The 114,805-nt window shown below is 56.1% G+C and carries 113 protein-coding genes and 4 pseudogenes (2 of these 117 only partly in view); 69 read left to right on the forward strand and 48 right to left on the reverse strand.

Annotation, left to right across the window (positions count from 1 at the left end; all coding sequences use genetic code 11):
• The 10 genes from CLV44_RS01580 to CLV44_RS01625 all read right to left on the reverse strand — a co-directional run.
• Positions 1–820, reverse strand: partial view of an alkaline phosphatase family protein gene (locus tag CLV44_RS01580; RefSeq protein ID WP_106590359.1) — the 5' portion only. Its footprint begins 755 nt before the window's first position; 820 of the gene's 1,575 nt are visible here — the first part of the coding sequence; the start codon lies at positions 818–820; the stop codon falls past the left edge of the window.
• Positions 821–961: 141 nt separating this feature from the next.
• Positions 962–1,747 (reverse strand): IclR family transcriptional regulator domain-containing protein, encoded by a 786-nt coding sequence (locus CLV44_RS01585; RefSeq protein WP_106590360.1) that lies wholly within the window; start codon positions 1,745–1,747, stop codon positions 962–964.
• Between the two features lie 90 nt (positions 1,748–1,837).
• Positions 1,838–2,332 (reverse strand): universal stress protein, encoded by a 495-nt coding sequence (locus CLV44_RS01590; RefSeq protein ID WP_106590361.1) that lies wholly within the window; start codon positions 2,330–2,332, stop codon positions 1,838–1,840.
• A 43-nt stretch (positions 2,333–2,375) separates the two neighbouring features.
• Positions 2,376–3,704 carry a TRAP transporter large permease gene (locus CLV44_RS01595; protein ID WP_106590362.1) on the reverse strand — a complete coding sequence of 443 codons (1,329 nt, stop codon included), beginning with the start codon at positions 3,702–3,704 and terminating at the stop codon, positions 2,376–2,378.
• A gap of 24 nt (positions 3,705–3,728) precedes the next feature.
• Positions 3,729–4,244, reverse strand: coding sequence for a TRAP transporter small permease (locus tag CLV44_RS01600; RefSeq protein WP_106590363.1), 516 nt, complete (start codon positions 4,242–4,244; stop codon positions 3,729–3,731).
• A 2-nt stretch (positions 4,245–4,246) separates the two neighbouring features.
• Positions 4,247–5,287, reverse strand: coding sequence for a TRAP transporter substrate-binding protein (locus CLV44_RS01605; protein ID WP_106590364.1), 1,041 nt, complete (start codon positions 5,285–5,287; stop codon positions 4,247–4,249).
• Between the two features lie 202 nt (positions 5,288–5,489).
• Complete coding sequence (locus CLV44_RS01610) at positions 5,490–6,818, reverse strand: TRAP transporter large permease (protein WP_106590365.1); 1,329 nt, start codon at positions 6,816–6,818, stop codon at positions 5,490–5,492.
• A gap of 26 nt (positions 6,819–6,844) precedes the next feature.
• Entirely contained in the window at positions 6,845–7,360 is a 516-nt protein-coding gene (locus CLV44_RS01615; RefSeq protein ID WP_106590366.1) for a TRAP transporter small permease, read from the reverse strand.
• 3 nt (positions 7,361–7,363) lie between these two features.
• Positions 7,364–8,422 (reverse strand): TRAP transporter substrate-binding protein, encoded by a 1,059-nt coding sequence (locus tag CLV44_RS01620; protein WP_106590367.1) that lies wholly within the window; start codon positions 8,420–8,422, stop codon positions 7,364–7,366.
• A 145-nt stretch (positions 8,423–8,567) separates the two neighbouring features.
• Positions 8,568–8,954, reverse strand: a complete 387-nt coding sequence (locus CLV44_RS01625; RefSeq protein WP_106590368.1) for a 5-carboxymethyl-2-hydroxymuconate Delta-isomerase — start codon at positions 8,952–8,954, stop codon at positions 8,568–8,570.
• Between the two features lie 335 nt (positions 8,955–9,289).
• Between CLV44_RS01625 and hpaH the strand changes: the two genes are divergently transcribed.
• The 14 genes from hpaH to CLV44_RS01695 all read left to right on the forward strand — a co-directional run bounded on the left by hpaH (position 9,290) and on the right by CLV44_RS01695 (position 24,429).
• Positions 9,290–10,093, forward strand: coding sequence for a 2-oxo-hept-4-ene-1,7-dioate hydratase (gene hpaH / locus CLV44_RS01630; protein ID WP_106590369.1), 804 nt, complete (start codon positions 9,290–9,292; stop codon positions 10,091–10,093).
• A 24-nt stretch (positions 10,094–10,117) separates the two neighbouring features.
• Positions 10,118–10,924: a 4-hydroxy-2-oxoheptanedioate aldolase gene (gene hpaI, locus CLV44_RS01635; protein ID WP_106590370.1), complete on the forward strand. Its 807-nt coding sequence runs from the start codon at positions 10,118–10,120 to the stop codon at positions 10,922–10,924.
• Between the two features lie 30 nt (positions 10,925–10,954).
• On the forward strand, positions 10,955–11,623 hold the full coding sequence (locus CLV44_RS01640; RefSeq protein WP_106590371.1) for a fumarylacetoacetate hydrolase family protein: 669 nt from the start codon (positions 10,955–10,957) through the stop codon (positions 11,621–11,623).
• Between the two features lie 3 nt (positions 11,624–11,626).
• A complete protein-coding gene (locus CLV44_RS01645) occupies positions 11,627–12,409 on the forward strand; it encodes a fumarylacetoacetate hydrolase family protein (RefSeq protein WP_106590372.1) in 783 nt (260 codons plus the stop codon).
• An 18-nt stretch (positions 12,410–12,427) separates the two neighbouring features.
• Positions 12,428–13,963, forward strand: a complete 1,536-nt coding sequence (hpaE, locus tag CLV44_RS01650; protein WP_106590373.1) for a 5-carboxymethyl-2-hydroxymuconate semialdehyde dehydrogenase — start codon at positions 12,428–12,430, stop codon at positions 13,961–13,963.
• Positions 13,964–14,047: 84 nt separating this feature from the next.
• Positions 14,048–14,974, forward strand: coding sequence for a 4-hydroxyphenylacetate catabolism regulatory protein HpaA (gene hpaA, locus CLV44_RS01655; protein WP_106590374.1), 927 nt, complete (start codon positions 14,048–14,050; stop codon positions 14,972–14,974).
• Between the two features lie 20 nt (positions 14,975–14,994).
• Complete coding sequence (locus tag CLV44_RS01660) at positions 14,995–16,320, forward strand: hypothetical protein (RefSeq protein WP_106590375.1); 1,326 nt, start codon at positions 14,995–14,997, stop codon at positions 16,318–16,320.
• Complete coding sequence (hpaR, locus tag CLV44_RS01665) at positions 16,320–16,784, forward strand: homoprotocatechuate degradation operon regulator HpaR (protein WP_245912563.1); 465 nt, start codon at positions 16,320–16,322, stop codon at positions 16,782–16,784. Before CLV44_RS01660 ends, hpaR begins: the two co-directional genes overlap by 1 nt.
• A 218-nt stretch (positions 16,785–17,002) precedes the next feature.
• Positions 17,003–18,433 (forward strand): aldehyde dehydrogenase family protein, encoded by a 1,431-nt coding sequence (locus CLV44_RS01670; protein WP_106590376.1) that lies wholly within the window; start codon positions 17,003–17,005, stop codon positions 18,431–18,433.
• 53 nt (positions 18,434–18,486) lie between these two features.
• Complete coding sequence (locus CLV44_RS01675) at positions 18,487–19,677, forward strand: multidrug effflux MFS transporter (protein ID WP_106590377.1); 1,191 nt, start codon at positions 18,487–18,489, stop codon at positions 19,675–19,677.
• A gap of 74 nt (positions 19,678–19,751) precedes the next feature.
• Positions 19,752–20,678: a 3,4-dihydroxyphenylacetate 2,3-dioxygenase gene (gene hpaD, locus CLV44_RS01680; RefSeq protein ID WP_106590378.1), complete on the forward strand. Its 927-nt coding sequence runs from the start codon at positions 19,752–19,754 to the stop codon at positions 20,676–20,678.
• Positions 20,679–20,731: 53 nt separating this feature from the next.
• Entirely contained in the window at positions 20,732–21,937 is a 1,206-nt protein-coding gene (locus CLV44_RS01685) for a Bcr/CflA family multidrug efflux MFS transporter (protein ID WP_245912564.1), read from the forward strand.
• 215 nt (positions 21,938–22,152) lie between these two features.
• Positions 22,153–23,322, forward strand: a complete 1,170-nt coding sequence (locus CLV44_RS01690) for a p-hydroxyphenylacetate 3-hydroxylase oxygenase component (RefSeq protein ID WP_106590380.1) — start codon at positions 22,153–22,155, stop codon at positions 23,320–23,322.
• Between the two features lie 168 nt (positions 23,323–23,490).
• The gene (locus tag CLV44_RS01695; RefSeq protein ID WP_106590381.1) at positions 23,491–24,429 is read left to right on the forward strand and encodes a p-hydroxyphenylacetate 3-hydroxylase reductase component; all 939 of its coding nucleotides are present in this window, start codon (positions 23,491–23,493) and stop codon (positions 24,427–24,429) included.
• A 104-nt stretch (positions 24,430–24,533) separates the two neighbouring features.
• Here CLV44_RS01695 and CLV44_RS01700 read toward each other — a convergent pair whose 3' ends face one another.
• Positions 24,534–25,820, reverse strand: a complete 1,287-nt coding sequence (locus CLV44_RS01700; protein ID WP_106590382.1) for a PilT/PilU family type 4a pilus ATPase — start codon at positions 25,818–25,820, stop codon at positions 24,534–24,536.
• Between the two features lie 177 nt (positions 25,821–25,997).
• On the opposite strand from CLV44_RS01700, the gene CLV44_RS01705 reads away from it, so the two are divergent.
• The 5 genes from CLV44_RS01705 (at position 25,998) to CLV44_RS17685 (ending at position 28,244) form a co-directional block, all read left to right on the forward strand.
• Entirely contained in the window at positions 25,998–26,459 is a 462-nt protein-coding gene (locus tag CLV44_RS01705) for a DUF805 domain-containing protein (protein ID WP_106590383.1), read from the forward strand.
• 102 nt (positions 26,460–26,561) lie between these two features.
• Positions 26,562–27,317 carry a LuxR C-terminal-related transcriptional regulator gene (locus tag CLV44_RS01710; RefSeq protein ID WP_106590384.1) on the forward strand — a complete coding sequence of 252 codons (756 nt, stop codon included), beginning with the start codon at positions 26,562–26,564 and terminating at the stop codon, positions 27,315–27,317.
• Positions 27,318–27,432: 115 nt separating this feature from the next.
• Positions 27,433–27,582: a hypothetical protein gene (locus CLV44_RS17290; RefSeq protein ID WP_170069234.1), complete on the forward strand. Its 150-nt coding sequence runs from the start codon at positions 27,433–27,435 to the stop codon at positions 27,580–27,582.
• A 99-nt stretch (positions 27,583–27,681) separates the two neighbouring features.
• Positions 27,682–27,972 (forward strand): hypothetical protein, encoded by a 291-nt coding sequence (locus CLV44_RS01715; protein WP_146139971.1) that lies wholly within the window; start codon positions 27,682–27,684, stop codon positions 27,970–27,972.
• Positions 27,973–28,142: 170 nt separating this feature from the next.
• Positions 28,143–28,244, forward strand: coding sequence for a diguanylate cyclase domain-containing protein (locus CLV44_RS17685; protein ID WP_106590540.1), 102 nt, complete (start codon positions 28,143–28,145; stop codon positions 28,242–28,244).
• A 139-nt stretch (positions 28,245–28,383) separates the two neighbouring features.
• On the opposite strand, the gene fauA is transcribed toward CLV44_RS17685, so the two are convergent.
• From fauA to CLV44_RS01765, 9 genes are all read right to left on the reverse strand, one after another.
• Positions 28,384–30,546: a TonB-dependent alcaligin siderophore receptor FauA gene (fauA, locus tag CLV44_RS01725; protein ID WP_106590541.1), complete on the reverse strand. Its 2,163-nt coding sequence runs from the start codon at positions 30,544–30,546 to the stop codon at positions 28,384–28,386.
• 163 nt (positions 30,547–30,709) lie between these two features.
• A complete protein-coding gene (locus CLV44_RS01730; protein WP_106590386.1) occupies positions 30,710–31,639 on the reverse strand; it encodes a helix-turn-helix transcriptional regulator in 930 nt (309 codons plus the stop codon).
• Positions 31,640–31,759: 120 nt separating this feature from the next.
• Positions 31,760–32,602 carry an ABC transporter ATP-binding protein gene (locus tag CLV44_RS01735; protein WP_106590387.1) on the reverse strand — a complete coding sequence of 281 codons (843 nt, stop codon included), beginning with the start codon at positions 32,600–32,602 and terminating at the stop codon, positions 31,760–31,762.
• Between the two features lie 37 nt (positions 32,603–32,639).
• Positions 32,640–33,575 carry a FecCD family ABC transporter permease gene (locus tag CLV44_RS01740; protein WP_245912573.1) on the reverse strand — a complete coding sequence of 312 codons (936 nt, stop codon included), beginning with the start codon at positions 33,573–33,575 and terminating at the stop codon, positions 32,640–32,642.
• A 110-nt stretch (positions 33,576–33,685) separates the two neighbouring features.
• Positions 33,686–34,723: a FecCD family ABC transporter permease gene (locus CLV44_RS01745; RefSeq protein ID WP_106590389.1), complete on the reverse strand. Its 1,038-nt coding sequence runs from the start codon at positions 34,721–34,723 to the stop codon at positions 33,686–33,688.
• Positions 34,713–35,801 (reverse strand): iron-siderophore ABC transporter substrate-binding protein, encoded by a 1,089-nt coding sequence (locus CLV44_RS01750; protein WP_211298052.1) that lies wholly within the window; start codon positions 35,799–35,801, stop codon positions 34,713–34,715. Before CLV44_RS01750 ends, CLV44_RS01745 begins: the two co-directional genes overlap by 11 nt.
• Complete coding sequence (locus CLV44_RS17295) at positions 35,791–35,940, reverse strand: hypothetical protein (protein WP_170069235.1); 150 nt, start codon at positions 35,938–35,940, stop codon at positions 35,791–35,793. Before CLV44_RS17295 ends, CLV44_RS01750 begins: the two co-directional genes overlap by 11 nt.
• A 101-nt stretch (positions 35,941–36,041) precedes the next feature.
• On the reverse strand, positions 36,042–37,526 hold the full coding sequence (locus CLV44_RS01760) for a PepSY-associated TM helix domain-containing protein (RefSeq protein WP_245912574.1): 1,485 nt from the start codon (positions 37,524–37,526) through the stop codon (positions 36,042–36,044).
• Positions 37,527–37,558: 32 nt separating this feature from the next.
• Positions 37,559–37,834, reverse strand: a complete 276-nt coding sequence (locus CLV44_RS01765; RefSeq protein ID WP_106590392.1) for a DUF3649 domain-containing protein — start codon at positions 37,832–37,834, stop codon at positions 37,559–37,561.
• A 321-nt stretch (positions 37,835–38,155) separates the two neighbouring features.
• Here CLV44_RS01765 and CLV44_RS01770 point away from each other — a divergent pair, with 321 nt between their 5' ends.
• The gene (locus CLV44_RS01770; protein ID WP_211298053.1) at positions 38,156–39,028 is read left to right on the forward strand and encodes a DMT family transporter; all 873 of its coding nucleotides are present in this window, start codon (positions 38,156–38,158) and stop codon (positions 39,026–39,028) included.
• 55 nt (positions 39,029–39,083) lie between these two features.
• Positions 39,084–39,848 carry a DUF4197 domain-containing protein gene (locus tag CLV44_RS01775; protein WP_106590394.1) on the forward strand — a complete coding sequence of 255 codons (765 nt, stop codon included), beginning with the start codon at positions 39,084–39,086 and terminating at the stop codon, positions 39,846–39,848.
• A 15-nt stretch (positions 39,849–39,863) separates the two neighbouring features.
• Here the strand turns inward: CLV44_RS01775 and CLV44_RS17590 are convergent, their stop codons facing one another.
• Positions 39,864–40,166 carry a Crp/Fnr family transcriptional regulator gene (locus tag CLV44_RS17590; RefSeq protein ID WP_281257805.1) on the reverse strand — a complete coding sequence of 101 codons (303 nt, stop codon included), beginning with the start codon at positions 40,164–40,166 and terminating at the stop codon, positions 39,864–39,866.
• Positions 40,167–40,205: 39 nt separating this feature from the next.
• Positions 40,206–40,427: pseudogene (locus CLV44_RS17595) on the reverse strand (cyclic nucleotide-binding domain-containing protein); the annotation flags it as partial.
• A gap of 353 nt (positions 40,428–40,780) precedes the next feature.
• Between CLV44_RS17595 and CLV44_RS17600 the strand changes: the two are divergent.
• On the forward strand, positions 40,781–41,887 hold the full coding sequence (locus CLV44_RS17600) for a TonB-dependent receptor plug domain-containing protein (protein WP_106590396.1): 1,107 nt from the start codon (positions 40,781–40,783) through the stop codon (positions 41,885–41,887).
• On the opposite strand, the gene CLV44_RS01790 is transcribed toward CLV44_RS17600, so the two are convergent.
• Genes CLV44_RS01790 through CLV44_RS01805 form a run of 4 tightly spaced genes read right to left on the reverse strand, consistent with a single transcriptional unit; the run spans position 41,830 to position 43,560 of the window.
• Complete coding sequence (locus CLV44_RS01790) at positions 41,830–42,063, reverse strand: GGDEF domain-containing protein (RefSeq protein ID WP_170069236.1); 234 nt, start codon at positions 42,061–42,063, stop codon at positions 41,830–41,832. The two genes, CLV44_RS17600 and CLV44_RS01790, sit on opposite strands and share 58 nt — an antisense overlap.
• The gene (locus CLV44_RS01795; RefSeq protein WP_106590398.1) at positions 42,038–42,427 is read right to left on the reverse strand and encodes a PAS domain-containing protein; all 390 of its coding nucleotides are present in this window, start codon (positions 42,425–42,427) and stop codon (positions 42,038–42,040) included. The genes CLV44_RS01790 and CLV44_RS01795 overlap by 26 nt, the downstream gene beginning before the upstream one ends.
• Before the next feature lie 50 nt (positions 42,428–42,477).
• Entirely contained in the window at positions 42,478–43,281 is an 804-nt protein-coding gene (cysQ, locus tag CLV44_RS01800; protein ID WP_106590399.1) for a 3'(2'),5'-bisphosphate nucleotidase CysQ, read from the reverse strand.
• Between the two features lie 48 nt (positions 43,282–43,329).
• A complete protein-coding gene (locus tag CLV44_RS01805) occupies positions 43,330–43,560 on the reverse strand; it encodes a hypothetical protein (protein ID WP_106590400.1) in 231 nt (76 codons plus the stop codon).
• Between the two features lie 326 nt (positions 43,561–43,886).
• On the opposite strand from CLV44_RS01805, the pseudogene CLV44_RS01810 reads away from it, so the two are divergent.
• Positions 43,887–45,086: pseudogene (locus CLV44_RS01810) on the forward strand (acetyl-CoA C-acyltransferase family protein).
• Between the two features lie 839 nt (positions 45,087–45,925).
• On the opposite strand, the gene CLV44_RS01815 reads toward CLV44_RS01810, so the two are convergent.
• A complete protein-coding gene (locus tag CLV44_RS01815) occupies positions 45,926–46,984 on the reverse strand; it encodes a hypothetical protein (protein ID WP_106590401.1) in 1,059 nt (352 codons plus the stop codon).
• A 280-nt stretch (positions 46,985–47,264) separates the two neighbouring features.
• Here CLV44_RS01815 and CLV44_RS01820 point away from each other — a divergent pair.
• Both CLV44_RS01820 and CLV44_RS01825 read left to right on the forward strand, forming a co-directional pair.
• Positions 47,265–48,822: pseudogene (locus CLV44_RS01820) on the forward strand (IS3 family transposase).
• 159 nt (positions 48,823–48,981) lie between these two features.
• Complete coding sequence (locus tag CLV44_RS01825; RefSeq protein ID WP_146139972.1) at positions 48,982–49,173, forward strand: hypothetical protein; 192 nt, start codon at positions 48,982–48,984, stop codon at positions 49,171–49,173.
• Between the two features lie 164 nt (positions 49,174–49,337).
• On the opposite strand, the gene CLV44_RS01830 is transcribed toward CLV44_RS01825, so the two are convergent.
• Both CLV44_RS01830 and CLV44_RS01835 read right to left on the reverse strand, forming a co-directional pair.
• Positions 49,338–49,610 (reverse strand): hypothetical protein, encoded by a 273-nt coding sequence (locus tag CLV44_RS01830; protein ID WP_106590403.1) that lies wholly within the window; start codon positions 49,608–49,610, stop codon positions 49,338–49,340.
• On the reverse strand, positions 49,597–49,932 hold the full coding sequence (locus tag CLV44_RS01835) for a hypothetical protein (RefSeq protein ID WP_106590404.1): 336 nt from the start codon (positions 49,930–49,932) through the stop codon (positions 49,597–49,599). The genes CLV44_RS01830 and CLV44_RS01835 overlap by 14 nt, the downstream gene beginning before the upstream one ends.
• Before the next feature lie 506 nt (positions 49,933–50,438).
• Between CLV44_RS01835 and CLV44_RS01840 the strand changes: the two are divergent.
• Together CLV44_RS01840 and CLV44_RS01850 are read left to right on the forward strand one after the other, a co-directional pair.
• Positions 50,439–51,997 (forward strand): annotated as a pseudogene (locus tag CLV44_RS01840) (IS3 family transposase).
• Between the two features lie 439 nt (positions 51,998–52,436).
• Complete coding sequence (locus CLV44_RS01850; RefSeq protein ID WP_106590406.1) at positions 52,437–52,934, forward strand: hypothetical protein; 498 nt, start codon at positions 52,437–52,439, stop codon at positions 52,932–52,934.
• A gap of 48 nt (positions 52,935–52,982) precedes the next feature.
• On the opposite strand, the gene CLV44_RS01855 is transcribed toward CLV44_RS01850, so the two are convergent.
• The 6 genes from CLV44_RS01855 to CLV44_RS01880 form a co-directional block, all read right to left on the reverse strand.
• Positions 52,983–54,608, reverse strand: a complete 1,626-nt coding sequence (locus CLV44_RS01855; protein WP_106590407.1) for an AMP-binding protein — start codon at positions 54,606–54,608, stop codon at positions 52,983–52,985.
• A gap of 40 nt (positions 54,609–54,648) precedes the next feature.
• Positions 54,649–56,055: a hypothetical protein gene (locus tag CLV44_RS01860; RefSeq protein WP_211298054.1), complete on the reverse strand. Its 1,407-nt coding sequence runs from the start codon at positions 56,053–56,055 to the stop codon at positions 54,649–54,651.
• 209 nt (positions 56,056–56,264) lie between these two features.
• Complete coding sequence (locus tag CLV44_RS01865; RefSeq protein ID WP_106590408.1) at positions 56,265–57,689, reverse strand: NAD-dependent succinate-semialdehyde dehydrogenase; 1,425 nt, start codon at positions 57,687–57,689, stop codon at positions 56,265–56,267.
• Positions 57,690–57,725: 36 nt separating this feature from the next.
• Positions 57,726–59,510, reverse strand: coding sequence for an acyl-CoA dehydrogenase family protein (locus tag CLV44_RS01870; protein WP_106590409.1), 1,785 nt, complete (start codon positions 59,508–59,510; stop codon positions 57,726–57,728).
• A gap of 14 nt (positions 59,511–59,524) precedes the next feature.
• The gene (gene phbB, locus CLV44_RS01875; RefSeq protein WP_106590410.1) at positions 59,525–60,274 is read right to left on the reverse strand and encodes an acetoacetyl-CoA reductase; all 750 of its coding nucleotides are present in this window, start codon (positions 60,272–60,274) and stop codon (positions 59,525–59,527) included.
• A gap of 28 nt (positions 60,275–60,302) precedes the next feature.
• Positions 60,303–61,673 (reverse strand): malonyl-CoA decarboxylase, encoded by a 1,371-nt coding sequence (locus CLV44_RS01880; protein ID WP_106590411.1) that lies wholly within the window; start codon positions 61,671–61,673, stop codon positions 60,303–60,305.
• A gap of 172 nt (positions 61,674–61,845) precedes the next feature.
• Between CLV44_RS01880 and CLV44_RS01885 the strand changes: the two genes are divergently transcribed.
• From CLV44_RS01885 to CLV44_RS01900, 4 genes are all read left to right on the forward strand, one after another.
• Positions 61,846–62,277: a MaoC family dehydratase gene (locus CLV44_RS01885; RefSeq protein ID WP_106590543.1), complete on the forward strand. Its 432-nt coding sequence runs from the start codon at positions 61,846–61,848 to the stop codon at positions 62,275–62,277.
• Positions 62,278–62,307: 30 nt separating this feature from the next.
• Complete coding sequence (locus tag CLV44_RS01890) at positions 62,308–62,853, forward strand: hydrolase (RefSeq protein WP_106590412.1); 546 nt, start codon at positions 62,308–62,310, stop codon at positions 62,851–62,853.
• Positions 62,854–62,960: 107 nt separating this feature from the next.
• Positions 62,961–64,478, forward strand: a complete 1,518-nt coding sequence (locus CLV44_RS01895) for a PAS domain-containing sensor histidine kinase (RefSeq protein WP_245912565.1) — start codon at positions 62,961–62,963, stop codon at positions 64,476–64,478.
• Positions 64,479–64,484: 6 nt separating this feature from the next.
• The gene (locus CLV44_RS01900) at positions 64,485–65,120 is read left to right on the forward strand and encodes a response regulator transcription factor (RefSeq protein WP_106590414.1); all 636 of its coding nucleotides are present in this window, start codon (positions 64,485–64,487) and stop codon (positions 65,118–65,120) included.
• 90 nt (positions 65,121–65,210) lie between these two features.
• On the opposite strand, the gene CLV44_RS01905 is transcribed toward CLV44_RS01900, so the two are convergent.
• Together CLV44_RS01905 and CLV44_RS01910 are read right to left on the reverse strand one after the other, a co-directional pair.
• Positions 65,211–65,618, reverse strand: a complete 408-nt coding sequence (locus CLV44_RS01905) for a GFA family protein (protein WP_245912576.1) — start codon at positions 65,616–65,618, stop codon at positions 65,211–65,213.
• Between the two features lie 47 nt (positions 65,619–65,665).
• Positions 65,666–66,292, reverse strand: coding sequence for a helix-turn-helix domain-containing protein (locus CLV44_RS01910; RefSeq protein WP_106590415.1), 627 nt, complete (start codon positions 66,290–66,292; stop codon positions 65,666–65,668).
• A gap of 192 nt (positions 66,293–66,484) precedes the next feature.
• Here CLV44_RS01910 and CLV44_RS01915 point away from each other — a divergent pair, with 192 nt between their 5' ends.
• The 5 genes from CLV44_RS01915 to CLV44_RS01935 all read left to right on the forward strand — a co-directional run bounded on the left by CLV44_RS01915 (position 66,485) and on the right by CLV44_RS01935 (position 71,487).
• Positions 66,485–66,862 (forward strand): RidA family protein, encoded by a 378-nt coding sequence (locus tag CLV44_RS01915; protein ID WP_106590416.1) that lies wholly within the window; start codon positions 66,485–66,487, stop codon positions 66,860–66,862.
• 49 nt (positions 66,863–66,911) lie between these two features.
• Positions 66,912–68,003, forward strand: a complete 1,092-nt coding sequence (locus CLV44_RS01920; RefSeq protein WP_106590417.1) for a YkvI family membrane protein — start codon at positions 66,912–66,914, stop codon at positions 68,001–68,003.
• 3 nt (positions 68,004–68,006) lie between these two features.
• Positions 68,007–69,248, forward strand: coding sequence for an NAD(P)/FAD-dependent oxidoreductase (locus CLV44_RS01925; protein ID WP_106590418.1), 1,242 nt, complete (start codon positions 68,007–68,009; stop codon positions 69,246–69,248).
• 119 nt (positions 69,249–69,367) lie between these two features.
• Positions 69,368–69,985: a DUF6436 domain-containing protein gene (locus CLV44_RS01930; RefSeq protein ID WP_106590419.1), complete on the forward strand. Its 618-nt coding sequence runs from the start codon at positions 69,368–69,370 to the stop codon at positions 69,983–69,985.
• Complete coding sequence (locus tag CLV44_RS01935) at positions 69,982–71,487, forward strand: methyl-accepting chemotaxis protein (RefSeq protein ID WP_106590420.1); 1,506 nt, start codon at positions 69,982–69,984, stop codon at positions 71,485–71,487. Before CLV44_RS01930 ends, CLV44_RS01935 begins: the two co-directional genes overlap by 4 nt.
• A 22-nt stretch (positions 71,488–71,509) precedes the next feature.
• Here the strand turns inward: CLV44_RS01935 and CLV44_RS01940 are convergent, their stop codons facing one another.
• A complete protein-coding gene (locus CLV44_RS01940) occupies positions 71,510–72,034 on the reverse strand; it encodes a DUF411 domain-containing protein (RefSeq protein WP_106590421.1) in 525 nt (174 codons plus the stop codon).
• A 51-nt stretch (positions 72,035–72,085) separates the two neighbouring features.
• Positions 72,086–72,472: a hypothetical protein gene (locus CLV44_RS01945; protein ID WP_106590422.1), complete on the reverse strand. Its 387-nt coding sequence runs from the start codon at positions 72,470–72,472 to the stop codon at positions 72,086–72,088.
• A 96-nt stretch (positions 72,473–72,568) separates the two neighbouring features.
• On the opposite strand from CLV44_RS01945, the gene CLV44_RS01950 reads away from it, so the two are divergent.
• Complete coding sequence (locus CLV44_RS01950; RefSeq protein ID WP_106590423.1) at positions 72,569–73,267, forward strand: cupin domain-containing protein; 699 nt, start codon at positions 72,569–72,571, stop codon at positions 73,265–73,267.
• Between the two features lie 3 nt (positions 73,268–73,270).
• On the opposite strand, the gene CLV44_RS01955 is transcribed toward CLV44_RS01950, so the two are convergent.
• Entirely contained in the window at positions 73,271–73,960 is a 690-nt protein-coding gene (locus CLV44_RS01955; protein ID WP_106590424.1) for a type 1 glutamine amidotransferase domain-containing protein, read from the reverse strand.
• 311 nt (positions 73,961–74,271) lie between these two features.
• Between CLV44_RS01955 and CLV44_RS01960 the strand changes: the two genes are divergently transcribed.
• From CLV44_RS01960 to CLV44_RS01980, 5 genes are all read left to right on the forward strand, one after another.
• Positions 74,272–75,213: a bile acid:sodium symporter family protein gene (locus tag CLV44_RS01960; protein WP_106590425.1), complete on the forward strand. Its 942-nt coding sequence runs from the start codon at positions 74,272–74,274 to the stop codon at positions 75,211–75,213.
• A 376-nt stretch (positions 75,214–75,589) separates the two neighbouring features.
• Positions 75,590–75,850: a TIGR02450 family Trp-rich protein gene (locus tag CLV44_RS01965; RefSeq protein WP_106590426.1), complete on the forward strand. Its 261-nt coding sequence runs from the start codon at positions 75,590–75,592 to the stop codon at positions 75,848–75,850.
• 313 nt (positions 75,851–76,163) lie between these two features.
• A complete protein-coding gene (locus CLV44_RS01970; RefSeq protein WP_106590427.1) occupies positions 76,164–76,922 on the forward strand; it encodes a transporter substrate-binding domain-containing protein in 759 nt (252 codons plus the stop codon).
• A gap of 66 nt (positions 76,923–76,988) precedes the next feature.
• On the forward strand, positions 76,989–77,660 hold the full coding sequence (locus tag CLV44_RS01975) for an amino acid ABC transporter permease (RefSeq protein WP_106590428.1): 672 nt from the start codon (positions 76,989–76,991) through the stop codon (positions 77,658–77,660).
• A gap of 13 nt (positions 77,661–77,673) precedes the next feature.
• Positions 77,674–78,420 carry an amino acid ABC transporter ATP-binding protein gene (locus CLV44_RS01980; protein ID WP_106590429.1) on the forward strand — a complete coding sequence of 249 codons (747 nt, stop codon included), beginning with the start codon at positions 77,674–77,676 and terminating at the stop codon, positions 78,418–78,420.
• Between the two features lie 66 nt (positions 78,421–78,486).
• Here CLV44_RS01980 and CLV44_RS01985 read toward each other — a convergent pair whose 3' ends face one another.
• Both CLV44_RS01985 and CLV44_RS01990 read right to left on the reverse strand, forming a co-directional pair.
• Positions 78,487–78,819 (reverse strand): DMT family transporter, encoded by a 333-nt coding sequence (locus tag CLV44_RS01985; protein WP_106590430.1) that lies wholly within the window; start codon positions 78,817–78,819, stop codon positions 78,487–78,489.
• 130 nt (positions 78,820–78,949) lie between these two features.
• The gene (locus tag CLV44_RS01990; RefSeq protein ID WP_170069237.1) at positions 78,950–79,864 is read right to left on the reverse strand and encodes a porin; all 915 of its coding nucleotides are present in this window, start codon (positions 79,862–79,864) and stop codon (positions 78,950–78,952) included.
• A gap of 557 nt (positions 79,865–80,421) precedes the next feature.
• On the opposite strand from CLV44_RS01990, the gene CLV44_RS01995 reads away from it, so the two are divergent.
• The 6 genes from CLV44_RS01995 (at position 80,422) to CLV44_RS02020 (ending at position 88,010) form a co-directional block, all read left to right on the forward strand.
• Positions 80,422–81,678: an alkaline phosphatase family protein gene (locus tag CLV44_RS01995; RefSeq protein ID WP_106590432.1), complete on the forward strand. Its 1,257-nt coding sequence runs from the start codon at positions 80,422–80,424 to the stop codon at positions 81,676–81,678.
• 74 nt (positions 81,679–81,752) lie between these two features.
• Positions 81,753–83,228, forward strand: a complete 1,476-nt coding sequence (locus tag CLV44_RS02000; RefSeq protein WP_106590433.1) for an ABC transporter substrate-binding protein — start codon at positions 81,753–81,755, stop codon at positions 83,226–83,228.
• 131 nt (positions 83,229–83,359) lie between these two features.
• A complete protein-coding gene (locus CLV44_RS02005) occupies positions 83,360–84,307 on the forward strand; it encodes an ABC transporter permease (protein ID WP_106590434.1) in 948 nt (315 codons plus the stop codon).
• Positions 84,308–84,317: 10 nt separating this feature from the next.
• On the forward strand, positions 84,318–85,211 hold the full coding sequence (locus CLV44_RS02010) for an ABC transporter permease (protein WP_106590435.1): 894 nt from the start codon (positions 84,318–84,320) through the stop codon (positions 85,209–85,211).
• A complete protein-coding gene (locus CLV44_RS02015) occupies positions 85,208–87,268 on the forward strand; it encodes a dipeptide ABC transporter ATP-binding protein (RefSeq protein ID WP_106590436.1) in 2,061 nt (686 codons plus the stop codon). The genes CLV44_RS02010 and CLV44_RS02015 overlap by 4 nt, the downstream gene beginning before the upstream one ends.
• Positions 87,261–88,010: an HAD family hydrolase gene (locus tag CLV44_RS02020; RefSeq protein ID WP_106590437.1), complete on the forward strand. Its 750-nt coding sequence runs from the start codon at positions 87,261–87,263 to the stop codon at positions 88,008–88,010. The genes CLV44_RS02015 and CLV44_RS02020 overlap by 8 nt, the downstream gene beginning before the upstream one ends.
• Positions 88,011–88,716: 706 nt before the next feature.
• On the opposite strand, the gene CLV44_RS02025 is transcribed toward CLV44_RS02020, so the two are convergent.
• The 3 genes from CLV44_RS02025 to CLV44_RS02040 all read right to left on the reverse strand — a co-directional run bounded on the left by CLV44_RS02025 (position 88,717) and on the right by CLV44_RS02040 (position 92,228).
• Positions 88,717–89,754: a hypothetical protein gene (locus CLV44_RS02025; protein ID WP_106590438.1), complete on the reverse strand. Its 1,038-nt coding sequence runs from the start codon at positions 89,752–89,754 to the stop codon at positions 88,717–88,719.
• Positions 89,755–89,930: 176 nt separating this feature from the next.
• Positions 89,931–90,947: a hypothetical protein gene (locus CLV44_RS02030; protein WP_106590439.1), complete on the reverse strand. Its 1,017-nt coding sequence runs from the start codon at positions 90,945–90,947 to the stop codon at positions 89,931–89,933.
• Between the two features lie 366 nt (positions 90,948–91,313).
• A complete protein-coding gene (locus tag CLV44_RS02040; protein ID WP_106590441.1) occupies positions 91,314–92,228 on the reverse strand; it encodes a LysR substrate-binding domain-containing protein in 915 nt (304 codons plus the stop codon).
• 290 nt (positions 92,229–92,518) lie between these two features.
• On the opposite strand from CLV44_RS02040, the gene phnG reads away from it, so the two are divergent.
• The 11 genes from phnG (at position 92,519) to CLV44_RS02095 (ending at position 101,762) form a co-directional block, all read left to right on the forward strand.
• A complete protein-coding gene (gene phnG / locus CLV44_RS02045) occupies positions 92,519–92,989 on the forward strand; it encodes a phosphonate C-P lyase system protein PhnG (RefSeq protein WP_106590442.1) in 471 nt (156 codons plus the stop codon).
• Positions 92,989–93,594, forward strand: a complete 606-nt coding sequence (gene phnH / locus CLV44_RS02050) for a phosphonate C-P lyase system protein PhnH (RefSeq protein ID WP_106590443.1) — start codon at positions 92,989–92,991, stop codon at positions 93,592–93,594. Before phnG ends, phnH begins: the two co-directional genes overlap by 1 nt.
• Positions 93,594–94,724, forward strand: a complete 1,131-nt coding sequence (locus tag CLV44_RS02055) for a carbon-phosphorus lyase complex subunit (protein WP_106590444.1) — start codon at positions 93,594–93,596, stop codon at positions 94,722–94,724. Before phnH ends, CLV44_RS02055 begins: the two co-directional genes overlap by 1 nt.
• On the forward strand, positions 94,721–95,605 hold the full coding sequence (locus CLV44_RS02060) for an alpha-D-ribose 1-methylphosphonate 5-phosphate C-P-lyase PhnJ (RefSeq protein WP_106590445.1): 885 nt from the start codon (positions 94,721–94,723) through the stop codon (positions 95,603–95,605). Before CLV44_RS02055 ends, CLV44_RS02060 begins: the two co-directional genes overlap by 4 nt.
• Complete coding sequence (gene phnK / locus CLV44_RS02065; RefSeq protein ID WP_106590446.1) at positions 95,602–96,420, forward strand: phosphonate C-P lyase system protein PhnK; 819 nt, start codon at positions 95,602–95,604, stop codon at positions 96,418–96,420. Before CLV44_RS02060 ends, phnK begins: the two co-directional genes overlap by 4 nt.
• Before the next feature lie 9 nt (positions 96,421–96,429).
• Positions 96,430–97,125 carry a phosphonate C-P lyase system protein PhnL gene (gene phnL, locus CLV44_RS02070; RefSeq protein ID WP_211298055.1) on the forward strand — a complete coding sequence of 232 codons (696 nt, stop codon included), beginning with the start codon at positions 96,430–96,432 and terminating at the stop codon, positions 97,123–97,125.
• A gap of 16 nt (positions 97,126–97,141) precedes the next feature.
• Entirely contained in the window at positions 97,142–98,293 is a 1,152-nt protein-coding gene (gene phnM / locus CLV44_RS02075; protein ID WP_106590447.1) for an alpha-D-ribose 1-methylphosphonate 5-triphosphate diphosphatase, read from the forward strand.
• Positions 98,293–98,865 (forward strand): phosphonate metabolism protein/1,5-bisphosphokinase (PRPP-forming) PhnN, encoded by a 573-nt coding sequence (phnN, locus tag CLV44_RS02080; RefSeq protein ID WP_106590448.1) that lies wholly within the window; start codon positions 98,293–98,295, stop codon positions 98,863–98,865. The genes phnM and phnN overlap by 1 nt, the downstream gene beginning before the upstream one ends.
• Positions 98,866–98,886: 21 nt before the next feature.
• On the forward strand, positions 98,887–99,639 hold the full coding sequence (phnP, locus tag CLV44_RS02085; protein ID WP_106590449.1) for a phosphonate metabolism protein PhnP: 753 nt from the start codon (positions 98,887–98,889) through the stop codon (positions 99,637–99,639).
• 126 nt (positions 99,640–99,765) lie between these two features.
• Positions 99,766–100,929, forward strand: a complete 1,164-nt coding sequence (locus tag CLV44_RS02090; RefSeq protein ID WP_106590450.1) for an iron-containing alcohol dehydrogenase — start codon at positions 99,766–99,768, stop codon at positions 100,927–100,929.
• An 89-nt stretch (positions 100,930–101,018) separates the two neighbouring features.
• Positions 101,019–101,762, forward strand: coding sequence for a M48 family metallopeptidase (locus CLV44_RS02095; RefSeq protein WP_106590451.1), 744 nt, complete (start codon positions 101,019–101,021; stop codon positions 101,760–101,762).
• Between the two features lie 60 nt (positions 101,763–101,822).
• Here CLV44_RS02095 and CLV44_RS02100 read toward each other — a convergent pair whose 3' ends face one another.
• From CLV44_RS02100 to CLV44_RS17385, 3 genes are all read right to left on the reverse strand, one after another.
• Positions 101,823–105,011, reverse strand: coding sequence for a DEAD/DEAH box helicase (locus CLV44_RS02100; protein ID WP_106590452.1), 3,189 nt, complete (start codon positions 105,009–105,011; stop codon positions 101,823–101,825).
• Positions 105,012–105,222: 211 nt separating this feature from the next.
• Entirely contained in the window at positions 105,223–105,570 is a 348-nt protein-coding gene (locus CLV44_RS02105; protein ID WP_106590453.1) for a hypothetical protein, read from the reverse strand.
• Between the two features lie 183 nt (positions 105,571–105,753).
• Complete coding sequence (locus CLV44_RS17385) at positions 105,754–106,362, reverse strand: DUF1294 domain-containing protein (protein WP_106590454.1); 609 nt, start codon at positions 106,360–106,362, stop codon at positions 105,754–105,756.
• 256 nt (positions 106,363–106,618) lie between these two features.
• Here CLV44_RS17385 and atpD point away from each other — a divergent pair, with 256 nt between their 5' ends.
• The 10 genes from atpD to CLV44_RS02160 all read left to right on the forward strand — a co-directional run.
• The gene (gene atpD, locus CLV44_RS02115; protein WP_106590455.1) at positions 106,619–108,064 is read left to right on the forward strand and encodes a F0F1 ATP synthase subunit beta; all 1,446 of its coding nucleotides are present in this window, start codon (positions 106,619–106,621) and stop codon (positions 108,062–108,064) included.
• Entirely contained in the window at positions 108,045–108,452 is a 408-nt protein-coding gene (locus CLV44_RS02120) for a F0F1 ATP synthase subunit epsilon (RefSeq protein WP_245912566.1), read from the forward strand. The genes atpD and CLV44_RS02120 overlap by 20 nt, the downstream gene beginning before the upstream one ends.
• Positions 108,436–108,771, forward strand: a complete 336-nt coding sequence (locus CLV44_RS02125) for an AtpZ/AtpI family protein (RefSeq protein WP_106590456.1) — start codon at positions 108,436–108,438, stop codon at positions 108,769–108,771. Before CLV44_RS02120 ends, CLV44_RS02125 begins: the two co-directional genes overlap by 17 nt.
• The gene (locus tag CLV44_RS02130; RefSeq protein ID WP_106590457.1) at positions 108,764–109,075 is read left to right on the forward strand and encodes an ATP synthase subunit I; all 312 of its coding nucleotides are present in this window, start codon (positions 108,764–108,766) and stop codon (positions 109,073–109,075) included. Before CLV44_RS02125 ends, CLV44_RS02130 begins: the two co-directional genes overlap by 8 nt.
• A complete protein-coding gene (locus CLV44_RS02135; RefSeq protein WP_106590458.1) occupies positions 109,065–109,766 on the forward strand; it encodes a F0F1 ATP synthase subunit A in 702 nt (233 codons plus the stop codon). The genes CLV44_RS02130 and CLV44_RS02135 overlap by 11 nt, the downstream gene beginning before the upstream one ends.
• 30 nt (positions 109,767–109,796) lie before the next feature.
• Positions 109,797–110,078, forward strand: coding sequence for a F0F1 ATP synthase subunit C (locus tag CLV44_RS02140; RefSeq protein WP_106590459.1), 282 nt, complete (start codon positions 109,797–109,799; stop codon positions 110,076–110,078).
• Between the two features lie 3 nt (positions 110,079–110,081).
• On the forward strand, positions 110,082–110,861 hold the full coding sequence (locus tag CLV44_RS02145; RefSeq protein WP_106590460.1) for a F0F1 ATP synthase subunit B family protein: 780 nt from the start codon (positions 110,082–110,084) through the stop codon (positions 110,859–110,861).
• Complete coding sequence (locus CLV44_RS02150; protein ID WP_106590461.1) at positions 110,858–112,396, forward strand: alternate F1F0 ATPase, F1 subunit alpha; 1,539 nt, start codon at positions 110,858–110,860, stop codon at positions 112,394–112,396. Before CLV44_RS02145 ends, CLV44_RS02150 begins: the two co-directional genes overlap by 4 nt.
• Positions 112,393–113,280 carry a F0F1 ATP synthase subunit gamma gene (locus tag CLV44_RS02155; protein WP_106590462.1) on the forward strand — a complete coding sequence of 296 codons (888 nt, stop codon included), beginning with the start codon at positions 112,393–112,395 and terminating at the stop codon, positions 113,278–113,280. The genes CLV44_RS02150 and CLV44_RS02155 overlap by 4 nt, the downstream gene beginning before the upstream one ends.
• A gap of 93 nt (positions 113,281–113,373) precedes the next feature.
• Positions 113,374–114,805 carry the 5' portion of an SLC13 family permease gene (locus tag CLV44_RS02160; RefSeq protein WP_245912567.1) on the forward strand. 395 nt of this gene lie beyond the right edge of the window, so 1,432 of the gene's 1,827 nt are visible here — the first part of the coding sequence; it begins with the start codon at positions 113,374–113,376; its stop codon lies beyond the right edge, outside the window.

Here is a 114,805-nt window from a genome sequence, read left to right on the forward strand (position 1 = left end):
CGTGACCCATGAAGGCTTCGATCACCGGGTGCAGGTTGGCTTTTTCCTGCTCGCTGGCGTTGACCGGCAGCACATCCTCGGGACCGTACATGTCGTGGTAAGGCGCCGGAGCAATGTAAGGCCAGTGCGGCTTGATGTAACTAAGATGCAGACACCAGGGCGCATCGGCGGATTCACGAATGAATTCCATGGCACGGTTGGTGGTGTAGGCCGTTTCGGAATGGGCTTCCGGAATGCGCGCCGGCAGATGGCAGTTGCGCATGTACCAGCCGGACAGCACCTCGCCGTTTTCGCCCTCGCCGGAGTTGGCCCACTCGTGCCAAGGGTTATGGCCGTCATAGCCAAGCCCGCGCAAATAGTTGTTGTAGGCCAGATCCGGTGACACCGCTTGATCCGGGTGCAGACCGTCATCACGTTCATAAGGCTCGAAACCGCATTCGCTCAATAGCACTCCACGGGAGGATTCAGGATCAACACCGAGGCGCTGCATCCCTTCCACATCCTTTTTCATGTGTGTCTTGCCCACCAAACCCACGCGATATCCCAGAGGGCGCAAGTAATCCCCGATGGTTTTTTCCGACAGCTTCAGCGGTACGTTGTTATAGGTGGCACCGTGGGAAAATGCATAGCGGCCGGTGTAAAACGACATACGCGAAGGGCCACATACAGGCGCCTGAGTATAAGCCTTCGTGAAGTTGACACCCTTGGCGGCCAGCGCATCAATGGTCGGTGTCTTGATCGTCGGGTGGCCGTTGCGGCCTAAGTAATCAGCACGCAACTGATCGGCCATGATGAAAAGAATGTTGGGTTGTGTTGCCATGTGACTGCCTTTGATCAGGTTTCTGTCGCCCGGCGCAAACGCCGGTGATGTCGACGGCTCTTATTAGTCTGCGGTCAGACTAATCGAGAAATACCCGATAGACACAAGACATTTCACCTGATGAAACACACAAGATACCTTTCAGCCCTGCTGGTGGAGTTGCTCAGCCAAGCGATCGGCAGCAGCACGCAACAAGGGGTAATAGTGCTGATGCAGTTCAGGCTGACTGATTGCCCCCTGGGGCCAGGACAGCGCTAGGGTCGCCCGCACCGATCCCCCCTGAAAGACAGGGACGGCTATGGCTTCTACCTGCTCGCCTTCGGTGGTGCCGACACCAAAATAGGACGACTCACGTACCCCGTAGCCTTGATGCCTGGTAACGTCCAGCAGCTGCTGCAGCCAGACTGAATCGCAGGCCAAGCGCCCTTCCTTACCCTTGCCGGCCTTGAGCCCCGCAATAATGCTCCGGCGCTCCTCCTCTGGGCAAAACGCCAGATAGGCACGACCATTACCCGAGAACAGAAACGGCGGCCGATAGCCCATCACCTGACGGTTGAGAATGAACACCGAGTGCAATCGTGTGGTTTCCACAATTTTCATCGCCAGCTCATCGCGCATAGCGATATCCACCGGCCAGCGCAGCCGGCTTTGCAGCTCCTGAATAATCGGTGCCGCCAGTTCGGCCAGCTGCTCGCCCGGATCGTTTTCCGGCATCTTACGGCTCGCAGTAAACGACAGCCGGTAACGGGAATCACCCAGAGCACGGTACACCCAGCCGGCTTCTTGCAGAGTTTTCAGGATGCGTAGCAAGGTCGCTTTGCTGAAGCCGGTATGCTGATGTAATAAGGCAAGGGATGCTGGGGCATGCAGACGGATGGCTTCCACGACGTGCAGGCCACGGGCAAGGGATTCGATTGATTTGACCATGGACAGACTCGGTTAACACTCGGGTACAGCACGTCCATTGCCGAGAAAGATGACCCGACGGCAACTGCCGTCGGGTACTGGGGGACTAGATCAGGACGCGCCCAGCGGTACGATCAATACCGGACGCTTGGAGTGGGTCAGCGTCTTGGTGGCGGTCGAACCCATCAGTGCCTGCTCGAAGGCACTGTGCTTGCGCGTACCCATGACGATGACGTCAGCATTGATCTCATCGGCCACTTCAAGAATCTTGCGCCAAGGCGTTCCTTCTTCGACACGGGCGTCAATGTTCTTCACGCTCAGCACTTCGTGCTCTTCCAGCTCCTCTGCGCAGAAGCGTTCAATTCGCTCACGGATTTTGATGCTCAGGGCTTCAACCCCTTTATGCAGCATCTCGTCGATTTCTTCCTTTTCCATCATGTTGCTCAGCACACTGCGGGTCGTGCCGGACAAAGACTCAATGATATGCAAGTAGGTGATCTGAGACTCGGCGTAGTGACCACACAAGCTGACCGCTGCACGGAATGCCGGGCGTGACCCTTTTTCGAGATCAGAGACGTACAGAATCTTTTTAACATCATGAAACATATTTTTATCCTCTATCCTCTCGGGACAGGTAAAGCCGTACCGCTTAGCGGTACAGCAACTCCGGCAAAAACAGCGCTATCTGTGCGAAGAACACAATCAACGCCAGACGCACAATATCGGCACACCAAAACGGGGTTACACCTTTAAAGATAGTGCCCGTTTTAACATCCCTCAATACTGCACTGAGCACGAAGACATTCATACCCACCGGCGGCGTAATCAAACTGATCTCGGTCACGACAACCACAACTATCCCGAACCACACCAGGTCGAAGCCCATGCTTGCCACCAGCGGGTAAAATACCGGTACGGTCAACAGCATCATCGACAGGCTTTCAAATACCATGCCGAGGACGATATAGATGCCCAGAATCGCCAGGATCACCACGATCGGTGCAACATCCAGCGCGGTCACGAATTCCAGCAGCATGTCCGGCAGGCCGGCACGGTTGATGAAGTCGGAGAAGATCAGCGCCCCGATCACCACGGTGAACAGCATCGCCGACGTACGCGCCGTATCGGTCAGCGTCTCGAACAGGTTCTGCAGGTTCATGCGGCCACGGAACAGAGTAATCAGGAACGCACCACCGGCACCGATACCCGCCGCTTCCGTCGGCGTGAAGATACCCATGTAGATACCGCCCATGACGATAGTGAACAGCACCAGTACACCCCAGACACCCTTCAGTGCCTGCAAACGCTCCGGCCATTCAGTCTTTTCACCGGCAGGTCCGGCACTGGGGTCACGCCAAACCACGTAACGCACCGCGCCCAGATACATCAGGATACCCAGGATGCCCGGAATGAAACCGGCCGCAAACAGTTCACGGATCGATGATTCGGTCAGCAGGCCATAGATCACCAGAATCACGCTGGGCGGAATCAGGATACCCAGGGTGCCACCGGCCGCGATGGATGCGGTTGCCAGTGAATCGGCATAGCCGTATTTGCGCATCGGCGGCATTGCCACCTTGGACATGGTCGCTGAAGTCGCCAGGCTGGAACCACAGATGGCAGAGAAGCCGCCACAGGCAACAACCGTCGCCATCGACAGGCCGCCCTTGCGGTGTCCCAAAAATGCATTGGAGACAGAATAGAGTTCGTGCGACAACCCGGAACGGGTCACCAGGTTGCCCATCAAAATAAACAACGGGATCACCGACAGGCTGTATTCCTGCACGGTATCGATCACACGGTTGGACGCCATCGACAGCGGGCCAGTCCAACGGAAGTCGGCAATATTGCCCAGTTCAAGACCCTGCAGGAAGGCAAAGCCGAAGAAACCCACGATCCCCATGGCAAATGCGATCGGCATTCGCACCACGATGATCAAAATAAGAAGAACGGCAAAACCGATCAGTACAACTGACATAGCGAGCTACCTGTATCCGGCGAGTTAGTGTTTATCCTGGAACAGGATGCGATAAATGCCGTAGGTGATCATGCCCAGGGCCGTAGCCCAACTCATGATTGCGATGTACTGCACCACATAGCCGCTGGGCATACCCAGAAACTCGGTCACCACACCGCGACGGATGGAGCGCTCACCCAGTTCGAAGATACGCCATGCCAGGAAGTACAACGATGAAGACATCACCAGGGCAGCAAACAACGACAGTGCCTTGACGATTTTGGACCCCAGAAAACGGTCCAACAGGTCAACCACAATGTGGCCACCACGCCAGGTGATCACCGGCATCGCCGCAAACACCATCACCGCCAGGCCGATCTCGGTCAGCTCGGTACCGCCATGCAGCGGGCTATTGAACAGATAGCGACCCGTGACATCGACACAGGTCAGTGCCATCAGGAAAAAGAGAACACTTGCGGACACCAGTTCGAGAAAAAAGGCCAGCCATTTGGCTGGCCCCTTCTCGTCATAGTGCGCTTTGAACCAGGCACTGAATGACATGTTTACTCCTGAGCTTGCGCTTCGTACTCGCGCGCGATGGTGCGCAGCTCTTCCAGAGCGGCACGGGCATCGACATCACGGTCGGAAACACTTTCGATCCAGGCTTCATCCATGCCTTCTGCCAGTTTCAGGAAATCCTGATTGAACTTGGAATCAACACCCTGCTCGATGATGTTAACGCCACTTTCACGGGCAAATGCCAGACCATCTTCATCCGCTTTCTGCCAAGCCTTACCCGCCAGAGCAGACAGCTTTTCACCGGATACGCTCATGATCGCTTCACGATCTTTCGCGTCCAGATCTTCCAGGAAGTCAGGGTTAATGAACATGGAGAAACTGCCCAGATACATGCCACCCGGAATCAGGTTCAGGGTATCGGTTACTTCAGCCAGACGCTGTGCTTTCTGCTCGCCCAGCGGCAGCAATGCACCATCGATAACGCCCTGCTGCATCATTTCGTAAACCTTGGTCGCCGGAGCGGCAACCGGTGCAATGTTGGTGCGAGCACCGATCTCGGCCTGTACGCCACCACCGATACGGATCTTCTTGCCTTCCATTTCAGCAATGGTGCTGATCGGCTTAGTGGTCATCAACTGACCCGGGCCATGAGTAAACATGCCCAGCAGTTCCAGACCAACAAACTCATTCGCCTTGGCGAAATGTTTCTGCTGTACACGCCACAGGGCAACGGATGCCGCTTCTGCGCCTACACCCAGACCCGGCTGTTCAACTGCCAGTGGCAGCTTGAAGCGGCCCGGTACGTAACCGTGATAGCTGAAACCGGCATCGATAACGCCATCTTCAACCAACTGGAAATAAGTTTTCGGGTGACCAACATCGTACTCGATCTTGACTTTAACGCGACCTTCCGTGGCCTCTTCTACCCACTTGGCCCATGTCGGCCAAACCACTGCGTTCTGAGCGGCTGTCGGCGGCAACCAGGTACCCACAATAAGCGTCTCGGCAGACAGTGCGGAGGTGGAAGCAGAAAGACCCGCAGCCAGAACAGCGGCTTTGGTGGCAAACTTTATTGTTTTAATCATCGTGTTGCTCCTGCGTTCATATAATTATTGGTATAGCGATACTCAAAGACGAACTTGTCTGTGAATAATGTATCACTTTTTTGCGTCAAGCAAGTCGCGGATTGGCCATAACCCTACTAATGTATACCAATCCGAATATTTGGTCTCTGTTCCTTTTTCTGATCCAGTCTTCTAAAAGCTGTTACACAAAGAGCTGTACCGCTTAGCGGTACAGCAACTCCGGCAGGAACAGCGCAATCTGAGCGAAGAACACAATCATTGCGAGGCGCACAATATCGGCACACCAGAACGGGGTCACACCCTTGAAGATAGTGCCTGTTTTCACATCCCTCAATACTGCACTGAGTACAAAGACATTCATACCCACCGGCGGCGTGATCAAACTGATCTCGGTCACCACAACCACCACAATGCCGAACCACACCAGATCGAAGCCCATGCTCGCCACCAGCGGGTAGAACACCGGTACGGTCAGCAGCATCATCGACAGGCTTTCAAATACCATGCCGAGGACGATATAGATGCCCAGGATCGCCAGAATCACCACGATCGGTGCAACATCCAGCCCGGTGACGAACTCCAGCAGCATGTCCGGCAGGCCGGCACGGTTGATGAAGTCGGAGAAAATCAGCGCCCCGATCACCACGGTGAACAGCATCGCCGAAGTACGCGCCGTATCGGTCAGCGTCTCGAACAGATTCTGCAGGTTCATGCGACCACGGAACAAGGTAATCAGGAATGCACCACCGGCACCGATACCCGCCGCTTCCGTCGGCGTGAAGATACCCATGTAGATACCGCCCATGACAATGGTGAACAGCAGCAAGACGCCCCAGACACCTTTCATCGCGATCATGCGCTCTTTCCACGGCGTACGCTCACCGGCAGGCCCGGCACTCGGGTCACGCCAAACCACGTAACGCACCGCGCCCAGATACATCAGGATACCCAGGATGCCCGGAATGAAACCGGCTGCGAACAGCTCACGGATGGATGATTCGGTCAGCAGACCATAGATCACCAGAATCACGCTGGGCGGAATCAGGATACCCAGGGTGCCACCGGCCGCGATGGATGCGGTTGCCAGTGAATCGGCATAGCCGTATTTGCGCATCGGCGGCATTGCCACTTTGGACATGGTCGCTGAAGTCGCCAGGCTGGAACCACAGATGGCAGAGAAACCGCCACAGGCAACAACCGTCGCCATCGACAGGCCACCTTTGCGATGCCCCAGAAACGCGTGGGACACACGGTAGAGTTCATGCGACAGACCCGAGCGGGTCACCAGGTTGCCCATCAAAATGAACAACGGAATCACCGACAGGCTGTATTCCTGCACGGTATCGATGACACGGTTGGACGCCATCGACAGGGGACCGGTCCAGCGGAACCCGTCCATATTGGTCAGCTCAAGACCGCTAAGGAAGGCAAAGCCGAAAAAACCGACCAGACCCATGGCGAATGCGATCGGCATCCGCACCACAATGATCAGGAACAGGAGAACGGCAAAGCCGATCAGTACAACTGACATAACAATTTACCTGAATCCGATTGAAGTTACGCTTTATCCTGGAACAGGATGCGGTAGACGCCATAGGTGATCATGCCCAGTGCCGTCGCCCAGCTCATGATTGCGATGTACTGCACCACATAGCCGCTGGGCATGCCCAGAAACTCGGTCACTACGCCACGACGAATCGAACGTTCACCCAACTCGAAAATGCGCCACGCCAGAAAATACAGTGACGACGACATCACCAGCGCCGCCAGCAACGACAACGCCTTAACGATTTTGGAGCCAAGGAAGCGGTCCAGCAGGTCAACCACAATGTGACCACCACGCCAGGTGATTACCGGCATCGCCGCAAACACCATCACCGCCAGGCCGATCTCGGTCAGCTCGGTGCCGCCGTGCAGCGGGCTATTGAACAGGTAACGCCCCAGAACATCGACACAGGTCAACGCCATCAGGATAAACAGAACGCTTGCCGACACCACTTCGAGCAAGAAGGCCAGCCAACGGGCCGGCCCCTTCTCGTCATAGTGCGCTTTAAACCAGGCACTGAATGACATGGATTACTCCTGAATCTGCGCTTCGTACTCGCGTGCGATGGTGCGCAGCTCTTCCAGAGCGGCACGGGCATCGACATCACGGTCGGAAACACTTTCAACCCAGGCGTCATCCATACCCTTGATCAGCTCACGGAACTCCAGCGTCATCGGATCGTTCGGACCCAATTCCTTGATGGTTACACCCGCAGCCTTGGCCGCTTCCAGACCCTCGACATCCGCCTGGTCCCAGGCACGGCCCGCCAGCGCAGACAATTTTTCACCCGACACGCTCATGATCGCTTCGCGGTCTTTCGGGTCCAGATCTTCCATGAAGTACGGATCGATGAACATGGAGAAGCTGCCCAGATACATTCCGCCCGGGAACAGGGTCAGGTTCGGTGCCACTTCATGCAGACGCAGCGACTTCTGCTCGGTCACCGGCATGAACACGCCATCGATCACGCCCTGCTGCATCATTTCATAAACCTTCGAACCCGGTGCAGCCACCGGCGTGATGCCCATGCGTTCGCCCAGTTCAGTCTGCACGCCGCCACCGATGCGGATCTTCTTGCCCTGCAGATCAGACAGATCGTTGATCGGCTCGATGCTGTGCAGCTGGCCCGGACCGTGAGTCAGGGTCGCCAGCAGGGTCAGGCCTTCATACTCGCCAGCTTCGGCAAAGTATTTTTCCTGCGTTTTCCACAATGCTACGGACGCAGCTTCGGCACTGACGTTCAAGCCTGGCAGCTCAACCGCCACCGGCAGTTTGAAACGACCCGGACCGTAGCCGTGGTAGCTCCAGCCAGCGTTGATCACGCCATCTTCTACCAGCTGGAAGTAGGTTTTCGGGTGACCGACATCCTGTTCGATTTTCACTTTAACGCGACCTTCAGTCGCTTCTTCAACCCATTCAGCCCAGGTCGGCCATACCACCGAGTTCATCGGGTTGCCCGGCGGCTGCCAGGTACCCACGATCAACGTGGTTTCAGCGGATACGGCTGCCGATGCCGTCAGGCCAACGGTCAGTGCAGCGGCACTGGCCACGGATTTGAAAAATGTCTTCACGGTGTGTCTCCCGATCATCTACGTCTGTTGCTACGGTAGTTATGTTATGCCGTTATGCTCGGCTTAATTATGGACATCGCCCGTTTGGGGTCAGAATAACGATGCCTCTTCTTCTTCCGGCATGCCGGAGTGACTACTCGCCTGCGAGCGACTTGTCTGCGGCCTATTTGCCCGCGAACAAGGGGTGGATGTTGTTCTTGTTGAACTTCAGCACCGGGTCCAGCTCCGTCATTTCGAAGGAAATCTGCACATAACTTTCATCCGTGATCGGCTGCATCCAGTCACACAGAATTTTGAATACCTGCTCAGCCACGGCCTGTTTCAGCGCCATATCACGACCATGTCCGATCTTCAGCGTCAGGTTCAGCAACGCGAAATCTTCACGTCCATCCGCTACCCGGAAGTCATCACAACGGATCGCACGGCTGCGCACACCACCGAGCGGAAAAGCACCCGTTGATACCACGTACTCGTGCAAGTCCTTGAATAGCGCCTGAAAATCCAGACGGTCATGCAGGTTGCCCGAGTATTCGACAATAAAATGAGGCATCTCAGTACTCCCCTCAGTGGTTGATTTGAGTCTCTGTCCAGAATCAATCCTGCGATGATGGCCAAAGAGTAAACACACGGAATCTAATTAACATGTTAACTGTTGTCAATACGATAGCCGTCGCAACACTTTTCTGATCCACACATCAAAACGGATCAATTCACTCAAACAGGCTATAACTGTAGTTGGGATATCGAGGTATTGACTTAGTTAAGATGTTAACTAAAATGAATTTCAGATGATCTGTGCCCTCGCCGGTCGGCATTCGACACGGGCGAGCATAACGTTCCGCACAGTCAGTGAATCGCAACGGACAATTAAAGGTGCTGTCGAGCATGTTGAACAAAGAGCAGATCAAGGCCGCCGCCGATCGCCTGTACGAAGCAGAAGTGAACCGTAAGCAGATCCCTGCGCTGACCCTTGAGCATCCTGAAATGGACATGGCCGATGCCTACGCCGTGCAGAAAGCCTGGGTTGACCGCAAGATCGAAGATGGCCGCAAGGTGATCGGCTACAAGATCGGTCTGACTTCTCGTGCCATGCAGATGTCGTCCAACATCGACCAGCCCGACTACGGCGTGCTGCTCGACGACATGCTGTTCGAAGACGGTGCGACCCTCAAAGCATCTGACTTCCTGGATCCGCGTATTGAAGTGGAACTGGCCTTCGTACTGAAAAAGCCGCTGTTCGGTGAAAACGTCACCATCTTCGACGTGATCGACGCCACCGACTACGTGATTCCGTCACTGGAACTGATCGCCGCACGCTGCCTGCGTACCGATCCGGAAACCGGTTACACCCGCAAGGTGTACGACACCATCTCCGATAATGCCGCCAACGCTGGCATCGTCATGGGCGGTCGTCCGATCAAACCGATGGATATCGACCTGCGCTGGGCTGGTTGCATGCTGTACCTGAACGGCCAGATCGAAGAAACCGGCCTGGCGGGCGGCGTATTGGGCAACCCGCTGAAAGGCATCACTTGGGTGTGCAAGCGTTTCGCCCCGCACGGCATCGGCCTTGAGCCGGGCCAGGTGATTCTGTCCGGTTCTTTCACTCGCCCGGTTCCGGTCAAGGCCGGTGATACCGTCCATGCCGATTTCGGCTCTCTGGGCGGCGTAACCCTGAACTTCGAATAAGCCCCGATCGAACAGGAGACGAGCATGGAACTGCCCAAGAATCGCTTCAAACAGGGACTGGCCACGGGTGATACCCAGTACGGTCTCTGGCTCGGCCTGCCGGACAACAGTGCTGCGGAAATCGCCGCTGTTGCCGGTTTCGACTGGCTGCTGATCGACGGTGAACACGCCCCGTTTGACCTGCGCACCATCATGGCACACCTGCAGGCGATCGCCCCTTACGACACCGCGCCTATCGTGCGGTGTGTTGAAGGCAACACCGCCCTGCTCAAGCAGCTGCTGGATATCGGCGTACAGACTCTGCTGGTACCCATGGTCGAAACGGCCGAACAGGCCGCTCAACTGGTACAGGCCGTACGTTATCCGCCGCAGGGCATTCGTGGTCTGGGCACTTCTCTGGCGCGTGCCGCGCGCTGGAATCAAGTACCGGGTTATCTGACCAAAGCCAACGACGAAATCTGCCTGATTGTGCAGGTCGAAACCGCCAGCGCGATGCAAAATCTGGACGCCATTCTGGAAGTGGACGGCGTCGACGGCGTTTTCATCGGCCCGTCCGACCTGTCCGCCTCCATGGGCTATATCGGCGATGCCGGCAATCCGGCAGTGGTCGAAACCATCAACACCGGACTGAACAAGATTCGCGATGCCGGCAAGTATGCCGGTCTGCTCTGCCTGGACCCGTCACTGGCGGAAACCTATGTCCAGCAGGGTGCCAATTTCGTTGGTGTCGGTGTCGACACCATGATTCTGGCCAACGAAACCCGCAAGCTGGCGCAGCGCTTCAAACAGGGCGCTCCGGTTGAAGACGAAAAACCTCAGGCCGGCTACTGATCGCCTGCCATCAACACGAGAAGGTTAACAATGACTGCAAAGACTCTGGTTAACAGCAAGCTGGTCTGCGTCGCGCTGAACGACAAGGCACAGCTGGCTGCCCTGGAGGGGACGTTCAACGAAGCCCCTTACAAGAAGCCGCCGACCCAGCCGGTGCTGTACTACAAGCCGCGCAACACCTGGAGCACCGAGGGTGCCGTTGTTGAGTGGGCAAAAGATTTTGACGGCAACGACGTTGCTGAAATGGCCGTGGGCGCAAGCCTGGGCGTAGTGATCGGCAAGGAAACCTGCCGCGTCTCTGCCGAAGAGGCACTGGACTACGTCGGCGGTTACACCATCGTGGCCGACTACTCCCTGCCGGAGCAGAGCTACTACCGCCCGGACATCAAGGGCAAGTGCCTGGACACGTCTGCACCGGTCGGCCCGGAAATCGTGGCAGCTGACAAGGTTGCGACGCCCGAAGCCCTGACCGTGACCATCAGCGTCAACGGCGAACAGAAAAGCGTGTTTGAGCTGGCCAACATGGAACGTAGCGTTGCCGAGTTGATCAGCATCATCTCGCGCATCATGACCCTGCAGCCGGGCGAAATCATCGCTGTCGGTTTCGCCGGTGACCGCGTTGCGGTTAACAAGGGCGACAAGGTTGAAGCAAGCATCGAGGGTGTCGGCACCCTGAACAACACGCTGGGAGGTGCCTGAGCCATGAGACACGCACGCATTATCTTGGATGGCCGCGAACTGGACATCACCATCGACGCCAACGACCGCATCACCACCTCTGCCGGTGAAGCACTGGACGTGGCGCTGGACTCTGACCAGATCACCTGGCTGCCGCCGGTGAAAGCGCCGGGTACGATTTTCGCGCTGGGCATCAACTATGCCGATCACGCCACCGAGCTGGCGTTTGAGCCGCCGAAAGAGCCGCTGGTGTTCATCAAGCACGCCAACACCCTGACCGGCCACAAGCAGGTCAGCTACCGTCCGGATAACATCGACTACCAGCACTATGAGTGCGAACTGGTCGCCGTGATCGGCAAGACCGGCAAGAACATCAAGCGTGAAGATGCGCTGGATTACGTGGCCGGCTATACCGTCTGTAACGACTTCGCCATCCGCGACTATCTGGAAAACTACTACCGCCCCAACCTGCGGGTAAAAAGCCGCGACTCGTTGCTACCGATGGGCCCCTGGATCGTGGATACCGCTGATATCCCGAATGCCAACGCGCTGAAACTGACCACTACCGTTAACGGCAAGGTGACTCAGGACGGCAGCACCAAGGACATGATCTTTGACGTACCGTTCGTGATCGAATACCTCAGCAAGATCATGACCCTGAACCCGGGCGACATGATCTGCACCGGCACGCCACACGGCATCGTTGACTGCCAGCCAGGCGACACCATCGTTTGCTCTATCGAAGATGTCTGCTCGCTCGAGACCCGCATGGTCAGCGAGCAGGAATACTACGGCGACAAATACTAAGAGCTTCAGGAGATAATCATGAGCGATACACTGGCAACCAACCTGGAACGCGCACAGCAGTACCTGGAGCGCTTCAAGAACAACACCACCGGTCATTACATCAACGGTGAATTCACTCTGGGTAACGGCGGTCGTGAATACGACAACCTGACCCCGACTGACAACAGCTCCATCGGTAAAGTGATGGCCGGCTCCGTGGCCGACATGGACGCTGCCTGTGAAGCCGCTGAAAACGCATTCGAAGCCTGGGCCAACACCCCGGGTGCCGAGCGCAAGAAGATGCTGCACAAGTTCGCTGACCGTCTGGTCGAGCGCGCTGACGAAATCGCCCTGGTCGAGTCCATGGACTGCGGTCAGGCGATCCGCTTCATGAAGCAGGCGGCCCTGCGTGGCGCGGCCAACTTCCGCTTCTTCGCCGACAAGGCGCCGGAAGCGCAGAACGGTCTGGCCCTGCATCAGGACGAGCACGTCAACTACACCATCCGCAAGGCGATCGGCCCGGTCGGCATCATCACGCCGTGGAACACGCCGTTCATGCTGTCTACCTGGAAAATCGCTCCGGCGCTGGCGGCAGGCTGCACCGTGGTCCACAAGCCGGCGGAACTGACGCCGCTGAGCGCCTACATCCTGGCTGAAATCGCTGATGAAGTTCTGCCCAAGGGCGTGTGGAACATGGTTAACGGTTTCGGCGAAGACGCCGGCAAACGCCTGACCGAACACCCGGCGATCAAGGCCGTGGCCCTGGTGGGCGAAACCGCCACCGGTTCCCACATCATGCGTCAGGGTGCCGACACCCTGAAGCGCATGCACTTCGAACTGGGCGGCAAGAACCCGGTTATCGTGTTTGACGATGCCGACTTCGAGCGTTCACTCGATGCCGTTGTGTTCATGATCTACAGCCTGAACGGTCAGCGTTGCACCTCGTCCAGCCGTCTGCTGATCCAGAGCGGCATTCGTGACAAGTTCATCGCCGCACTGGAACAGCGTGTGCGAAATCTGAAAGTCGGTCACTCTCTGGACCCGAACAGCGAAGTCGGTCCGCTGGTACATGTTGAGCACTTCAACAAGGTACTGAGCTACTTCGACATCGCCAAGGAAGACGGTGCCACCACCGCCGTTGGCGGCCAGCGCATCACTGAGGGTGGCGACCACCTGAACCCGGCCGGCAACTATCTGACGCCGACCCTGTTCACCGGTGCCAACAACAAGATGCGCATCGCGCAGGAAGAGATCTTTGGCCCGGTACTGACCGCTATCACCTTCGACACCGAAGAAGAAGCGATCGCCATCGCCAACGATACCCAGTACGGTCTGTCCGGCTACATCTGGACCGAGAACACCGGCCGCGCCATGCGCATGGCCAAGCACGTCGAAGCCGGCATGCTGTGGGTGAACTCCGAAAACAACCGTAACCTGCCGTCGCCGTTCGGTGGCATCAAGATGTCCGGTATCGGCCGTGACGGTGGTGACTGGAGCTTCGACTTCTACATGGAAACCAAGAACGTCTGCATCGCTCACGGTACCCACAAAGTACCGCAGCTCGGCAAAGGCTGAGTTGACGGCTGAAGAGCCGTAGCAGAGACCGCCGAACGATGTGCCCCGCGCATCGTTCGGCCCTGCATCTGCTATAGTCCCGCCATGAGCGATACTCGGCACAACGAATGGATTCCCAACATCATCCTGGGACAGGATTACGATCGGCGCTATCTCGACGCCCCGATCCACTATGACGTACTGGAAAATCTGGCCGCTTTCTATGGCCGCGACATGCCGGTACACCGCCACGCGCAGTATCTGCAGATCCATTACATCGACCGGGGCAACATCAGCTTCCACATCGATGACAAGGTCTACCGCGCCCAAGGCCCCAGCCTCATTCTTACACCACCTTCGGTACCGCACTCATTCCTGACCGAGCCTGAAGCCTGTGGCCATGTATTGACGATTCACCAGTCGATCGCCTGGCAACTGCTCAAGGACGGCCTGCAGCAAGAGATGGATACCGATTTGAACCGGGGCATCTGTATCGTCCGTGACGAACTGGATGAAGAACAGCGCCTGCAATGGCCGCTGATTACCCAGACCTTTCGTAACCTGAAACTGGAGTGGTACCGCGAACGTCCGGCCAAGCGCCTGACCCTGCACACCCTGGTACGCCTGCTGCTGATCCAGATTAGCCGGTTGTCACCGAAGCAGGCTGAAAGCACCACCGTCAACAATGATGACCTGCGCCTGTTCCGCCACTTCTCTGATCTGATCGAAGAGCATTTCCGCGAACACCTGCACCTGCCCGTGTACACCCAATCATTGGGAATTTCCGAAAGCCGACTGCATCAAACCTGCCAACGCGTTTCCAACCGTTCGCCGAAAAAACTGATCCACGACCGCATCATTCAGGAAACCAAACGCCTGTTGGTGTTTACCGACCTGTCCAGCAGCGATATCTGCTATCAGCTCGGTTTCAGTGACCCCGCCTACTTCTCCCGCTTTTTCAAACGCCACACCGGCATGACGGCACAGCATTTCCGTCAACAGCACAAGCGCGATAACTGGACTACTACTTAACATATTAATAAAATGGCGGCATGACCTCTGTAACCGCTGCCACACTCACCCAGACCACCTATCGCGATGCCCTTTCGGGCGGGCTTATTTTCCTCACCCTGTTACTCGCTCTGCTGGACACCTTTGCTCTGGCCGATCTCGCCGATGCGGCCACGATTAGTGCCTGGGCTTTCGTCGTGCTGGAGTTTTCCCGCTTGAATGCCAAGCAGCGGCGGCCGATCTATCTGCTGATGGGTGCCGGTATTGGTTTCATTGCCTGGGCCTGGCACAGCGGTGCCGACATCCGGCCCCTGGCCATTCTCGGTGAACACCTGAAGCTCGCCATGTTGCTGGCGGCCGTCAACTTTATCCGTTTGAGCACACGACTGGATCCGGTCGACAGCCAGCCAGGGGCTCGCAGCTTCGTCACCACCCTTGGCGGCATGCATCTGCTGTCATCGGTCGCCAACTTTTCATCCATGCTGCTGGTCGGCGATCAACTCAAGCGCAAGGACAGCCTGACCTCACTGTCACAGATCATTCTGGCCCGTGGTTTCAGTCTGGCCGTACTCTGGTCGCCTTTTCTCAGCATTCTGCCACTGGTACTGGAGCAGGTGCCGGGCACCGAACTCCATGCCATCTACCCCTTCACTCTGGGGCTCGCCCTGCTCGGCCTGAGCTACACCCTGCTGGAAGCGCGCTACCGCCACAACCGTGACCTCGGCCACTATCAAGGGTATCCGATGACGGCGAGCACACTGATCATGCCACTGTGCCTGATCGCCGCCATTCTGCTGGTCAGCGGTCTGTGGCCACGCCTGCCTACCGTCGGTGTAGTTGCCTTGTTGGCATTGCTGACCCCGCTGTTACTGTTGACGGCGCAGCGTGGCCCGATCCATGCCGGCAGCGCATTTGCCGCTCATATTCTGCAACGGCTGGCGGACACCCGCGCCGAAATCACCCTGTTTCTCAGTGCCGGTTTTCTCGCCGCCGGGGTCAAGGCCTGCATCACCGCAGGCCTGTTCAGCCTGCCCTTCACCCATACTGACGCGACTGTCGCCATCTTCGTCATGTGGAGCATCGTCGTGCTCGCCAGTATCGGTATTCACCAGTTTGCGCTGGTCGCCATCTATGCGGGCCTGCTGGCCGATGTCACCACCGCCCCGACGCTGATGGCCATTGCCTATATCACTGCGACATCGGTGTCGATGTCCGGAAGCCTGTTCAGTGGTGTAAACTTCATCCTGCAGGCACGGTTCAACTGTTCCGGCCGTACAATTCTAAGAAACAACCTGGCCTATTCGCTGCTGATGCTGGTCGCAGCCTCGGTACTGATCTACATGATGCAGCTAATGGGGATGCACTGATGCCTCCAATTCCGGCCGGACTGACTGGTAACTTGTCACTCATGCGTAAATACGAAGACTCCATTCCGCTCAAACTGCTTAAGGCCCGCGAAGTCACCATGGGCTTCTTTCGCCCGATATTGCAGGAAATCCCTCTGACCGAGCAGCAGTGGCGCGTGATTCGCGCACTGGATGAATACGGCGAGCTGGAGTCCAAGCAATTGGCCGATATATGCTGCATCCTCAGCCCCAGCCTGACCGGCATCATCAGCCGTCTGGAACAGCAGGACTACATTCAGCGCCGCCGCTCACCGGAAGATCAGCGTCGTGTACTGATCAGTCTGACCGAGAAGGCCAAGACCATGTTCGACGCCATCAGTCCGACACTGGAAGCCCGTTACCAGGAAATCACCGAGCAGTTCTCACGCGAAAACATGGAGCAGCTGGATAACCTGCTCAGCCAGCTCTGCAAAATCAAACCCTGACACCTGTCAAGAATCCTTCCTATTGTTGAACGGCACCTCTTTGGGGAGCCGTTGACATTAGTTACTATGTTAACTAGCATTAGTTAACATGTTAACAAAGTCCTGACTCGGCTGTTGGCCTGGGCGAATGACATATTTTCACATGCGTTCTACGCTATTCTGAACGCAGACAATACGCGAATTGATAATCCAACATTAAGCAGGCGGAGACCCATCTCATGCTGCAAGCATCCTACCCTTACTATTTGGCAAGCGAAGCGCATGCACCGAACCAGGATCTGGCGGTGTATGACAAGTTCACTGGTGAAGTTGCGACGCGTGTCGCCATGGCGGATGCCGCTGCGATTGATCAGGCGATCGCTGCTGCCGATGCCGCTGCCGAGCCGATGCGCAAGCTGCCGGCCTACAAGCGTCAGGACATCCTCAACTACTGCGTCAAGCGTTTTGAAGAGCGTTTTGAAGAGTTGGCCGTTGCCCTCTGCATCGAAGCCGGCAAGCCGATCAAGGATGCCCGTGGCGAAGTGACCCGCCTGATCGACACCTTCCGCATCGCCGCTGAAGAAGCGGTCCGTATCGGTGGTGAAGTGATTCCGATGGATATTACTCCGCGCGCCGAAGGCTACACCGGCATGTGGAAGCGTGTGCCGATCGGCCCCTGCTCGTTCATCTCGCCGTTCAATTTCCCGCTGAATCTGGCGGCACACAAAGTGGCTCCGGCCATCGCTGCAGGCTGCCCGTTCATCCTCAAGCCCGCCAGTCTGACCCCGATCGGTGCGATCATCATCGGTGAAATCCTGGCTGAAACCGACCTGCCCAAGGGCGCGTTCTCGGTTCTGCCGTGCCACCGTGACGGTGCCGACCTGTTCACTACCGACGACCGCCTGAAACTGTTGAGCTTCACCGGTTCCCCTGATGTGGGTTGGCAGCTCAAGGCCAAGGCCGGCAAGAAGCCGGTCGTACTGGAACTGGGCGGCAACGCGGCCTGCATCGTTGACGAAGGCACCGACCTCGACGATGCAGTTGCCCGCATCGTGTTTGGCGCGTACTACCAGTCCGGCCAGAGCTGCATCAGCGTGCAACGCATCATGGTTCACGAAACTCATTACGACGAAGTCCGCGACAAGCTGGCAGCAGCGGTCAATGCACTGGTTTCCGGTGATCCGAAAGACGAAAACACCTTCATCGGCCCGATGATTTCCGAGAAGGAAGCCACTCGCCTGCACGACTGGGTACTGGAAGCCAAAGCATCCGGTGCAACCGTATTGGCCGGTGGCGAACGCGACGGTGCCATGCTGCAGGCCACCCTGCTGGAAAACGTGGCTGCCGACCAGAACGTGAACACCCAGGAAGCCTTCGGTCCGGTCGCGATTCTGTCCAAGTTCAGCGATTTCGACGCCGCACTGGAAGAGGTGAATAACTCCGATTTCGGCCTGCAGGCCGGTATCTTCACCCGTGACATCTACAAGATCCAGAAAGCCTGGAACGAGCTGGAAGTGGGTGGTGTTGTCATCGGTGACGTACCGTCCTGGCGTGTCGACCACATGCCGTACGGCGGCGTGAAGGACAGCGGTCTGGGGCGTGAAGGTGTACGTTACGCCATCGAAGACATGACCGAACTGCGCCTGCTGGTCATCCGCGAACCCAAATAAGTGATTGCTGCGGGGGCCTTGGCCCCTGCAGCCCTGGCTGAACAGGTCGACCGTTGAGACATCAACCCTCCCTCACCCTGCTGATCTTCATCGCCATGGCCAGTCCATTGGCGCTGAATGCGTTCGTACCGGCGATGCCGGATGCTGCGAAGGCACTGCACGTCGACATCGCCACCATTCAGATCACGTTCACCGCCTACCTGCTGACGCTGGCCTTCGGCCAATTGATTTCGGGGCCGCTGGCTGATTTTTTCGGTCGCCGTCCCGTGCTGCTCAGCGGTCTTGGCCTGCACGTTGCCGGCAGCCTGCTGGCCGCACAGGCCAGTGGCGTTGAATGGCTGATCGCCGGGCGCGTCCTGCAGGCATTGGGAGGCAGCACCGCCATGGTACTGGCCCGCACCATCATTCTGGATGTACATGGCCGTGCCGGTGCTGCAGGCAAGATGGGTTATGTGGTGATGGCGATTGCGATCGCACAATCGATCGCACCGACGCTGGGGGGATATCTCAACCTGTGGAGCAGCTGGAACGCGGTGTTCTACCTGTCGGTATTGATGGGTGCTGCGGTCTGGCTGTTCGCACTCAAGCTGCTGCCGGAAACCTGCACGGACAGAAGCGAAAATCTGCATCTGACCGGCATTTTCCGCCGCTATGGCGAAGTACTTCGCTCTGGACAATATCTGGGCTATGCCGTGTCCACGACAGCCGTCGCAAGTGCGTTCTACCTGTTTGTGGGCAGCACCCCCTATATTGTGGTTAACCAGCTGCAGGGCAACTCGGCGGACTTCGGCCTCTGGTTTCTGGCTGTTTCTCTGGCGTTCATGCTGGGCAGCTTCAGTTCGACCCGATTGGCTCGCCACTTCAGCATCGACCAGATGGTCCTGCTGGGCAACGGCCTGTCACTCGGCGGTGCAGCCATATTATTACTGACCGCACTGTACGCGGAGCTGAGTTTTGCCAGTCTGTTTCTGCCGATGGCATTAGTCACCTTTGGCCGCGGGCTGAGCCAACCCAACGCCCAGTCGGCGGCGATCAGCTGTGCCACCGGCTCTGCCGGCACAGCCTCCGGACTGATGGGATTTATCCAGTTGCTAAGCGGTGCCGCCATCGCCCAGCTGGTGCCCTGGCTGATGGAGCTGGGGTTGACCACATTGTTCAGCTGTATCCTGCTGGCACCGGTCATCGCCCTGCTGGCCCATTGGCACGCCTGGCGAGCACGGCGCAGCCACATTGATCCGGCGTAGGTGCTTCGGCATCCACGCCTCATGCTTGACCGGAAACGCATGAGTTTCCGGAATAAATAGAAGAGGAAAGCCTTATGGGTAAACTCGCGTTAGCTGCAAAAATCACACACGTCCCTTCGATGTATCTGTCGGAGCTGGACGGCCCGAAAAAAGGATTCCGTCAGTCCGCCATCGACGGTCACATCGAAATCGGTCGTCGCTGCCGTGAGCTGGGCGTGGATACCATTGTGGTATTCGATACCCACTGGCTGGTGAACGCCAGCTACCACATCAACTGTGGTGCTCACTTCAAAGGCAACTACACCAGTGGTGAACTGCCGCACTTCATCTCCAACATGGAGTTCGAGTACGACGGCAACCCGGAACTGGGCCAACTGCTGGCCGCCGAGTGTAATGCGCAGGGCGTGGAAACGCTGGCACACGACAAGACCTCCCTTGACCCGGAGTACGGTACTCTGGTACCGATGCGCTACATGAACGAAGACCGTCACTTCAAGGTGATCTCGGTGTCCGCCATGTGTACTGTTCATTACCTGAACGACAGCGCACGCCTGGGTTGGGCCATGCGCAAGGCGATCGAAGAGAACTACGACGGCACTGTCGCCATTCTGGCCAGTGGTTCCCTGTCGCACCGTTTCGCCCAGAACGGTCAGGCACCGGATTTCGCGACACGCACCTGGTCACCGTTCCTGGAACGCCTGGACCACCAGGTCGTGGAGATGTGGGAAAACGCCGAGTGGGAAGACTTCTGCGAAATGCTGCCTGAATACGCGGTAAAAGGTCACGGCGAAGGTTTCATGCACGACACCGCGATGCTGTTGGGTGCACTGGGCTGGTCCGAGTACGACCAGAAAGCGGAAGTACTGACCCCGTACTTCGGCAGCTCCGGCACCGGCCAGATCAACGCCGTATTCCCGGTATCACCGGTCAGCGGCGACAAGGTACCGGGTCCGCAGGCCTCGATCACCACAACGTTTGCACCGGGCTCAAGCCGCGTTTAACGATACCGTGACTCGCCCGACTCCAACGGCCTGCTGATGCAGGCCGTTTTGCCATGAAACCGGAGGTTCCGATGTCATCGGTCACCAACCCTCACCGCTTGATAATACTGCTGGCCGCTCTGGTCGCCTTCGGCCCGCTCTCGATCGACATGTATCTGCCCAGCTTGCCGCTGATCGCCGCCGACCTGAACGCTCCCGAATCTAGTATCCAGCTCACCATCAGTACTTTTCTGGTCGGCTTGTTCATCGGCATGCTGTTCTACGGCCCGCTGTCAGACAAGTTCGGCCGCCGCAAACTGCTGCTGGGCGGTATTACCCTGTATATGGCCGCCAGCATCGGCTGCATTTTTGCTGCCAGTGCCGATCACCTCATTGCCTGGCGCTTTGTGCAGGCACTCGGCGCAGCGGCCGCCTCGGTGCTGGCTCGTGCGATTGTCCGCGACCTGTTCCCGCTCAACGAAGCCGCACGCGTGCTGTCATTGATGCACCTGGTCACCATGATCGCCACGCTGGTCGCCCCCCTGCTGGGCGGCTATCTGATTCTGATCTCCGAGTGGCGCGCGCTGTTTGTAGTGCTGTTCGCATTTGCCGCCATCATGCTGCTGGCCAGCCTCTGGAAAATCCCCGAAACCCATCATGGCGACTCTCGCAACGCCAGTATTCTGGCGGTGTTCAAGGCCTATGTGCAGATCATTCGCCAGCCGGTCGCCGTCGGCTATATCCTGTGCATGGCACTGTCCTTTGCCGGCATGTTCGCCTATATCACCGCCTCATCTTTCGTCTATATCGAATATTTCGGTCTCTCGGCCCAGCAGTTCGCCTGGCTGTTCAGCCTTAATATCGGCGGCATTATTGTACTGGTCAGCCTCAATGCCCGGTACGTCGGCACGCTGGGCACACAGAAACTGCTGATTGCCGGTGCCCTGCTTGCCGCTCTGTCGGGACTGGTGCTGCTCCTGGCCGGGATGACCGGACTCGGCGGACTGCCATTGATCGTGGCGGGCCTGCTTGGGTATGTCAGCGTCACCGGGGTGATGGGAGCCAACTGCATGGCCAGCCTGCTGTCACATTATCCGCAACAGGCCGGTGCCGCTGCCGGTCTCGCAGTGGCATGTCAGTTCGGCCTGGGGGCCGTCGCCAGCTCGCTGACCGGCGCGCTGCATGACGGCTCTCCGTTACCGATGACCCTGATCATTGGTGTGACCGGCATCGGCTCACTGCTGGCACTGGCCCTGACCCGCAGCCGCCAATCGAGCTGAATCGACTTGGCTATACTGTATATATCCCCCGCAGCAATGTGGGGGGAGAAATACAGAAAAGTGCAATAATTAACAAGATTTTTACATTTCCTGTATCGGTATTACTCCGCATAATCGATGACATCCTAGCGGGTCAATATTTCGTTACGCAGTTCATTTACAGCTTCACTTCGCTGCGGCAACAGATTCTGAATATTAGAAGAGAGAAGATCCTGATGACTATGCACACCCCGATGCTCGATAAACTTAAAGAGATTCTGCCCGCCATTCGCGCCAACGCCAACAAGGCGGAAGAGCTGCGAAAAGTGCCGCAGGAAAACATTGAAATGCTGCATGGCATCGGTCTGAACCGTGCCTTCCTGCCGAAAGCCTACGGTGGCCTGGAAATGAGCCTGCCGGAATTCACCGAGTGCATCGCGACACTGGCGGGAGCCTGCTGCTCTACTGCCTGGGCTTACAGCCTGCTGTGTACGCACAATCACCAGATGGCCATGTTCGGTAAAGAAGCACAGGAAGAGTTCTGGGGCGAAAACCCGGATGTTGTAGCCTCCAGCTCGATCGCACCGTTTGGCAAGCACGAAGAAACCGAAGGCGGCATCATCTTCACCGGCGACATGCGCTGGAGCTCCGGCATCGACCACGCGCAGTGGATCATTGTCGGCTTCAACCGTTTCAATGATGAAGGCGAGAAGATCTACAGCTTCGCCGTAATCCCGAAAAGCGATTTCACCATCATTGATGACTGGTACTCTGCCGGCATGTGCGGCAGCGGCACCAAAACCGCCCACATCGACGGCGTATTCGTACCGGAACACCGTATCCAGGCCGCCAAGGACATGATGGAAGGTCGCCATGTTGGCCGCGCCCTGTACCCGGACAGCAAGATTTACCACACGCCGTACCGCCCCTACTTCGCCTGCGGCTTCGCAGCGATGAGCCTGGGCGTTGCCGAGCGCATGATCGACGTATACAAGGAAATGACCAAAAACCGTGTTCGTGCCTACACCGGTGCGCAGGTTAAAGAGTCTATCCCGCCGATCCTGCGTGTTGCCGAAGCATACCAGCAGGTCTGCGCCGCTCGTGCCTACCTGGAAAAAACCTGGAACGAGCACAAGGAATACGGCGAGCGTCACGAATACCCGGACCGTTACACGCTGGCGCACTGGCGTACCAACCAGGCTTACGCCATCAAAATGTGTGTTGAAGCCGTTAACCGTCTGTGGGCCGTTATGGGCGCCTCCAACTGGATGCAGGACCGTGAAGGCCAGCGTCTGTGGCGCGAATCCAACATGACCGCTGCCCACGCGTACACCGATTATGATGTCTGCGCCCAGATCATCGGTCGCGAACTGCTGGGTCTGGAGCCGGATCCTTCCCTGCTCTAATCCCATCTGGACAAGGCATGTCCCCGGGTGCGCATCTGCGGATGTGCGCCCCGTCCCGTTTTTACAGGGACCGTCTGCAAAACCCGCCGGTATGCACTGCTACCTGCTTGTCTGCCCGCGCGCGCGGTTTTGCTGTCACATCATAGAACCCAATATCCAGGTGCTGTTATGAGCAATCAAGTCACTGAATTCGACCCCAAAGCCTTCCGTCGTGCGCTGGGCAACTTTGCGACCGGCATCACCGTCATCACCGCGACCACACCATCCGGTGAAAAAACCGGCGTTACCGCCAACAGCTTCAACTCGGTTTCTCTGGAACCGGCCCTGATCCTGTGGAGCATCGACAAGCGTTCAGGCAGCTGCAAAATTTTTGAAGAAGCGACCCACTTCGCCGTTAACATCCTGGCTGCTGACCAGATCGACGTCTCCAACCACTTCGCCCGTCCGAGCGACGACAAGTTTGCCGACGTTGACTACCAGGAAGGCCTTGGCGGCGCAGCGCTGCTGAACGACACTGCGGCCTGCTTCCAGTGCGAGTCCTACGAGACTCTCGACGGCGGCGATCACTGGATTCTGATCGGCAAGGTTGTAGCCTTTGAAGATGCCGGCCGCGCCCCGCTGGTTTACCATCAGGGCAGCTACTCTGTGGTCATGCCGCACTCCCGCTTCCCGGCCAAGACCGATGATCAGCCGGCCGCCGTCGAACAACTGGAAGGCCGCCTGAGCAACAACCTGTACTACCTGATGACCCAGGCCGTACGCAGCTACCAGGCCGACTATGCACCGCTGCAGCTGTCGACTGGCCTGCGCACCAGCGAAGCACGCATGCTGATGGTACTGCAGCAGACCCCGAGCCTGTGCCGCAAGGAACTGCTCAAAGAGGTCAACATGCCAGACCTCGAAGTAACCGAAGCAGCCGAGATTCTGCAGCGCAAGGGTCTGATCACCTTTGCCGACGACTGCTACCGCATCACCGAAAAAGGTATCGAGCAGGCTGAAACCCTGTGGCGTCTGTCTGACGAAGAGCAGGAAAAGAAATTCAGCAGCTTCAGCGAAGACGAGCTGGCGACCTTCAAAAAGGTCCTGAGCACACTGGCGGCACAGTAAGCCCACCGGTTTTCCAACTGGATCGGCCTTCGGGCCGGTCACCCGGGATACCGCCGGCACCGAAAGAGACGGCGGTGCAGGACCTACGGTATCCCGTCCCCTCGTTACCCGGAATCCTTTGAACTTTTGTTTTCCGGCAATATATCAAAGCGCTGGTCCACGTATTGCTTCCTGTCCTGGATTAAAGGCGCCGAGCTAACCGGCATATCTGGCAAAAATGTAAAACCTGTTGCCGTGCCGGACCCTTTGCCCATAGGCTTTTTCTGCTGTATCGCACCATGATCCGCCTTGACTGCATTCAAGGTATGTCCATCATCGATACTTGCCGATGAATCTGCCAGTTTGATCATTAAGCGCAGATCATTCTCGGAATCTGCATGTGTAAGTGCCGTTTCATAACTGATCAGCCCTTGTTGATGCAGTTTAAAGAGTGCCTGGTCAAAGGTCTGCATTCCAACGTCAGCCGCTACTTTCATCACGTCTTTGATCTTGTATATTTCACCATTGCGGATCAATTCCCTGACCAAGGGAGTATTCAGCATCACCTCGACGGCTAAACGACGCGTCTTGCCATCAAGTGAAGGCAGTAGCATTTGCGCCACTACACCCTTGAGATTGAAAGACAAGTCCATCCAGATTTTTGCGTGTTGTTCTGGAGGAAAAAACGACAGTATTCGATCCAACGCCTGATTCGCATTGTTTGCATGCAGCGTAGCCAAGCAGAGATGCCCCGTCTCGGCAAACGACAATGCATGTTTCATCACATCGGCACTGCGAATCTCTCCCATCAATATAACATCCGGTGTCTGACGCAAAGCATTTTGCAAGGCCCGTTCGAACGAAACCGTATCAATACCAATCTCTCGTTGAGCGATTATGCTTTTTTTATGGGTATGTATGAATTCGATAGGGTCTTCGATCGTAATAATATGCCCTGACTGTGTCCGATTGCGGTAATCGATCAAGGATGCAAGTGACGTCGACTTGCCCGTGGATGTACTCCCGACCAACAATACCAACCCCCGCTTCGCACTCACCAACTGCTTGAGTACCGGAGGCAAGTCGAGATCTTCCGGGCTAGGAATCACTCTTTGTATACACCTCACAACCATCGCCGGCAGTGTCCTTTGCTTGTACACACTGACACGGAAACGACCGAGAGCCGGAAAATGCACAGCAAAACTGCACTCCCACTCACGTTCATATTCCTGACGTTGCTCATCATTCATCGAACTAAGCACTATCGCAACAGCTGTTTTTTCATTCAACGGTTTCTGACTAAACGGTTTGATCTCGCCATTTATTTTCAAGGACGGCGGTGCATCAGCAGTAATGAAAAGATCTGAGGCTTTACGTTTCACCATTACACCGAGCAGTTCAAGAAATGTCATCGAGGCGGGATCCTTTTACAACGACTATGAGGAATATTTACCCCCGATAATATCAACCTGACGAAGGCCCTGCACCAATGCTCACGCACAACTTGAGCCTCGGTCATCGGAGTACTGGCGAAACAAAAACCTGTACGCTAAGCTCGCCACGATACCCTAGCCTGAAAGGATATTCACATGAAAAAGGATTTTATCTACGGGTTCGAACGGCTTGGTCGTCTGCGCTTTCTCTCCTGTTTGAATAGAAGGTTCCTGATGATATTTGTTCCGGTAGAACTTGCCATGCTACTCGTCGAAATGACAGGAACTCAAACCATCATCATCACTCTTGCAGCCTTGGTTGTACTCAATATCGTCAGCTTAGAATTTATCGCTCAACGCTACCGTGACGCCGGAGTCAGTGGCCTGTGGTCACTGATTTCCCTGAACCCGCTAGCCAGCCCTCTGATCTACATACTGCTTGCACTGGTCCCGGGCGATAACGACATCAACCGGTACGGCCCGCCCTCCCAACCACCATCATTATCAATGTGGTTGTTCATCCCTGCATTGATGCCGATTATTCTGTTTTTCATATATTGGATTTGGTTCTATTTCACCTGGGCCGTCGTTACAGTACCTTTCCTGATGGTACTGTAACGCCTGCTACCGACAGTGCTCCCTCAAGTTATAATATGAGAAAGCATTTACCATAGCAGCGTTTTTGCTCGAATACGCTGCACGACCAGAGACTTCTAAAGTATGCTGGATATCGACAAGACGCCGCGTATAACGCTCGGTTGGGTACCGTCCGGCCTAGTACTTAACGTGTTGGAAAAACTGGGCACCACCGGTTTCTACGCACACTTTCTCGACTGGCTGCAGCAGGAATTCGGCACCGAACAGTGCATGGTTTTTTACTGTTCGGACGGGCAGCAGGTGTCCACACTGATCTACAAGGATTACGCCCGCGAAGCCTCCGGCAAGCGCCTGGCCGAAGCTTATGTCAGTGAACGGCACTACCTTCATGACCCCAATTTCAACACCCTCAAGACCCTCGCCCCCGGTAATGTTGAAGTGGTGCGTTTCAACTCGGTCAGCGGCAATATGGGGTTGCACTACCGCAAGGAATTTTTCGAGACTCCAGGCTTCACCGACAAGATTTCGATCCTGCGTGGCACCGAGCAGGGCAATTACTACATCAACCTCTACCGGCGCGACCCCGGTTTTGACCCACGCTTCGATGATGTAACCTTCAGCCGCAGCGTCTGCGCCCTGATCAGCATTCTGGTCAGCAAACATTTTGAGCTGAACCAGCGCCTGCGTCTCGAAGGCCCGTTGGCGTTCTTGTCAGAGCGCGAACAGCAAGTCTGCCGTGCGGTTCTACGTGGCAAGAAGAATGAAGTGATCGCTGCCGAGCTGGATGTCGCCGTCAGCAGCATCATCACATACCGCAAACGAGCCTATGAAAAACTGGGAATCTCCAGCCGTGCCCAGCTGTTTGCGCTGTGTAACTGATACCATTGACGGCGGACAATTGGCTTTAGCATACGCTTGTGTTCATATTACCCAACGTTATCCGCGCAATGGATTTTTGCACAGCAGCGTTATAAGGATCTAACCGAGGGCTTTCATGGCCGTTTTGAAGCGTAATCTGTGGACACTGTTTTGGATTATTCTGGTGGGCGGTGCCGTCTTGCTTAGCATCATCCTCAGTCACCGCTGGCAATCCATCTTTGCCAGCCATGAGACTTACCATAAAAACCCGAATACAGCTGACTGAAGGCGACATCGTTGCGGTTATGACCGCAGGGATCAAAGGCCGATAAATTCCATGACGGCCCCCTACGACAGCGCTATGCTTTTCAAAGCTGATGGTTATATGCAGTTCAACTCCACTGATGGTGACCCAGCCGAATCCTATGCCCAAAACCCGATCAGTATGGAGCAGCGCCAAATCAACCACTTGGTCCCTGAAGCCGAACTGGGCTTGGCGGTTGACCGGGTCAAGGCTCTGAGCAAGTCTGTTGCCATCGTGCACGAATACGATGGGACTCCCTATCGGACGGCAACCTTCTTCAATGAGCGCAACCAACTATGCGGCATATCTGAAACCAGTCTGGCGCCGATACAGCGTGCACTCCTTAACTCGACAGGCTGTACCAGCTGCTAATCTTCCTGATTATTGCTGACGCACTTTTTTCCTGCTCCCGTGTCATCGATCGCACCAAGCAGGCTCGCCAATCGGAGCGGTCCAACCACGCGCCCCATGACGGCCTGACCGGTTTCCTCAACCGCTCGAGACTAATATTGCCTGAGTAACGCCATCATGCAACAGAAAAGATTCACATCAACATCGACCATTTCCGAGGCATCAACGACCGTTACGGCCAGGAAGCCGGCGACCAGACCCTGTTCGTGATATGGGATACAATCAGTAGCTAGTTCGGTGGCCGTCACCCCCTGTACGAACTGAACTACGCCAGCACCGCAAACGCCAACGCCACCAACGGCTGGACGCTCTAAACGCGGAGGACCGGTCTTTAACCGGTCTTCCGCTCAGCAGTTCTGATCCGAACATCCGTTAGAAGTCATAGCTCAGAGACAGGCGCAGGCTGCGCGGCGCGCCCCACCAGCCTTGACTGTAGAAACCTACCTGATCATAGTATTCCTTATCGAACAGGTTATTCAGGTTCAGCTGGGCACTGAGGTCCGGCGAGAACTCGTAGCGCGCCATCAGATCAACCACCGCATAACTTCCCTGGCTCACTCGCGTTGTACCTGCCGGTCCACGGGTATCACGGTAGATTTCACTCTGCCAGCGCACACCACCCCCCATTCGCAGCGCGCGCCAGTCATCGGCAAATTGATAGCTGGTAAACAGCTTCGCCTGTTGACGCGGATGCGAAGCGTTCATGCGATCGCCCTCGGCACTTTTGGGACTCGCCAGGGTATAACTTGCATTGAGATTCCAGCCCGGCGCCAGGCGTCCGACCAGCTCGGCCTCAAAGCCTTCCACTGTCGCACCCTCCGTTGCACGATAGGCCTGAGTGTCTGGGCGACCATTCACGATCTGCCCCGGAATAGCCTCACCCAGACCATCCTGCTCGCTGCGGAATACTGCCAGGTTAAGGTCAAGTTCCTCTGCCAGAGATGCTTTCAAACCGATTTCGTAATTGCGCCCGGTAATCGGATCCAGCAGAGAGCCGTCGGTTGAACGTACATTCTGCGTCTGAAAAAGCTCGGTATAGCTTACATAACCACTGAAACGGTCATCAAAATCGTATACCAGGCCAGCATAAGGCGTGAGTTCATTGCTATAGGAATATTGGCGATGGTCACCGAAATATACCTGATCAAGTTCCCAGTCACTGAGCCGTACACCGGCAATCAGATGCAAGCGGTCGGCCAATGACAAGCGCGTCACTGCATAGGCACCGCTCTGAACTAGCGAGCTGTCGTCGACGCTGGCATGCGCCCCCCACTCGGGCTCAGCAACGGGGTCGCCCTTGCCATCGAAATAGCCACCAATGCCCGGAGCCGCTCCGGCCGGAGCGGCCAAACGCATATCCAGATCATCCTGAGTACGCACCCAGCCAAAGGCGGCTTCATGCTCACGACCAAAGAGTTCATAAGGTCCTTCCGCCGTGAAGTGCAGATCCTGGCGGCTACGCTCTCCCTGGTAATTAGCGAAGTACGCGGACATGCCTTCACTTGTATTCCGATCGGGAAAACCACCGCGGAACAGATAGGTCAAACCATATTGACCATCGTCATGACTATAGGCCCCCCTCAGGCGCCAGCCGTTATCCAGAAAATGATTCACGTCGATGAACGCCCGAGTGGTTTCATTGTAAAAGCGAGACCAATCGGTGTTGTTGGCCGCGGAACGATCGAAGTCGGTCAGGCTGCCATCAGCATAGAACATGGGAAAACCGCCACCAGCGCCATCGGTCTGGTTATGCTGGTACTCAACCCCCAGACTGACATCCGTAGCGGGTGTCAGCTGCGAGTTGATAACACCGTAGTAGGTTTCCTTGTCATGCTCCATCTTGTCGACATGGGTGTCCTGACTATCACGCACAGCCACGAAACGTGCGGCTGTCTGGCCAGAATCCCCCAAAGGAGTGGAGACATCGGCCATCAGGCGCCGCTTGTCCCAACGGCCGATATCACCACTGAGACGTGCGGCAAAATCCGGCAGCGGCTTTTTGCGAATGAAGTTGACACTGGCAGAGGGATCCCCGGCGCCGGTCAGAAGTCCGGTCGCTCCACGTACCACCTCGATACGGTCATAAATGGCACTGTCCCAGTCCGTATCACCAAAGTTCCAATAGCCCTGAATCGGCGTCATCAGACCATCGAATTGATAGGTGCTGATAGCATAACCGCGGGCCGAATAGTTAAAACGGTTGCTGTCACTGCGTGTCATCGAGACACCGGGCGCACGGTGCAAAATATCGCCACTGCTTACCAACCCCTGATCCTTGATCTGCTGGTGTGTAATAACGCTAACAGCCTGGGGCGTATCCTTGATGGACAGGGGCAAGCTGGTGGCCGTGGTACTGGCACCAGGTGCATAACTGTCGCGTTGTTCAGAATCAGCCGACAACTGACGCCCGGTAACCACCAGGGTGTCCTGCTCCAGCTGTACTCCTTCGGCAGAAACAGAAGCACTAAGCAGTAGCGGCACAGTCAACAAGCTGAATCGGCCAGCTCGACGTAATGTAAAAGAGTCAAGGAACATGTTGATACTTCTCCAAACCACAAAGAATAAGGTCATGTTTTGCACTCCGCATCGCTTAAGATGCCAAGCCAAAAGCAGCCGTAAATGGGAATGGTTATTCTTTAGCATTCTTTGGCACTTGAGCTATGCCAGATGACAGAATGCCTATTCAACAGCGACGCAATCAGCGAATCAGGGAACTCGGCGCGACCCCAAAATGCTTGCGGAAAGCCGTCGTGAAATTGGTGGCATAACTGTAGCCAGCGAAATGAGCCGCTTGCTGTACGCTATACCCTCTCAGCAGATAGTCACGGGCCATTTGCAAACGCTTGTGCTTGAGGAAGTCGAACAGGGTTTGCCCATAGCAAGCTTTGAACTTGCTGCGCAAGCTGCTCGGGCTCATGGCTGCAGCCTGTGCCAGTTCGCTCAGGCTATATTCGCCTTGCGGGTGGGTGACTATCAGTTCCCGAACGCGTTCCAAACGTAGACGCTCTTGAGGGGGTATACGGACATTAGTTGAGGCCGTGGATGTATCATCGAGCACTAGCCCTTGCGACAGTATCTGTAAACTCAGGCCCTCCAGATAGAGCTGCGACTGGCTCATGTCGTTACGAAACAACATCAATCCCTGATAGATATGTGGCGGCAATCGCCAGGCAGACCAGCCATTTCCTCGACGGGTGGGTGCCTGAAGTTGTTCCAGTGCTTGATGATCAAGGCTCAGGGTTAACACCCTGAGACTCTGCCCAGCCTGCTGCAAGGCAGCAAACGCCACCTCTTTCTCCAGGCAAAGGGTCAGTGCCATCCGCTCTGAGAGTTCGATGACCTCGCTACCCAGTGTCAGACTGACATGTCCTTGCAGGATGATAATAATGTTCAGTGGTGCAGGGTCAAGCGAGCTGGACTCATAGGATTCCATCACCTGAACATTGGAGTAAACCAGCTGCATGCCTGGGCGCAAGCCAAATTCCTCCACCCAGCCCCGCATGATATTGCCGGAACGGTAGCGGTCAGGGAAACGGTAATCCAGAGCATAGCGCTTGCCAAACGCCAGCAAGTCCTGATCGGTAAAGATTCGAGCATCCAGCGGCTCTTGGAAATAACTATCATGCATGGGCGAGTACAACACTGAAGATGGGGGGGGACAATTCAACAGTCCATACTAGCCAGCCCACAACCCAAATACAAATCTAAATGATTATCATCTTCTTTATTTCATAGGTATGTATCCATACTATTTGTATCCAGGCTGCTGCGTGACGCCCCAAGCATGATCATACTGATCAACCCTGGGGATTAGCATGGGGCAGCCTGCTTCGGGGTCCTGAATAATACACGCATCAAGATCGAACACGTCTTTCAACACCTGTTCGCAAATCAACGCTTCGGGGGCTCCCTGGGCCAATATTCGCCCCTCTCGCATCAGCAACAGGTGGTCGGCATAACGCAGGGCCTGGTTGATATCATGCAGCACCAACACCAGCGTTCTGCCCTGCAGCCTCAGCGCCCGGCAGAAATCCATGACCGATAATTGGGCACGAATATCCAGGAAAGATGTGGGCTCATCCAGCAACAGCACTTCGGTTTGCTGGGCCAGCACCAATGCCAACCAAACCCGCTGCTGCTGACCTCCCGACAGGCTGGAGACCTCTCGTCTTGCCATGTCAGTTAGTCCGGTGGCCACCAGCGCTTGGGCAACGGCATATTCATCGTCCTCTGACCACTGCCGCCATAGGCTTTGATGCGGATAACGCCCCCGACTGACCAGCTCCTGCACATCAATCCCATCCGGCAGTTCAGGCTTTTGCACCAACAGCGCCAACTGCCGCGCTCTTTCCTTGCTGCCCATGTCCGCCAACACTTTGCCATCCAGCATCACTTGCCCTTTGCTGGGCGGCAACACCTGGCTGAGTATTTTCAGCAGGCTGGATTTACCGCAACCGTTAGTCCCCAGCACAACCGTCAGCTGTCCACGGGGTATGTAAATATCCAACCCGGCTATCACGGCTCTACCGGCATAGTGCAGATGTAGCCCCCGCCCCTGCAAAATACAGTCACTATATATGTCGGATGTCATTGAGTTTTTCCTATGCTTGACCTGTTTTGATCATCGTTCAACCAGGCATCTGCTGTTTGGTCTTACGTCGCAAGAGCTCGGCAAACAGAATCCAGGCCAGATAGGCACCGCCCAGCATGGCGGTTAGCACTCCAACCGGCAGCCGCTGAGTCCCGGGTAACGTCAGGGTTAGCGTATCTGCACTCAGCAGCAACAGGGCACCAATCAAACCTGAGCGCAACAGCGCCAACTGCTGCCCCCGCCTGCGTGCCAGATGCGGTGCTACCAGAGCCACAAAAGCCACAGGGCCGGCACAGAGTACTGCACCCAAGGCCAAAACAGTGGCCAGTATCAGTGCCGTCAGCTGCGTTGAGCGCAGAGGATTCCCCAGGCTCGATGCCATATCTCGCCCCAACGCCAGCAGCCCCAGGCGACGGCTTAATAACAACAGCCCCGGCAATGCCACTGCCAGTATCAATCCAATCAAGGCGACCTGCTGCCAGTCCCGATGGACCAGACCCCCGGCCAGGTAGCCCAACATCTGCTGCGCCTGCTCACGCTGCACCAGCGTCAGGGCAAACTGCACCACTGCAATGGCAAAAGCATTGATCGCCACGCCCATGAGCACCAGACTGCGCGACAGTTGCCCCTGAGGCCCCAGCCCCGGCAGCAGCAACAGGAGCACGCACACCGCACCCGCCAAAGCGCCCCAGGCAACCGACAGCCCAGGCAGGAACAGCAGCCAAAGCACCGCACCCGCACTGGCCCCGGCATTGATGCCAATGATATCCGGACTGCCCAGAGGGTTACGGCTCAGGCTCTGGAAAACCGCTCCGGCTACCCCAAGCGCAGTACCCACTCCCAGTGCACAGAGCGCCCTGGGCAAACGGGATTGCCACAGCAACCACTGTTCATAGGGTTCAGCCTCTCCACGCAAAGCTTGAATCAGGCGAGCAGGAGAAAGTCCTGACTCGCCCAGCGTCAGGCTCAGCATCAAGGCCAAGAGAACCCCGAATGTGCCAACCACGGCGGTTTGTAAGGCAGCTGGAGCCGGGGCTCTCAACGTGAAGCTTCCCCATCGCCACACGGAAAAGCGCGGTCCTATCATGAAGTCCTTCCCCTGCCCGAGATTCTGCGGGTAACAAAATAGAGGAACGGCGCCCCCAGTACGGCGATCATAATGCCTGTAAGCAGCTCCCGTGGTGGCATCAGTGTTCTGGCCAGAATATCAGCCAGCAGCACCAGGATCGCACCGATCAACGCAGCACCCGGCAACAGAACGCGAAACGACAGGGGTAACCAGGCACGGGCCAGATGCCCCGATACCAACCCGACAAATGCCAGCGGCCCAACCACAGCGGTCGCCGCGGCACACAAAAGGGTTGCACAGAGCCAAGCCAGTGCTGAATGCCGTTGCAGACTGACACCCAGCGACAGGGCCGTACTGCAGTCCAGTAGCAACAAATTCAGCCCTGGAACCAATAGCCAGAGCAGCACTGCAGCCGGAATCAGGTAGGGCCAGAGCGAATGCACATCCGTCCAGCCCAAGCCGGACAGTGAACCGGCCATCCAGTAGCGGAAACCATCGAACAGTTGCGGGTTCAGCAACACACTGGCCTGCACATAAGCTCCCAACACCGCACTGATAGCCGCCCCCGCCAGAATCAGGCGCACCGGCGCCTGTGACTGGCCACTAAAGTGCTGCACCCATGACAGCACATAGACAAAGGCACTGGCCAACAGGGCTCCGGGCAAAGCCTGCCAGAACAGGCCCCATTCGGCTGCGAACGGCAACAGACTCAGGGTAACCAGCGAAGCACTGGCGCCAGCATTGACGCCCAGTAGTCCGGGGTCGGCCAGCGGATTGCGGCACAGCGCCTGAATCACCGTACCAGCCACCGCAAGTGCAGCCCCTGCCAGCATACCCACCAACGCACGTGGTAACCGTGCCTGAAACACCAACAGTTCATGGCTGTTGTCGGATACCTCAAATATCTGCATCAACCAGGCTGGGGAAAGCCAGCGCGCCCCCACCAGCAGACTGGTCAGCGCCAAGAGCGCCAGTAATATAGCCAGCAGGCTCAATTTTGATGCAATTGGACGTGAGGTATTCCCGTAATGAACACGCACTTCAGCCGTCATCACGCCCTGCTCCCTTTTCTGATTTTGAGGGTACAACCTGGTTAAGCCGGGTTATCAGCTCAGGCAGGCTCCAGCGCAAACTCAGCAGGCTGCCATAGGAACTGGCCATGACCAGCGCAGGATCGGTGATGGCCAGATAACGCTGCTCACGCATGGCCGGCAGGCGGCGCATCAATGGCAGGGATTCAACCTGACGCCGACTCTGCTCCGAACTGTACCAACTGACGATAAGGCCAGCCTGGTCTAGCCGGTCAGCCTGCTCCAGTCCCAGCAGGGCAGCAAAGTGACCAAAGCTTGCCTGCAGGTCAGACAGTTCGGGTAGCTCAATAAAGCCCAGTGCCAACAGCACATCAACACGAGGGTCGCCTCGAACGTACACCGAAAGATTTCCGACTCGGCTGGCAGCATTGATATAGGCCAGAGACACGCCCGCAAAATGCGGATTGGCCCTGGCATGCTCAGCTAGATAGGCCTGTCGCTCGGCCAGCAGAGCTTCACCCTGTTCGGATCGGCCCAACGCTCTGGCGATCAGCCGCACTTGATCCTCAACAGGGGTCAGCCAAGGCTGATCGGGATACCCCACCACCGGTGCCAGCTGACTGAGCTGTTGATAGCTTTCACGCGTCAGACCAGACTGAGGTGCCAGGATCAGATCCGGCTGCAGCGCCAGCAGACGCTCCACATCCAGCTCCGGGTAACTGCTGATGACCTCCGGCAGCTTGGCCCCCCGAGCCTGTACAGCTTCACGAAACCAGGGCAGATAACCGGCGCGATCACCACCCCAGTAGTGCGGCTCGATCGCCACTGGCACCACCCCCAGCTGCAGACTCCAGTCTTCCGCTGCGGCTCCCAGTGTCACCACCCTCTTGGGTGGTCGTTCGATATGGGCTTCGCCATGCGCCGTGCGTATCAGGACGGGAAAATCGGATATCGTCGTTTGCAACGAAACGACTGAGCCAGACATTTCTTCGCGGGGCGTTACGGCAGTACGGTCACAGCCCACCAGCATCGGCAGGAGCACACTCAGCAGCACGGCCTTCAGCACAGAGTAACGAAACCAGAGTACTTTACCGGGCATCTGGTAATCCTAGGGCACGCACCAGAAACACCACGCCAGCTCCGGTACTCAGATACCCCAGCCAGAGTGTTAGCCCCAACCCAAGCGACCAGAAACCGAGAGCCACTGCCAAGGCCACCAGCAGCAGGAACCAACCCAACCAGAAGAGCTCCCGCCGATACCGGAAAGCGCCTTGCGATGTCGTTATCGCCAGCAACCGAAATCCCAGAATGGATAAGCTCAAAACTGCCAAGTGCGCCATCATGACTCTCGCTTCTGTCGAGCAAACCTGAACATCAGTGCTGCCAACGCCACCAAGACCACGTCAAAACCGACAAACAACCAGTCGCCACTCAGTAGACTGTCGGGGAAGCCCCTGTCCGTTGTCAGCAGATTCAACACAGGGAGCCCCAACAACAATATCCCTGCCAGCATCCACTGCTCATACCATCCCCTTTTCAGTGGCCGCAGCAATGCATGTAGAAACATCGCCAGCCACACCAGAAAAAGCCCATGAATTTCCCAGTTCGCCCGCCCCGGCAATTCGAGTGGCAACAACCGGTTCAACCAGAACATCGCCACAACGGCCAGGGGAAAACCGGCCAGCGTGGTCAGGTTCAACCTGTCGACAATCCAAAGACCTGCTCGCGAGTGTCCCGGTTTTTTGCGTCGTTTACTGGTCCAAAGCAACAACCCTGTCGCCAGCATGCAGCACCCTGCCGTACCCAAGAGAACATAGAGCCAACGTCCAGGCCAGTCGGCAAAGCGGCCCAGATGCAGTCCCAGTAGAATGCCATAGCTGTCGTAGGCAGGTGCCAAGACTTTCTCTCGCAGCAATTCACCGCTAACAGCGTCAAACACCATGAAAGGAGGATGGCCGCTGATACCCAGAATGTCTGACTGATCGCTGTTTGCTTCAAGCACAGCCTTGGCATTGCGGTCACCAGGGTTGGCTACCTGAATTCGACCGACTTGCGCGCCCTGCCAATACACTTCGGATTTCGCCAGCAACTGCTCCCAAGGCAGCATCGCAGCCTGTTCGCCTGAACGGGGCTCAGCAGGCAAGAATGCGAACACATCCGTGACCAGGTGTTGGCGCTGTTCCTGTTCGGGAAAAGCCTTCTCCATGCCCCAGGGGATATACAGCATCATCAGAGTCACCAGGCCGGTGTAGGTAATCATCAGATGAAACGGCAAAGCCAGCACGGAAAAGCCATTGTGTGCATCCAGCCAGGACCGTTGCCCCTTCCCCCCACGGAAGGTGAAGAAGTCCTTAAGAATTTTCTTGTGTGTTATCACACCGGTTATAAGTGCAATCAGCATCATCATGGCTGCTATACCCACCAGATAACGGGCCAAAAGCACCGGTATGTAGTGCAGCTGAAAATGGAACCGGTAAAAGAAATCACCGCCACGGGTGTCTCGAGCCTCGACCCTCCGGCCATCCAGGGGATTAAGCAGAACTTGTCCCCTTCCTTCAGGCCCTCGCCAGCTCAAGGCAAGCAGCGGATCACGCGCATCAGGCAGCGTAACCGACCAATGACTGGCCTCGGGGGCCTGTTGCCTCAAGTACTGGTACGCATGTTCAAATGCCGCTTTGGAAGGAACCGGATCAGCGATAAAGGGCCGCTCAGGCTGCATCCACAAGCTTAATTCCTGACGAAAAAAACTCAGTGTCCCTGTCAAAAAAATAACAAACAGTAACCATCCCAGCAGCAAACCTGTCCAACGATGCAGTTGCGCCATACGTTGACGTATGCGTGCTCCCAAAGGTGCAATCACAGCCCCGCCCCATGGCTGAAATAGATCAGCAACAATGTAGGGGGCAAAAGCCCCAGGCAGGCGTTACGCAAACTGGAGGCAACAAATACCCAGATTACCGTTGCGGCAAAAACGACAAAACCCAACTGCATACCAGTCACAACCGATTGTTCTGGCGACCAGGGCAACGCCAGCACAGCGATACTGCTCCAGCGAGTCAGCAGGAACGCACTCAGGGTGGCAAGCAGGATTCTGAGGCAGGGTTCAAAATGAAAACGCACCTTGGCCGGCATGGTTCTGTCCCTTGTACAACGATTGAACGAAGCGGCTGCCATTCGGACGGGCAATGTCCAGATGAGCAAAGCGACCGCAGTCTAGCGGCGGGGGTGAACAAGTACATCCGTCAGACTGACGCTTTGGCAGACTGAATAGGCATTCAGGCAGATGACATAGCTTCGTCAAGCAACAGCCGGGTATCCGCTGGCGAGGAAGCGCCGATCAGCACACCATCGTAGCCGACAACATCAGATGAACTTTTCCATTGTCAGGCTCGGGTACGGCAGGATGCTCTGCTAGGATAGCCTCCTGCCCACTGACAAACAGGGATGCGTATCTTGTCCACACACCACAAAGCCGACCTCCTGCTGCTGCTGACCACTCTGCTGGCCGCCGCCGGCTGGATCTTCTCCCGTGAAGCCGTTCAGGGCCTGTCCCCGTTGCTGTTCATGGCGCTACGTTTTATCAGTGCCGGGCTGGTACTGGCATTGATCGGCTGGTCGGCAATGCGGATATTTACCCGTAAACAATGGCAAAGCGCCTGCCTGGTCGGGGTGTTCTTCGGTATCGCCATGACGTTCTGGATACTGGGTTTGAAGATGGCAACCCATGTTGGCGTGGGCGCGTTTTTGACCAGTCTCGGCGTGGTGATGGTGCCCTTGATCAGCCTGCTGTTTGGCGAACGGCCGGGACCTTACGTGTTCCTGTCGATCCCGTTCGTGATCGCAGGACTTGCCTGCCTGTCACTGGACGCTGAATTCCACCTTGGTCTGGCCGAAGTGTTCTTCCTGCTGTCAGCACTGTTTATCGCGTTCATGTTCATCCTCAACAGCCGCGCCGCCACCAAATTGCCGGCACTGCCGCTTACGGCCGTGCAACTGCTGGTCACTGGTCTGATTACGGGAGCTGGATCGGTCGTATTGGAAGAATGGGATTTCAATCAGCCGGTGGATATCTGGGGCTGGCTGATTGCCAGTGCGCTGATCGCCACCAGCCTGCGCTTTCTGCTGCAAACCCGTGGCCAAAGCCTGGCTCCACCAAGCCACACCGCCATTATCATGACATTGGAGCCGGTCTGGACCGCACTGTTCGCCGCGCTGTGGCTCAGTGAAACCATGACACCGCTGCAGTTCAGCGGCTGTGCGCTGATCTTTCTGGCCATGCTGGTCAACCGCTGGCCCGCCGTGCGTGCCTGGTTGCGTCCACACTGAGTCCCATCCACACTGGCGCTATACTGACGTTATTCACATTGCTGCGAGGCTCACCATGACTACCCCCATTCGTTTTGCCGCCACGGGAATCGTTTTGTCCCTGGCGCTGTTGCAACCTGCTCAGGCCGGTTGGGACGATCTGCTCAAACAGGGTGAGAAAATCCTGCAACAACAGACGGCACCCGCCAGCGGTGGCACACCGGTTCCGGTCGGTGTGGATAATGCCACACTGGCCAAAGGCCTCAAGGAAGCTCTACGCGTCGGCGGTGAACGCGCCATCGAACAGCTGGCGGCCAATGGCGGCTTTGCCAACCATCCTGATGTCCGCATCCCCATGCCCGGCATGCTGGAATCAGTCGGCGGCCTGATGCGCAACTACGGCCTGGGCTCACAGGTCGACGCCTTCGAAAGCAGCATGAACCGCGCCGCCGAGCAGGCAATCAGCGAAGCCACGCCGGTGTTTGTCGATACGCTGGAAACCATGACGCTGGACGATGCCAAACGCATCTACTCCGGAGGTGATACTGCCGCTACCGACTACTTCAATGAAAAAACCCGTGAACGCCTCAGTACGCGGATCAAGCCCTTGGTGGAACAGGCAATGGCCGGCACCGGGGTGATGCAGGCCTATCAGGTCTTGGTCGGTCAGGCCGAACAGCAGGTACCGATGTTGCAAGGTCTGAGTCCCGATGTCGGCGCACATGTCACCAATGCTGCACTGGATGGGTTGTTCCTGCGTCTGGCCCAGGAAGAGAAGAAAATTCGCGAAAACCCGGTAGCACGTACTACCGACCTGCTAAAGGAAGTCTTCGGCTCCTGAGCCCGCCCCAAGGACTCAATCCGCCGTCGGGAGCTGCATGCCGCGCAACCGCTCCCGATCGATGATGGTCCAGCTCAGCCGCTGCCCCTGCAGCACGCCCTGGCGGCGCAGGTTACCCAACAACCGCCTCAGGGTCTCCGGTCGCAGCCCCAGCTTTGCCGCCAGCTCGCGGTGGCTCAACGGCAACGTTATCGTTTTGCCCTGCACCAAAGACAGCTCATACAGATGAGCCGCCAGCCGTTGTGGTCCATTACGGCTCGACAGGTTTTCGACATCATCGATCCGCTTGCACAGCGCCTGGCCGGCAATCTCAAGCACCCGCAATGCGAGCTCCGGCTCGAAGCGACAGAGTGCATGCAACTGCTGTCGCCTGAACCGGCACAACGACGTACTCCCCGAGGCGCGCGCGGACACCGGATATTCCAGGCTGGGCATGAACATGACTATCGGTGCCAGTAACTGGACAGGCTCAACCAGCTGCACCACCCAGCACTCGCCGTCATAGCCTTCTCGCAGAGTATCGCCCCGCCCCGTTATGACCAGATACCAGTAATCGGCCGCCTCTCCCTGGCTGAAAACGCGCTCGCCATCAGCTCTTCAAGAGCAGTGGCGGTAACGCCCCGCATCAGCGGTGAGGCAGACAGCGCTTCCCGAGCCTGTCGATATGTCGGTGAGTACGACTTGATAATTGTCATTTGGGTTTCGAAGGGCTTGGTTAATAATTTCTTCGAATGATAATACATATCACTTAGGTTATGTATACCGATCCCACAGGACACTCCCACGCCTCTTAAACCGCACTCCCTTGGCTACAGCTGGCAGCCCTAAGCGTTCTGGTTGTACCTAACGCTCAGGCCGAGCCTCACCGCGAAAGTCATGCTCAGTCGCTCGATACGCTGACCATATCCGCAACCCGCTCCAATCTGGCCGTCATGGATTCACCGCGCGCCATAAGCGTGATCACCGCCGACGAGATCGCGGAACGCATCGGCTCCGGCGGCCTTCAATCCCTGCTGGAAGAACTGCCCGGCATCGAATTCTCACGCTCCGGCGGCCTGGGCGGACAGCTGGTGACACGCGGCTTCAACAGCAATACCGGACGCACCATCCTGGCCATCGACGGCGAGCGTTATCGTGGCCGCAGCACCCTGCAGTTCAACATGATCGATCCCGAATCCATCGAGCGCATCGAGGTGATTCGTGGACCGGCCTCGGCCCTGTACGGCTCGGATGCGATGAACGGCGTGATCAACATCGTCACCCGACGCGCCAAAGTAGACCCAAATCAGGACTTTGCCCTGTCACCCAAGCTGCGTGCGCTGCAATTCGAGAGCGGCAGCGATATGGTCGGTGGCCGCGTTGAGCTGGTCGGGGGCGGTAACGGCTTCGACATTCTGGTCGGTGCGCACAGCCGCGAAGCCGGTGATTACGACAGCCCGTTGGGCACCGCCGAGAACAGCGAATACAGCATGCCGGGGCTGGACTTCAATATCGGCTACAGCCCAAGCGGAACCTCCCGCTGGGAACTGTCCGGTCGCTACCAGGATGTCTCCACGGGCCGGGCCTGTGGCCTCGGTGGTGCGCCCGGGGCGCCTCACGTAAAAGTGAACGAAGACCCGATCATCGAACGCTATCTGCGCCTGAGCTATCAGGGCGAAAACTGGGGCGCTTTGGCGGACAGTCTGGATGCCGGTCTCTATGTGCGTGACTTCGAGACCGATATCTACAACCGCAATGCCAAAAAACCGAACGTGACGGCACTGGCTCATATAAAGGTCTACAGCCCCACCATCTTCGGCGGCCACCTCACCGCACAGAAACAGCTGGGTGATCACGCGCTCAGCTACGGCGGTGACTTGTTCCATGAAGCCTTTGACGGCCGTACCCGCCAGATCAACAAATACAGCAGCAACGGCAACCTGATAGGCAACGTCGACTGGCACCCCATGGAGCGTGACTCCGAGATGCTGAACATCGGTGCCTACATCAGCGATGACTGGTTTCTCAATGACCAGTGGTCACTCAGCGGCTTGAAGTGATCAAGATCAAACATGATCAGTGCCATCGGGTGGTGGTAACGGCGGAAGGCCGCAAAATGAGACTGCAGCACCTCTATCAAGCGACGCCAGTTGGCCGCATGGGTCAAGGGATCGGTCTGGCTCGCTTCCAGCAGCTCGTTTTCAAGATGCTTACGTTCGGTAACGTTCCGTGCCACCCAAATCACGGCACGTTCGCCCGCCACCAACTGGGGGGGGCTGCACATGGCCTTCAAACCAGATCTTGCCATCCGGCCCGGCTTGCTCTTCCAGCCCTTTCACCTGCGAAGCCGACAGCGGATACTCCACCTTGATCAGGCCGTTGCGCCTCAGCGCCTGCTGAATATGCGCCATGATCCAGTCTGCCACCCGGCCCGGCAGCATCTCTTGAACAGAACGGCCGACCAGGTCATGGCCATCATGGTAGTAATTGGGATCGGCATGACCGAACAAACCGGCATAGAGGCCGCTTTCCGTCAGTACAAACACCGGGTCCGGCAGTGCGTTGAGCACCACCAACATCTGATTGCGGTCGAGATACACGTTCAGACGCTCCGCAGAGACAATTCCATCTATCTGATAATAGCAGGCACTTACTCCGGCTTTGAACCACCGTACACAATAAAGTGAGGGTTGAGCGTTGCGGCGGGATTCGCATAACTGAGTTCCTTCCCTTCCGGCGTCAGCAGCTGACCGCCTGCGGCATTAATCACCGCGTGGGCAGCTGCGGTATCCCACAGACAGGTCGGCCCCAGGCGCGGGTAGAGGTGGCCGGCGCCTTCGGCCACCAGGCAGAGCTTGATCGAACTGCCCATGCGGATCAGCTCGTACGCCCCCAAGGCTTCCATCCAGGCCAAAGTATGCGGGCCCAGATGGGAGCGGCTGCCATAGACTTTCCAGGGCTTGCCCGGCTGGTGAGTGCTTACATGGATCGACTGACGTTCACCGCCATTGTCCACGCGAAAAGCGCCCTGGTCTTCGGCTGCCAACCAGGTCTGGTCCAGTACCGGCGCATGGACCACACCCAGCACCGGTCGCCCCTGTTCGATCAGGGCAATATTGACGGTGAATTCGCCATTGCGCTTGATGAACTCCTTGGTACCGTCCAGCGGATCGACCAGCCAGTAGCGACCTTCCGTATCGGGGCCAGTGAAATCCTCCACCGCCTCCTCGGTCAGAATCGGCAGCCTCGGCTGCAACCCTTTCAGTCCGGCCACGATCACCGCATTGGCGGCCAGATCAGCGCGGGTCAGCGGCGACTCATCGGCCTTGTGTTCAACACCGAAGTCATCCTCGCCGTATACCTGGAGGATGGCCGAACCGGCCTCATGGGCTATACGCTCGACCAGCGGCAGCAGGGGTTCCAGAGCTAGAGGGTGTTCCGCATGAGAAGGCATCGGCGCTCCTGTAGGTCAATTATTCACATGTGCAGTCAATGGTACCATTCACACATCCTGATCCTGTTCGAAAAAGGCAAACACGCCTTCAACCATCAGTGCAACCAAAGGAATCAGGATAAGCGCCATCGGCAACAGGAAGGGCCAGCCATAGGCCAGAAAGCCCAACACCACCTCCGAATCCTTCAGTGCCGCCCTGCCGCTGCCGTTCACAATCACCCCGGTGATGATGCACAGATAGATCAGCATGGCGATACCGCTGTTTTTGATGGAAAACATATTCACGATGAGCTTGAGCCCTTTCCTGTTGAAAATGTGGCATCTGGCCACGGATGATGCGGGCCAGTATACAGTAGATATCTGACGCCAAGGTTTGCCGGGAACCGAACCCCGCCTGCTTCCAATCTCCCGCTGGCGTAAAAACCCTCGAAACAAGGTCAGCTCAACCGGTTATATCAGACCCGTTTTTGCCGTATAAAAGTGATTGAGCTATTCAGGGAAACACCTCCAATCCAGCTGTCCCGAGGGGCTTTGATCCAGCCCCTTCAGACCCTGTAATGCCCGATCGGAGGATCGAATAGCTATTACGAATAAGCCGCTCAATGATGGAGACCAACTTGCACAAGAATAACGAAGTTGTTGTACTCAGCGCCGCCCGCTCCGCAATCGGCGCATTTGGTGGCGGCCTGAGCCAGCTGGAACCGACCGAACTGGCGGGCCAGGTGATGAAGGCATCCATCGAACGCTCCGGTGTTGATCCTCAGACGATCAACTATGTCGCTTCCGGTCACTGTATCCCCACCGATTCCCGCTTTGCCTATGTCGCCCGCGTTGCCTCCATCCAGGCCGGTTTGCCGATGGACTCTGTCGCCATGGCGGTGAACCGTTTGTGCAGCTCCGGCCTGCAGGCGGTGGTGTCTACAGCCCAGACCATCATGCTGGGCGACTATGAATACGGTATTGGCGGCGGTGTCGAGGTGATGTCTCGCTCCGGCTACCTGTCCACCGCCATGCGCAGCGGCGCCCGCATGGGCGATACCAGCATGATCGATATGATGGTTGCGACCCTGAGCGATCCTTTCGGTGCCGGCCACATGGGGATTACCGCCGAAAACCTGGCCGAGAAATGGGGCATTAGCCGTGAAGAGTAGGACGCCTTTGCCGCCGAATCCCATCGTCGTGCCGCAGCGGCCATTGAAGCCGGTCGCTTCGAGGACCAGATCGCTCCTGTCAGCATCAAGACACGCAAGGGCGAAACCATCATCGACACCGATGAGCATGTAAAACCGGGCACTACCACCGAATCCCTGGCCGGCATGCGCCCTGCCTTCAAGAAGGATGGCACCGTCACCGCCGGTAACGCCTCCGGCATCAACGATGGTGCTGCCTACCTGGTACTGGCATCGGCCGATGCTGCCAAACGTAATGGCCACAAGCCAATCGCGCGCATGGTGTCTTATGCACTGGCCGGTGTTTCCAACGAAATCATGGGTGAAGGCCCGATTCCGGCCTCCCGCCTGACACTGCAGAAAGCCGGCCTGAGCCTGGCGCAGATGGACGTGATCGAGTCCAACGAAGCCTTCGCCGCTCAGGCACTGGCAGTAGCCAAGGGTCTGGAGCTGGATCTGGACAAGACCAACCCCAACGGCGGTGCCATCGCACTGGGCCACCCGGTGGGCTGCTCGGGTGCCTACATCGCAACCAAAGCGCTGTACGAGCTGCAGCGCATTGAAGGCCGCTATGCACTGGTCACCATGTGTATTGGTGGTGGTCAGGGTATCGCGGTTGTGTTTGGGCGGATGTAATTGCCCTACAGCAGAGTACCCTACCCAGGTACTCTGCTTCAGACACTCTTAGAACCCTGGCCGAAAAGATCCTTTGATAAGAAAAACCCTTTCAAAAATAAAGCATATCGCTAACAATCGCGACAGCAAATAATAACACCCCATCCAACATCAACAATCTGGCAAGTGTTACATCGATTGGCCGCTTGTACTCATGGATTAGTTTAGACGTAGTAAAGGTGCCAAGTACTGATGGTCTTGAGTACAGTTTTTCAGGTTGAACCAAGTCAATAACATAAAAATATGTTCTAAGACCCATCACATCCCAGCCAAAGGGTCGATCATATTCTTTTATTTTTAGATTATATTCTATTCTACGAACTGTAAAGAAAAACAAAATAATGACATCAAAAAACAAATGGTTAGTAAAAGGAACGACAATACAATAATAAGAAAGGGTATAGTATTCATAGTGTACTCAGCCATACCAAATATTCGTTATCATCATAAATAGAAAAAATCGTTTGCAAACAGGACAACAATAAATAAAAACCCATCTAAAATTAATAATCGAGCAAGTATTACATCTATTGGCCGCTTATATTCATGGATTAGTTTAGAACTAGTAAATGAGTCAAATGGTGATGGCTTTGAGTAAAGTGTCTTGGGCTGAATCAACTCAAAAACATACACATAGGTTCTAAGGCCTATCACATCCCAGCTAAAGGGTCGGTCATATCCACTTATTTTCAAATTATATTCTATTCTACGAACTGTAAAGAAAAACAAAAAGAATGAAATAAAAAAATACATGATTATAAAAATAAATGAACATACCAAAAGAACCAAGGAAATAGTATTCATAATGTTTTCAGATATTCCAAATAATCATTATCATCATACGAAAGAAGGTCATATCCAACTGCTGCAGCGTTTTCGAACTTGGATCCTACGACATTCCCGCTATAAAAACTAAAAGCTATACTTCCAATAACTACGATTCCCATTAATGCCCATCCTATGGGTCCAGAAAGTGCTGCTGCAGTAATCACGAATTTTCCTGCGTAAGCTGCAGCATATCCAGCGAGGGTTGCTCCTGTAACTGCTCCTGTTAAGCCAGCAAGTTGGATAACGCTTTCCCTATGCCAGTCACCGCCAGCTTCACGTACTGTGACCACATTCCCATATCTCAAAGTACCATCTACAACTAAAGTTAAGGGCCCAGAAACTTTTGCAATGACGCCTGCATATTTAGCGACTTTATTTGCAGTAAAAGCATCGTGCACCATCAATCGAGGATCAACTTTTCGACCTTGGCTCCTTGTTGCAAGTAATATCCCCCTCTCCGCGTTACTCAGAGCATTTCCTTTATTACGATTTAACGCGCTTGCTGAAACGATAGATTGCATGGTGGTTTTATGCTGTTCAACTAGCTCCTTATATGCTCTGCGCACCATTGTCTCAGCTAAATGCCTTCCCGAATAAGGCATTGGGATTTTATTATATTTACCTTGCTGCAAATCTAACAAAGCATTTTGGTAGTTCAATAAAGCTTTTTGGAAGTCATCTAAACGGGCTTTTTTCGCGTCTCCTGTCACACCAATTAGACTGTTAACATCACTTAATGCAGCGTGAGTAAGATAACGGTTATAGAAGCTCATTTCGCCATACAGATTTTCGCCATTAGTGGCAACCATGCTTTGTAGTGTTACTCTGTCTTTAAGACACATTTGATTGAACCTGGATGTAATCATCCTAGATTCTTGTGATTCAAAATCTAAAGTATATGCTTGTCCCGCATAAAGAACATCACCAGAAACAATACCATTAGATCTTTTAAATTTTTCTACTAAAGTAGCATCATCCCCTACAACTTCGGAGATAGGTTTACGGTTGGCCGAAAAGAAAACGGAAGGCATGTGTCACTCCTTGACAACATATATATGGAAAAATTCTAATTTCATTAAATGTAACAACTTACATAATAGTTTTCAAATTCAATTTAGTATTAAAAAAGAAACAGTAATTTATATTATAAAAGTATTATGGATGATTAAAGCAAAAATTTAAATTAAATTTCAAAACCTATCAAATCTATTTGATAGGTTTTAATAACACAAAGGAATCCCCCTCTGTCAGGATAGTTGTCGCGTCCTTTGTTAAACTCTCTTATTTACTCAGGGGTGTTTGGATATTTGTATGCCTCGTTACTCCGATGAGCGACGTCAGGCCGTTGTGGCCAAGCTGTTACCGCCCTACAACCAGAGCGTCGAAGACGTTGCTCGCGAGGAAGGCATTTCCTCAGCTACTGTTTATAAATGGCGTAAAGAAGCACGCGCTGAAGGACGCTGCCTGCCCGATGCCAGTGATCAAGGCGTAGAAGGTTGGTCCTCGCGTGACAAGTTTGCATCGGTGATTGAGACCCCAGCGATGAACACCGAAGAGATCGCTGCCTATTGCCGTCAGCGGGGTCTCTACCCTGAGCAACTGCAACGCTGGCGACATGATTGCGAACAAGCGGTCAGCCTGTCCTACGATGACCGTCGTCGAGAAGCCGATGAGGCAAAACAGCAGCACAAGCGTATTAAAGAGCTGGAGCGAGAGCTGCAACGCAAAAACGCCGCACTGGCGGAGACGGCTGCACTGCTGACGCTGTCAAAAAAAGCACGGGCGATCTGGGGGGACGAGGAGTCATGATCAGCATCAAGGATCGCCAACACGCCGTACAGCTGATCGCTAATGCCTGCAAAGACGGCTCAACCTTGACCGCTGCGTGTGACGTTATAGGGATCTCGATCCGAACGCATCAACGCTGGATACAGACAGGTGAAATTACGGCCGACAAACGCCCTTTTGTCGTACGCCCGGTGCCTGCTAATGCGCTGACTGTAGAAGAAGAGGCCGAGATCCTGAAGCAGTGTCACCGGGATGAGTTTGCTGATCTGCCACCGGATCAGATCGTTGTGCGTTTGATGGACGAAGAGCAGCGTTATATCGCATCAGTTTCCAGTTTTTATCGTGTGCTGCGCAAGCACGGTCAACTGGCTCACCGCGGTCGTGCCAAGGCCCGTAAATCACAGCCAGCACCGACCACGCATACGGCAATAGCACCTAACCAGGTCTGTTCGTGGGACTGCACGTGGCTCCCCGGCCCAGCCAAGGGAACCTACTACTATCTGGTGATGATCCTCGATATCTTCAGCCGCAAGGTGGTGGGTTGGGAGGCTTTCCTGGGAGAGTCCGCCGCCAACTCCCGTACCGTCATTGAGCGGGCGGTACTGGCCGAGAATATCGTGGGCCAACCGCTGGTGTTACACGCCGATAACGGTAGCCCCTTCAAAGGCGCAACCTTGCTGGAGAAGCTTCGGGATCTACAGATCCAGCCATCGTTCAGTCGCCACGTGTGAGCAATGATAACGCTTTCTTCGAGGCCCTGTTCCGCACTTGCAAGTATGTACCGAACTATCCTGCAAATGGCTTTGCTGATCTAACAGAAGCGCAGCAATGGGTGCACGGCTTCGTGCAGTGGTACAACCATGAGCATCGTCACAGTGCTATCCGCTTCGTGACGCCGATGCAGCGCCATACCGGAGAGGACAAGGCCATACTGGCGAAGCGACATGCGCTCAATCTCACAGCCAGAGCGGCACACCCTGAGCGCTGGAGCGGTGATACCCGTAACTGGGAGCCAGGGACATTAGTGTCGTTGAATCCAGAGCGCACAGTGGTCACCGACGCAGTGCGAATGGCTGCATAAATATCAGACAGGGCGACAGATACCTTGACAGTTACCGACAACGGCCTGACGTCGCTCATCGGAGTAACGAGGCATACAGATCTCCAAACGCCCCTGAATGTTTAAGAGAGTGTAACAAAGGGCGCGACATCAATCCTGACAGAGGGGGGGGTGCTAGATGTGGCATTTTCCGAAGACCAATCGCGTTCGAGACAAGGCTATGCCACTGAAAGCCTAGCAACCGCGCGTCAGATCGTCCTGAACTTGCTCAAGCAGGACACAACGTTGAAGCTGGGCATCAAGAACAAGCGCAAACATAGTGGCTGGAGTGACGAGTATCTATCTCAGATCCTGGGGATGATTAAAAATTGATCATGCGTTTGCCCTGCTACACCAGTAGTAACCTATTAATTTAAAAATTATTTAAAAAGCAAACTCTTGAAAAAACAACTGCGCAGAGGTTGCTTTTTTACTTAAAAAAAAGACTAGATACAGGTGTCAATAAGGTTTTTATCAACTTAACTATTTTTAAAAATTCAGGTATCGTTTCTTCTAATTTTACGAAATCCTTCAACTATACTGTAAATCGATAGCAACATAAAGCCTGACGCTATCAAACCAAGGTCATATTTTCCGATTTCAAGATCAATTTGCCCTTTTAAAAAAAATAAAAATGCCAACACCCCAAGAAGCAGCGAAGAAAAAAATATATACTTAACAGACATATACCGTCTATATATAAATAAAAGAAAATACCCCAAAAATGTAAAAGAAATCACAAAATATAAATAATGCTCAGAAGGGATCATATATATTCCTATTAATAATATCTGCGTTAATAGATCGCTGCTGCCCTATCCCTCCCAATACTATACCTTCAACTAATACTATCACATCGCCTTCGTGTGCATTTGGCAATATATCAAGCATTTCCCTGTATACTCCGGCAGATGCAGCCACACCTAGAGGCATTCCAATATATGGAATTCGTTTCAGAGGAGCAGCAACAGCACCGCTAGCTGCCATACGAACCTTCTGCCTTTCGCTACTTAAGTGATTAGCTTGCTCAAGGGTTATAGGATCTGAGACAGCAATATTAATTATAATAAGTCGATCATCCTTTGGCGCCATCCCTGATTTCATTTTTCTAAGCGTTTTTATAGCAAGATCTGTGGAAAAATTATTTATCTTTGAGTTCGGACTAAAAATGCATTTGAAAATTTCACTTTCTTTAAAAGAAGAACTATTTTTTTTAAAGACACTATTCGAGCAGAAATATTCGAATTTATCGTTAAATATTTTATATCTTTATTCATCACAAAATCCTTTTTAGTGATTAAAACAAAAATCATACTTTGAACTAAAGATCATATCAACTTAATAGTGACGACGAAAAGAGACACTAAAATATTTTATGTGGCTTTTTATTAGTTTTCGCATTCCGGATGATCATATAAGCCAAAAGCGTTATCCTTGGTTCGTTGCTCGTGACGTCATACAGCGCGCCATTGAGCAGTTCATCCAGCAAGTACCAAGCCTGTCCGCGAACTGGCCCGGCAGTATGCCCCCTCTGTCAGGATAGTTGTCGCGTCCTTTGTTAAACTCTCTTATTCATTCAGGGGCGTTTGGAGATCTGTATGCCTCGTTACTCCGATGAGCGACGTCAGGCCGTTGTGGCCAAGCTGTTACCGCCTTACAACCAGAGCGTTGAAGAAGTCGCTCGCCAGGAAGGCATTTCTTCAGCCACCATTTATAAGTGGCGTAAAGAAGCGCGCGCTGAAGGGCGCTGCCTGCCAGATGCCAGTGATCAAGGCATAGAAGGCTAGTCCTCCCGTGACAAGTTTGCGGCGGTGATTGAGACCGCAGCGATGAACACTGAAGAGGCCGCCGTCTATTGCCGTCAGCGGGGTCTCTACCCTGAGCAACTACAACGCTGGCGTCATGATTGCGAACAAGCGGCCAGCCTGTCCTACGATGACCGTCGTCGAGAAGCCGATGAGGCAAAACAGCAGCGCAAGCGTATTAAAGAGCTGGAGCGAGAGCTGCAACGCAAAAACGCCGCACTGGCGGAGACGGCTGCACTGCTGACGCTGTCAAAAAAAGCACGGGTGATCTGGGGGGACGAGGAGTCATGATCAGCATCAAGGATCGCCAACACGCCGTACAGCTGATCGCTAATGCCTGCAAAGACGGCTCAACCTTGACCGCTGCGTGTGACGTTATAGGGATCTCGATCCGAACGCATCAACGCTGGATACAGACAGGTGAAATTACGGCCGACAAACGCCCTTTTGCCGTACGCCCGGTGCCTGCTAATGCGCTGACTGTAGAAGAAGAGGCCGAGATCCTGAAGCAGTGTCACCGGGATGAGTTTGCTGATCTGCCACCGGATCAGATCGTTGTGCGTTTGATGGACGAAGAGCAGCGTTATATCGCATCAGTTTCCAGTTTTTATCGTGTGCTGCGCAAGCACGGTCAACTGGCTCACCGCGGTCGTGCCAAGGCCCGTAAATCACAGCCAGCACCGACCACGCATACGGCAATAGCACCTAACCAGGTCTGTTCGTGGGACTGCACGTGGCTCCCCGGCCCAGCCAAGGGAACCTACTACTATCTGGTGATGATCCTCGATATCTTCAGCCGCAAGGTGGTGGGTTGGGAGGCTTTCCTGGGAGAGTCCGCCGCCAACTCCCGTACCGTCATTGAGCGGGCGGTACTGGCCGAGAATATCGTGGGCCAACCGCTGATGTTACACGCCGATAACGGTAGCCCCTTCAAAGGCGCAACCTTGCTGGAGAAGCTTCGGGATCTACAGATCCAGCCATCGTTCAGTCGGCCACGTGTGAGCAATGATAACGCTTTCTTCGAGGCCCTGTTCCGCACTTGCAAGTATGTACCGAACTATCCTGCAAATGGCTTTGCTGATCTAACAGAAGCGCAGCAATGGGTGCACGGCTTCGTGCAGTGGTACAACCATGAGCATCGTCACAGTGCTATCCGCTTCGTGACGCCGATGCAGCGCCATACCGGAGAGGACAAGGCCATATTGGCTAATCGACATGCGCTCAATCTCGCTGCCAGAGCGGCACACCCTGAGCGCTGGAGAGGTGACACTCGTAACTGGGCACCGGGGACATTAGTGTCGTTGAATCCAGAGCGCACAGTGGTCACCGACGCAGTGCGAATGGCTGCATAAATATCAGACAGGGTGACAGATACCTTGACAGTTACCGGAATGATAAAATTAAAACTTCGCAAAAATCAAAAAAACAAAACTACCAAATTTCATTTCTCTTATTTACATTTACTCTTTAAAAAAACAATCATAGATTTCGTGATGTACAATACTTAACGATACACGGCCAGCCAGATCGTGGCCAAGGGCTTTCACTCTAAATATGCAAGCCACCTTTACCGTAAAAGATCGTATGATTTTTCTGGTATAAAAGCCCTTGCCTCTATTACCATCCGCGCGGGGATGAAGCAAAGGTGTGCAGAAGAGATACATTACGACCTGCAATTCCTTAAAGCCCATCTTGGGCTCAATCAGGGTTCGCCCATCTATTATTGGGTGCTCCAAGTCAACCAACATTAGTAATCAACCCTTTTATTAACCGTTCTTCAGGGAAAGAAACATGTCCATGTTCAAGTATCAAAATCGCTGCAAAACAACATTTAATACTCTGCTTGCGGGATTGCTTGCTTCTGTCTGCTCGGTATCAGTACAGGCGGCCGCAATCGATGAAGCCAAGCTTTATGGCAACTGGGCATGCAGCCATGAAGAGAGCGATGAAGGTACGCATATCTCCGCTATTTTTGATGTGTCGTATAACGCAAACGGCACTAGTCGTAGCCTTGGCAATCTGAAAGTCACTGTAGGCGGTATGCTCGTTATGACCAATCAGTATGACTTCCAGGGGAACTGGGAGATTAAGGACGGTTATCTACTCGAAACCACAACTCATGTTCAGGGAACCAATCTGACCAACAACTCCAAGCTGGGAGCTGCAGAGTTGGCAGAGATGTTTCCTACCGGTGATACAGACCGCTCCTTTATTGTTGAACTGAGCGATCAGAAACTAATCACTCAAGACGAAGAAAGCGTCAATTTTGAGTGTTCGCGCAAGCGCTGAGAAGCCGGACGGCACCACCCACGCGGTGCCGTCTCCCATAGTATAAACTTAACCCGCCAGCTGAGCCCTCAACACGTGCTTTTGCAGCTTGCCTGTTGATGTTTTAGGCAACTCGGGAGAAAAGATTACCTTCTTGGGAATCTTGAATCCGGCCAGGTTGGCTCTGCAGTGCGCAATTATCTCATCCTCCGACAAGTCATCATTACCAGCCTTTAGCGTAATAAACGCACAGGGAATTTCGCCCCAATGCTCATCCGGTGCGGCAACTACCGCGACCTCAAGCACAGCCGGGTGGTTATACAAGGCGCTTTCCACCTCCAGGGTGGAGATATTTTCACCGCCCGAGATAATAATGTCCTTGGAGCGGTCCTTGATCTCGACATAACCATCGGGATGCCAAACACCCAGATCACCGGTATGGAACCAGCCTCCAGAGAATGCCTTTTGGGTTTCATCCGGATTGTTCAGATAGCCTTTCATCACCGAATTGCCGCGCAAGAAAACTTCGCCGATGGTCTGACCATCCTGCTTGACCGGCTGCAACGTGGCCGGATCGGCAACCATCATGTCGGACATGGTCAGAGATGGGATCCCCTGACGGGACATCTTTTGCGCCTTCTGCTTCAGATCCAGCTGGTGCCATTCATCCTGGAAGTCGCAGACCACGCTGGGGCCATAGGTTTCAGTCAGACCATAGAGGTGAACCACCCTGATGCCCATCTCTTCCATTGCCTCGATGGTCGCTGCCGGGGGCGCTGCACCACCGGTGGCGGCGGTGACTTGCTGCTCAAACGGCAGCTTCTGCTCTTCCGGTACGTTGACCAGCATATTCAGCACGATGGGTGCGGCGCAGAAGTGGGTCACGCTGTGACGAGACAGAGCTTCGAAGATCGGTTTGGGGTGTGGCTGACGCAAGCAGACATGGGTTCCAGCCACGGCCGTTACCGCCCAGGGGTAGGACCAGCCATTGCAATGGAACATCGGCAGCGTCCACAGGTAGACCGCACCATCCGGCAGGCCAAAGCCAATCACGTTACTCAGCGCACTGAGGAAGGCGCCACGGTGATGATACACCACACCCTTGGGATTGCCGGTAGTGCCGGAGGTGTAGTTCAACGCAATCGATTGCCACTCCTCTCCCGGCAGCTCCCATTCGAAGTTATCATCCCCTGTCGCCAGCAGCGCCTCGAAGGTCATATCACCGATCAGTTCACCGCCGTCGAATAAGGGGTCGTCCACATCAATCACCTTAGGCTTGGCATCACAGCCAGCCAGCGCTTCACGAACACGGTCGCTGTATTCGCGGTCAGTGAAGAACACTCTGGCCTTGCCGTGGTTGAGCATGAAGGTCATCGTTCTGACATCAAGGCGGGTATTCTGTGTATTGAGCACCGCCCCCAGCATGGGCACGGCGAAGTGAAGCTCCAGCATCTCGGGGATGTTAGGCAATAACACCGCCACAGTGTCGCCCTTCTTCACCCCAAGTTTGCGCAGGGCCGACGCCAGCTTCAGGCAACGCTGGTAGGTTTCCAGCCAAGTACGCTTGATATCACCATGGATAACGGCAGTCCGGTTAGGGTGCGCCAGCGCGGCCCGCTTGACGAATGTGGTCGGGGTCAGCGCCGAGAAATTCGCCTCAACAGGGTCCAGATCGAGCTCAAACATGTTTTCCATTTTTTTATCCTTATTATCCAGATAAACAACAGGGCAAGGCTCAGCTGTTTTCGATGGCTGTATCATCAGAACAGTCAGAGTCCTGACGGCCACCCTTTGCAGTACTTTCCCTCTCTGCAAACCAGTTTTTCTCCAGTACAGCCCATAACACCAGGCCAACTCCCAGCCCCCAGGCTGCACCTTTGGTCGCCAGAATGGCCCCCACGATGATGGCTACACCACGCTCGAGGTTGCTCTGTTTATCCAGCAGCTCGATCGCCAGATAACCGCACAGATAGCCCTGAATCAGCAGCGTCAGCGCCATACCGATATTCAGCCCCGGCTTGAAAAAAGTGATGACCGGTACCAGAATCAGCGCAATCGTCATCCCCCAGTACAAGCTGGCCGCCCCGCCCCAGTAGCTGTCCATGGCCCTACGCGGGTTGTTCATGTAACGGTTGATTACCAGCGCCTGACCACCGGTCCAGGAAGGACCAGACAGGCTGATGAAGGGTGCCAGAAGGCCATGAATAAGGTTGCGAATACCTACGATGATACTGTTACGATGCGGACTGAAAACCAGCTTCTCATCCTTGCGTACATCGTCTGCATTTTTGAACAAGGAATCGACCACGAGGATATCGCCAAAGGCGATGATGTAGGCCGCCAGCGCCAGTGGTACTGCATCCAGGAAATATTCAAACGGCGGCATGCCAAGTCCGAACACGCTGTAATTGTTGATGATCTCGGTGATCGGAATCGACGTGAAGCCCCACTCCACCACGGGCTTGTCCACTTCACCGATCAGAATACCAAAGCCGTATGCCAAGATGAACGGAATCGCTATCCCATACTGGGCCACAAAACGGAAGAAGCCATAACGTGCGCGCAAAGGTGCTGCAGTCTCAGAGAACAGCATGAAAAAGCCCAGTACTGCACCGGACAGAATAGTGATCGGCATGGTCCAGACACGACCATCCGCCGAAAACTCGCCCATCACCGCAGAAATGGCCGCACCGATCAGGATACCGGCCTTGAGTGACATAGGCATCTTGCGCACCAGTGCATTAGCTCCCTTGAAAATGCCTAATCCAAGGAACAGCACCGCCACCGTGATTTGCAGCGCAATGAGCGCCAGAATTCTCGCGTCACCCTCCGGATAGGAGGAAAGAAAGGCCACATAGAGCGGGATCCCCGCCGTAATCCAACCCGATACGACCGGGTCGCCAAAGTGCGTATGCAATAGATAGAGGAAATTATTGATCAGGACAAAGGCAACGGCGATCTCGAAAGGTATGCCCAGCACATTGGTCATCAGTGCCGTAATCCCTAACGGTACCACGCAGAGAATGGCCCCCTGCAGAACATCAGGAATTTCGATCTTGTAGTGTACAAATGGCAGACGTAGCTTGAGCGCGCCCAGCATGGACGGCTGTTCAGCGCCTGTTGGCCGTTTTTTCAAGGACATTATTTTTGTTCTCCGTCCAGTAATGTGTTCGGCAGACGAGACAGTACTGCCCGCCTCGGAAAAGCACAGAATGCGAATACAGCAACAAGCCGTTAGTTTTAAGTGAGCACCTCCTGTTGTTGGCCCTAGACCGGGCACCTGATCCTGTTCCAAATTGCCCGGTCAACACGGCCATACAAGGCGATATTGACCAGGCCGGGCTAATAAAATCAGCCCAGGGCAAAGCCCCCCAGCTTGGTCTCCAGATATTCCTCGATCCCCTCCTGAGCCCCTTCACGCCCAAGCCCGCTGCTCTTCATCCCGCCGAAGGGTGCCGCTGCACTGGTGGGATTGATATCGTTGATGCCGATGATGCCGAACTCTAATGCCTCAAATGCTTTGACGGCGGTGGACAGGTTATTGCTGTACACATAAGCGGCCAGCCCGTATTCGGTGTCATTGGCCATGGCGAGCACATCGTCTTCATCGCCGTAGATCACTACTGGCGCTACCGGGCCGAAGGTCTCCTCGTAGTAAATCCTCATCTCCGGCGTTACGCCCGCCAGCACCGTGGGGGCATAGAAAAGACCACCCCTCAGCTCACCGTCTGTCAGACGATGACCACCGGTATACAGGGTGGCACCCTTGGCCAAAGCATCCTGCACCTGGCTATCAACCTTCTGCAGCGCCGCTTCGTTAATCAGCGGCCCGATGCTGTTTCCCGCCTCAAAACCACTGCCAGCTTTCAGGCGACAAACTCGCGCTGTCAGCTCGGCCAGGAAGGCCTCGGCATGCACCCTGTGGACAAAGATGCGGTTCGGGCTGATACAGGCCTGTCCGGTATTGAGGAACTTGACCAGCGACAGACCCTTAGCTGCGTGAGCTGGGTCCGCATCCGGGAAAACAATCGCCGGTGCATGGCCGCCCAGCTCCATCGATACCCGCTTCATATGAGCGGCTGCCTGGGCGTTGAGCTTTTTACCCACAGCAGTAGAACCGGTGAAGGCCAGCTTCCTGATGCGCGGGTCGGAGCAGAAAGCCTCGCCAACTGGCGCAGGGTCACGGCTGGTGATCACATTGATCACCCCTGCCGGGAAACCCGCTTCCTCAAACACTTCGGCCATAGCCTTCGCGCACAAGGGGGTTTGCTCCGCTGGCTTGAGCACCAGGGTACAACCGACGGCCAGCGCCGGTGCCAGCTTGCGAGTGATCATCGAGATCGGGTAGTTCCAGGGCGTGATCGCTCCCACCACTCCAACCGGCACCTTTTGGGTGATAAAACGCTGGTTATCACGGGACGACGGAATGGTCTGGCCGTTGATGCGTTTGGCTTCTTCGGCAAACCAAAGCAGGAAATCGGCACCGTACTGCACCTCGTTCAAGGACGCCTTGAGCGGCTTGCCCTGTTCCCGCGTCATCAATTCAGCCAGTTCCTGTTTGCGGCTGAGCATGATCTCCCAAGCGCGATACAGCAGGCCAGAGCGCTCGTAGGCGGTGGTTTGTTTCCAGCTTTTCAGCGCTTCACTAGCGGCCGTGATGGCCGCATCGATATCCTCGGACGTGCAATCGGGTACTTCGCCGATCACATCGCCACTGGCGGGATTGGTGACCAGAAAATGGCTCCGCTCGGTTACCCATTGTCCATCGATGTACATAGTTTCTCCGTCTATTTCAAACCCGCAGTGGCGGGTTCACAGCACCGTTTCCGACAGCGCCATGATGGAATCCTCGCCGGCCTGAACAGAGGCCAGATGGTTGGCGCAGCGGGGCAAAATATGATCAACAAAGAAATGGGCCATGACCCGCTTATTGAGCAATAACTCATCTTCGTCCGCACTGCCGCTTTCAGCCTTGGTGAGGACAGCAGCCCTCAGCATTAGCCAACCGGCCGTGACGATAGAAGTGAGCATCAGGAAGCTGAAAGCCACCGAGCCGACAAAATGCTCGTTGGCGCTACTGTCCAGCACCAGCTGAAGCGCCTCCTCCAACTGCTGTAGCGACTGCTCGAAAGCTTCGATACGGCGTCCATCCAGTGCCGCAGTAGTGCGAGCTTCTTCAGCCGTGGCGCGCATCTCGGCCATCAGCTCCTTCAACGCCAGACCGCGATCACGGATCGTCTTGCGACCGATCAGGTCCAGCGCCTGGATGCCATTGGTCCCCTCATAGATCGGCAGAATACGGGCATCACGGTACAGCTGGGCCACGCCGGTCTCTTCCATAAAGCCCATGCCGCCGTGGCACTGCACCGCCAGCGAGGTAACCTCCTGAGCGATCTCGGTGCACCAGCCTTTCACCAGCGGTGTCAGTAGATCGGCACGGCGCTGGTAATAGGCGCGCTGTTCAGCGTCAAGCTGCCCATGCTTGGCATAATCCACCGCCACGCAGCCGGAGTAGGCCAGGCCACGGCCCGCTTCGGTCAACGCTCTCATGGTCATCATCATGCGGCGCACATCGGGATGACGCACAATCGGGGACGGCTCACAATCACCCGGTGCGGTGCCCTGAATACGCTCGGCCACATAGATGCGGGACAGCTGCAACGCACGTTCGGAAACCGCCACACCCTGCAAACCAACCGTCAGCCGGGCGTTGTTCATCATGGTGAACATGCAGGCCAGCCCCTGATTTTCCTGGCCCACCATATAGCCGAGGGCACCGCCGTTTTCGCCGTAGCTCATGACGCAGGTCGGGCTGGCATGAATGCCCATCTTGTGTTCCAGCGACAAGGCGTAGCAGTCATTGCGTTCGCCGAGGTTGCCGCTGGCATCGGGGATGAACTTGGGCACGGCAAACAGGGAGATCCCCTTCACGCCCGCCGGGGCATCCGGCAAGCGGGCCAGCACGAGGTGGACGATATTCTCGGCCATGTCATGCTCACCCCAGGTAATGAAGATCTTCTGGCCGCTGATGCGATAGTGTTCGCCGTCAGGGCGCGCCTGAGTACGAATGGTCGCCAGGTCCGAGCCCGACTGGGGCTCGGTCAGATTCATGGTGCCGGTCCATTCACCACTGATCATTTTCGGCAGCAACAACTGCTTCAGCGGTTCAGCGGCGTTTTCACTGAGCGCTTCGGTGGCGCCCTGAGACAGCAGTGGACAGAGTCCCCAGGCCATATTGGCGGCGTGGATCATCTCCTGCACCGGAATAGCCAACGAAAACGGCAACGCCTGACCACCCTGCTCTGCATCAAACTGCAACCCGGCCCAGCCCCCTTCAATATACTGCCGATAGGCTTCTTTAAAGCCGTCCGGAGTCTGAACACAACGGTCCTCGCCTAAACGCACACCAGTTTCATCACCACTGCGGTTCAGCGGCGCAATTTCGTTGCCGGCAAACTTGGCCGCTTCTTCAAGGATCGCCGCGATCACATCGGGCGAGGCATCTTCGTAGTTGCAGGCTTTGGCCATCTCGTCAAACCCGGCCAGGCTGCGCAGGGTGAATTCCATCTCGCGGGTAGGTGCTCTGTACTCGCTCATGCTGTATGTCCCCCTTAGTCCATGTACTGGCCGCCGTTCACCGACAGGTTGGTACCGGTGATGAAGCCCGCGTCCTCCGCCGTCAGGAAAGCCACTGCACGTGAAATCTCGTCCGGCTGACCCAGTCGGCCAACGGGAATACCGGCCACAATGCTTTCCAGCACTTTTTCCGGTACCTGACGCACCATTTTGGTATCGATATAGCCCGGTGAAACCGCGTTGACGGTTACACCCTTGCGCGCGCCTTCCAGCGCGATCGACTTGGTAAAACCGTAGATACCAGCCTTGGTGGCGGCATAGTTGCACTGACCGAACTGGCCCTTTTCACCGTTCAGCGAGGAGATGTTTACGATGCGGCCAAAGCCCCGCTCACACATGCCTTCAAACACCTGACGGCTCATGTTGAACATGGAGTTCAGATTCACATCGATGACACGGTTCCACTGCTCGACACCCATCTTCTTCAGCGGGGCGTCGCTGGTCATACCGGCGTTATTCACCAGAATATCGACAGAGCCATGCTCGGCTTCGACCTTCTGCACGAACGCCTGACAGCCCTCGAAGTCAGACACATCCAGCGGATAGAGCGTGACCGGGACACCCAGGCTTTGCATGGTCTGCTGCCAGTCTTTTGCCTCTGCGGTAGCCTTTTCATTGGGCAAATGCGTCCCGATCACCTTGCGACCCTGCTCTACCAGAGCCTGACTCATGGCAGTTCCCAGACCACCGGGTGCACCCGTTACTACTGCGATACGATTGGTCATGATGTTCTCCTTCTTATTTTTGAATGGCTTACTTCAATAGTTTTTTGATCGCGGAGGACTGAGAAACCACACCCTCCGAAGTGTACTGCTCACTGCGTTGCTCGATTTTCGGCAGCTCGTAGAGGTAATTCACCATCAGGCCCGCTGCCTGACGCAGTCCTTTCTGTGATACATCCCCCATCCAGTTCAACCGTGCCACCTGGGCGCCATTACTGAGATGGAAATGGGCCACCGGGTCCAGCGTTCGCTTGCCTTTTTTGCTCTGGCAGAGATAGGCCGCAGCCAGTTTGGTCAGCGCCTCCTGACGGATCTCCATGCTGTCATTCGCTTCAATGACCGACACCACGCGCGGCGCCGGCAGGCTCAGCCACTGCTCACCGCCGGGCAATTCACACAGGGTGGCCGGGGGACAGCTTTCCAGCCACAAGGCAAAGCCCGGAATCGGCGACAGGGTGGCGAACTGTTTCAGCTGCGGGAACTCGCCGCTCAGCTTCTTCACCACTTCCTTGATCAGGAAATTGCCGAAACTGATGCCAGCCAAACCGGGCTGGGCGTTGGAGATGGAATAAAAAATTGCGGTATCGGCGCTACCGATATCCTGCGTCGGCGCCTCTTCATCCAGCAGTTTCTGTACACTGCCGGCCAAGCCGTTGACCAGCGCCACTTCAACGAAGATCAGCGGCTCCTCCGGCATGTTCGGGTGGATAAATGCAAAGCAGCGACGGTCGGAATCCAGTCGGTTCTTCAGATCGCTCCAGCTCTGGATCTCATGCACCGCTTCATAGGCGATCAGTTTTTCCAGCAGCGCGGCGCTGGAATTCCAACTGAGTTCCTCCAGTTGCAACAGGCCAATATCAAACCAGGTTGCCAGCAGCTCTTTCAGATCTACTTCCAAAGACTCCAGCGTGCTGTACTCCTTCTTCAGGTTCAGCAACTCCTCACGCATATCGACCAGGAACTTTACTCCGGACGGCACACCGGTGAACTGCTTCAGCAGCCGGTTATGGGCCGGTTCAAGCGCCTTGCGCAGCTGGTGTGCTTTGCGCGCCCGGTCGCCGCCCTGGGCGTTTTGCCAGCTGCTGATCGCCAGCTCCACACTTGCATCATCAATGCCATATTCCTCGGCCAGCATGCCGAGAAAGCGGACCTTGCCGGTGTGCGACAGCTTGAGGTACATCCGTCCCAGCATTGCGGCACGGTTACGTGCCTCTACCTGCCCGGCATGAGCATCCAGGCAGTTTTCGACCCACTCCCGCACACGGGCCAAATCTCTTTCCGGCAGCTCGGCATCCAGATTCATGATGTCAGGTATTGCCCGACGGCCGGCGACCGCGTCAAACCCGTAGGGAACGAGCTTTTTAAACGCTCTTTCGAACAAATTGGCTGGCTGAGTCTGCATAACTGGGTCCTCTACTGGAGAGTGCTTGTTGTCATTATTTGAACCGAGGCTAGCAGAGCTATTTTTAAAAACCAAGTAAAAACCCTTGGCTATTTAAATAAATACCACTAACCTGAAAATCCAAAGTCTCGAATCACGGAATAAAAATATGAGTACAAACATGCAAGACTCTATGCAGGCACTACACGGCTACTACCTTGAAGATCTGGAAGTCGGCATGCAGGCAAGCTATGCCAAGACCATCACCGATGCCGACGTAGTCCTCTTTGCCGGTATCAGTGGTGATGACAACCCGGTGCATATCAACGCCGAGTATGCCAAGACCACCATGTTCGAACAGCGCATCGTGCATGGCATGTTCAGTGCAGCGCTGATCTCTGCCGTACTGGGCACACGCCTGCCGGGGCCTGGCGCGATCTATGTTGATCAGCAGCTCAAATTCAAAGCGCCAGTACATATTGGTGATACGGTTGTTGCGACCGCAACCGTGGTGGAGATCAATGAAGAGCGCCGTCGCGTTAAACTCGAAACCATCTGCCGTGTGGGCGACAAAGTGGTCGCCGAAGGCGTGGCCACCAATATGGTTGACCGCCGCCCGGCCTGAGCCATTTACAAGCGCGAGGAGTGAATGAACATGCTGTTGGACAAAAATAAATCCGTACTGGTCGTGATCGACGTACAGGCCAAGCTTCTGCCGGGCGTCCACGAACAGCAGCAGCTCGTGGACAACTGCAAATGGCTGGCCCGATTGGCCCAGCTGATGGATGTGCCTGTGATCGGCTCTGAACAATATCCACAGGGGCTGGGCCACACCGAAGAGAGCCTGCGTGAACTGGTGGGTGCTGACAAACTGTTCGGCAAAGCCCACTTCGCCTGTATCGATGATACTGAATTCGGCAGCGCCTTCCGTCAACTGGACCGCAAGCAGGCAATCCTCTGTGGCATGGAGTCTCAGGCTTGCGTGATGCAGTCCGCCCTGCGTCTGCTCGAAGAGGGTTACGAGGTGTTCGTGGTCGCTGATTCTATCTCCGCGCGCAACCCGTTCGATACCGAGATCGCACTGCGCCGCATGGAAAAGGAAGGCGTCAAACTGATCACCCGCGAGATGGCCGGTTTCGAGTGGATGCGCCGCTCCGACGTCGCCCAGTTCAAGGCCTTCAGCATGGAGTTTTTGCGCTGATCGACGATGCCCAACGCCCCGGCAACCTGCCGCCGGGGCCAGTTTCCCTCACCATGCCGCTGGCCTGTGTTGTATCCTGTCTAACACATCCTGAGTCCGGAATGCAGATGAAACCCCTGACGCCCGAACAAGGACGCTCAGCCTTGAGCGACGATGCCGAGCGCAACCGTCTGCTCGCCGAGATGGCCGAACAGTCCACCGACATGATCTCGCGCCATACTCCCGGCGATTGGCGCTTCATCTATGCTTCCCCCGCCGTGACCCACCTGCTGGGCTTCACCGTAGAGGAAATCGTCGGCATGTCGGCCTATGATCTCTACCATCCGGACGATGTTCAGGATTTTCAGGACCGTGCCCCCAGCGTCACTTACGATCGCGGTCTGTACACCCATACCTACCGTTTCCGCTGCAAGGACGGACATTACACCTGGCTGGAAAGCACCAGCCGCACCCTGCGTGATCCCGAGACCAACGAGATCAAAGAGATCCTCGTGGTGTCGCGCGATGCATCGCATCGCATCAAGGCGGACAAGGCCAACCGACGGCTGGCACGGGTGCTGGAGAGCACTCAGGACCTGGTGATCTTCTCCGATCTGGATCTGCAGATCACCCACCTCAACGAAGCCGCCCGACGCTGCCTGGCGCTGGAGCATACCGACTACACCCGGCTGTCGTTGCAAGCGGTGATGGTGCAGAAGGGCTTTCAGATCCTGCTGGCCGATGGTCTACCCACCGCCAAAGAAAAGGGCAGCTGGCGTGGCGAGATGAACCTGCAGCCCAGCAAAGGCAGTCCCATCCCGGTGATGCTGGAACTACTGATGCACCGATCACTGCACGGCGATATCGAATACCTGTCACTGGTCGCCCGCAATTTGAGCGAGAAGAAAGCCGCTGAAGCGCAAATGAAGCAGTACCAGGCCGAGATCGACCATGCCAGCCGCCTGATCACCATGGGCGAACTGGCCTCTAGCCTCGCCCACGAACTTAATCAGCCGTTGCTGGCAATGGTCAGCTTCCTGCGTGGCATCGAGCGCCGCTTCGCCAGCGCCGAATCACTGAACTGGCAGGATATCGAAACGCCCATCACCCGCAGCATCAGCACCGCACTGCGTGCCGGTGAGATTGTCCACCGGATGATGGACTTCACCCGCAAGCAGGAACCTCGCGTCACCGAACTGGATATCGCTAGCCTGGTCAACGGCATCTGCGAATTCTACGAGTCCACCGCCGAGCGCCACAACGTTCGTGTCATCTGTCAGCTGGACGATAACCTGCCCACCGTATGTGGCGACCAGATCCAGCTGGAACAGGTACTGCTCAACCTGCTGGTCAATGCGCTGGAAGCCTGTGATACCGGGGCGGGACATGAACTGAAGACCGTCCGCGTCGTCGTCCGGCCCGAAGGCGACCAACTGCTGATCATCGTGGAGGACGAAGGTCCTGGCATCCGTGAGAAGGACCTGCCGCATATCTTTGAGCGCTTCTACTCCACAAAGGGTACCGGCTTGGGCATGGGCCTGGCTATCAGCCGCTCTTTAGTGGAGAATCTTGGCGGCGAGTTATGGGCGGAAAACCTCCCGCAATCAGGCACGCGCTTCTCATTCACCGTCAACACCGTTAAGTAAAGATGCATGACCTCTGATCACAATGCACAAAAGGTATTCATCATCGACGATGACGCCGATGTCCGCGATGCCCTGAAATGGCTACTGGAATCGGTCGGCTTGATCGCAGACACCTACGAAAACGCACTGGACTTCATTGACCGTTATCCGCATGACGTAAGCGGCTGCATCGTCATGGATGTACGCATGCCGGGCCTGAGTGGCATCAACGCGCAAAAGAAACTTGCCGATCTCGATATCGACCTGCCCGTCATCATGATCTCCGCTCACGGTAACGTCGACATGGCCGTCACCGCCCTGACTCAAGGCGCACTGACGTTCATCGAAAAACCGTTCGACGACCAGATCCTTATCGATCATGTACAAAACGCGCTGGAAAAAGACCGCGTCCGTATGGCGCGTAAACACACACACACCCGTATGCAAACTCGATACGATAGCCTGACCCGACGGGAAAAACAGGTGATGGGATTAGTCGTCAAGGGCCTGTCCAACCAGGAAGCCGCCGACGAACTTGGCATCAACCGCAAAACCGTGGAAGGCCACCGCGGCCATATGATGACCAAGATGCAGGTCGACTCTCTAGCCGAGCTGGTGCAGATCGCAATCGCGTTGGGGCAAGTCGAAGCAGGGAAACAATAAGCCTACTTTGCCGACCGTGATCCGGGGAAAACAAAAGGCTGATGAGGATATTACCGGTTCTGCCATTCCCCAGCCCGCGATACCTCGAAACTACGGCTGCTTGGAAAACACCTTTACGCCCGCCGGGATCTCGAACCAGTCCTGCTTTTCGCTCACCCAAACATGAGCCACCGGCTGAATCACGCGAGTATCAGCCAAGTTACTGGGCTTGAGTTTGATTTTGTCCGGTTCGGTAGGGTTGTAGTGATAGATGCGGTTACCGCAGGTGGGACAGAATTTGGCGGCACTGGTGTTGCCGCTGTCTGCCGAACGCTGCCAGTGTTTCATCTCACCCCTGAATACAACACTCTTGGCATCGACCATGGCGGTAATGCTGAAGGCGCTGGTCGACAATTTTTGGCATTCTTTGCAGTGGCAAGCCACCACCATTTGCGCAGGCTCCAGCAGTTCATAGGTGACCTGGCCACACTGGCATGAGCCTTTAATCGGGTATTTGATCGCGTCCAACGTGTTCACCTTTTATACAGAGTTGATAACGGCTGGCCTTATCCGGGCGGCTGGTTTTCCTTCGGTTCCGACATCACTGCAATAACTTCAGCATCCTTTTCGCCTTCTGCCAGATAAATATGTCCGATTTCACTGTTGAAATAAGCCGTTTCACGCTCACCCAGACTGATCTCTTCACCGGTTTCAAAATGGATGCGGATGCGACCCGACAGCACCATAGTAAATTCCTGCCCCGGATGACGTACAAACTCATCAAATTCGCTCATGCTGCGTGCCTTGATACGGGCATAAAGCGGCATCATGGTGCGACCGGGGAACTCTCCGGCGATAGGGTGGTATTCGTAACTGCCCGTTGCGTAACCGGCAACTTCGGAGATTGTATTGCTGATGACCGTAGGCTGAGCAGGCTGTTCGAGTGAGGCATCCGAGTTGAACAGCTGAGACAGGCTGATGTTGAGTACACGGGCCGCCGCTGCAAGCTTGTCGTAACTGACCGTCGCCTGTCCCAACTCCATCTTCGACAGGGTCGAGAGGGCAACACCACACTGCTCCGACAGCTGTTTCAGTGTGAGGTTTTGCTGCTTGCGATGGACGCGAAGACGTGTGCCGACAAGTACACGGTCAATCAGCGGGTGAGGCTTGGGGGATTGAGACTCTGTCGTCATAGAAGCATCGTGGCAAGGCCTGGCTATTACATGTGCGGCTAGTTTAGCCCGAAAGTTGCTTGACTTTGAAATTCTCATATCTGATATTCTCACATCAGAGAATACTCATCTAGCTGTCGCAGGCAAGCCCTGTGTTAACAGCCCACCACGTTGCTGGCTTACCGGCACCGAACTCCTAAGAGATTGAACCCCATGAACGATTCCATTAAGCGTTACCCCAGCACACTGCCTTTCCCCTTCTCCCGTGCCGTTAAAGCCGGTGGTTTTTTGATGCTGTCCGGTCAGGTACCGATGACAGCCCAAGGTGAAGTGGTCAAGGGCACCATTCAGGAACAGACCGATGCAGTCATGACCCGTATCGGCGAAACACTGGCTCATTGCGGAGCTGATTTTTCGCAGGTGGTGAAAGTCACTGTTTGGTTGTCGGGCATGGAGCACTTTGCCGGTTTCAACGAGGTATACACACATTATTTCGACGCAGGCCTGCCGGTACGTTCAACGGTAACCGCCGGACTGGCACTGGGTGTGGATGTTGAAGTCGAAGTACAAGCCTGGGTCGGGCACGACTGAGCACTGGAGAACCGATAGAACAATAATAAGAGACCAAGGAGTAAGCACCATGAAAGATGTGCTCAAGATTGCCGGTACTTTTGTCGGCTTTCTGGCCGGCGCAGGCTTTGCCTCCGGCCAGGAAATACTGCAGTTCTTCGTCAACTTTGGCGTTTGGGGACTGGCTGGCATGCTGATCAGCACCATGGTTTTTGTGTTTTTGGGCATGGCTCTGGCCAGTATGGGCAGCCGCCTGCAGGCCACCTCTCATAAGGAGGTAGTGTATGCCATTTGTGGTTCATGGTTCGGGCCGCTGGTGGATGGCTTGATCACATTTTTCACGTTTGCAATCGCCGTGGTTATGCTGGCCGGTGCCGGCGCACTGCTAGAACAACAGTTCGGACTGAACGCGACCCTCGGCAGTGCTCTGGCCACACTGCTGGTTGTACTCGCAACCTGCTTGAAGCTTCGCCGCGTCATTGCGCTGATTAGCGGAGTGACACCTCTGCTAGTACTGGTTTCTCTGGGAATTGCGGGGTATGCCGTCATGACGCGTGACGTCGATCTAGCCACGCTGGACCGCTTGGCCGAAGCGCAAGTCGCCGCAGCCAGCCATTGGTGGCTGGGCGCTTTGTTGTACGTGTCTTACAACATTTTCGGTGGTATTGCGATTTTAGCCATTGCAGGAGGGTCCGCCACAAACGCACGCACAGCGGCGTGGGGGGGTGTGCTAGGGGGGCTCATGCTGGGAGGGCTGATGTTTGTGATCGGTCTGGCGCTGCTCTCGCGACTGGATAGCCTGACCGATGCGCCAATGCCGATGCTACTGTTGGCCAATGAAATTTCGTCGGCCCTGTCACTGGTTGTCGCCCTCGTTATTCTGGGGATGGTCCTCAATACGGCGGTCGGTGCGCTGTATTCATTCTCGGCCCGCTTCCTGACAGCCGATACCCCCTCATTCAGCCTTGGTGCAGCGGTATTTGGGCTGATAGCCTATGGTTGCAGCTTGGTCGGCTTCATCAATTTGGTCGGCATGGTGTACCCCATTTTCGGTTATATTGGGTTTTTCCTGATGGCAACCATTCTGTTTGCCTGGGTTCGCCAGCGGCAGGAACAGTCCCCCGCCGCCATGGCCGTTACAATTCAACAAGAAGGACAGTAATCGATGTCTCGCGAAATTCTGGTTTTAGGTGCCGGTATGGTGGGCGTATCGGTCGCCTGGCATCTGCAGCAACGCGGCCATCAGGTCACTCTGGTAGACCGCCGCGAACCGGGCCATGAAACCTCTTTCGGCAACGCAGGCCTGATTCAGAGTGAGGCCGTACGCCCCTACGCTTTCCCTCGTGATCTGGCGACACTGCTGAGAGTGCTGCCCAACCGGGATATCGACATCCGTTATCAGATAAGCGGTCTGCTGCAGGCAGCTTCGCCTCTGTTACGCTACTGGCTCAACTCGGCCCCCAAACAGTACGCACCAATCGTGGCGGAGTATGCCGCGCTGATCAACCAGGCACAGGACACACATGCCGAAATGATCAAGGCCGCTGGTGCTGAATCGTTGATTCGTCGCGATGGTTATCTTCAGGTCTTCCGCAGTGCTAAAGCCATGGCGGCAGAGTGTCGCCTGGCAGAAGCAGATAAAGCCCGTTTCGGCGTGGAACATCAACAGCTCGATGCAGGCACACTGGCCAAAATGGAGCCGGGCCTGGCAGCCGGGTTGGTTGGCGGGATTCACTGGACCCAACCCTGGGGTGCCATTTCTCCCGGCGGACTGGTCGCTGCCTATGCAGAGGCCTTTCAGTCCCAGGGAGGACGTTTTGTTCATGCCGAACTGCAATCACTCGCCCGACAGGGCTCCAGCTGGCAAGCACGGTTGGGTAATGAAACGTTCAGTGCCGAACAGGTCGTGATGGCCATGGGCCCCTGGTCGTCACAGTGGCTGGCAACTCAGGGGCTTTCCCTGCCCCTGTTCGTTAAACGCGGCTATCACATGCATTACGGCAGCCAAGGCCAAACGAAGCTTAACCACTGGCTGCTGGATTCAGATGTGGGCTATGTGCTGGCACCGATGCAAGCAGGTGTGCGCCTGACCTCCGGTGCCGAGCTGGCGCGGCTGGATTCAGCACCCCGTTACCAACAGCTGGCAGACGCAGAGGCCGTCGCGCGCACGCTATTCCCGTTGGGCGACCGGCTAGACCCTGAACCCTGGATGGGTGGCCGTCCCTGCACGCCCGACATGAAACCGGTCATAGGCCCGGCCACTCATTTGCCCGGACTCTGGCTCGCCTGTGGTCACGGCCACCAAGGCTTTACCCTCGGCCCTGCCACCGGTAAATTACTGGGGCAGATGATGGATGGCGAAACGCCCGATATCGACATGCAACCCTACCGAGTCGAACGGTTCTAGCCACTTCATTGTTGAGCGACATCCCTTCTGATAACAGATCTTTTTAAAACAAAAGATCTGTTCAAGCTGCGCATATGTATAATTTTCGTGTATTGGCCTTCAGCCGAACAGGACGTCTCATGCGCTCTACCCTATCCTACTCGCCACGTTTTTGGCTCAGCCTGGCATTGGTCATCATCTGGATGATCGCCATGGGCTTTGCTTTCTGGTGGTTTCAGCTACGCTGGTATCAACCACTGGAAGATTTGACTGGCGATGCCTTGTTCGACAGTACACGGCTGCAGGCAAGTCAGACCCGACCCGACGCTGCGCTTGAAATCGTGCATTTTTATGATGGCAACTGCCCATGCACCCGTTTCAATACGCCGCATGTGCAGGCGCTGTCACAGCAATACCGGTCTGATGATGTACGCTTGCGTGTGCTGGTACCGAGTGCTGATCAGCTGGATAAGGTAAGGCAATTGTTTCCACACGCCGAGCACGCGGTGGCAACACCGCAAAATGCACCACCAGCCAGCCCCAGCGCACTGGTAATATCACGTGAGCTGGGCGCACAATACTTGGGCCCCTGGAGCCCCGGAGCCGTATGCAATGCACGCAGCGGCGATTATGTTGCCCAGGTACTGGACCAACTGTTGACAGGGAAGCGACACGAACAAACCTTTCAGTTGGCCCGCGGATGTCTTTGCCCGTGGCCAAATCGTTTATCTCTTGCACAGGCTGGAGTATTCCAATGACTGCACAGTCACACCTTTTTTCGATGTCGAAACTGTACCTGCAGGGCGACCGCCTGATGACCGGCGTTCAGTGGTTCTTGCTGCTGCTGAGCCTGGGTATGGCCAACTGGTACGGCACCTGGACAGAAGCACTGATGATCGGCCTGCCAACCACATTGATATGTACTGCATTGCTGCAACTGCAACCCGGTAGTCGCCTGGCTCGTGTCACCCAGGGCCTGGGACTCATGGTCTATTCCGCTCTTCTGATCCATCAAAGCCGCGGCATGATCGAGTTCCACTTTGCCATTTTCGTACTGTTGGCGTTTCTGCTGTATTACCGTGACTGGCTGCCGATTCTGGTAGCCGCGGGCACTATCGCCGTACACCACCTGCTATTCAACTATTTGCAACAACAGGGGTCATCGGTTTATATATTCGAGCTGCGCACCGGTTGGGGCATCGTCTTCCTGCACGCAGCCTTTGTCGTGTTTGAAACCGCCCTGCTGATCTATATGGCACGGCTGCTCAGACGTGAGGGTGAACAGGCTGAAGAGTTGTCGAACATCGTCTCTCACCTGTCAGTTGAGAACGGCCATATCGACCTGCGTTACAACATCAAGGACGCCCACTCGCCTCTGGCACAGGGCCTGCAGAGCTATATCAGCATGGTCCGCGATACCATCAGTCAAACCCAAAGCAGCAGCCAGTCGCTAAATGACGAGCTGGCCAACACCTCCGAGCGTAACCGTGACGCCAGCCGCAAAACGCGCCAGCAGAGTGAACAGACCGAATACCTGGCTTCCGCCGTGACCGAGCTGGCCAGCTCGTTCAAGGAGGTCAGTGGCAATGCCCAGCAGACCGCGTATACCACCCAGGAAGCGGGTGACAAGGCGCGCGCCAGCCTGCAAACCATTGATACCGCCAGTGAGGCGATCAACATTCTGGCAGCCGAGGTTGGCAATGCCAGCGAATTGATGCGGGCACTGGCGGAAGACAGTCGCGAGATCGGCCAGGTAACCGAGCTGATCAGCAGCATCGCCGATCAGACCAACCTGCTGGCACTCAACGCCGCGATTGAAGCGGCCCGTGCCGGTGATGCCGGACGCGGATTTTCGGTAGTGGCTGACGAAGTCCGCCAGCTGGCACAAAACACATCCGCCTCGACCCGGCGTATTCAGCAGACGGCTCAACAACTGCAAAAACGCACCAGCCAGGCCAACAGCGCCATGCAACAGTGCAGCGAAAAAGCCGCCGGCAGTGTACATAACATGAGTGAAGCCGCGCAGATGCTGCGTGCCATTGCCGATGCGGTCGTTACCATCAACGACATGAATACGCAGATTGCGTCAGCCGTAGAGCAGCAATCAGCCGTGGCGGAAGAGGTCAATCAGAATGTCAGTCGCATCAGCGATCTGTCACGGGACGTGGACCAGGTGGTCAGCGAGACCAGCGTCAACACTGACCGCCTGGCAGATCTGAGTGCCCAGCTGTCGTCTCAGGTGGAACGCTTCCGTACCTGAGACGCAGCGGAGCCGCGGTGGATCAGTACTGGGACGGCTGCTCATTGATGGTGGCGTAGACTTCATAATCGCCACCTTTTTTCATCAGCAGCACCTGATAGGGCTGGAAACGGTCGCCCATTTCCATGCCCGGGCTGCCCATCGGCATACCCGGTGCGGTCAGCCCCAGTGCATCCGTCGGCGGATTGGCCAGGAACTGCTTGACCAACTTGGCCGGCACATGGCCTTCAAACAGATAACCCGACTCGGACACAGCGGTATGGCAGGAGTGGAAGCGTCCTTCAATGCCCATATCCAGTTTCATCTGGGTCAGGTTCTGCGGATGGAACGCCTTGGTATCAAAACCATTCTCCTCTGCATGCTCGATCCAGTCTTCGCAGCAACCACAAGTCGGGCTTTTATAGACATTCAGATGTTCAGTCTTGGCTGCTTGCAGCATGACACTGGCCGTGGCATTTTCCTCTGCCGCCAGTGCGTGGCTGGCAGCCCCCATCAACATCAGTCCGGACAGAGCGGATACGATAAAATTCTTGCGCAATGCAAACATGGTGTGTCTCCCGTTATTCATAACTGTAGTGTACTAACCGAGTGCTTCTGATCAGACAAACAGCGTCAGCCTGGGTGGCTGATAGGGCTGTTCAGGAGACTGTTCAGACCAGCGCTGTTCTATCGGCGGTGGTAAGGCTCTGACAACGGCCAGCGTCATGGCAACGGGGACGGTATTAATCCAGGCAGCGCCCTGCGCGCACTCAAGCACACAGTCACTCAGGGTCTCGGCGCAACAGCCAGGCGGCTGGGACGCATCACAATCAGCGTCCATCTCCATGCAGTGTGGCACATGATCGCTCATGACCGATATCGACGTAGAAGCATGTGTCGTCATCAGGTCCGGCAACTGCGCAGCCAACAGCAACAGGCTCAGCAGCAACAGCGGCAAAGCCTGATACACTTTCGGCAAGCTGAATTGAACGGGCTGTCTCGGCACGGGCACTCACTGTCGCGATGGATGAAAACGAACATTAACCTCGGCATTAAAGACACACAAGCATGCCGACAATGGCTATGAACATCAAAGGTGAATATGGTTCCCGACCCGACTCAACACGCATCCCTGCCTGCAGGCCTCAACATGGATTTCAGCCAGCGTCTGGTCATCGATACCCACTCGCTCGACTGGCTGCCCAGCCCGGCACCTGGGGTACGACGCAAGCCGCTGGAACGTGAGCAAAAGGAATCCGGTCATACCACCAGCATTGTGGAATACGCCCCCGGTACCGCGTTTTCCTCCCACCCGCATCCGCTGGGTGAGGAGATTTTTGTCCTTGAGGGCGTATTTTCGGACGAAGACGGCGATTATCCGGCGGGCAGCTATATTCGCAACCCGCCCGGCAGCCAACATGCGCCCTTCAGCCACGAAGGCTGTGTCATTTTCGTCAAGCTGAATCAGTTTTCGCCGGATGACCTGGCCAGTGTCCGCATCCAGGCCCGCACGCAACCCTGGCAACCCGGCGTTGGCGGGCTGGAGGTAATGTCGCTGCATGAATTTGAAGGCGAGCACACGGCGCTGGTGAAATGGCCTGCCGGTGAACGCTTCCAGCCCCACCGTCATTTTGGCGGCGAGGAGATTCTGGTGCTGTCCGGCGAGTTTTGCGACGAATATGGCCGCTATCCCGCCGGCAGCTGGCTGCGCAGCCCACACCTGAGCGAACACTTCCCGTACGTGGATACCGAGACGGTTATTCTGGTCAAGACCGGACACCTGCCACTGCTGACCCGCTGATGATCAGGACGTGCGGGCCTGCAACAGTTTGAGCAGCGCCTGCGCGGACACGTCTGACGAAGCCGGGTTCTGACCGGTCACCAACATGCCATCCACCACCACATGCGGCTGCCAGTCAGCGGCGCGCTCGTAACGCCCGCCATGATCCTTGAGCATATCCTCCACCAGAAAGGGCACCACGTCGGTCAGCTGTACGGCCGCCTCTTCCGTGTTGCTGAAACCGGTCACCGCCTTGCCCTGCACCAGCGGTTGGCCCTGTGCATTACGGGTATGACGCAATACGGCCGGCGCATGACAAACGGCACCGATCGGCTTGCCTGCCGCCTGGAACTGTTCGATCAGCGCAATGGAATCCTTATCTTCAGCCAAGTCCCACAACGGGCCGTGGCCGCCAGGATAGAAAATGGCATCAAAGACCTGTGCATCCACGTCGGCCAGCTTGTCCGTAGCCGCCAACGCTTGCTGAGCGGCCGTATCGGCATTGAAACGCTCGGTCGCAGCCGTTTGTGCATCGGGCGCACTGCTGTTCGGATCGACCGGAGGCTGACCACCCTGCGGTGAAGCCAGTGTGATCTCGGCCCCGGCATCCAGAAAGACATAGTACGGGGCGGCAAACTCTTCCAGCCAGAAACCGGTTTTGTGACCGGTCTCACCCATCTGGTCATGTGATGTCAGTACCATGAGAATATTCATTACGGGCTTTCTCCTTGGGGGAAACGGGTTACGGCTGCAAGCATGGAACAGCCGGCGTTAATCTGCGTCGGGGGCCATCATTCAGGTACATCTCTACGATACTGTGGGCTTTGCCGTTCACATGCGCAAACGGTATATTGCGCTCCCCCGCCCACGAACATGGCCACAAGCCGCCTCGGTGACGGGACCGCCTTTACGCTGCGATCCAGCATTTCATCTGTACTGACTGTATCCAATCGTTATTAGCCACCCTTGGCTGATATCCGGGATTCACGGCAATCGAGTTTCATCCTGTTTGAGGTTATCCCCCAATGCTGACCCGCATTACCCAATTATTCCCCTTGTGGGCGATCCTGTTCTCGGTCTGCGCCTACCTGCAACCGGGCCTGTTTACCGACCTGAAAAGCTATATTGTTCCCCTGCTGACCACCATCATGCTGGCGATGGGACTGACCCTGACCCCGAAGGACTTCCTCAATGTGATCCGCTTTCGTGCTGCAATTGCCGTAGGCGTCGTACTGCAGTTCAGCGTCATGCCGCTGCTGGCGCTGGGCATCAGCCTGGCCCTGGGCTTCAGCCCCGAGCAGACCGTCGGCATGGTGCTGGTAGGCGCGGTCGCGGGTGGTACTTCGTCCAATGTCATGACTTATCTGGCCGGTGGCAATGTGGCACTGTCGATCTCGATGACGGCACTGTCTACGCTGCTCGGTGTCGTGCTGACACCGCTGCTGACCAGTCTGTTGGTCGGCCAAAGCGTGGACGTACCCGTTACCGGCATGTTACTGAGCCTGGTCAAGATCGTACTGGTCCCCGTGGCCATCGGTGTCGCCCTGAATGCTGTTGCCCGCGACCGGATCAAGCAGATCGACCCCGTTCTGCCGCTTATTTCGATGTTCAGCATCGTTATGATCATCGCAATCGTGGTCGCTCTGAACAAAGACAACCTGGCCAGTCAGGGGCTGATCATCGCGCTGGCGGTGATGTTGCATAACGGTCTGGGACTCGCCGCCGGCTATAGCGCCTGTCGCGTACTCGGCTTCGACAGCACCATCAGCCGCACCATCGCGTTCGAGGTAGGCTTGCAGAATTCAGGCCTGGCCACCACCCTGGCAATGAAGTTCTTCACCCCGGTGGCCGCCATCCCAGGCACGATTTTTTCGGTATGGCACAACATTTCAGGCTCTGTTCTGGCCGGTTACTGGTCACGCAAGCCCGCGACGGCAACCAACGAGAAGGTGATCGAGACAGTTTGAAAAATAGGAAAAAGTCCTATATCCACATGCTGCCCCTGATTCATATAATGTGTCCATGTTCAGGGCTGCAAGGACTGCAGCGGAACTCAGCACCGTAGCAACAAGGATGGCAGGATGCACCGCTACACGGATATGGACAGCTGAACAGAGGGGCGTACTCCAGGATGATACGCCTCTTTATTTTTCCCCCGCGTCACCTAACCCCATTCGTTTTGCCCTCCCACTGCTCATAGATCGATCGACACACGAATACTCCAGATCTGCATTCGTTTATCGTTACGTCAAATCCAATCATGTTATCACCTGCGTACACACTCATCTGAACGATAGCTGACCCTGCACCGGCTGTCCGAACCTCTTCCATCAGGTGAGCACCATGCCGAATAATATTTGCCAGCCCTCTATTTCCAAGCCTCGCCGACGGCTGAATCCTCGCAAACTGATGCTCAGCAAGTGGACGGCGGTAACGCCTGAAAACAAGGAAAAGCATTTTATTGTCACTCGGGTTGTTCAACCCGAACATCCTGACGAACCGATTGAGTGGATCGACTTGCAAGCAATACACTCCAAACGGACGCAAACGCTGCGCTGGCATGTATTACTCGACGCACAATGCTGGTTACAGGGGTGGAAGTAGCCTCCTGAATAGACCAGAGCACGATGATTTTATCCACAGACATATCCATTTTCATATATCACGCAAGAAATGAAACACCCCATCAAAAGCATCAAGCTCTCCGAAAAACGCGATAATAATGCCAAAAAAACGTGTTTAACCTGCAAACCGCTAACTTAATGACCCACTGGACAGCACTATCGATTTGATTTTTATAGCCAAAATGAACCATAGTAATACGATGGATTTTGGCGACAGTGGACAGATCATGCTCCACCGTCGAGCTGTTCAGGGCGGTTGGCCGATTCAACCGCTCCACACTTAAGGAGCGATCATGAAGAGCAAATGGCTAAAGACACTGGGTATGGGACTGGCTCTCTCGGCGGCAACCACCGCTGCTCAGGCCGAGACGTTGAAAGTGGTCACCGACCCCAGCTTCGTCCCCTTTGAGATGATGGATCAAGCCACCGGCAAAATGGTCGGCTTCGACATGGATATTCTGGCCGAAGTCGCCAAACGTTCAGGCTTTGAATATGACCTCAACACGCTGGACTTCAACGGCATCATCCCGGCTCTGCAAAGTGGCAATGTGGATATGGCACTGGCCGGCATCACCATCACCGAGGCCCGAGAGAAGATCGTTGATTTCTCCGACCCCTATTACGACTCTGGCCTGCGTATTCTGGTTCGTGCCAACAACGATGGCGTGGACGCACTCCCCGATCTGGAAGGTGCCAAGATCGGTACCAAGATCGGTAGCACCAGCTACAACTTCCTCAAGGACAACCTTGAACAGGATGACAACGTAATCCCCTACCCCGGCAGTTCGGACATGTACATGGCCTTGATGTCCGGTGCCGTTGACGCGGTGTTCTATGATGCGCCCAACGTCGGCTATTTCTCCAGCACCCGTGGCCAGGGCCGCACCAAAACCGTCGGCCCGCTGTACGAAGGCCAGCAGTATGGCATCGCGCTCAAGCAAGGCAGCCCGTGGATGGACGAGGTAAATGCAGCATTGGCCGATATGAAAGCCGATGGCACCTACAAGACCATCTATGAAAAATGGTTCGGCACCATGCCGAACAGCCAGTAATCCTGACCGGGCCGGCCATCGATCAGCGTCGGCCCCTCCCGCCTGTTCATTACGGAGCATTCATTCGTGGAATCCCAGTTTCAATTCGACTGGCAAGCAGCACTCGACGCCGTTCCCTTTCTGCTCAAGGGCGCGCCCTATACCCTGATGATCTCGTTCGGCGGCCTGCTCGTCGGCTTTGCGCTTGGCATCCTGTTCGGTCTGCTCAGCCTCAACCGCCGCTGGTACCTGCGCTGGCCCGCAACCGCGTATATCGAAGTCTTCCGTGGCACACCGATTCTGGTCCAGGTCCTGTTCATTTTCTACGGCCTGCCTGACCTTATCGGAGCGCCGATCGACCCGATCACGGCAGCTATTGCAGCGATTGCCTTCAACTCGGGAGCCTATATTTCTGAAGTGGTTCGCGGCGGCGTGCAATCGATCGCCAAGGGCCAACGCGAAGCCGGGCTGTCACTGGGCCTGTCTCGCACCCAAACCTTCTGGACCATCATCTGGCCTCAGGCGTTTCGCCGCATGATTCCACCACTGGGCAACCAGGCGATCGTCAGCATCAAGGACACGTCTCTGTTCTCGGTGATCGGCGTCGGCGAACTGGTGCGCCAGGGTCAGGTTTATATTGCCAATACCTTTACCGCGTTCGAGGTCTATTTCGTGGTCGCGATCATGTATCTGATCATCACACTGTCACTCTCCTTCCTGCTGCGCCTGATCGAGCGCCGTGGAATGACTGCAGCCTGAGGACCGGTTTTTCATGTCGTATATTGTTGAAATCAATCAACTGAACAAGTCGTTCGGCCAGCATCACGTACTCAAGGACATCGACCTTCAAGTCGAAACCGGGGAAGTGGTCGTTATCATCGGTGCCAGCGGCTCAGGCAAATCCACCTTGATCCGCTGCATCAACGGACTGGAAGAGTACAACAGCGGTTCATTGGTCGTGGACGGCCATGGACTCGAACCGCACGGCGGCAACCAGAAAGCGCTGAACGCCATTCGCAAGGAAGTGGGCATGGTGTTCCAGCAGTTCAACCTGTTCCCCCACCTCAGCGTGCGCCGCAATATCATGCTGGCACCCATGAAGGTGAAAGGGGTCAATCAGGCGGATGCTACCGATACGGCTGATCGCCTGCTGGAACGGGTCGGCATTGGCAGCCAGGCCGAGAAGTATCCCAATCAGCTGTCCGGTGGCCAGCAGCAGCGCGTAGCGATCGCCCGCGCCCTCGCCATGGAACCTCGGCTGATGCTGTTCGATGAACCCACATCAGCACTGGACCCGGAAATGGTCGGAGAAGTGCTGGATGTTATGCGCGAGCTGGCCCGTGAAGGGATGACGATGATTGTAGTGACACATGAGATGGGCTTTGCCCGTGAAGTTGCCGACCGTGTGATCTACATTCATGAAGGCCGAATAGTGGAACAGGGGCCACCGGACCAGGTGTTCGACAACCCGCAAAACGAACGTACCCAAGCGTTTTTGTCACGGGTATTGTCACATTAAATCAAACACTCCTGCTGCGCGAAGTGCTCACCGCATGATCCTGTCCGCGGCGAGCACCTTCAATGCTCAGTGTTCACCAACAGTGGAAAACAGGTTGATCACCATGATACCGGCCAAAATCATGCTCATGCCAGCCACTGTGGCAAGATCCAGTTTTTGGCCGTAAAGCCACCAACTTACCAGCGCGATAAGCATCAAACCGACGCCAGACCAGACCGCGTAGGCGACCCCGACCGGTATTGTTTTCAACGTCAGTGACAAAAAATAGAAGGCGATCAGGTAGCCCACCACCACAATGACCGAAGGCATGAGGCGTGAGAAACCTTCGCTGGATTTCAGTGCGGTGGTGGCAATCACCTCGGCCACTATAGCGATGGAGAGAAAAAGCCAGTTTTGCATGTACTTGCCCTGCTCAGACGTTGCCGGATGGTCCGACAGCTGTCGGATGTATCGCGATTATAGGGAGGCTATTGCCCAACTCAAAACACAAAAAGGAGGCATCATGCCTCCTCTTGAATATCCGCTAACATCAGAAATTGAAGTTCATACCCACATGGATCACATTTGAGTCTTCGATACCGTAAAGGGTTCCATCCCAGGCCATCGCTTCAACCCATACCAACACATCTTTATGCAGGCTGCGCTGATAGGCCAGAATCACCGCATCGAAGTCATCCACACCCGCATCATCATCCAGACTGGACACACCAACGGTGTACAGATTTTTGCCGGACGGAATACCCACCAGTGCATCGAAACCGGAACCGGTATCTTCACGATCCATCCAGGCACCATTGATGTAATAGCCATTCCCGGCATAGGATGCCGACACACCATAGATATCATGATTGTTGGCCGCATCGGTATAAGCGGCTCCCAACGTCAGCTTGCCGATACTGTAGTTGGCACCCAGCTGGTTCTGTCCTTCCTCACCATTGTCATCATCATCGATCTGCACCAGCGCCTTCAGTTTCAGACCTGCCAGGTCGGGGCTTTCATACAGCGCGGACTGACCGATACGGGAGCCTCCATCCAGGGTGTAATACACCGGTGCCGAATCCCACCACATGTAATCGCCATAATAGCCAACCGCATCATAGAACGGTGAGGATACCTTACCGCCGGAGATCGCCCCCCAGTCACCGCGCAGACCCAAATGACCATAGCGCATGTCACCAATACTATCGCCTTCATTATCCAGATTAACCGCCACTTCATATTTGGCAAAAGCCTTAAGGCCTTCGCCGAGATCACGCTCGCCTTTCAGGCCGATACGAGAAGACGCATCCTTGTATTCGGTGTCATCGGCATTTTCCGCATGTTCCAGCATGATACGAAGGCTGCCGTAAAAATCGATACCGGTATCCGCAATTTCAACCGCTTGGGCCGTTATCGGTGCGGCGACTGCGCCCGCCAGTGCAAGACAGATCAATTGTTTCTTCATGGTTTTCATCAGCTCGGTTATAGGTTACCGGTGGCCCGCATCATATTCCGGCCACTCGTAATGCGTGTTCTGCCTGAAAACAACAGCGGCCACTGGGACCGCTGAAAATGAAGGGGAGTCTTCGCTTCAGGCTTGGTGCGGGATGCATTCTCAAGGACTGGATGCAGACTCGAAAACGGAGAAAAACGAAACGCAGCGATAGAAAAACTATTGATTTATCCGAGCAACCGGAACAACGGGCGCTGTGCACTCAATACCACACAACATCGAATATAAATAAATATTTATGCCATAAAAATGAAACACCATTTAAACATATCACCGATACAGAACAGAAAATGTCTTATTGATAACCTTGCTTACACCTTCGTCTTCTTAATTCTAGTCCTGCACACAACCGTAGACACCGACAATCAAAAAAAAACCCACAATCAGCCAATAGTTTTTCTAAACCATGACTTGGAAAAACTGCCGAATATGACCGTTTTTTATCATATTTTTGACACACCGACTTTCTAACCTTGCGCCATCGATTTCAAACATTTGGACGTAGCGCCATGGGCAAACTGATTATGATCATGATCGACGGTATCAGCGCCGATCATTTTGAACATTACCGCCAGCACCTGCCGAATCTGGACCGGCTGGCCCGCACTGGTACCCAATTGCAGGCGTTAAAGCCCGAGATGTGTGGTACTTCCTGCCCGGGACGCACCTCGATGATTACCGGCGTATCACCTGCCGAACACGGCATCTACGGCAATCATATCTGGACCGACGATGGTTTTCGCTGGGCCAATCCCTATGACGTACGCGGAGACACCCTGCCTGCACTGGCTGTCCGTCAGGGACTGGACGTTGCCAACCTCGGTTACGGCATGGTGCGTCCCGAAGACTGCAACCTCTATATCGGCCCTTGGTGGGCAGACGAAATGCTGATGCGCGGCAAGGATGCGACACCTGAACCTGCTGATGAAGGCTGGCTACGAGCTGCGAGCATTCATGATCCAGAAGGCCGTTTGGCCGCACTAGATGCTGAAACAGTGGTCTCGCCCAATCGCTCTGATGAACACAAGCTGCAACTGGGCATGCTGGCAGATCAGCAACTACTTGATCTGGCCGCCGGTCTGGCCGGTTCCGAACAAGCGCCGGATTTTATTTTGCTGGAGATCGCCATCACCGACTATTTTCTGCACAAATACGGTGCCGACCATGATCTGTCCCGCTGGTCACTGCGCACCGCCGATGCCCAGATTGGCACTTTGCTGGCGCGACTGGAGCACGCCGGTGTGCTGCAACAATACAACTTTGCCATTTGCAGCGATCACGGCCACGCACCCATGCCGAAGGGACTGTATGTAGATCGTCTGCTCGGCCATGACATCAACTGGTCCAGCGAAGGCGGTGTACTGCTGATTCGGCCAGCGAACGCCCAGCAGGCCAAATACGTGACCGATATTCTGGTTGGCGAAGGAATAGAGCCCTGCAATACCGATTTCATGCCGGCCACAGCAGCAGATGAATTGTTGGCTTTCACCGTACCAGAAGACTCCGGCATCAGCTTTGAAGCCGCATTGCCGGGGACTGATGGGTTTTATGGGCCATCCAAGTACCGCTCCAATCATGGCATGCGCCCCGGCACACCAGCCGACTACCGTTTCTGCATTTTCAGCGGCCCCGATATCCCACAGAAACAACTGGGCATCGCCGAATGCATCCGCTTTGCCCCAACCCTCGCCGATATCCTTGGCGTAGAAACACCTTGGGCTGCCCGCTCACTGCTGAGCAGCAATGTCGACGTGAACGCGGCTTGAGCCGCGTCCCCTGTCGCACTTGAACAACCCGTCCAAACTTCCAACAACCCGATTCATATAAGCAGGACACACCCATGAAATATTTGATGACTTCTCTGGTAATGGCCTCAGCCCTGGCAAGCAGTGTTGCCGCAGCTGGCACCATCCGTCTGGGTCATGATGTCGGCTATGCCGGTGCCGAGTCACTGGACCCGATCTCGCCGAGCCGCTTCTTCGAAGCCAACCAGATGCTCTACTCCCGCATGATCCGCCAGGGCCAGGATGGCCAGCCAAGCCCGGAGCTGGCCACCGAGTGGTCCCCCTCTGCGGATGCAAAAACCTGGACCTTCCAGCTGCGCAAAAACGTCAAGTTCCACGACGGGTCCGACTTGACCGCCGCCGATATCAAATACACCCTGGAGCGCATCAACGATCCGAAAATTGCCTCCCCGGTCGCCGCCGTGCTTGGCATCATCGAGCAGGTCAAGGTACTGGATGATTACCGTTTCGAGATCAAGCTATCTTCGCCTCACGCCGACCTGCCGTTGCTGTTGATGGACTACCGTGTGCGCATTATTCCGGAAAACAGCGGTGACACCATTGCCAAAACCGGTATCGGTTCCGGCCCATTCATGCTTGAGGAGATGGACTCCGAAGGCACAACCGTGCTGGCCGCCAACCCGAACTACTGGGAAGGCAAGCCGGCGGCGGATGGTGCCGAGCTGATCGGTATCCCTGACTCCCAGGCACGTGTGCAGGCTTTGATGGCTGGCCAGGTGGATCTGGAGCAAAGCATCACGGCTCAGCAGAAACGTCTGTTCCAGAACAACCCTCAGTTCAAGCTGCAAACCATCGCCACCGGTGAATGGCGTGGCTTGGCGTTCCGCACCGACATGGCACCGTTGGATAACCCCAAGGTGCGCAAAGCCCTGCGCATGGTGGTAGATCGTCAAGAGATGATGACGCTGGTTTCGGGTGCTGACGCGGGCATCGTCACCTGTGACCACCCGGTTTGGTCCGGCGATCAATACCGTACGGAAATCGACTGCTCCCAGGATATCGCAGGCGCCAAGAAGCTGTTGGGTGAAGCCGGCTATCCGGACGGTATCGAAGTGACCATTAGCGCCGCCGACAATGAGCCGGAATGGATTCACATGATCGAGGTGTACCAGCAGCAGGCGGCCAAGGCCGGCATCACAGTCAACCTGAACATGGTGCCGTCTGATGGTTACTGGAGCGATGTTTGGATGAAACATCCGGCCTCTGCTTCACGCTGGTCACAGCGTCCGGCAGACCAGGTGCTGAACGAAGTATTCCGTTCAACGTCTGCTTGGAATGAAACCTTCTTCAACAACCCCGCCTTCGACCAGGCCTTGGATGACGCCCGCTCCGAACTGGACTTTGAGCAGCGCAAGGCACTGTACGCCAAGCTGCAGACTCTCCTCTGGGAAGAGGGCGGTGAGCTGATCCCTTACCACCTGAACCAGACCCGTGCCCTGCGCAGTAACGTGACCGGCCTGGACCCGGTAGAACAGTTTTCTATTCGCTGGCACAAAGTGGATGTGAACTAAGCCACACCAGCCTGCCTGTGGATACTGTTGTCCGCAGGCATTTTCTGCCGGGCCCTCTGCACAACGGCACCCGTAACGGCCGTTATGCAGAGGGTATCCGGCGTACTGTGCAACCCAATGATTGAAAACTCATGCTGAAATTGATCCTGCAGCGGCTCGCCATGGCCCTGTTTACCCTGTTGACCGTTTGTGTACTGGTCTTTTCCATCACCGAGGCTCTGCCCGGCGATGTCTGCACCGCCTATCTGGGCCGTGATGCACACGGCGTACGGCTGGAAAACTGCCGTCAGGCACGCAACCTTGATCAACCGGCGCTGCAACGCTTTGCCGACTGGGGCAGCGGCGTGCTGCAGGGCAGCCTTGGTATCTCGGTCAAGCGTGACAAACCGATCAATGATCTGGTGGCCACTCGCATGCGCAACACCGCCGTGCTCGCGCTGGGCGCGGCCGTGATCGGTATCCCGTTGGCGATTTTCCTTGGTGTAATTGCCGCGCTGAGGCGTGACCGCCCCGCCGATATACTGATCTCCGGCGGCTCCATTTTCGCCATGACCATTCCCGAGTTCGTCACCGCGACTCTGCTGGTACTGGTTTTTTCGATCCAGTTGCAATGGTTTCCAGCCGTGACGACGGTGCGCCACAGCGCCCCGATCAGTGAACTGCTGCCCAACATCGTATTGCCGATGATAACCCTGGCATTGGTGATGATGGCGCACATCCTGCGCATGGTGCGCTCGGCGATGATCGATGTGATGGCCAGTGACTTTGTACAGATGGCCCGACTCAAGGGCGTGCCGTTTTGGCGTATCGTCTGCGTGCATGCGCTGCCCGCCGCCATGCTGCCAACCATCAATATCATCGCGCTCACCGTAGCCTGGCTGCTGGGCGGCGCGGTGATCATCGAGCAGGTATTCAACTACCCCGGCATCGGCACCCTGATGATTCGTGCCATCTACGATCGCGATCTGCCTTTAGTACAGGCCATTGCACTGATTCTGGCCTCGGTTTACGTACTGTGCAACCTGCTTGCCGACCTGTCGTCGCTGGCGTTGAACCCTCGCCTTAGAACGGCCCGCTAGGAGACTTTTGATGACTGCAATCCCTTTGAACATGCCTCTCACCGCAGCCGCACCGGTCTCTCGCTGGCGTCAAGTATGGAGCAACCTGCGCCGCTCGCCCTCGGGCATGACCGGGCTGAGCATTCTGCTGTTACACCTGCTGATGGCCCTGCTCGCCCCGTGGCTGGCACCCCATGACTGGACGCTGCAGAACGGTTACCAAATGCTGCAGCCACCCAGCGCAACTTACTGGTTCGGTACCGACCATATGGGGCGCGATCTATTCAGCCGCACGTTAATGGGCGGTCGTGAGGCCATTACCGTAACCCTGCTCGGCACGCTGTTGGCGGTGAGTTGGGGCGGTTTGGTCGGTATGACGCTGGGCTTCATTGGTGGGCGTATAGATGCCTGGCTGATGCGATTCATCGATGCACTGCTGGCGATTCCCTGGTTGCTGTTCCTGCTGCTGGTAATCGCATTGGCTGGCCAGCAGACCTGGACGTTGGTGCTGACCCTCGGTTTCTTCTTCGGCATCGCTGTGGTGCGCGTGGTACGTGGTGCGACGCTGGAATACGTGCCGCGTGACTTCGTACTTGCCGCACGTACCCGTGGCGAATCCCGCTTCACCATTGTGGTCCGCGAGCTACTGCCCAACGTGCTCGACGCCCTGCTGGTAGAAACCGCCATGCGCTGGGCCTGGATGCTGCTGGCGTTCAGCTCGCTTTCATTCCTCGGCTTCGGCGTCGTACCGCCAACACCGGACTGGGGCCTGATGATCGCCGACAGCCGCGGCATGATTTCCATCGCGCCCTGGGCGGTGATTTTCCCGGCTCTGGCTCTATCCACGCTGATCATCAGCATCAATCTGACCGCCGATGCACTGGCCAAGGCGATTGGCCTCGACCGCGCCAAGGCCCCCGTATGAGTGAACTGCTGATCATGAACACGACGATGACTCCCATACTGAACGTACAGAACCTCACCCTTGGATACACCAACGCCAACGGGCGGTTGGTGAGCGTGCTGCGCAATATCAACCTGCAAGTAGCCCCCGGCGAAGCACTGGGACTGGTCGGCGAGTCCGGCTGCGGCAAGAGCACCCTCGCACTCGCGATGATGGCCTTTCTGCGTACTGGCTCTCAGGTACAGAACGGCAGCATTCACTTCCACGACCAGGACCTGTTTGCGCTCAAGCCCAAGTCGCTTCAGTCTTTGCGCGGCGGCCGCATCGGCCTGATCCCACAGAACGCGGGTCAATCACTGACACCAACGCTGAAAATTGGCGCCCAACTCCATGAGGCCCTGCACCTGCATTCCGACCTGCCCCGGAGTCAGTGGCACCAGCGCGCCATCGAATTGCTGCAGCAAGTACGCCTGCCCTCACCCGAAGCCATGCTGGACCGCTACCCGCACCAGCTATCCGGTGGTCAGCAGCAGCGTGTAGCCGTCGCCATGGCACTGGCGGGCCAGCCAGAGCTGCTGGTTCTGGATGAACCTACCACCGGCCTCGACGTCACCACTCAGGCCCATATTCTGGAACTGCTGCGTACCCTGCGCCAGGAACTGGGCATGGCAATGGTATTCGTCAGCCACGACCTCGGCGCCGTGGCCCGGGTGTGCGAGCGCATCGCCGTGATGTACGCCGGAGAAGTCATCGAGCAGGGCAGCAGCCGCGAGGTGTTGCTGCAGCCCACTCATCCTTATACCCGAGCCTTGCTCAATGCGATCCCGCGCCTGGATACCAAAGGCCTGCCGCCGTCATTGCCGGGTTATCCACCCAAGGTGGGCTCGGTCACTCAAGGCTGTGCGTTCGCCAGCCGTTGCTCCCATGTACAGCCAACCTGCCACACTGATGATGCGCCACTGACAAACTTGTCTGCACATCAGGTACGCTGCCACTTTGCCGGTGAACTACACAACACCCCGGCAACGTCCAAGGTCATCACGCTGCCGGTCCAACGCAGCAAAGAGCCACTGCTGAGACTGGAACAGGTACAGATCAGTTACCATCGACCGGGACTGATGGATGCTCTTCTGCACCGTCCGGCGCCGATAGCAACCGTGGACGGCATCGACCTGCAGCTGAAAAAAGGGGAAACCCTTGCCCTGGTCGGCGAATCCGGCAGTGGGAAATCCACTATCATGCGCGCGATCAGCGGTATTCATTCCGCACGCACTGGCGAGATCCGGCTCAATCAGGATGACCTCAACCGGCCGGTTGAACAGCGCAGCAAGGCTCTGAAGCGCCGGGTACAGATGATCTTTCAGAACCCCGATGCCTCACTGAACCCGCGCCACACCGTGTTTGAAATTCTGCAGCAACCGCTCAGACTCTACTTCGGTCTCAACCATGATGCCAGCCGGGAAAAAGCCACCGAGCTGCTGTCCCTGGTCCGGCTGGCACCGCACTATCTCGACCGCCTGCCCGGCCAGCTATCCGGCGGCGAGAAACAGCGCGTCGCCATTGCCCGCTGTTTCGCCGGTGACCCGGACCTGATTCTCTGCGACGAGGTGACCTCGGCACTGGACGTTTCGGTACAGGCTGCCGTACTTAAATTGCTTAAGGAGTTGCAGCAACAGCGCGGCGTAACCTATCTTTTCATCGCCCATGATCTGGCGGTGGTGAAGGCAATCGCCGATCAAGTGGCGGTGTTATATCAGGGCCGTCTCTGTCAGGTGGGACCTGTAGACGAGGTTTTCTCTGGTCATCACCACCCCTACACCCGCACCTTGCTCAACGCGGTACTGGAACCGGACCCGGATCATCAGCCCGTCATTCAGGGCGAAGACAGCCCGGAGCAGCATCCGCCAGCCCGTGGCTGCGCCTACCAGCGCCGCTGCTCATTGGCAGAACCGCGTTGTAAAGAGCAGACGCCGCCCTGGCAGCAAGACGGAAACAACCGTATCCGCTGTCATCTGAACCTGAGCAAGCTGGCTACCCTGATCGACCGGCCACAATTGATCAAGACCGCCAATGGCTAGACCTGCCTACCCACAATACTGGCCAGCGGCCCCGTCCCGCTGGCCTCTTTGCAGTGCACAGACTCAACACAAGGACAACACCATGCCGCTGGCCATCTATGACCTGGATGAAACCCTGATCAACGCCGACTGCTCGCTGCTATGGCTGCAATTCCTGATCGATCGGGGGCTGACCGACCCGGCGATCATGGATGATGCCAGGCATCTGGATCACCTTTACCATCAGGGTGAGCTGGACATGCACCACTACGTGGCGTTGCAGCTACGTCCGCATATCGGCCAGACACTGGCCGAAGCCACGCGAGAGGTTGATCTGTTCATTCGAGAGTATGTGCAGCCGTGCATTCGACCTTCGGCAGTTGAGAGTATCCGTCGCCACAAGGCACGCGGTGACCGCTGCCTGGTGATCTCCGCCTCGATCGATTTCCTGGTGGAGCCGATCGCCGCGCATCTGGGCATCGAGGACGCCATCGGCGTGCGTATCGAACTGGACCAGGGCCGCATCACCGGTCGTGCCGACGGGCCGATCTGCTTCCAGGAAGGCAAAGTATTGCATCTGAATCGTTGGCTGGAGCAGCAGGGCGAAAACACCGAAGGCAGCTGGTTCTACTCCGATTCCCATAACGACCTGCCGCTGTTGGAGCAGGTCGACTTTCCTGTTGGTGTCAGCCCAGACACACGTCTGGCCAATGTGTGTAAACAGCGTGGTTGGGCAATAGTTAACTGGGAATATGCTAAGTAATAAAGATTAATCTTTTAAAACAGCAGGCGGTAATATAAACCATAGGGAACTGGTGAATGGCAAAAATATTTTCCGCCTTTTTTATTCTAATCTTATAAATGTGAAATCTTTAATGATAGTACCATTTTATATAAAAAATTCTTTTTGCCTGATTATTTCTTGGAATAAGTCATAAAACTCAACTTCATTACCAATGTTATATATGCAACCATTTCTGTTTTCTCTATCATAAATTATGATATGACGAGATAGAAAAAAACCTCCTCTTTTTATCAGGGATGATGAGACATTTCTTTTGAAAGTGGTGACCTGATGCTGCAATATTGGTAATTTTGGATTGATTAAATAGGTTCTATTATAAGCTTCACCATAGTTTGCTATTTTTTCTTCACTAAAACCATATCTGATGAATTTTTGAATATCTTCAGGTGTTTTTTAAAATTTATACGCTTTTTGAAAATCGCTCTCAGCTATAAATGCTTTTTCTAGAGTATTAATGTTTTTTGATTTTTCTTGTACTCTAACATGTTCAGGGATTATTAAAAGGATAGTTGTAATTAATATTTTAGATAGTAAGCTATTATATTGCTTCATGTTAAAGTCGGACAGATTTTTACCATTTTTTAGGGTGTAAATCATATTGCACTAGGGACCATTATTTGATCGAAGCTAAAGCTTCTGCAATTTTTATCTTTATGTGCCCAGGTTAATCCTCAAGATCATAGGGGTTAATCAGTGCTTTCCACGTTTTACCATCGAACAAAACGGCATTATTAGGCCCATAGGAAAGCAAAACGCCATGCCCTGAGGTCACGTGCTGAAAACTGAACTGGGCATCATGCCCAAGACCACTGAAGTCGACCCTTGTGACCTCATTATTCTCCAGTACGAACAAACCCCAACTATTACTCAAATACAGACGATCCTTGAACCAGGTCGCATCTTCAAAGCCAACACTCATTGTTGCGACTGAATGGGGTATCAACTCCCAATGCTCAGTGCCGTTACGGTAATAGCCTTTGATTAAATCGCCCCAGGTACTGGTGATGTAGACATAGCCATCATCAGCACAGACAAGGTTATTCAATATGCTATTGACCGGTGGATTCAGTTGCAGCCAACGCTCGCCATTGTAGTGCCAGAGATCCCCCATCCCACCACAGGCATATAGATCCTGTTCGCTGAAACCATCAAATGAGAGAAAAGCAATGGTGGGCAGACTGTCATCGACACCTGTCTCCCGATAGGCTTTCTGGCGAGCCCACATCTGTTCCATCAGTATGGGGTGCTGCTGTTCATCTGTCAGGGTAATCCAACGCTTCTTGTCAATCCGCTTTAAAAGCTTGTGGTGAGTACCACAGGCATAGATATGGCCTGCAATATTACGCAAACACTCAACAGAAACTTCAGTACGCTGACTTCCGCGAAACTCATCCTGATCCAAGGTATATTGCGGGAATACTTTGGGTGTATCACGGGTTTCATAAGCACGACCCTCTTCGCTTGTGATCAAGAACCCGTTAGTACCGGTGTGAATAATTTTTGGATTTTTAAAACCGCCATCCCATTTTATACTTGAGACATTTCCAGTAGATATATTAATTGATATTCCTCTTGTACGGTAATCGTAATCATCATCATCTGACAGCTCCTGCGCAACAAAGCTAATCAATTCTGGTTTTGCAACAGTTCCATTAAGTAAACTGAAGCCTTCAATATTTTTTTCGTAATCTTCACGTTTCATCAATTAGTCCTCCATTACTTCTTCGCTATTGCTATCTGCAGCCGTTCGCTTTCTTATCAACTGCTGACTTTATCGTCTACAGCTTTTTATGTGGAGTTGGAAAATCGCTTAAAGGTGTGGCTTGATAAGGCCGAAAAATTAAAAAAATTGGACTCTCGTTGAGTATGTATCTTGCCTTAAACCAGCGGTGGGCCGATAACTTCAACCCACTCGGTACCGTCAAACAGCAAAGCCTGTTCAGGCCCATAGGAAAGCAGCATTTCGGGACATGCATCCACACTCAAAAAGGAAAACTGAGCAGGGCCTTCCTCAGGGAATACATACCGGTGGTATTGACCATCTTCCAAGTACCCCAATTCATAGTCGCTACCAAGCCAAACCTTGCCATCAAACCAGGCCATACCATGGTATGCCAAAGCAGGTGCATCCATGACTTCCCAATGACCGTTTCGTCCCCGAACAACCGGTCCGTTTCGACCGGTCACATATACCTGACCGTCTCCCGCACAGAGCACACTATCAATCATCCGCGGATACTCTGGCAAAGCCATTTCATTCCATACGCCATTTAGGTAAGCCCAAAGTGTTTGCTCGCCGCCAGCATAGATTTCACTCTCACTGAACCCATCGAACGCATAAAAGCCGACATTGGCATTTAGAAAACCACCATCACGTTTTTTTATGAAATCCATATGCTTGAAAAGATCTGGGTGATCTTGTCGATCAGTCAAGTCCGTCCAGATGCCGGGTCCATCTCGACGAAAAAGCTTGTTGAGTTGACCGCAAGCATATAGATGATCACCAACTACCCGTAACTGATAACCACCTTTGGTATACCCATCCCACTCCTCCCTGGGTTTGCCAATATCTACATAACCTGTGTCACGCTCACCAACTTCAAACATATCAGTTAATGTTATAGTGCGCCCTTCCTTTTGGAAGATGATAGATTGGAAGTAGCCCACGTTATATACGTTAGAAATGTGAAATCCGTTGTTATTTTTTATCCTGCTGGGTGAATAAGTCAGAACTCTACTGTCGAAATCATATATGCTCCTCATGCCATCATCTTCGCCCAGCCATTCTTTTAGCATGATTTGAAAATTCTCTGGATCTGAAATCGTTGCATAAATAATCTCAAAACCCTCGATCATTTCATCATATTGTATTTCAATAAAGTTATATCGATTCATTTTTATATGCTGTGATTTTTGTAATTAAGGTACGATTTGATAAAATCAAATAGATATTTTTTTAAAAAATATCAAATTTATTTAGAATGATGTTTATATTGAAAAATAGCCATTAAAGTAATGGCAGGCTATTTTGCTTTGGTTTGGCTACTAGGGCAGGGAGGGATTAAGAAGGGTGAATGCATGATATCTATCCTTGAATATGCGGTAGTGCATCCTGCACTATGCGGAAAATTGTTGTCAGACAATGCCACGGGCAGAGTGAAAGTTCAACCGAGCCTTTTGTCGAAGAAGGCGCTGTTGGCTTTCTTCACGCCCGTCCGTTAAATGGTTTTAGCTTTTTAAAGCAAGCTAAAACGACGCAAATCAGCGCCGAATATACTGCTCTTCCCGCTCCAGCGTCGCCTGCAGCCAATCGCGGAAGGCGATCACCTTGGGCGACGGTGGCTTGTTGGGCAGCACCAGATAGTGTGCGCCCGACGCTTTCAGTGTGAAGGGGTGTGCCTGTAGCAGTTTGCCTTCATCCATCAGCGGCTTGAGGTTGAAACTGCGTGCCAATAGCAGGCCGATGCCGTTGCAGGCGGCGTCAAAAGCAGCGGTGCTGGTGTCGCACTCCAACACCGGCAACGGCATCAGGTTGGCCAGTCCCTGCTGACGAAACCACTGCTGCCAGCTTTCCTTTTCACCGATGATGGTAATCAACGGCACCTGCAGAATTTTCATCGCGTCTTCATCGACCGGGTAACGCTGTAAAAACTCCGGGCTGCCGACGACTACCAGTTGCTCCCGCGTCATCCGCTCGACCTGCATGCCACTCCAATTGCCGTAACCATTGGAAATCTCGATATCAGCTTCTTCCACTTCGTCCTGCGAGGGCCATACCGCCGACATCAGCCGCAAGCGGATGCCCGGGTGTTGCTGATAAAAGCCACTGAGCCGCGGCATCAGCCAACGCTGCAGAAAACTGCTGCCGCATTTCACCGTCAACAGGGCGCGGTGATCCGAGCCAAACAACTCGTTAGTGCCGGATTGCAGGATATTAAACGCTTCAGTCAGCACTGGCAGGTAGGCGCGGGCGGCGTCGGTCAACTCCAGCTTGCGCGGCGTACGGATGAACAGCTGAGTATCCAGGTACTCCTCCAGGAGTTTCACCTGCTGGCTGACCGCCCCTTGAGTCACGTACAGCTCTTCGGCAGCACGGGTAAGGCTGCGCAGACGGGCAGCGGCCTCAAAACTTTTCAAGGCTTTCAACGGTGGCAAAGGTTTGTGGTTGTGCTTCATTGATCACATCACCGGATAGGTGTGACTGGGCCAAAGACCCAGAAAAACTGAGAGATAGACGATACTATGCGACAAATAGCAGAGTTTTGTGGCAGAAATATGTCAGCGGCTACGTCTAAAAATCTTTTCAGCCCCTGAAACCATAACTGATGCAGCCAACCCCTCATGCCATCGGCACTGCAACACCCATATTAGAATTTCTAATCCATGCGTACAGAAACCCTCCGTTTTGTCCTGCCGCGCTCAACCGCAGAATGGCCCCATCGCAATCACCCAAATGGATAGCCACCATGTCTGTTGAGCAACAACAGGAAAACCCTGAAACCCGTGCCCGCCAGCACTGGATGGGCGTACTGGCCAAATCGGCCGGCAGCACTCTGCAACAGCACTGGCAAGCCCTGTCGCTGGAACCTGAATACCAGTTCATCCGCCAACCGGAAACCGGCCTAACCATGTTGCGTGGCCGTGTTGGCGGCAGCGGCCAGCCGTTCAATATGGGCGAAATGACCCTGACCCGCTGCGCCGTACGCCTGGCCAGCGGCACCCTTGGCGTCAGTTATGTTGCCGGTCGCAGCCCGCAGCATGCCATCACCGCCGCATTGGCGGATGCCTTGCTGCAGGAAGACGACACTCAGGCCCTGCTGCAACACGAACTGATTGAGCCACTGCAGGCACACCTGCACGCCGAACACCAGCAGCGTGCCGCCCAAGCCAATAGCACCCGCGTTGATTTCTTCACTCTGGTTCGAGGAGAGGACTGATGGCCGTTTCCAGTCATGAACTGATTGCCGGTTTCGCCGACCCGGTGCAGGCATCCCAGCAGGTATTTCGTTCTGCTCTCAAGGCGATGAGCGAACCCGGCACTCTGATGCAGATCGACTATTTGCAACAGGCACCCAAAGGACTCGACCTGTCTACCTGGCAACTGGCACTGAGCGTGTTTGATCCCGACACTCGCGTCTGGCTCAGCCCCTCTCTGGCCGCCAGCGATGCCGTGGTCAGCAACCTGCGTTTCCACTGTCAGTGTCCGCTGGTCGAAACACCCGCCGAGGCCGATTTTGCCATTGCCCTGCACCGCGAACTGCCGCTACTGATTGAGCTGAACTGGGGCACAGCGGAGTACCCGGACCGTTCCACAACTCTGGTGGTACAGGTACCCGCGTTGAGTGATGAGGCTTATTGGACCCTGAGCGGCCCTGGTATCGAGCACACCCGAGCACTGCGTATTGCCGGTCTGACCGAGCCCTTCCGCAGCGACCTGATTCGCAGTCGCCAGCGTTTTCCGCTGGGCATCGATACCTTCTGGTGCTGCGATAACCGGCTGACCGCGCTGCCGCGCACCACCTTTATTGAGGAGACCTGCTGATGTACGTAGCCGTAAAGGGCGGCGAAAAGGCGATCGACAACGCCCATGCCCTGATGCGCACTCAGCGCCGTGGCGACACTGCCATCGCCGAACTGAGTGTCGACCAGATCCGTCAGCAACTGCCGCTGGCCGTCGATCGGATCATGAATGAAGGCTCGGTCTACGACCCCGAACTGGCGGCGCTGGCGCTGAAACAGGCCAGTGGTGATGCGGTGGAAGCGATCTTCCTGCTGCGCGCTTACCGCACCACCTTGCCGCGCTTCGGTTACAGCGAGCCGCTGGATACCGAGCAGATGCAGATCGAACGTCGTATCTCCGGCACCTTCAAGGACCTGCCGGGCGGCCAGATTCTGGGCTCCACCTACGACTACACCCACCGCCTGTTGGATTTCAGCCTGCTGGCGTCAGGTGAAGCGGAAGTGGCACCGGCAGAGGCCAACGCCCTGTCTGAAGCGCTGGCGGCCGGTAACAGTTGTCCACGCGTGCTGGAACTGCTGAACAAGGAAGGTCTGATCGAACAGAGCCGTGAAACAGGCGATGGTGATCAAATCCCCCGCGATCTGACCCGCGAGCCGGTCAACTACCCGGCGGAGCGCGCCGTGCGATTGCAGAACCTGATGCGCGGTGACGAAGGTTTCCTGCTGTCACTGAGCTACGCCTCCATGCGTGGCTACGGCGATAGCCACCCGTTTTCCGGCGAAATGCGCACTGGTCGTGTCAGTGTCGAGCTGGTGCCCGAGGAGCTGGGTTTCCCGATTGAAATCGGTGAAGTGCTGCTGACCGAGAGCGAGATGGTGAACCAGTTCCACGGTTCCAAGGACCTGCCGCCGCAGTTTACCCGTGGCTATGGCATCGCCTTTGGCCGTGCCGAGCGCAAGGCGATGTCCGTGGCGCTCGTAGAACGCGCCCTGCGCGCCGAGGAGCTGGGTGAAGAAGTACTGTATCCGACCCAGGATCAGGAGTTTGTGCTGTCGCATACCGATTGCGTATCCGCCAACGGCTTTGTCTCGCACCTGAAGCTGCCGCATTACGTAGACTTCCAGTCCGAACTGGAGATGATCCGTCGTCTGCGTAAGGAGCAGGGCCAGGCGACTCAGAGCAAGACTACCAACGAGGAGGCAAACGCATGAGTGCTGCAACCGCCATCGGCTACAACTTTGCCTATCTGGACGAGCAGTCCAAGCGCATGATCCGTCGCGCCATCCTCAAGGGCGTGGCGATTCCCGGCTATCAGGTGCCGTTTGGTGGCCGTGAGATGCCGCTGCCTCACGGTTGGGGCACCGGCGGCATGCAGGTCACCGCCAGCGTGATTGGTGAAGCCGACAAGCTGAAAGTGATCGACCAGGGCGCTGACGATACCACCAACGCGGTCAGCATCCGCCGTTTCTTCGCCCATACCGCAGGGGTTGAAACCACCGAACTGACCGCTGAGGCGACCCTGATCCAGACCCGTCACCGTATCCCGGAACGGCCGCTGCAGGCGGATCAGATCCTGATCTATCAAGTGCCGATCCCGGAGCCACTGCGTTTTATCGAGCCGCGCGAGAGCGAAACCCGCAAGATGCACGCGCTCAGCGAATACGGTGCCATGCAAGTGAAACTGTACGAAGACGTGGCCCGTTTCGGCCATATTGCCACCAGTTACGACTACCCGGTGATGGTGAACAACCGCTACATGATGGACCCGTCACCAATCCCCAAATTCGACAACCCGAAAATGAGCATGATGCCCGCCCTACAGCTGTTCGGTGCTGGCTTTGAGAAACGCATCTACGCGGTGCCGCCATTTACGCAGGTAGAAAGTCTGGACTTCGACGACCATCCGTTTGAAGTGCAGAGCTGGGAAGACGCCTGTTCCATTTGCGGTTCCGACCACAGTTTCCTGGATGAAGTGATCATCGATGACAACGGCAGCAAGATGTTTGTCTGCTCCGATACCGACTACTGCCGCGAGCGTGTGACTGAAGGCTTTGTGGGCGAAGCTCCCGCGCAACTGGAGACCGAACAATGAACAACGCAGTGGAACTGCTGACCTCTACTAGTGAATGGCAGGATATCGCCCCCCTGCTGAGCGTGCGCGAGCTGAACAAGTTCTACGCCCCGGGCAAGGGCTGTGGCGACATCAACTTCGATCTCTATCCGGGCGAAGTGCTGGGCATCGTCGGCGAATCCGGCTCCGGTAAATCAACCCTGCTCAGCTGTCTGTCAGCACGACTGACGCCGGATTCAGGCCAAGTGCTGTACAACAGCGAACAGTTTGGCGAGATGGATCTATATGCCGGTGAAGAATCCCAGCGTCGGGTACTGATGCGCTCCGAGTGGGGCATCGTCCACCAGCACGCCCGCGACGGCCTGCGCATGAATGTCAGTGCCGGTGCCAATATCGGTGAGCGCCTGATGGCGGTGGGCGAACGTCATTACGGCGACATCCGCGCCAAGGCAGAAGAGTGGCTGACCGCGGTGGAGATTGATACTGGCCGTATCGATGATCGCCCCAGTCAGTTCTCCGGCGGCATGCAGCAGCGTCTGCAGATCGCCCGTAATTTGGTGACTCACCCGAAACTGATCTTTATGGATGAGCCCACCGGCGGACTGGATGTGTCGGTGCAGGCCAAGCTACTGGATCTGTTGCGTAATCTGGTGTCCCGGCTGGGACTGTCGGTGATTATCGTCACTCACGATCTGGCCGTCGCTCGCCTGCTGGCCCATCGATTGATTGTGATGCGCCGGGGCGCAGTGGTCGAGACCGGTCTGACCGATCAGGTGCTGGACGACCCGCAACACCCGTACACCCAGTTGCTGGTGTCATCCATTCTGCAGAACTAGGAGCCTGTCATGACTGCAAACCAACTGATGATCGACGTGTCCGGGGTGGAGAAAGCATTCACCCTGCACAACCAGGGCGGCGCCAGCTTCGGCGTGCTCGACAACGCCAGTCTACAGGTACAGGCCGGTGAATGTGTGGTACTCCACGGCCAGTCCGGTGCCGGTAAAAGTACCTTTCTGAAAGCCCTGTACGCCAACTATTCCGTGGACAGCGGCGCAATCCGCCTACGCGACGGCGAGCAGATGGTCGATATCACATCGGCCCTGCCGCGCCGCATTATTGCGCTGCGCCGCCAGACGCTGGGGTATGTGTCCCAGTTTCTGCGCGTGATTCCCCGTGTTTCCACACTGGAAGTGGTAATGCAGCCGCTGCTGGATCTGGGTGTGGATGCTGCCCGCTGCGAAGCCAAGGCCAAAGACCTGCTACAGCGGCTTAACGTGCCGGAACGGCTCTGGTCGCTGGCACCGGGCACCTTCTCCGGCGGTGAGCAGCAGCGGGTCAACATCGCCCGCGGCTTTATTGTGGATTACCCGGTTCTGCTGCTGGATGAGCCCACTGCCTCATTGGATGCCACCAACCGCAAGGTGGTGGTGGAGCTGATCCGTGAAGCCAAGGCCCGCGGGGCCGCCATCGTCGGCATTTTCCATGATGAAGACGTACGTGAAGCGGTCGCCGATCGCCTCGTTGATATCAAAGCGATCTGACAGGATAGATAACCGAATGAACGAACAGATTCTGACCAACGCCCGCCTGATCCTGCACGACGAAGTCGTCAAAGGCACTCTAGTCATCCGCAATGGCGAAATCGCCGAGATCAGCCAGGAGATCAGCCAACTGCCCCAGGCCGACAACCTGGACGGTGAATACCTGATGCCCGGTCTGGTTGAGCTACACACCGACAACCAGGAAAAGTATTTCACCCCGCGCCCGAAGGTGGATTGGCCCGCGCACATGGCGATGGCCACCCATGATGCCCAGCTGATCGCCGCCGGTATCACCACCTCGTTCGACTCGGTAGCGCTGGGCGATATCATCGGCGAGAGCACCCGCGTCGAGAAACTGGACGCGATGATCAAGGCGATCATCGAATCCGAACGCGTCGGTCTCAACCGTGCCAACCACCTGCTGCACCTGCGCTGTGAAGTGAGTTACCCCGGCTTGATGGAGCTGTTCGAACGCTACATTGGCGAAGATCTGGTCAAGCTGGTATCGGTAATGGACCACGCCCCCGGCCAGCGTCAGTTCCCACCCGAGAACATCCCCAAGTACCGCGAGTACTACATGATCAAGTACGGCCTGAGTGATGACAAAATGGATGATTTCATCGCCCTGCAGCAGGCCAACAGTGCTCAATATGCCGACCCGTTCCGTCGCCGCATCTGCGAGGTCTGTCACGATCGTGGCATCGCCATTGCCAGTCACGACGATGCGACGTTGGCACACGCACAGGAATCGGCCGCTCTGGGCATGCGTGTAGCCGAGTTCCCGACTACGCTGGAAGCTGCACAGGCATCACACGCATTGGGTCTGAAAGTACTGATGGGCGCACCCAACATCGTCCGTGGTGGCTCCCATTCCGGCAATATCGCCGCCAAGGATCTGGCCGCTGCGGGCGTGCTCGATATCCTCAGCTCCGACTATTATCCGTCAGCATTGGTGCAGGCGGCCTTTATGGTCGCGAACATGGAAGACAACGACTACGATTTGGCCCGAGCGATCGGACTGGTAACGGCCAATCCGGCACAAGCCGCCAACCTGAATGATCGTGGCATGCTGGAGGTGGGCCGACGCGCCGACCTGGTACAGGTCAATAGCCACTCGGTGATGCCGCTGGTTGAACGGGTCTGGTGCCAAGGCAAGCGGGTGTTCTGATGATCAGAGGCACACTGTTTTACCTGGTCGGAGCCTCAGGCTCCGGCAAGGACTCACTGCTTGAGGGCTGTCGCCGGCAATTGCCAGCACAGCTGCGCTGCTGCATCGCCCATCGCTACATCACCCGCAGTGCAGACGCCGGCGGTGAAAATCATGTCCATCTGAGCGAAGCGGAATTTCACCTGCGTGAAAATATGGGCCTGCTCGCCATGCACTGGTATTCCCATGGTTACCACTATGGCATCGGTACCGAGATCGATAGCTGGCTGGATACCGGTGCCAATGTGCTGATCAACGGCTCGCGGGAATACCTGCCCAAGGCGATGGCGATGTACGACGAACTGGTACCGGTGCTGGTCGATGTAGACCTCGACAAACTGCGCCAGCGCCTGATCAAACGCGGCCGGGAAACCCCCGAAGAGATCGAGTGCCGACTGGCTCGCCATGCGCAGATGGTGGCACAAATGCCCGATTGCACCCTGCACATCCACAACAATGGTACCCTGCAGGACGGCATCGATGCCCTGCTCGCGGTGGTCACGGCCAACAGTTTGCAGGCTTCAGATGCCTGAATCCGCAATCCGGGGAATTCGATGAAACTGATCTTTCTCGGCACCGGCGATGTGCGTCAGGTGCCGGTTTACGGCTGCAAGTGTGACGCCTGCCAAGCCGCGCGAGCAGATGCCCGTCTGCGCCGACGCCCCTGCAGTGCCCTGCTCGATACCGGACGCCACCGCATTCTGATCGACGGTGGCCTGACCGATCTGGCCGAACGTTTTGCCCCCGGTGATCTCGCCGCCATTCTGCTGACCCACTACCATGTCGACCATGTACAGGGGCTGTTTCATCTGCGCTGGGGCGTCAACGACTCCATTCCGGTATACGGTCCGGATGACCACAATGGCTGCGCTGACCTGCTCAAGCATCCGGGCATTCTCGACTTTCGTCCACCGCTGACGCCGCTGATGCCTTTTACCCTGGGCGATGTGGAGATTACGCCGTTACCCCTGCAGCATTCCAAACCGACCTTCGGCTACCTGTTTGAGCTGAAGGGTCAGCGGATCGCCTACCTGACCGATACGGTTGGCTTGCCGGAAAACACCGAAGCGTTCCTGGCACAGTTCGATGAACTGGAAATCGTAATCGACTGCAGTCAACCGCCACAAACGCAGCCGCCACGCAACCACAACGATCTGAATCTGGTATTGGCCATCCACCAGCGGCTGCAGCCGAAACAGACCTGGCTGACCCACCTGAGCCATGACATGGATGCCTGGCTCATGACGCATAAGTTACCCACAGGCGTCAGGGTCGCACGTGACGGGCTCGTAATGGGCTGCCCCTGAAGCAGCGGACATCACATCAATGCAGCCAGTGACCACCGGTTGTGATACGTTGAGTGTCTGTATGCGCCACTGTGCTCACGAAGGTGATCCGGCCTTCCTGAACACACAATAAAAACAGGAGCCATCATGTCCGCACAGATCATATTGCCGCGTATTTTGCAGGTCGGTGACGGTGCCAGCCAGGCAGCCCCCGATATTCTGCTCAGTCTGAACTGCTCACGTCCCCTGATCATTACCGACACGATAATGGTCGAGCTGGGCTATGTTGATCGCCTTCGGGACGCCTTGTCGGCACAGCAGATATCCGCTGATGTCTTTGCCGACACCATCCCCGAACCTACCGTTGGTTCAATCATGGCCGGGGTTGAACGCGTGCGTGCAGGCAACTACGACAGTATTGTGGCGCTGGGCGGCGGCAGTCCCATCGACAGTGCCAAGGCCATTGCCATTCTTGGCAAACACGGGGGGAGCATGCGTGACTACAAGTTCCCCCGCGTCGTCAACGAACCGGGACTGCCAATCATCGCCATCCCGACCACCGCCGGAACCGGCAGCGAAGCGACCCGTTTCACCATCATCACCGATGAAAGCAATGACGAGAAAATGCTCTGCGTCGGGCTCGGTTTCATGCCCGTTGCTGCACTGGTCGATTACAGCCTGACCCTGAGCCTGCCGGCCCGAACCACCGCCGATACCGGTATCGATGCCCTGACGCACGCAATGGAAGCCTATGTCAGCCGCAAGGCCAATGCCTACAGTGACTCCCAGGCCTTGGCGGCAATGCGCCTGATCGGCCCACACCTGCGCCGTGCCTATCATGATGGCGGTGACACCGAAGCCCGTGAAGCAATGATGCTTGGGGCCACACTGGCAGGCGTTGCTTTTTCCAATGCGTCAGTCGCGCTGGTACACGGCATGAGCCGACCGATCGGGGCCTTCTTTCATGTGCCCCATGGCCTCTCCAATGCCATGCTGTTACCCAGTGTCACCGCATTCTCAGTGCCCAGTGCGCCTGAACGTTATGCCGACTGTGCCCGCGCCATCGGCGTCGCCAACCTGGACGACAGCACCGAGGCCGCCAATCGCAAGCTGCTGGCCGAACTCGTCACCCTCAACGATGAACTGCAGGTACCCACACCCCAACAGTTCGGCATCGACTACGATCAGTTCATGTCAGTGACTGAAGAAATGGCGATACAGGCGATCAATTCAGGGTCGCCCGGCAACAACCCTCGCGTACCGACACATGACGAAATCGTTAATTTGTATCAAGCACTGTGGATCGTATAAACAAGTGAAGAAGCAGGCGTCCGCTTCAGATTAAAGCTGTTTTTTGCTATAAGAAACCGCTTGTTATCAAGACTCTAAAAGGAATCAACATGAAACGGACGCTCATCTCCATCACCGCCGCCATGCTCATCGGCGGTTCATTGACCGGTTGTGTCGAAGGCAACCTGAATACCACTTCTCTCTCAGCCCTGCAGGATGCGGCCAAGGCAGCGACTCTTACCGAAGGTGACGCCAAGGCCATGGCGGCACAGGCCGCTGAGCAGATGGATAGCCAGAACACCGTGCTACCCGCCTCCAGCAAGTACAGTAAACGCCTGAACCACCTGGTGGCCAAGTTCCGCAATGAAGACGGATTGGCTCTGAACTTCAAGGTTTATGACAGTAAAGAGATCAATGCCTTTGCCATGTCCGACGGCACTATTCGTGTCTACCGCGGTTTGCTGGACAACTTTTCCGATGATGAAGTCCGTTTCGTAATCGGGCATGAGATCGGCCACGTCAAACTGGGCCACTCACTGAACGCCATGCGCACAGCATATGCCACCTCTGCCGTACGTAAGGGCGTCGCCAGCCAGGGTGGCCAGGCGGGCCAGCTGTCCAGCTCGCAGCTGGGGGCTTTGGGTGAAGCACTGATCAATGCACAGTTCTCCCAGTCTCAGGAGCGCAACTCCGATACCTATGCGGTCAGCTTCATGAAGAAGCACGGTTTTAACCCGCGCGCTGGCCTGAGCGTGATGAAAAAATTCCAGCAGATGGACGGTGGCAAAGGCAGCATGCTGTCAAGCCATCCGGCCTCGACCGCACGTGAAGATCACATCGCCAGCCTGCTCTAATCCGCACAGCTATCTAGCGACAATGGCCCGGATACCCGCCGGGCCATCTCAGACCCGCCGTCAAGCCAGCAACTCCAACAGCTGATCAACCCCGGTCGGCATGCCTGCACGTCCGGTGGCGTCGAACAGTGCATCGGCCAATGCCTGCTTCTGTTGCTGCATATGTTGAATACGCTCTTCAACGGTGTTGGTGGCGACCAGTTTATAGACAAAGACCGGTTTATCCTGACCGATACGGTAGGCACGGTCGGTAGCCTGCTGTTCAACGGCAGGGTTCCACCAGGGGTCCAGATGGATCACCGTGTCGGCAGTGGTCAGGTTCAACCCGCTGCCACCCGCCTTCAGGCTGATCAGGAATACAGGCACATCACCGCGCTGGAAACGATCGACCGCCTCCTGACGCTTGCGCGTCTGTCCGGTCAATTTGCTGTAGCCGACGCCCTGTGCCTTGAGTTGCTCTTCCACCAGCCCCAGCACTTGGGTGAACTGGGAAAAAATCAGTATTCGGCGTCCTTCTTCAAGCATCGCACTCAGGTTATCCGCCAGCCATTCCAGCTTGGCGCCCTGCTGGATACCCTGCGCCTGTTCCAGCTTGACCAGTCGCGGGTCGATGCACGCCTGACGCAGCTTTAACAGTGCATCCAGAAACTCGATCCGGCTCCGGGCCAGGCCCTTGCTGGCAATCAGATCGCGTACCCGCTGTTCCATGCTGACTCGGATCGCTTCGTACAGTTCGCGTTGTCGCCCGTCCAGTTCCACATACTGGATGATTTCACTTTTCGGTGGCAGCTCGGCCACCACGGCGGTTTTGGTCCGGCGTAACATGAAAGGGGCGACTTTACGCGCCAGTGCCTGCTGACTGTCGCTATCGGACGCCTGTTCAATCGGGTGACGGTAGATCTGATTGAACAGCGTTTGCTCTGACAACAGGCCCGGCAGGGCAAAGTCCATCAACGCCCAGAGTTCGCCCAGATGGTTTTCCAACGGCGTACCGGTCAGGCACAGACGCATGCCGCTGCGTAATTGGCGCACCTGACGGGAAATTTTGGTCTTGGGGTTCTTGATCGCCTGGGCCTCATCCAGCACCAGCAGGCTGAATGATTGTGTTTGGTAATGTGCGATATCACGCAGCAGCAGTGGATAACTGGTCACCACCAGGTCGCTGGTGCCGATTGTATCCACATGCTGCATCCGGTCAGTCCCATGCAGCAGGCACACCCGCAACTCGGGGGTGAACTGCCGCGCCTCACGCAGCCAATTGCCCATCAGGCTGGTCGGAGCCAGTACCATGGCGGGCTGCGTCAGCTGTCCCTGTTCTTTCAGGCTCTGAATCAATGCCAGTGTCTGCAGGGTTTTACCCAGCCCCATATCATCGGCCAAGATACCGCCAAAACCGTAGCGATGCAGAAAGTGCAGCCACTCCAGCCCCTGCTGCTGATAACTGCGCAACTGTGCCCGTAACCCTTTGGGTACCGGCACCGATTGCAGGCCGTTAAAATCCTGCAGCTGCTCGATCAACTGGCACGTCAACGGGGCCTGACGATCATCCAGCGCCTCATGTCCGGACAACTGCGGGGCCAGTTGGGCCGCCTGAAACGCGGGCAAGCGGGTCGGCTGTTCCAGCTGACCCTGCTGGTACAGCTCCATAATCAGGCCATGCAACGCAGCCAACGGCTGGGCATCAATGCGTACCCAGCCATCGGACACCGGCAATGCCAGTTCTTGCGGCATCCCCTCTTCAAGCCAGGCGGCAACCACATCCTGCGTACTTAGCCGCTGATCGCCCATGGGCAGCTGCAGGGCGAAGTCGAACCAGTTATCCGGCGCATCCTTGATCACTATTTGAAAGCGGCTGTCATGAACTCTGAAGACATAATTCGGGTCCATCGTCACCTGCCAGCCGTCGGCCTGCAGGACTGGCAGGTGCTCATCCAGAAAGTGCTGCCACAACATCAGTGAAGCCGAAGCACTCTCCCTGTGGGGTATCCAGAGGTGCTGCCATCCACCGTGACGGGGGCGCAGATCGAATCCAAAGGCTCGCAATCGCTCCAGTGCGGCCGTTTCCGCAACCTGATCCCGAATGACCTGCCAGCATTGCCCTTCATGTTCATGCAACTGAACGAGTCCGGTGCCGAGTTCAGCATAATAGTCAGGCTCAACCTGACAGCCCGCATAGGCGAAGCTGACCTGTATCCACGGAAAGCGCACACCCTGTTCATTTTCACTGGCCACCACCCGCAGGCAGGGTACCGGCGTATTCGCCTCTTGCACCTCTGGTTCGTCGGGGAGAGGCAGCTGCGCCGGTTCAAACAGTTGGCGTAACTGCAACGAGGCCAGTGTCATTTCCGCCGTAGACAACGCGGGCATCGCCGCCAAGTGAACGGCTCGACAGGCTGCTAAAGGTGAGTGCAACACACCGATTAGCCCTTGCTCCACATCCAGATAATGCAACGGAATAACATCCAGCAACGGCCCGCCCGGCGTTCCATCCAGCAAGGGTAACAGTTGATGTTGGCCTTCCGCTTGTTGCCACGCCCAGTCCAGCGTCCGTTCGGGCCCAAGCGCCAGCCGGTTTGATTCAGACTCATGGGCGAGCCGCCCGGTCAGCGCCAGCCGGGCCAACAAGCGTCCACCCAACTCGCCTTCCAGCACAAAGCCGCGATAGTCGCGCTCAACTCCCTGCAGGCTGCGGAGTACCTTAATATCGTCGGTCGTCATGAACTCGGGCGGGTTATAGAACATGCTGAAAAACTCGGGCGCATATGCGGTGACACGGCTCCAGCTTCCGTTCTGTTTCAAATACCCCTTGCGCAGACTCAGTACCACGCCACCGGCTGCGTCGACATGAAGGCAATAGAGCAGATGCATGCGTCCGGGCTGCGGTTGCTGTGGAACGGCATCTTCGGACTGCGGCATATCCGCCCACCAGGCCTGCCACGGCGTCAGTGCTTCAGCCGATGAGGCTTTCGGTTCGTCCACGACCGACAACCACTGCAGTGCCGTTGCTACCGCATGCTTGCAGTTACGTCCGACCGGACAACTGCACACACCACCAAGCCTTCCGTTATCCACATGTAAGCGGGTGCTGTAGAGATGATGACCGGAGCCGCGAACGCGAGCTTCGATCGTGCTACTGCCGTCGGGACGGCCGACCTGTTCGACACGCGCGTCGCTGAAATACACCCAGCCACGCTTAAACGTGGCGTGATCAGCCATATACTCAATATCATCAACGGTAAACAACGACATAGCACTCCACAGGCGTACCGAAACGGGGCAAGAGCGGACAGGAATACACGTACACTTTCACCCACCGCCGCGATGACGGCAGGCAAGCTCATGTTTCCATACGGGGATATTTTATGATGAGAGGTCTGCGCATTGCGAATCAGACAGCAAACAGGAGCACGAATCAGCCTGCAGCAAGGCTAATGTCTCGCAAGCGTTTTGCCAGCAGTACTCAAACCGGATAGACAGAGTTGAATGCCCGGTCCTGCGCCATATGGCTAAGTAATGTAATTTTGGCGGCGGCCAAGTTGCATTCAACCCGTAACGGCTGATCAGTTGAGCGCCGGCCATGACCATTACCCTTGCCTTCAGCCATGCGGCGGCGCTTGTCATGATCACTGCGCCGGTCATACACCGAACAGCGCCGCTCGGTGTACTCGTATTGGGAGAACTGGAAGGTTTTCCACCATTCTTCCGCTTCCTGCAAGGTTGCCATCATCGGACTCAGCGGCGCACCGCTGCGGGTACTGGACCAATAGAATCGAATTCTGCCGTCGACCAAATCCTTGAACAGTTTCATGGAATTCACCGCTGGTTATGTTCGGCTGCGGCACAGCCGGGGAGTTGAGAAGCACGGTTCCCGGTAAAACTTTCAGTTTGCTCTGTTACGCTGCGAGCAACTGTTCAGATTGCTTACAGTGTAGCCACTGAAAAGACTTTCAGGGTAACCGGCCACATGCAGTCTCAACATACGGTTTCCATGTTACAGAAAAGCCTGCCAAAGCGGCCGACCAGCTGAACTCATCAGAAACCCCAGCATGCCCAGGTTGACCACGACAGTGCCCCAGAACACCGAACGAAAAGCAGCCTTGACCGACTTGTGCCGCAGTATTTTCTGGGCACATAGGGCACCGGGCCAGCCACCCACCAATGCCAGCATATGCAGGGTCGACTCCGGCGTACGATACTGGTTTTTTTGGGCCGCCGATTTATCCATGGCATAGACCACAAAGGTCACTCCACTCAAGACTGCCATCAACAACGGCAGCTGCCACGGCAAATACTCCATCAACACAGCCACCACCAAAACGGCGAACAGCGCCAGCACCGGCATTACCACATCGGCGGCACCCCGATGTTGCGGCGACCGGCGTTTCACGCTTTTGCCTGCAAGCATGACACCTTCGGCTTTTGGCCGATTATCCTTGTCGGTCGTGGGGACGTATGTCACCAGCTGGTTGATCTGAGGTAACAGGGTGCGATCACGCAACGCGCTGACATGAAAGAACACGTCAGCCCCGCCATCCAGCGGTTGAATAAAACCGAATCCCTTATCTGCATTCCACTTTTTGACACGTCCTTTTGCAGCCATGTACCGGCATCCCTCTTCAAGTGATCACAACGGCAGTCATGATAGCAAATGCCGCCGCGATCATAGAGCCGATGTGCCACTTCCGATCTGGACTCCGCCGCTCCCCCTTGTTGCTCAATACGGTTCAGTGTAGCCAGACTGCAGCGACCCACCTTGGCCCAGCCGCACCTCGTCAGGATACTGCTAGACTCAAGCAGGTGCGGCCTGCGTTGCTAGACGCGATGGACCGTCGCACAGGGCTGAGAGGTGCCGTCTGATGAAGCCAAATCAGAACTCGGAACACAACAGCGATGAAATGAATACCGGTGAGGTCGTGTCGGTGCGTGGCAGCGTGGTCGACATCCGTTTTGATCGCCAACTGCCCACTATCTACTCGTTGCTGCGTGCCGGTGACGCGCAACAGATCGTGATTGAAGTGTTGGCTCAACGCGATGCTCACCATGTGCGCGGAATCGCCTTGACCCCCACTTCAGGCCTGGCCCGCGGCATGCCGGTCGAAGACAGTGGCGGGCCGCTGCAAGCCCCGGTGGGCAAGGGCATTATGGCGCGCATGTTTGATGTGTTCGGCAACACCATCGACCGCGAGCCGCCGCTGACTGACGTGCAGTGGCGTTCGGTACACCACCCGCCGCCACCGTTGGCGCGCCGCTCAACGCATACCGAAGTGTTTGAAACCGGCATCAAGTTGATCGATGTACTGCTGCCGCTTGAGCGTGGCGGCAAGGCCGGTCTGTTCGGCGGTGCAGGCGTCGGCAAGACGGTGCTGCTGACCGAAATGATCCACAACATGATCGGCCATCATGCGGGGGTCAGTATTTTCTGCGGCATTGGCGAACGCTGCCGTGAAGGTGAAGAACTGTACCGCGAGATGAAACAGGCGGGTGTGCTGCCGAACATGGTGATGATCTTCGGCCAGATGAACGAGCCCCCGGGCAGCCGCTTCCGCGTCGGTCATGCGGCCCTGACCATGGCCGAGTACTTCCGCGACGATGAGCACCGCGATGTACTGCTGTTGATCGACAATATTTTCCGCTTTATTCAAGCCGGGATGGAAGTATCGGGGCTGATGGGACAGATGCCTTCACGGCTCGGCTACCAGCCGACGCTGGGCACCGAGCTGTCGCAACTGGAAGAACGTATCGCCAACACCGACCGTGGCGCGATCACCTCCATTCAAGCCGTCTACGTACCGGCAGACGATTTCACCGACCCGGCCGCCGTGCATACCTTTTCTCACCTCTCCGCCTCCATTGTGCTGTCACGCAAGCGCGCCAGCGAGGGGCTCTATCCGGCCATCGACCCGCTGCAATCCAGCTCCAAGATGACCACACCGGGGATCGTCGGTGAGCGCCATTACCGGCTGGCCCAGGAGATCCGCCGTACCCTCGCACAATACGAACAGCTCAAGGACATCATCGCCATGCTCGGTCTTGAGCAGCTGTCGTCAGAAGACCGCAAGGTGGTGGCCCGTGCGCGACGACTGGAGCGGTTTCTGACCCAGCCCTTTTTCACCACCGAGCAGTTCACCGGCATGACCGGCAAACTGGTCAGCCTTGACGATTCACTGGATGGCTGTGAACGCATTTTGCGTGATGAATTCGAGGACTATCCGGAAAGCGCACTGTACATGATCGGGACGATGGACGAGGCCAGGCAAAAACACGCTGCAACGGAGGCCCCGCATGTCGCCGATGAGCCTTAAGGTGCTGCTGCCCTATGGCATCTTCGCCGAAGCCAGCGAGGTGACTGAGGTTGTGGCGGAAACCGACGCAGGGGCGTTCGGGCTGCTGCCCCACCGCCTGGATTGCGTAGCCGCGCTGGTGCCGGGCATTTTGATCTACCACTCACAGGACGAGGGCGAACGCTTTATCGCGGTGGATCAGGGCGTACTGATCAAGGCCGGGCCCGACGTCATCGTATCGGTACGCCATGCATTGGCCGGAACCGACCTGGAGCAGTTGCGCCAACAGGTGACAGAAGAGTTTCTGACCCTGGACGAGCAGGAACGTAGCCTGCGTTCGGTGATGGCAAAACTGGAAAGCGGATTTCTGCGTCGATTCGCGGGCCTGAGCAATGACCGACGGACCTGATAACAATACGCACAAGACACCGGATTTCGCCCATCAGGTCGGCACCAAGGCCACGCGCAAGCTCAAGGCTCGGCGTCAGCGAACTCCGGGGCTGTGGTTTGGACTGGGCATGATGGGTCTGATCGGTTGGTCCGTGGTGGTGCCAACTTTGCTGGGCGCCGCCATCGGTCTTTGGCTGGACAAGCACAGCCCGGGACATTACTCGTGGACATTGGCGCTATTGATGGCCGGGCTCTGTATCGGTTGCCTGAACGCCTGGCATTGGGTGGCCAAAGAGGACCGGGCCATGCGCGACGAGCAGGAGGATGAGCATGAGTGAAACGCTGATATGGGGGGTGTGTGCAACCGCAGGACTGGGGCTGGGCATGCTGTTCTTCGGTGGCCTGTGGTGGACTGTTCGACATGGCATCACCTCGCCCCGCCCCGCCCTGTTGTTTATCACCAGCCTGCTGCTGCGGATGAGTATCACCCTCGCGGGGTTTTATTGGGTCGCGGATGGTCAATGGCAACGGATGCTGGCGTGCCTGTTGGGATTTGTCATCGCACGCCTGATTCTGATGCGGGTGCTCGGCCCGTCCCTGAGACATGTGCTGCCACTACAGGAGAACGGCCATGCCCCTTAGTCCTGATGAGACCCTGTTCTGGCAGTACGGCATCGTCCACCTCAACGCCACTATCCTGTACACCTGGGGACTGATGCTGATGCTGACCCTTGGCGCCTGGTTGATCACCCGCCGTCTGTCCAGTGGACTGACCCGTTCGCGCTGGCAAAACCTGCTGGAAATAATCGTCACCACAATCATGAAACAGATCGAAGAGGTCGGCCTGACACACCCGCAGACCTATCTTGGCTTTCTCGGCACGCTATTCCTGTTCATCGCCAGCGCCAGCCTGCTCACCATTGTCCCCGGCTATCAGCCCCCCACCGGATCCCTGTCGACCACGGTGGCGCTGGCGTTATGCGTGTTTGTGGCCGTCCCCCTGTTTGGCATCGCTGAACAGGGGTGGGTCAATTACCTCAAGTCCTATGTACAGCCTACGTTTCTCATGCTGCCGTTCAACCTCATCAGCGAACTGTCACGCACTCTGGCGCTGGCCGTCCGCCTGTTTGGCAACATGATGAGCGGCGCCATGATCATCGCCATTCTGCTCAGCATTACCCCTTTCATCTTTCCGATTGTCATGACCCTGCTCGGTCTGCTCACAGGCATGGTACAGGCGTACATTTTCAGCATTTTGGCAGCGGTCTACATTGCCGCAGCGACGCAAGTCCGTAGCCGCACCACCTCGCCCACAGCAGGTGACGCAGCATGAATGCTCGACTGATCAACGCAAGGAAGTCCCATGGATAGCATGACACTTATCGCCCTGATTTCGATTACCATCGCCGGTCTGACCACCGGTTTCGGCACCATGGCACCGGCCTTGGCCGAAGGGCGAGCCGTCGCCACTGCATTGAGTGCATTGGCACAGCAGCCCGACGCCTCAGCCACCATTACTCGAACCCTGTTTGTGGGGCTGGCGATGATCGAATCCACAGCCATTTACTGCTTTGTGGTATCGATGATCCTTCTGTTCGCCAATCCGTTCTGGAACTACGCGCTCGCGCTTGCTGCAGGACGCTGAACCATGCTGATCGACTGGTTCACCGTCGTCGCCCAGCTGATCAACTTCCTCATTCTGGTGGGGTTGATGAAGCGTTTTCTGTATCAGCCGATTCTCGATGCCATTGATGCACGGGAACGGCGGATCGCCACCGAGCTGGCCGATGCGGCGGCGAAATGCGCCGAGGCGGAACGGGCACGCGACGACTTCAGGCACAGGAGTAGCGCTCTGGATCAGCAACGCGACACGCTGCTGAAAGCGGCAGAGGCAGAGGCAGAGATGCGGCGCACCCAGCTGTTGACCGACGCACAACAGGCAGCCGACATGCTGAGCCAGCAGCACCGGGATGCGCTGGCACAGGAGTATCTACAGTTCAAAACCGAGCTGTCCAGACTCACTCGGGATGAGGTGTTCGCCATCAGCCGCAAAGTGCTGGGCGACCTGTCCGATACCACGCTGGAAGCGCGCATGTGCGAGGTCTTCGTGCAACGCCTGCAACATCTGGACACCGCCACCCGTGACCAACTGATCAGTGCTTTTTATGCCAGCCCCGGTCCGGTATGGGTGCGCAGCACCTTCGAGCTGCCGCCGCCACAACGCCAGTCGATACAGGCGGCCGTTGACGTGCTGTTTGCTACTGCGGTATCCGTGCAGTTTGCCACCACTCCCACGCTGATCAACGGCCTCGAACTCAGTATCAACGGCCGCAAACTGGGGTGGAACATCGCCGATTATCTGGCCGCAATGGACACCCGCGTCAGCACCCTGCTGGCACGTCACTCAGTACCGGAACCACGGCCATGAATGCTTCAGCCGAGGATCTGCGGAGCACGTTTATACGTGCCTTTGCCGACTTGAAACAGGGACGTGAAACCTTCGTGCCGCAGCTTGGCACCCAGGAAATGGGCCGGATCACCCGCCTGTCCACCGGCATTGCGCAGGTCAGCGGCCTGCCCGGCGTCGGTGCCGATGAGCTGGTCAGCTTTGGTGACGGCGTGTTCGGCATCGCCTTCAACGTGGACGAAGACGAGATCGGCGTAGTGCTGCTGGGCGAATACCGGCATCTGCAGGCCGGCAACGCTGTCGAGCGCACCGGGCGGGTGATGGATGTCTGCGTCGGTACGGGGCTGCCAGGACGTGTGATCGACCCGCTCGGTCGGCCGCTCGATGGCCTCGGAGCCATTGCCACCGAGGCACGCCTGCCCATAGAACGTCCGGCACCGCCGATCATGGACCGTGCGCCGGTCACAGTCCCGCTGCAGACCGGCCTGAAGGTAATTGATGCGCTGATTCCGGTCGGCCGTGGACAGCGTGAGTTGATCCTGGGTGATCGCCAGACCGGTAAAACCGCCATCGCCATCGACACCATCCTCAACCAGCGCGGCAAGGATGTACTCTGTATCTATTGCGCCATCGGCCAACGTGCCTCGGCGGTAGCCAAGGTCGTGGCCACGCTGCAGGCGCACGATGCAATGGACTACTGCGTGGTGGTGCTGACCGAAGGCAACGACCCGCCGGGGCTGACCTACATCGCGCCCTATGCCGCCACCAGCATCGCCGAGTATTTTATGGCGCAGGGGCGTGACCTGCTGATCGTTTACGATGACCTGACCCACCACGCCCGCGCCTACCGCGAGCTGTCACTGCTGCTGCGGCGTCCTCCCGGTCGGGAGGCGTTCCCCGGCGACATTTTTTACATCCATTCGCGGCTACTTGAACGTGCCACCCGCCTGCGACCGGAGTGCGGCGGCGGCTCATTGACCGCGTTTCCGATCATTGAAACCGAAGCCCAAAACCTGTCAGCCTACATTCCGACCAATCTGATCTCGATCACCGATGGCCAGATCTATCTGTCACCCTCTTTGTTTGAACTGGGGGTGTTACCGGCCATCGATGTTGGCCAATCGGTCTCGCGGGTGGGCGGCAAAGCGCAACAACCGGCCTACCGCGCGGTAGCGGGTGATCTGAAGCTGGCCTATGCCCAGTTCGAGGAGTTGGAAACCTTCGCCCGCTTCGGTGCCCGTCTGGATGAACACAGCCGCGCGGTGATCGAGCATGGACAGCGTATTCGCGCCTGCCTCAAACAGGCTGAAGGCGCACCGGTTTCGATGCCCGCTCAGATCACTGTACTGCTGGCCCTGATCGAGGGCTTGTTCGACCCCATCCCGATGGAGCGAATGGCCGATGCAGAGCAGGCGGTGCGCGAGGCCGGTACCGCGCTGCCCGATGCCCTGCAGCAACGGTTAGACGGTGCCGAGCGCCTTCGTGATCAGGATCGCACGGCGATCATCGCCCTCGCCCAAGCCGCATTGGACAACCTGCCCGGAGCGCCCTCATGAGTCATTCCTCTGCCGACCTGCGCCGTCAGATCAACAGCGCCACCGACCTTCAGGCCGTGGTCCGCACCATGAAAGCTCTGGCTGCTTCGAGTATCAACCAATACGAACAGGCCGTGCAGGCGCTGGCAGATTATGCCCATAGTGTGGAACTGGGGTTGAGCGTCTGCTTGCGTAACGTCGCCAGCGAGCATCCCCTCGGCCTTGAAACCCTATCCGGCACGACAACGCCCGCTGGGGTTGTCGTGTTCGGCTCGGATCAGGGGCTGGTGGGGCAATTCAATGATGTGGTGGCCAACCATGCTCTGCAAGCATTGGCGGATCAGTCACCCCGCCCGCTCGTATGGGCCGTGGGCGAACGCGTACATGCAAACTTGGCCGATGCAGGTTTGCCACCGGCGGGGGACTTCGGCGTCCCCGGTTCCGTGCAGGCGATTACCCTGCTGGTCGGACAGATTCTGGCGGAAAGTGAAGCACGCATCAGCCGAGGCGAAATCAGCGGGCTCCGTCTGTTTTACAACCAGCCCACGCCTGCGACAACCTATTCACCCACGAGTCAGCACCTGTTGCCACTGGATGCACACTGGTATCAGCAACTGACCCAGCGGCACTGGCCGAGCGACAATCTGCCCGAAGTACTAGGGGCCGACACCTCAACCTTGCAGGCGCTGATCCGCGAATATCTGTTCGTCTCCCTGTTTCGCGCCTGTGCCGAATCGCTGGCCAGCGAGAATGCGAGCCGCCTGAGCGCGATGCAGCGCGCCGACACCAACATCGGCGAACGTCTGGAAATACTCAGCATGAGCTTTCATCGTGAACGTCAGGACGGCATCGACGAGGAGCTGTTCGATGTCATCGCCGGTTTTGAAGCCCTGCCAAAACGTTGATGCGCTGGTACCGGTTTCACTCAAAACACTGGCCGACCGCGCTGTGCTGGTTCAGGCTGATAGGGACATGACTTAACAACGACAAGAGCCTACATGATGACCCAGGACCAACTGCTGATCCTCTTCATTCTTCTGGCCACCATGGTGATGTTCATCCTGGGCCGCTGGCGGCACGATATGGTCGCGGGCGCTGCCCTGCTGGGCTGCGTGTTGACGGGCCTGATTGATGCTCAGAACGCCTTTCTTGGCTTTGCCCACCCGGCAGTGGTCACCGTTGCCTGTGTACTGGTACTGAGCCGAGGTCTGCAGCTATCCGGTGCGGTGGATATCCTCGCCCGCCATGCATTGCCGAAAAAGGCCGGCACGCTGCTCAGCCTTGCTGCGCTGACCGCACTCGGTGCCTTCCTGTCCGGTTTCATGAATAACGTCGGTGCCATGGCACTGCTGATGCCGGTGGCCGTACAGCTGTCGGGACGCCTGAACCTGACCCCGGGGCAGGTACTGATGCCATTGGCCTTCGGTACCATTCTGGGAGGCATGACGACACTCATCGGCACCCCACCCAACCTGATCGTGTCCGGCTTTCGCAAGGAAAGTATTGGCAGTGGCTTCGAGATGTTCGATTTTACGGCGGTCGGTCTGCCGCTTGCCCTGCTTTGTGTGTTGTTCATCGCATTGCTGGGCTGGCGGCTGGTACCCGCCCGCAAGAACCCGGGCACTGAGGGCTTCGAGACCGGTGCCTATATCACCGAGACGCGCGTACTCGATAACAGCAAGATTGCCGGCATGTATTTGCGCGAAGTGGAAGCGGAGCTTGACGAAAGCGGTGCCCAGGTCATCCGCCTGATCCGTAATAATGTCAGCGTCAACGCACCCTCCCCCGGTCGCCGCATCAGGGCCGGGGATATTCTGGTCATTGAAGCCGACGTGGAGTCCATGGCCGGTGTGCTCAGTGCTCTGGGACTGGCATTGGAAGAGGCCGAGCCCCCCTCCGAGAATGAAAACACACGCAAAGCGGATGCTGATTCAAAGGATGAGGAGCGCGAAGCGGACAGCAACGGCGATGGCGTGATGCTGATGGAGCTGGTGGTACGTACGGAGTCGCCACTGCAGGGACGCTCAGCCCGTGACATTGGGCTGCGGACCCGCTACGGCCTCAATTTGTTGGCGGTATCACGCGAGGGCTCTCGCTCTCGGGCGCGTCTGCGCACACTGAAAATCAAAGCTGGCGACCTGCTGTTGATGCAGGGCTCAGAGGAAGCGCTGGCTGAATTCGTCGCGGATAATGGCTGTATTCCGCTGGCAGAACGGGAGCTGCGTATCCCCGACCGCAACCAGGCTCTGACCGCAACCCTGATCATGTTGGCGGCAGTCGCTACGGCAGCGTTCGCACTGTTGCCCACCGCCATCGCCTTTGCTGCCGGGGTGTTGGCCTCAATGGCGCTGCGCACGGTACCTTTGCGCTCAGTGTATGACGCCATCGACTGGCCGGTGATCATTCTGCTCGGCGCACTGATGCCCGTGG

Origin of the sequence: Marinobacterium halophilum (genome assembly GCF_003014615.1) — a bacterium.
Taxonomy (GTDB): Bacteria; Pseudomonadota; Gammaproteobacteria; order Pseudomonadales; family Balneatricaceae; genus Marinobacterium; species Marinobacterium halophilum.

Bases quoted from the DNA above. Each gene is read 5' to 3' on its own strand.
- CLV44_RS01585 (WP_106590360.1), bottom strand. From the start codon at position 1,747: ATGGTCAAATCAATCGAATCCCTTGCCCGTGGCCTGCACGTCGTGGAA.
- CLV44_RS01590 (WP_106590361.1), bottom strand. From the start codon at position 2,332: ATGTTTCATGATGTTAAAAAGATTCTGTACGTCTCTGATCTCGAAAAA.
- CLV44_RS01595 (WP_106590362.1), bottom strand. From the start codon at position 3,704: ATGTCAGTTGTACTGATCGGTTTTGCCGTTCTTCTTATTTTGATCATC.
- CLV44_RS01600 (WP_106590363.1), bottom strand. From the start codon at position 4,244: ATGTCATTCAGTGCCTGGTTCAAAGCGCACTATGACGAGAAGGGGCCA.
- CLV44_RS01605 (WP_106590364.1), bottom strand. From the start codon at position 5,287: ATGATTAAAACAATAAAGTTTGCCACCAAAGCCGCTGTTCTGGCTGCG.
- CLV44_RS01610 (WP_106590365.1), bottom strand. From the start codon at position 6,818: ATGTCAGTTGTACTGATCGGCTTTGCCGTTCTCCTGTTCCTGATCATT.
- CLV44_RS01615 (WP_106590366.1), bottom strand. From the start codon at position 7,360: ATGTCATTCAGTGCCTGGTTTAAAGCGCACTATGACGAGAAGGGGCCG.
- CLV44_RS01620 (WP_106590367.1), bottom strand. From the start codon at position 8,422: ATGATCGGGAGACACACCGTGAAGACATTTTTCAAATCCGTGGCCAGT.
- CLV44_RS01625 (WP_106590368.1), bottom strand. From the start codon at position 8,954: ATGCCTCATTTTATTGTCGAATACTCGGGCAACCTGCATGACCGTCTG.
- hpaH (WP_106590369.1), top strand. From the start codon at position 9,290: ATGTTGAACAAAGAGCAGATCAAGGCCGCCGCCGATCGCCTGTACGAA.
- hpaI (WP_106590370.1), top strand. From the start codon at position 10,118: ATGGAACTGCCCAAGAATCGCTTCAAACAGGGACTGGCCACGGGTGAT.
- CLV44_RS01640 (WP_106590371.1), top strand. From the start codon at position 10,955: ATGACTGCAAAGACTCTGGTTAACAGCAAGCTGGTCTGCGTCGCGCTG.
- CLV44_RS01645 (WP_106590372.1), top strand. From the start codon at position 11,627: ATGAGACACGCACGCATTATCTTGGATGGCCGCGAACTGGACATCACC.
- hpaE (WP_106590373.1), top strand. From the start codon at position 12,428: ATGAGCGATACACTGGCAACCAACCTGGAACGCGCACAGCAGTACCTG.
- hpaA (WP_106590374.1), top strand. From the start codon at position 14,048: ATGAGCGATACTCGGCACAACGAATGGATTCCCAACATCATCCTGGGA.
- CLV44_RS01660 (WP_106590375.1), top strand. From the start codon at position 14,995: ATGACCTCTGTAACCGCTGCCACACTCACCCAGACCACCTATCGCGAT.
- hpaR (WP_245912563.1), top strand. From the start codon at position 16,320: ATGCCTCCAATTCCGGCCGGACTGACTGGTAACTTGTCACTCATGCGT.
- CLV44_RS01670 (WP_106590376.1), top strand. From the start codon at position 17,003: ATGCTGCAAGCATCCTACCCTTACTATTTGGCAAGCGAAGCGCATGCA.
- hpaD (WP_106590378.1), top strand. From the start codon at position 19,752: ATGGGTAAACTCGCGTTAGCTGCAAAAATCACACACGTCCCTTCGATG.
- CLV44_RS01685 (WP_245912564.1), top strand. From the start codon at position 20,732: ATGAAACCGGAGGTTCCGATGTCATCGGTCACCAACCCTCACCGCTTG.
- CLV44_RS01690 (WP_106590380.1), top strand. From the start codon at position 22,153: ATGACTATGCACACCCCGATGCTCGATAAACTTAAAGAGATTCTGCCC.
- CLV44_RS01695 (WP_106590381.1), top strand. From the start codon at position 23,491: ATGAGCAATCAAGTCACTGAATTCGACCCCAAAGCCTTCCGTCGTGCG.
- CLV44_RS01700 (WP_106590382.1), bottom strand. From the start codon at position 25,820: ATGACATTTCTTGAACTGCTCGGTGTAATGGTGAAACGTAAAGCCTCA.
- CLV44_RS01705 (WP_106590383.1), top strand. From the start codon at position 25,998: ATGAAAAAGGATTTTATCTACGGGTTCGAACGGCTTGGTCGTCTGCGC.
- CLV44_RS01710 (WP_106590384.1), top strand. From the start codon at position 26,562: ATGCTGGATATCGACAAGACGCCGCGTATAACGCTCGGTTGGGTACCG.
- CLV44_RS17290 (WP_170069234.1), top strand. From the start codon at position 27,433: ATGGCCGTTTTGAAGCGTAATCTGTGGACACTGTTTTGGATTATTCTG.
- CLV44_RS01715 (WP_146139971.1), top strand. From the start codon at position 27,682: ATGCAGTTCAACTCCACTGATGGTGACCCAGCCGAATCCTATGCCCAA.
- fauA (WP_106590541.1), bottom strand. From the start codon at position 30,546: ATGTTCCTTGACTCTTTTACATTACGTCGAGCTGGCCGATTCAGCTTG.
- CLV44_RS01730 (WP_106590386.1), bottom strand. From the start codon at position 31,639: ATGCATGATAGTTATTTCCAAGAGCCGCTGGATGCTCGAATCTTTACC.
- CLV44_RS01735 (WP_106590387.1), bottom strand. From the start codon at position 32,602: ATGACATCCGACATATATAGTGACTGTATTTTGCAGGGGCGGGGGCTA.
- CLV44_RS01740 (WP_245912573.1), bottom strand. From the start codon at position 33,575: ATGCTGAGCCTGACGCTGGGCGAGTCAGGACTTTCTCCTGCTCGCCTG.
- CLV44_RS01745 (WP_106590389.1), bottom strand. From the start codon at position 34,723: ATGACGGCTGAAGTGCGTGTTCATTACGGGAATACCTCACGTCCAATT.
- CLV44_RS01750 (WP_211298052.1), bottom strand. From the start codon at position 35,801: ATGCCCGGTAAAGTACTCTGGTTTCGTTACTCTGTGCTGAAGGCCGTG.
- CLV44_RS01760 (WP_245912574.1), bottom strand. From the start codon at position 37,526: ATGGCGCAACTGCATCGTTGGACAGGTTTGCTGCTGGGATGGTTACTG.
- CLV44_RS01765 (WP_106590392.1), bottom strand. From the start codon at position 37,834: ATGCCGGCCAAGGTGCGTTTTCATTTTGAACCCTGCCTCAGAATCCTG.
- CLV44_RS01775 (WP_106590394.1), top strand. From the start codon at position 39,084: ATGACTACCCCCATTCGTTTTGCCGCCACGGGAATCGTTTTGTCCCTG.
- CLV44_RS17600 (WP_106590396.1), top strand. From the start codon at position 40,781: ATGGATTCACCGCGCGCCATAAGCGTGATCACCGCCGACGAGATCGCG.
- cysQ (WP_106590399.1), bottom strand. From the start codon at position 43,281: ATGCCTTCTCATGCGGAACACCCTCTAGCTCTGGAACCCCTGCTGCCG.
- CLV44_RS01805 (WP_106590400.1), bottom strand. From the start codon at position 43,560: ATGTTTTCCATCAAAAACAGCGGTATCGCCATGCTGATCTATCTGTGC.
- CLV44_RS01815 (WP_106590401.1), bottom strand. From the start codon at position 46,984: ATGCCTTCCGTTTTCTTTTCGGCCAACCGTAAACCTATCTCCGAAGTT.
- CLV44_RS01830 (WP_106590403.1), bottom strand. From the start codon at position 49,610: ATGATCCCTTCTGAGCATTATTTATATTTTGTGATTTCTTTTACATTT.
- CLV44_RS01835 (WP_106590404.1), bottom strand. From the start codon at position 49,932: ATGGCGCCAAAGGATGATCGACTTATTATAATTAATATTGCTGTCTCA.
- CLV44_RS01850 (WP_106590406.1), top strand. From the start codon at position 52,437: ATGTCCATGTTCAAGTATCAAAATCGCTGCAAAACAACATTTAATACT.
- CLV44_RS01855 (WP_106590407.1), bottom strand. From the start codon at position 54,608: ATGGAAAACATGTTTGAGCTCGATCTGGACCCTGTTGAGGCGAATTTC.
- CLV44_RS01860 (WP_211298054.1), bottom strand. From the start codon at position 56,055: ATGTCCTTGAAAAAACGGCCAACAGGCGCTGAACAGCCGTCCATGCTG.
- CLV44_RS01865 (WP_106590408.1), bottom strand. From the start codon at position 57,689: ATGTACATCGATGGACAATGGGTAACCGAGCGGAGCCATTTTCTGGTC.
- CLV44_RS01870 (WP_106590409.1), bottom strand. From the start codon at position 59,510: ATGAGCGAGTACAGAGCACCTACCCGCGAGATGGAATTCACCCTGCGC.
- phbB (WP_106590410.1), bottom strand. From the start codon at position 60,274: ATGACCAATCGTATCGCAGTAGTAACGGGTGCACCCGGTGGTCTGGGA.
- CLV44_RS01880 (WP_106590411.1), bottom strand. From the start codon at position 61,673: ATGCAGACTCAGCCAGCCAATTTGTTCGAAAGAGCGTTTAAAAAGCTC.
- CLV44_RS01885 (WP_106590543.1), top strand. From the start codon at position 61,846: ATGCAGGCACTACACGGCTACTACCTTGAAGATCTGGAAGTCGGCATG.
- CLV44_RS01890 (WP_106590412.1), top strand. From the start codon at position 62,308: ATGCTGTTGGACAAAAATAAATCCGTACTGGTCGTGATCGACGTACAG.
- CLV44_RS01895 (WP_245912565.1), top strand. From the start codon at position 62,961: ATGAAACCCCTGACGCCCGAACAAGGACGCTCAGCCTTGAGCGACGAT.
- CLV44_RS01900 (WP_106590414.1), top strand. From the start codon at position 64,485: ATGACCTCTGATCACAATGCACAAAAGGTATTCATCATCGACGATGAC.
- CLV44_RS01910 (WP_106590415.1), bottom strand. From the start codon at position 66,292: ATGACGACAGAGTCTCAATCCCCCAAGCCTCACCCGCTGATTGACCGT.
- CLV44_RS01915 (WP_106590416.1), top strand. From the start codon at position 66,485: ATGAACGATTCCATTAAGCGTTACCCCAGCACACTGCCTTTCCCCTTC.
- CLV44_RS01920 (WP_106590417.1), top strand. From the start codon at position 66,912: ATGAAAGATGTGCTCAAGATTGCCGGTACTTTTGTCGGCTTTCTGGCC.
- CLV44_RS01925 (WP_106590418.1), top strand. From the start codon at position 68,007: ATGTCTCGCGAAATTCTGGTTTTAGGTGCCGGTATGGTGGGCGTATCG.
- CLV44_RS01930 (WP_106590419.1), top strand. From the start codon at position 69,368: ATGCGCTCTACCCTATCCTACTCGCCACGTTTTTGGCTCAGCCTGGCA.
- CLV44_RS01935 (WP_106590420.1), top strand. From the start codon at position 69,982: ATGACTGCACAGTCACACCTTTTTTCGATGTCGAAACTGTACCTGCAG.
- CLV44_RS01940 (WP_106590421.1), bottom strand. From the start codon at position 72,034: ATGTTTGCATTGCGCAAGAATTTTATCGTATCCGCTCTGTCCGGACTG.
- CLV44_RS01950 (WP_106590423.1), top strand. From the start codon at position 72,569: ATGGTTCCCGACCCGACTCAACACGCATCCCTGCCTGCAGGCCTCAAC.
- CLV44_RS01955 (WP_106590424.1), bottom strand. From the start codon at position 73,960: ATGAATATTCTCATGGTACTGACATCACATGACCAGATGGGTGAGACC.
- CLV44_RS01960 (WP_106590425.1), top strand. From the start codon at position 74,272: ATGCTGACCCGCATTACCCAATTATTCCCCTTGTGGGCGATCCTGTTC.
- CLV44_RS01965 (WP_106590426.1), top strand. From the start codon at position 75,590: ATGCCGAATAATATTTGCCAGCCCTCTATTTCCAAGCCTCGCCGACGG.
- CLV44_RS01970 (WP_106590427.1), top strand. From the start codon at position 76,164: ATGAAGAGCAAATGGCTAAAGACACTGGGTATGGGACTGGCTCTCTCG.
- CLV44_RS01980 (WP_106590429.1), top strand. From the start codon at position 77,674: ATGTCGTATATTGTTGAAATCAATCAACTGAACAAGTCGTTCGGCCAG.
- CLV44_RS01985 (WP_106590430.1), bottom strand. From the start codon at position 78,819: ATGCAAAACTGGCTTTTTCTCTCCATCGCTATAGTGGCCGAGGTGATT.
- CLV44_RS01990 (WP_170069237.1), bottom strand. From the start codon at position 79,864: ATGAAGAAACAATTGATCTGTCTTGCACTGGCGGGCGCAGTCGCCGCA.
- CLV44_RS01995 (WP_106590432.1), top strand. From the start codon at position 80,422: ATGGGCAAACTGATTATGATCATGATCGACGGTATCAGCGCCGATCAT.
- CLV44_RS02000 (WP_106590433.1), top strand. From the start codon at position 81,753: ATGAAATATTTGATGACTTCTCTGGTAATGGCCTCAGCCCTGGCAAGC.
- CLV44_RS02005 (WP_106590434.1), top strand. From the start codon at position 83,360: ATGCTGAAATTGATCCTGCAGCGGCTCGCCATGGCCCTGTTTACCCTG.
- CLV44_RS02010 (WP_106590435.1), top strand. From the start codon at position 84,318: ATGACTGCAATCCCTTTGAACATGCCTCTCACCGCAGCCGCACCGGTC.
- CLV44_RS02015 (WP_106590436.1), top strand. From the start codon at position 85,208: ATGAGTGAACTGCTGATCATGAACACGACGATGACTCCCATACTGAAC.
- CLV44_RS02020 (WP_106590437.1), top strand. From the start codon at position 87,261: ATGGCTAGACCTGCCTACCCACAATACTGGCCAGCGGCCCCGTCCCGC.
- CLV44_RS02025 (WP_106590438.1), bottom strand. From the start codon at position 89,754: ATGAAACGTGAAGATTACGAAAAAAATATTGAAGGCTTCAGTTTACTT.
- CLV44_RS02030 (WP_106590439.1), bottom strand. From the start codon at position 90,947: ATGAATCGATATAACTTTATTGAAATACAATATGATGAAATGATCGAG.
- CLV44_RS02040 (WP_106590441.1), bottom strand. From the start codon at position 92,228: ATGAAGCACAACCACAAACCTTTGCCACCGTTGAAAGCCTTGAAAAGT.
- phnG (WP_106590442.1), top strand. From the start codon at position 92,519: ATGTCTGTTGAGCAACAACAGGAAAACCCTGAAACCCGTGCCCGCCAG.
- phnH (WP_106590443.1), top strand. From the start codon at position 92,989: ATGGCCGTTTCCAGTCATGAACTGATTGCCGGTTTCGCCGACCCGGTG.
- CLV44_RS02055 (WP_106590444.1), top strand. From the start codon at position 93,594: ATGTACGTAGCCGTAAAGGGCGGCGAAAAGGCGATCGACAACGCCCAT.
- CLV44_RS02060 (WP_106590445.1), top strand. From the start codon at position 94,721: ATGAGTGCTGCAACCGCCATCGGCTACAACTTTGCCTATCTGGACGAG.
- phnK (WP_106590446.1), top strand. From the start codon at position 95,602: ATGAACAACGCAGTGGAACTGCTGACCTCTACTAGTGAATGGCAGGAT.
- phnL (WP_211298055.1), top strand. From the start codon at position 96,430: ATGACTGCAAACCAACTGATGATCGACGTGTCCGGGGTGGAGAAAGCA.
- phnM (WP_106590447.1), top strand. From the start codon at position 97,142: ATGAACGAACAGATTCTGACCAACGCCCGCCTGATCCTGCACGACGAA.
- phnN (WP_106590448.1), top strand. From the start codon at position 98,293: ATGATCAGAGGCACACTGTTTTACCTGGTCGGAGCCTCAGGCTCCGGC.
- phnP (WP_106590449.1), top strand. From the start codon at position 98,887: ATGAAACTGATCTTTCTCGGCACCGGCGATGTGCGTCAGGTGCCGGTT.
- CLV44_RS02090 (WP_106590450.1), top strand. From the start codon at position 99,766: ATGTCCGCACAGATCATATTGCCGCGTATTTTGCAGGTCGGTGACGGT.
- CLV44_RS02095 (WP_106590451.1), top strand. From the start codon at position 101,019: ATGAAACGGACGCTCATCTCCATCACCGCCGCCATGCTCATCGGCGGT.
- CLV44_RS02100 (WP_106590452.1), bottom strand. From the start codon at position 105,011: ATGTCGTTGTTTACCGTTGATGATATTGAGTATATGGCTGATCACGCC.
- CLV44_RS02105 (WP_106590453.1), bottom strand. From the start codon at position 105,570: ATGAAACTGTTCAAGGATTTGGTCGACGGCAGAATTCGATTCTATTGG.
- CLV44_RS17385 (WP_106590454.1), bottom strand. From the start codon at position 106,362: ATGGCTGCAAAAGGACGTGTCAAAAAGTGGAATGCAGATAAGGGATTC.
- atpD (WP_106590455.1), top strand. From the start codon at position 106,619: ATGAAGCCAAATCAGAACTCGGAACACAACAGCGATGAAATGAATACC.
- CLV44_RS02120 (WP_245912566.1), top strand. From the start codon at position 108,045: ATGTCGCCGATGAGCCTTAAGGTGCTGCTGCCCTATGGCATCTTCGCC.
- CLV44_RS02125 (WP_106590456.1), top strand. From the start codon at position 108,436: ATGACCGACGGACCTGATAACAATACGCACAAGACACCGGATTTCGCC.
- CLV44_RS02130 (WP_106590457.1), top strand. From the start codon at position 108,764: ATGAGTGAAACGCTGATATGGGGGGTGTGTGCAACCGCAGGACTGGGG.
- CLV44_RS02135 (WP_106590458.1), top strand. From the start codon at position 109,065: ATGCCCCTTAGTCCTGATGAGACCCTGTTCTGGCAGTACGGCATCGTC.
- CLV44_RS02140 (WP_106590459.1), top strand. From the start codon at position 109,797: ATGGATAGCATGACACTTATCGCCCTGATTTCGATTACCATCGCCGGT.
- CLV44_RS02145 (WP_106590460.1), top strand. From the start codon at position 110,082: ATGCTGATCGACTGGTTCACCGTCGTCGCCCAGCTGATCAACTTCCTC.
- CLV44_RS02150 (WP_106590461.1), top strand. From the start codon at position 110,858: ATGAATGCTTCAGCCGAGGATCTGCGGAGCACGTTTATACGTGCCTTT.
- CLV44_RS02155 (WP_106590462.1), top strand. From the start codon at position 112,393: ATGAGTCATTCCTCTGCCGACCTGCGCCGTCAGATCAACAGCGCCACC.